This window comes from Pirellulales bacterium (assembly GCA_019636335.1).
In the GTDB taxonomy this organism is placed as follows: domain Bacteria; phylum Planctomycetota; class Planctomycetia; order Pirellulales; family JAEUIK01; genus JAHBXR01.
Window position 1 is genome coordinate 1 of the sequence record JAHBXR010000005.1, and the last position, 115,343, is coordinate 115,343.

The 115,343-nt window shown below is 60.5% G+C and carries 84 protein-coding genes and 36 tRNA genes (1 of these 120 running past the window's edge); 52 read left to right on the forward strand and 68 right to left on the reverse strand.

Annotated features, from left to right (window positions below; translation table 11 throughout):
- Window positions 1-632 (reverse strand): hypothetical protein (locus KF708_06570; GenBank protein MBX3412366.1); only part of this gene is annotated, 632 nt, incomplete at its 3' end.
- 658 nt (window positions 633-1,290) lie between these two features.
- On the opposite strand from KF708_06570, the gene KF708_06575 reads away from it, so the two are divergent.
- Both KF708_06575 and KF708_06580 read left to right on the forward strand, forming a co-directional pair.
- Window positions 1,291-1,938 (forward strand): sigma-70 family RNA polymerase sigma factor, encoded by a 648-nt coding sequence (locus KF708_06575; protein MBX3412367.1) that lies wholly within the window; start codon window positions 1,291-1,293, stop codon window positions 1,936-1,938.
- Window positions 1,919-6,412 (forward strand): protein kinase, encoded by a 4,494-nt coding sequence (locus tag KF708_06580; protein ID MBX3412368.1) that lies wholly within the window; start codon window positions 1,919-1,921, stop codon window positions 6,410-6,412. The genes KF708_06575 and KF708_06580 overlap by 20 nt, the downstream gene beginning before the upstream one ends.
- A gap of 328 nt (window positions 6,413-6,740) precedes the next feature.
- Here the strand turns inward: KF708_06580 and KF708_06585 are convergent, their stop codons facing one another.
- From KF708_06585 to KF708_06660, 16 genes are all read right to left on the reverse strand, one after another.
- On the reverse strand, window positions 6,741-7,436 hold the full coding sequence (locus KF708_06585; GenBank protein ID MBX3412369.1) for a DUF2399 domain-containing protein: 696 nt from the start codon (window positions 7,434-7,436) through the stop codon (window positions 6,741-6,743).
- Between the two features lie 865 nt (window positions 7,437-8,301).
- Window positions 8,302-9,258 carry an RNA-directed DNA polymerase gene (locus KF708_06590; GenBank protein ID MBX3412370.1) on the reverse strand — a complete coding sequence of 319 codons (957 nt, stop codon included), beginning with the start codon at window positions 9,256-9,258 and terminating at the stop codon, window positions 8,302-8,304.
- Complete coding sequence (locus tag KF708_06595) at window positions 9,221-9,538, reverse strand: helix-turn-helix transcriptional regulator (GenBank protein MBX3412371.1); 318 nt, start codon at window positions 9,536-9,538, stop codon at window positions 9,221-9,223. Before KF708_06595 ends, KF708_06590 begins: the two co-directional genes overlap by 38 nt.
- 36 nt (window positions 9,539-9,574) lie before the next feature.
- Window positions 9,575-9,862 carry a hypothetical protein gene (locus tag KF708_06600; GenBank protein ID MBX3412372.1) on the reverse strand — a complete coding sequence of 96 codons (288 nt, stop codon included), beginning with the start codon at window positions 9,860-9,862 and terminating at the stop codon, window positions 9,575-9,577.
- 702 nt (window positions 9,863-10,564) lie between these two features.
- Window positions 10,565-11,218, reverse strand: a complete 654-nt coding sequence (locus KF708_06605) for a hypothetical protein (protein MBX3412373.1) — start codon at window positions 11,216-11,218, stop codon at window positions 10,565-10,567.
- A gap of 203 nt (window positions 11,219-11,421) precedes the next feature.
- A complete protein-coding gene (locus tag KF708_06610; protein ID MBX3412374.1) occupies window positions 11,422-12,534 on the reverse strand; it encodes a slipin family protein in 1,113 nt (370 codons plus the stop codon).
- Window positions 12,535-12,938: 404 nt separating this feature from the next.
- Window positions 12,939-13,005 (reverse strand) — tRNA-Gln (locus KF708_06615).
- A 148-nt stretch (window positions 13,006-13,153) separates the two neighbouring features.
- Window positions 13,154-13,225 (reverse strand) — tRNA-Cys (locus KF708_06620).
- A gap of 266 nt (window positions 13,226-13,491) precedes the next feature.
- Window positions 13,492-13,565, reverse strand: a tRNA-Thr gene (locus KF708_06625).
- A 3-nt stretch (window positions 13,566-13,568) separates the two neighbouring features.
- Window positions 13,569-13,638: transfer RNA gene (locus KF708_06630), tRNA-Trp, on the reverse strand.
- 41 nt (window positions 13,639-13,679) lie between these two features.
- Window positions 13,680-14,276 carry an HNH endonuclease gene (locus KF708_06635; GenBank protein MBX3412375.1) on the reverse strand — a complete coding sequence of 199 codons (597 nt, stop codon included), beginning with the start codon at window positions 14,274-14,276 and terminating at the stop codon, window positions 13,680-13,682.
- 17 nt (window positions 14,277-14,293) lie between these two features.
- Window positions 14,294-14,367: transfer RNA gene (locus KF708_06640), tRNA-His, on the reverse strand.
- Window positions 14,368-14,394: 27 nt separating this feature from the next.
- Window positions 14,395-14,467, reverse strand: a tRNA-Arg gene (locus KF708_06645).
- Between the two features lie 69 nt (window positions 14,468-14,536).
- A tRNA-Ser gene (locus tag KF708_06650) sits at window positions 14,537-14,623 on the reverse strand.
- 7 nt (window positions 14,624-14,630) lie between these two features.
- Window positions 14,631-14,701 (reverse strand) — tRNA-Ala (locus KF708_06655).
- 11 nt (window positions 14,702-14,712) lie between these two features.
- Window positions 14,713-14,783: transfer RNA gene (locus KF708_06660), tRNA-Ala, on the reverse strand.
- 34 nt (window positions 14,784-14,817) lie between these two features.
- Here KF708_06660 and KF708_06665 point away from each other — a divergent pair.
- Window positions 14,818-15,234 (forward strand): dual specificity protein phosphatase family protein, encoded by a 417-nt coding sequence (locus KF708_06665; GenBank protein ID MBX3412376.1) that lies wholly within the window; start codon window positions 14,818-14,820, stop codon window positions 15,232-15,234.
- Between the two features lie 157 nt (window positions 15,235-15,391).
- On the opposite strand, the gene KF708_06670 is transcribed toward KF708_06665, so the two are convergent.
- The 17 genes from KF708_06670 to KF708_06750 all read right to left on the reverse strand — a co-directional run bounded on the left by KF708_06670 (window position 15,392) and on the right by KF708_06750 (window position 17,014).
- Window positions 15,392-15,464, reverse strand: a tRNA-Val gene (locus KF708_06670).
- A gap of 6 nt (window positions 15,465-15,470) precedes the next feature.
- Window positions 15,471-15,544: transfer RNA gene (locus KF708_06675), tRNA-Leu, on the reverse strand.
- Window positions 15,545-15,626: 82 nt separating this feature from the next.
- Window positions 15,627-15,709, reverse strand: a tRNA-Leu gene (locus KF708_06680).
- A gap of 5 nt (window positions 15,710-15,714) precedes the next feature.
- Window positions 15,715-15,787 (reverse strand) — tRNA-Glu (locus KF708_06685).
- Window positions 15,788-15,885: 98 nt separating this feature from the next.
- A tRNA-Leu gene (locus tag KF708_06690) sits at window positions 15,886-15,959 on the reverse strand.
- A 6-nt stretch (window positions 15,960-15,965) separates the two neighbouring features.
- A tRNA-Asp gene (locus tag KF708_06695) sits at window positions 15,966-16,040 on the reverse strand.
- A 17-nt stretch (window positions 16,041-16,057) separates the two neighbouring features.
- A tRNA-Leu gene (locus KF708_06700) sits at window positions 16,058-16,130 on the reverse strand.
- 9 nt (window positions 16,131-16,139) lie between these two features.
- Window positions 16,140-16,213 (reverse strand) — tRNA-Leu (locus KF708_06705).
- Between the two features lie 6 nt (window positions 16,214-16,219).
- Window positions 16,220-16,290, reverse strand: a tRNA-Val gene (locus KF708_06710).
- A 15-nt stretch (window positions 16,291-16,305) separates the two neighbouring features.
- A tRNA-Ala gene (locus KF708_06715) sits at window positions 16,306-16,376 on the reverse strand.
- A 15-nt stretch (window positions 16,377-16,391) separates the two neighbouring features.
- Window positions 16,392-16,477, reverse strand: a tRNA-Ser gene (locus tag KF708_06720).
- A gap of 20 nt (window positions 16,478-16,497) precedes the next feature.
- Window positions 16,498-16,572: transfer RNA gene (locus KF708_06725), tRNA-Gln, on the reverse strand.
- A gap of 14 nt (window positions 16,573-16,586) precedes the next feature.
- Window positions 16,587-16,657: transfer RNA gene (locus KF708_06730), tRNA-Gln, on the reverse strand.
- Between the two features lie 22 nt (window positions 16,658-16,679).
- Window positions 16,680-16,751 (reverse strand) — tRNA-Gly (locus KF708_06735).
- A 4-nt stretch (window positions 16,752-16,755) separates the two neighbouring features.
- Window positions 16,756-16,839, reverse strand: a tRNA-Ser gene (locus tag KF708_06740).
- Window positions 16,840-16,860: 21 nt separating this feature from the next.
- A tRNA-Asn gene (locus KF708_06745) sits at window positions 16,861-16,935 on the reverse strand.
- Between the two features lie 5 nt (window positions 16,936-16,940).
- Window positions 16,941-17,014, reverse strand: a tRNA-Pro gene (locus tag KF708_06750).
- A gap of 77 nt (window positions 17,015-17,091) precedes the next feature.
- On the opposite strand from KF708_06750, the gene KF708_06755 reads away from it, so the two are divergent.
- Complete coding sequence (locus tag KF708_06755; GenBank protein MBX3412377.1) at window positions 17,092-17,679, forward strand: hypothetical protein; 588 nt, start codon at window positions 17,092-17,094, stop codon at window positions 17,677-17,679.
- 44 nt (window positions 17,680-17,723) lie between these two features.
- Here KF708_06755 and KF708_06760 read toward each other — a convergent pair.
- From KF708_06760 to KF708_06800, 9 genes are all read right to left on the reverse strand, one after another.
- Window positions 17,724-17,797 (reverse strand) — tRNA-Pro (locus KF708_06760).
- A gap of 8 nt (window positions 17,798-17,805) precedes the next feature.
- A tRNA-Gly gene (locus tag KF708_06765) sits at window positions 17,806-17,876 on the reverse strand.
- Between the two features lie 32 nt (window positions 17,877-17,908).
- Window positions 17,909-17,980, reverse strand: a tRNA-Thr gene (locus tag KF708_06770).
- 12 nt (window positions 17,981-17,992) lie between these two features.
- Window positions 17,993-18,065: transfer RNA gene (locus KF708_06775), tRNA-Lys, on the reverse strand.
- Window positions 18,066-18,106: 41 nt separating this feature from the next.
- A tRNA-Ile gene (locus KF708_06780) sits at window positions 18,107-18,178 on the reverse strand.
- Between the two features lie 29 nt (window positions 18,179-18,207).
- Window positions 18,208-18,279: transfer RNA gene (locus KF708_06785), tRNA-Lys, on the reverse strand.
- A 143-nt stretch (window positions 18,280-18,422) separates the two neighbouring features.
- Window positions 18,423-18,497 (reverse strand) — tRNA-Pro (locus tag KF708_06790).
- Between the two features lie 22 nt (window positions 18,498-18,519).
- Window positions 18,520-18,592: transfer RNA gene (locus KF708_06795), tRNA-Glu, on the reverse strand.
- 36 nt (window positions 18,593-18,628) lie between these two features.
- Window positions 18,629-18,700: transfer RNA gene (locus KF708_06800), tRNA-Phe, on the reverse strand.
- Between the two features lie 599 nt (window positions 18,701-19,299).
- Here KF708_06800 and KF708_06805 point away from each other — a divergent pair.
- From KF708_06805 to KF708_06910, 22 genes are all read left to right on the forward strand, one after another.
- Window positions 19,300-19,821, forward strand: a complete 522-nt coding sequence (locus KF708_06805) for a hypothetical protein (protein MBX3412378.1) — start codon at window positions 19,300-19,302, stop codon at window positions 19,819-19,821.
- Window positions 19,822-19,983: 162 nt separating this feature from the next.
- A complete protein-coding gene (locus KF708_06810; protein ID MBX3412379.1) occupies window positions 19,984-20,448 on the forward strand; it encodes a winged helix-turn-helix domain-containing protein in 465 nt (154 codons plus the stop codon).
- A 111-nt stretch (window positions 20,449-20,559) separates the two neighbouring features.
- Complete coding sequence (locus tag KF708_06815) at window positions 20,560-22,113, forward strand: recombinase family protein (protein MBX3412380.1); 1,554 nt, start codon at window positions 20,560-20,562, stop codon at window positions 22,111-22,113.
- A complete protein-coding gene (locus KF708_06820; protein ID MBX3412381.1) occupies window positions 22,110-23,003 on the forward strand; it encodes a ParB N-terminal domain-containing protein in 894 nt (297 codons plus the stop codon). Before KF708_06815 ends, KF708_06820 begins: the two co-directional genes overlap by 4 nt.
- On the forward strand, window positions 23,000-23,884 hold the full coding sequence (locus tag KF708_06825; GenBank protein ID MBX3412382.1) for a ParB N-terminal domain-containing protein: 885 nt from the start codon (window positions 23,000-23,002) through the stop codon (window positions 23,882-23,884). The genes KF708_06820 and KF708_06825 overlap by 4 nt, the downstream gene beginning before the upstream one ends.
- A 305-nt stretch (window positions 23,885-24,189) precedes the next feature.
- On the forward strand, window positions 24,190-25,215 hold the full coding sequence (locus KF708_06830) for a DUF932 domain-containing protein (GenBank protein MBX3412383.1): 1,026 nt from the start codon (window positions 24,190-24,192) through the stop codon (window positions 25,213-25,215).
- Between the two features lie 11 nt (window positions 25,216-25,226).
- Window positions 25,227-25,448 (forward strand): hypothetical protein, encoded by a 222-nt coding sequence (locus KF708_06835; protein ID MBX3412384.1) that lies wholly within the window; start codon window positions 25,227-25,229, stop codon window positions 25,446-25,448.
- Window positions 25,449-25,476: 28 nt separating this feature from the next.
- Complete coding sequence (locus tag KF708_06840) at window positions 25,477-25,668, forward strand: hypothetical protein (protein ID MBX3412385.1); 192 nt, start codon at window positions 25,477-25,479, stop codon at window positions 25,666-25,668.
- An 82-nt stretch (window positions 25,669-25,750) separates the two neighbouring features.
- The gene (locus KF708_06845; GenBank protein ID MBX3412386.1) at window positions 25,751-26,026 is read left to right on the forward strand and encodes a hypothetical protein; all 276 of its coding nucleotides are present in this window, start codon (window positions 25,751-25,753) and stop codon (window positions 26,024-26,026) included.
- A gap of 99 nt (window positions 26,027-26,125) precedes the next feature.
- Complete coding sequence (locus tag KF708_06850; protein MBX3412387.1) at window positions 26,126-26,266, forward strand: hypothetical protein; 141 nt, start codon at window positions 26,126-26,128, stop codon at window positions 26,264-26,266.
- A 477-nt stretch (window positions 26,267-26,743) separates the two neighbouring features.
- Window positions 26,744-27,367 carry an RNA 2'-phosphotransferase gene (locus tag KF708_06855; GenBank protein MBX3412388.1) on the forward strand — a complete coding sequence of 208 codons (624 nt, stop codon included), beginning with the start codon at window positions 26,744-26,746 and terminating at the stop codon, window positions 27,365-27,367.
- 481 nt (window positions 27,368-27,848) lie between these two features.
- A complete protein-coding gene (locus tag KF708_06860; GenBank protein MBX3412389.1) occupies window positions 27,849-28,856 on the forward strand; it encodes a tyrosine-type recombinase/integrase in 1,008 nt (335 codons plus the stop codon).
- Between the two features lie 205 nt (window positions 28,857-29,061).
- Window positions 29,062-31,179, forward strand: a complete 2,118-nt coding sequence (locus tag KF708_06865; protein MBX3412390.1) for a helix-turn-helix transcriptional regulator — start codon at window positions 29,062-29,064, stop codon at window positions 31,177-31,179.
- Window positions 31,176-32,174 carry a hypothetical protein gene (locus KF708_06870; protein MBX3412391.1) on the forward strand — a complete coding sequence of 333 codons (999 nt, stop codon included), beginning with the start codon at window positions 31,176-31,178 and terminating at the stop codon, window positions 32,172-32,174. The genes KF708_06865 and KF708_06870 overlap by 4 nt, the downstream gene beginning before the upstream one ends.
- The gene (locus tag KF708_06875; GenBank protein ID MBX3412392.1) at window positions 32,171-33,064 is read left to right on the forward strand and encodes a hypothetical protein; all 894 of its coding nucleotides are present in this window, start codon (window positions 32,171-32,173) and stop codon (window positions 33,062-33,064) included. Before KF708_06870 ends, KF708_06875 begins: the two co-directional genes overlap by 4 nt.
- A 77-nt stretch (window positions 33,065-33,141) precedes the next feature.
- On the forward strand, window positions 33,142-34,782 hold the full coding sequence (locus KF708_06880) for an SAM-dependent DNA methyltransferase (protein ID MBX3412393.1): 1,641 nt from the start codon (window positions 33,142-33,144) through the stop codon (window positions 34,780-34,782).
- Window positions 34,772-36,016, forward strand: a complete 1,245-nt coding sequence (locus tag KF708_06885) for a restriction endonuclease subunit S (protein MBX3412394.1) — start codon at window positions 34,772-34,774, stop codon at window positions 36,014-36,016. The genes KF708_06880 and KF708_06885 overlap by 11 nt, the downstream gene beginning before the upstream one ends.
- Window positions 36,017-36,042: 26 nt before the next feature.
- On the forward strand, window positions 36,043-36,999 hold the full coding sequence (locus KF708_06890) for a hypothetical protein (GenBank protein MBX3412395.1): 957 nt from the start codon (window positions 36,043-36,045) through the stop codon (window positions 36,997-36,999).
- Between the two features lie 372 nt (window positions 37,000-37,371).
- Window positions 37,372-38,787: a hypothetical protein gene (locus tag KF708_06895; GenBank protein MBX3412396.1), complete on the forward strand. Its 1,416-nt coding sequence runs from the start codon at window positions 37,372-37,374 to the stop codon at window positions 38,785-38,787.
- Between the two features lie 27 nt (window positions 38,788-38,814).
- On the forward strand, window positions 38,815-41,847 hold the full coding sequence (locus KF708_06900; GenBank protein MBX3412397.1) for a type I restriction endonuclease subunit R: 3,033 nt from the start codon (window positions 38,815-38,817) through the stop codon (window positions 41,845-41,847).
- A gap of 142 nt (window positions 41,848-41,989) precedes the next feature.
- A complete protein-coding gene (locus tag KF708_06905) occupies window positions 41,990-42,844 on the forward strand; it encodes a hypothetical protein (protein ID MBX3412398.1) in 855 nt (284 codons plus the stop codon).
- Window positions 42,845-43,312: 468 nt separating this feature from the next.
- Complete coding sequence (locus KF708_06910) at window positions 43,313-44,125, forward strand: aminotransferase class V-fold PLP-dependent enzyme (GenBank protein ID MBX3412399.1); 813 nt, start codon at window positions 43,313-43,315, stop codon at window positions 44,123-44,125.
- Here the strand turns inward: KF708_06910 and KF708_06915 are convergent.
- On the reverse strand, window positions 44,083-44,799 hold the full coding sequence (locus KF708_06915; GenBank protein MBX3412400.1) for a hypothetical protein: 717 nt from the start codon (window positions 44,797-44,799) through the stop codon (window positions 44,083-44,085). The genes KF708_06910 and KF708_06915 overlap by 43 nt on opposite strands.
- Before the next feature lie 1,654 nt (window positions 44,800-46,453).
- Here KF708_06915 and KF708_06920 point away from each other — a divergent pair.
- Entirely contained in the window at window positions 46,454-47,443 is a 990-nt protein-coding gene (locus KF708_06920) for a ParA family protein (GenBank protein ID MBX3412401.1), read from the forward strand.
- A gap of 752 nt (window positions 47,444-48,195) precedes the next feature.
- On the opposite strand, the gene KF708_06925 is transcribed toward KF708_06920, so the two are convergent.
- Window positions 48,196-48,363: a hypothetical protein gene (locus tag KF708_06925; GenBank protein MBX3412402.1), complete on the reverse strand. Its 168-nt coding sequence runs from the start codon at window positions 48,361-48,363 to the stop codon at window positions 48,196-48,198.
- A gap of 30 nt (window positions 48,364-48,393) precedes the next feature.
- Here KF708_06925 and KF708_06930 point away from each other — a divergent pair, with 30 nt between their 5' ends.
- A complete protein-coding gene (locus KF708_06930; GenBank protein ID MBX3412403.1) occupies window positions 48,394-49,305 on the forward strand; it encodes a hypothetical protein in 912 nt (303 codons plus the stop codon).
- Here the strand turns inward: KF708_06930 and KF708_06935 are convergent, their stop codons facing one another.
- Both KF708_06935 and KF708_06940 read right to left on the reverse strand, forming a co-directional pair.
- Window positions 49,306-49,632, reverse strand: coding sequence for a type II toxin-antitoxin system RelE/ParE family toxin (locus KF708_06935; GenBank protein MBX3412404.1), 327 nt, complete (start codon window positions 49,630-49,632; stop codon window positions 49,306-49,308).
- Window positions 49,629-49,868, reverse strand: a complete 240-nt coding sequence (locus KF708_06940) for a hypothetical protein (protein MBX3412405.1) — start codon at window positions 49,866-49,868, stop codon at window positions 49,629-49,631. Before KF708_06940 ends, KF708_06935 begins: the two co-directional genes overlap by 4 nt.
- 883 nt (window positions 49,869-50,751) lie before the next feature.
- Here KF708_06940 and KF708_06945 point away from each other — a divergent pair.
- Entirely contained in the window at window positions 50,752-51,024 is a 273-nt protein-coding gene (locus KF708_06945; protein ID MBX3412406.1) for a type I restriction endonuclease subunit M, read from the forward strand.
- Between the two features lie 52 nt (window positions 51,025-51,076).
- Here the strand turns inward: KF708_06945 and KF708_06950 are convergent, their stop codons facing one another.
- Window positions 51,077-52,060: a hypothetical protein gene (locus tag KF708_06950; protein MBX3412407.1), complete on the reverse strand. Its 984-nt coding sequence runs from the start codon at window positions 52,058-52,060 to the stop codon at window positions 51,077-51,079.
- 807 nt (window positions 52,061-52,867) lie between these two features.
- On the opposite strand from KF708_06950, the gene KF708_06955 reads away from it, so the two are divergent.
- From KF708_06955 to KF708_06980, 6 genes are all read left to right on the forward strand, one after another.
- Window positions 52,868-53,500, forward strand: coding sequence for a hypothetical protein (locus tag KF708_06955; protein MBX3412408.1), 633 nt, complete (start codon window positions 52,868-52,870; stop codon window positions 53,498-53,500).
- A gap of 4 nt (window positions 53,501-53,504) precedes the next feature.
- Window positions 53,505-54,191 carry a hypothetical protein gene (locus KF708_06960; GenBank protein MBX3412409.1) on the forward strand — a complete coding sequence of 229 codons (687 nt, stop codon included), beginning with the start codon at window positions 53,505-53,507 and terminating at the stop codon, window positions 54,189-54,191.
- A gap of 86 nt (window positions 54,192-54,277) precedes the next feature.
- Window positions 54,278-57,196 carry a TraM recognition domain-containing protein gene (locus KF708_06965; protein ID MBX3412410.1) on the forward strand — a complete coding sequence of 973 codons (2,919 nt, stop codon included), beginning with the start codon at window positions 54,278-54,280 and terminating at the stop codon, window positions 57,194-57,196.
- Window positions 57,150-58,619 (forward strand): hypothetical protein, encoded by a 1,470-nt coding sequence (locus KF708_06970; protein MBX3412411.1) that lies wholly within the window; start codon window positions 57,150-57,152, stop codon window positions 58,617-58,619. The genes KF708_06965 and KF708_06970 overlap by 47 nt, the downstream gene beginning before the upstream one ends.
- A gap of 309 nt (window positions 58,620-58,928) precedes the next feature.
- Window positions 58,929-61,454, forward strand: coding sequence for a protein kinase family protein (locus KF708_06975; GenBank protein ID MBX3412412.1), 2,526 nt, complete (start codon window positions 58,929-58,931; stop codon window positions 61,452-61,454).
- A 2-nt stretch (window positions 61,455-61,456) separates the two neighbouring features.
- Window positions 61,457-62,557 (forward strand): hypothetical protein, encoded by a 1,101-nt coding sequence (locus KF708_06980; GenBank protein ID MBX3412413.1) that lies wholly within the window; start codon window positions 61,457-61,459, stop codon window positions 62,555-62,557.
- Window position 62,558: 1 nt separating this feature from the next.
- Here the strand turns inward: KF708_06980 and KF708_06985 are convergent, their stop codons facing one another.
- The 3 genes from KF708_06985 to KF708_06995 form a co-directional block, all read right to left on the reverse strand.
- Window positions 62,559-63,953, reverse strand: a complete 1,395-nt coding sequence (locus KF708_06985; protein MBX3412414.1) for a DUF4338 domain-containing protein — start codon at window positions 63,951-63,953, stop codon at window positions 62,559-62,561.
- 393 nt (window positions 63,954-64,346) lie between these two features.
- On the reverse strand, window positions 64,347-64,709 hold the full coding sequence (locus tag KF708_06990; GenBank protein MBX3412415.1) for a hypothetical protein: 363 nt from the start codon (window positions 64,707-64,709) through the stop codon (window positions 64,347-64,349).
- Between the two features lie 465 nt (window positions 64,710-65,174).
- Window positions 65,175-66,212 (reverse strand): hypothetical protein, encoded by a 1,038-nt coding sequence (locus KF708_06995; protein MBX3412416.1) that lies wholly within the window; start codon window positions 66,210-66,212, stop codon window positions 65,175-65,177.
- 77 nt (window positions 66,213-66,289) lie between these two features.
- Between KF708_06995 and KF708_07000 the strand changes: the two genes are divergently transcribed.
- Entirely contained in the window at window positions 66,290-66,589 is a 300-nt protein-coding gene (locus KF708_07000; GenBank protein MBX3412417.1) for a hypothetical protein, read from the forward strand.
- A 1-nt stretch (window position 66,590) separates the two neighbouring features.
- Here KF708_07000 and KF708_07005 read toward each other — a convergent pair whose 3' ends face one another.
- Window positions 66,591-67,649: a protein kinase gene (locus KF708_07005; GenBank protein MBX3412418.1), complete on the reverse strand. Its 1,059-nt coding sequence runs from the start codon at window positions 67,647-67,649 to the stop codon at window positions 66,591-66,593.
- 258 nt (window positions 67,650-67,907) lie between these two features.
- On the opposite strand from KF708_07005, the gene KF708_07010 reads away from it, so the two are divergent.
- Window positions 67,908-68,075: a helix-turn-helix domain-containing protein gene (locus KF708_07010; GenBank protein ID MBX3412419.1), complete on the forward strand. Its 168-nt coding sequence runs from the start codon at window positions 67,908-67,910 to the stop codon at window positions 68,073-68,075.
- A gap of 178 nt (window positions 68,076-68,253) precedes the next feature.
- Window positions 68,254-68,553, forward strand: coding sequence for a helix-turn-helix domain-containing protein (locus KF708_07015; GenBank protein ID MBX3412420.1), 300 nt, complete (start codon window positions 68,254-68,256; stop codon window positions 68,551-68,553).
- On the opposite strand, the gene KF708_07020 is transcribed toward KF708_07015, so the two are convergent.
- The 3 genes from KF708_07020 to KF708_07030 all read right to left on the reverse strand — a co-directional run bounded on the left by KF708_07020 (window position 68,550) and on the right by KF708_07030 (window position 70,900).
- Window positions 68,550-69,551, reverse strand: a complete 1,002-nt coding sequence (locus KF708_07020) for a site-specific integrase (GenBank protein MBX3412421.1) — start codon at window positions 69,549-69,551, stop codon at window positions 68,550-68,552. The two genes, KF708_07015 and KF708_07020, sit on opposite strands and share 4 nt — an antisense overlap.
- A gap of 142 nt (window positions 69,552-69,693) precedes the next feature.
- Window positions 69,694-69,767: transfer RNA gene (locus KF708_07025), tRNA-Arg, on the reverse strand.
- 155 nt (window positions 69,768-69,922) lie between these two features.
- Window positions 69,923-70,900 (reverse strand): DUF1080 domain-containing protein, encoded by a 978-nt coding sequence (locus KF708_07030; protein MBX3412422.1) that lies wholly within the window; start codon window positions 70,898-70,900, stop codon window positions 69,923-69,925.
- 358 nt (window positions 70,901-71,258) lie between these two features.
- Between KF708_07030 and KF708_07035 the strand changes: the two genes are divergently transcribed.
- The gene (locus KF708_07035; protein ID MBX3412423.1) at window positions 71,259-72,260 is read left to right on the forward strand and encodes a D-2-hydroxyacid dehydrogenase; all 1,002 of its coding nucleotides are present in this window, start codon (window positions 71,259-71,261) and stop codon (window positions 72,258-72,260) included.
- A 111-nt stretch (window positions 72,261-72,371) separates the two neighbouring features.
- Here the strand turns inward: KF708_07035 and KF708_07040 are convergent, their stop codons facing one another.
- Window positions 72,372-75,299: a hypothetical protein gene (locus tag KF708_07040; GenBank protein ID MBX3412424.1), complete on the reverse strand. Its 2,928-nt coding sequence runs from the start codon at window positions 75,297-75,299 to the stop codon at window positions 72,372-72,374.
- Between the two features lie 135 nt (window positions 75,300-75,434).
- Between KF708_07040 and KF708_07045 the strand changes: the two genes are divergently transcribed.
- Genes KF708_07045 through KF708_07055 form a run of 3 tightly spaced genes read left to right on the forward strand, consistent with a single transcriptional unit; the run spans window position 75,435 to window position 79,164 of the window.
- A complete protein-coding gene (locus tag KF708_07045) occupies window positions 75,435-76,292 on the forward strand; it encodes an ABC transporter ATP-binding protein (protein MBX3412425.1) in 858 nt (285 codons plus the stop codon).
- Window positions 76,289-78,124 (forward strand): ABC transporter permease, encoded by a 1,836-nt coding sequence (locus KF708_07050; protein MBX3412426.1) that lies wholly within the window; start codon window positions 76,289-76,291, stop codon window positions 78,122-78,124. The genes KF708_07045 and KF708_07050 overlap by 4 nt, the downstream gene beginning before the upstream one ends.
- Before the next feature lie 32 nt (window positions 78,125-78,156).
- A complete protein-coding gene (locus tag KF708_07055; GenBank protein ID MBX3412427.1) occupies window positions 78,157-79,164 on the forward strand; it encodes an alpha/beta hydrolase in 1,008 nt (335 codons plus the stop codon).
- Between the two features lie 25 nt (window positions 79,165-79,189).
- Here KF708_07055 and KF708_07060 read toward each other — a convergent pair whose 3' ends face one another.
- Window positions 79,190-80,521 (reverse strand): MFS transporter, encoded by a 1,332-nt coding sequence (locus tag KF708_07060; GenBank protein ID MBX3412428.1) that lies wholly within the window; start codon window positions 80,519-80,521, stop codon window positions 79,190-79,192.
- Between the two features lie 291 nt (window positions 80,522-80,812).
- Here KF708_07060 and KF708_07065 point away from each other — a divergent pair, with 291 nt between their 5' ends.
- Both KF708_07065 and KF708_07070 read left to right on the forward strand, forming a co-directional pair.
- Complete coding sequence (locus KF708_07065) at window positions 80,813-82,141, forward strand: amidohydrolase family protein (GenBank protein MBX3412429.1); 1,329 nt, start codon at window positions 80,813-80,815, stop codon at window positions 82,139-82,141.
- Entirely contained in the window at window positions 82,138-83,379 is a 1,242-nt protein-coding gene (locus KF708_07070; protein ID MBX3412430.1) for an amidohydrolase family protein, read from the forward strand. Before KF708_07065 ends, KF708_07070 begins: the two co-directional genes overlap by 4 nt.
- Here KF708_07070 and KF708_07075 read toward each other — a convergent pair.
- Window positions 83,376-84,026, reverse strand: a complete 651-nt coding sequence (locus KF708_07075) for a serine/threonine protein phosphatase (GenBank protein MBX3412431.1) — start codon at window positions 84,024-84,026, stop codon at window positions 83,376-83,378. The two genes, KF708_07070 and KF708_07075, sit on opposite strands and share 4 nt — an antisense overlap.
- Before the next feature lie 256 nt (window positions 84,027-84,282).
- On the opposite strand from KF708_07075, the gene KF708_07080 reads away from it, so the two are divergent.
- From KF708_07080 to KF708_07095, 4 genes are all read left to right on the forward strand, one after another.
- Window positions 84,283-85,551 carry an acetylxylan esterase gene (locus KF708_07080; protein MBX3412432.1) on the forward strand — a complete coding sequence of 423 codons (1,269 nt, stop codon included), beginning with the start codon at window positions 84,283-84,285 and terminating at the stop codon, window positions 85,549-85,551.
- Between the two features lie 136 nt (window positions 85,552-85,687).
- Window positions 85,688-87,505 carry an ATP-binding cassette domain-containing protein gene (locus KF708_07085; protein ID MBX3412433.1) on the forward strand — a complete coding sequence of 606 codons (1,818 nt, stop codon included), beginning with the start codon at window positions 85,688-85,690 and terminating at the stop codon, window positions 87,503-87,505.
- Window positions 87,506-87,578: 73 nt separating this feature from the next.
- Window positions 87,579-87,806: a DUF1653 domain-containing protein gene (locus KF708_07090; protein ID MBX3412434.1), complete on the forward strand. Its 228-nt coding sequence runs from the start codon at window positions 87,579-87,581 to the stop codon at window positions 87,804-87,806.
- Window positions 87,807-88,041: 235 nt separating this feature from the next.
- Window positions 88,042-89,784 carry a VCBS repeat-containing protein gene (locus KF708_07095; GenBank protein ID MBX3412435.1) on the forward strand — a complete coding sequence of 581 codons (1,743 nt, stop codon included), beginning with the start codon at window positions 88,042-88,044 and terminating at the stop codon, window positions 89,782-89,784.
- Window positions 89,785-89,873: 89 nt separating this feature from the next.
- On the opposite strand, the gene KF708_07100 is transcribed toward KF708_07095, so the two are convergent.
- Genes KF708_07100 through KF708_07110 form a run of 3 tightly spaced genes read right to left on the reverse strand, consistent with a single transcriptional unit; the run spans window position 89,874 to window position 93,827 of the window.
- Window positions 89,874-91,208 carry a hypothetical protein gene (locus KF708_07100; GenBank protein MBX3412436.1) on the reverse strand — a complete coding sequence of 445 codons (1,335 nt, stop codon included), beginning with the start codon at window positions 91,206-91,208 and terminating at the stop codon, window positions 89,874-89,876.
- Window positions 91,209-91,220: 12 nt separating this feature from the next.
- The gene (locus tag KF708_07105) at window positions 91,221-92,816 is read right to left on the reverse strand and encodes an Nramp family divalent metal transporter (GenBank protein ID MBX3412437.1); all 1,596 of its coding nucleotides are present in this window, start codon (window positions 92,814-92,816) and stop codon (window positions 91,221-91,223) included.
- 30 nt (window positions 92,817-92,846) lie between these two features.
- A complete protein-coding gene (locus KF708_07110; GenBank protein MBX3412438.1) occupies window positions 92,847-93,827 on the reverse strand; it encodes a C-terminal binding protein in 981 nt (326 codons plus the stop codon).
- Window positions 93,828-93,988: 161 nt separating this feature from the next.
- Between KF708_07110 and KF708_07115 the strand changes: the two genes are divergently transcribed.
- From KF708_07115 to KF708_07125, 3 genes are read left to right on the forward strand one after another with little or no spacing between them, the layout of a single operon-like run.
- On the forward strand, window positions 93,989-94,675 hold the full coding sequence (locus KF708_07115) for a FadR family transcriptional regulator (GenBank protein MBX3412439.1): 687 nt from the start codon (window positions 93,989-93,991) through the stop codon (window positions 94,673-94,675).
- A complete protein-coding gene (locus KF708_07120) occupies window positions 94,672-98,778 on the forward strand; it encodes a DUF1592 domain-containing protein (GenBank protein ID MBX3412440.1) in 4,107 nt (1,368 codons plus the stop codon). The genes KF708_07115 and KF708_07120 overlap by 4 nt, the downstream gene beginning before the upstream one ends.
- Window positions 98,779-98,810: 32 nt before the next feature.
- Window positions 98,811-100,115 carry a DUF1552 domain-containing protein gene (locus KF708_07125; GenBank protein ID MBX3412441.1) on the forward strand — a complete coding sequence of 435 codons (1,305 nt, stop codon included), beginning with the start codon at window positions 98,811-98,813 and terminating at the stop codon, window positions 100,113-100,115.
- Window positions 100,116-100,152: 37 nt separating this feature from the next.
- On the opposite strand, the gene KF708_07130 is transcribed toward KF708_07125, so the two are convergent.
- On the reverse strand, window positions 100,153-100,908 hold the full coding sequence (locus tag KF708_07130; protein ID MBX3412442.1) for a hypothetical protein: 756 nt from the start codon (window positions 100,906-100,908) through the stop codon (window positions 100,153-100,155).
- Between the two features lie 120 nt (window positions 100,909-101,028).
- Here KF708_07130 and KF708_07135 point away from each other — a divergent pair, with 120 nt between their 5' ends.
- Entirely contained in the window at window positions 101,029-102,567 is a 1,539-nt protein-coding gene (locus KF708_07135; GenBank protein ID MBX3412443.1) for a hypothetical protein, read from the forward strand.
- 37 nt (window positions 102,568-102,604) lie between these two features.
- Here the strand turns inward: KF708_07135 and KF708_07140 are convergent, their stop codons facing one another.
- From KF708_07140 to KF708_07165, 6 genes are all read right to left on the reverse strand, one after another.
- A complete protein-coding gene (locus KF708_07140; GenBank protein ID MBX3412444.1) occupies window positions 102,605-106,027 on the reverse strand; it encodes a CHAT domain-containing protein in 3,423 nt (1,140 codons plus the stop codon).
- Between the two features lie 89 nt (window positions 106,028-106,116).
- Complete coding sequence (locus tag KF708_07145; protein MBX3412445.1) at window positions 106,117-107,439, reverse strand: Gfo/Idh/MocA family oxidoreductase; 1,323 nt, start codon at window positions 107,437-107,439, stop codon at window positions 106,117-106,119.
- 32 nt (window positions 107,440-107,471) lie between these two features.
- Complete coding sequence (locus KF708_07150; protein MBX3412446.1) at window positions 107,472-109,007, reverse strand: hypothetical protein; 1,536 nt, start codon at window positions 109,005-109,007, stop codon at window positions 107,472-107,474.
- Between the two features lie 131 nt (window positions 109,008-109,138).
- Window positions 109,139-113,305, reverse strand: a complete 4,167-nt coding sequence (locus KF708_07155; GenBank protein MBX3412447.1) for a CHAT domain-containing protein — start codon at window positions 113,303-113,305, stop codon at window positions 109,139-109,141.
- A gap of 157 nt (window positions 113,306-113,462) precedes the next feature.
- Window positions 113,463-114,899, reverse strand: a complete 1,437-nt coding sequence (locus KF708_07160; protein ID MBX3412448.1) for a DUF1501 domain-containing protein — start codon at window positions 114,897-114,899, stop codon at window positions 113,463-113,465.
- Window positions 114,900-114,913: 14 nt separating this feature from the next.
- A protein-coding gene (locus tag KF708_07165; GenBank protein MBX3412449.1) for a DUF1553 domain-containing protein crosses the window boundary here: on the reverse strand, window positions 114,914-115,343 show its final stretch. Its footprint extends 2,903 nt past the window's final position; only the last 430 of its 3,333 coding nucleotides appear in the window; its start codon lies off the right edge, out of view; the stop codon is at window positions 114,914-114,916.

Consider the following 115,343-nt stretch of genomic DNA (forward strand, 5'->3'; position numbering starts at 1 on the left):
GAGTTGCTGGCGAGACCATTGACTATTTCTTGCCGCATCCAGATAAGGAATCCCACACCTATCACGACAAAAAACAAAGACAGGAGCAGCCGCAGCACCAAGTCGTGGCGCGCTTCGCTCAGTTCGCCCTTTACGTGTTCTTGCACGAGGGGAGCCATCAAACGTTCAATGCCGTCGCGCTCAAACTCTTCCCTTAGCATCGTGCGTTCCCGGTTGGCCCGTCTTGCATCTGCTCGGTGCTGCGAGTTCGGGTCATAGGCCGCACATCGCAGTTTTCGCCATTTGAGCGAACCCAATCCAATCAGTGCGCCGCCGAAAACGCCGCCGACCGCGGCCGTGGTCGCCGCTGCGCCGCGTGTATTCCAAAACAACCAGGAAAGCAAGAGCAGACAAATAAATGAGCCGACAAAGCCGACGACCGCCAGAACAATCATCCACCAATACAAGCCGCTGCAAATGACCGAAAACATCTCTCGCTGATAAAGTCCACAGTCAGGACAAGGCACCGGGTCCACGTCCTCTTGCAGTCGCTTGGCAAGTTCCTGTTCGGCTGCTTGGATTGCGCGATCTTCAGCGCCCTGGTTGTCGAGAAACAGAAAGCTGGTACCCTGACCCGTTGCCTCGCGCGACAAGAGATAGATGAATTGCGACCCACAGTGCTCACAAGTCACCTCACGGCGGGCGAGGCCTTTAGTCGACGCCGAATAGCTTCGCGCGTATGGGATACCCATTGTGAACCAACCCGGTGAGGCCAGTAGGACCAGGCAGCAACGACGTGCGCTAACCATCCATCGGCGCACGAGCCGCCACTGCGCGCAGACTGGCGCCTTATCTTTTAAAGGCGGCGAATCCGGCACGACCGGACGAAGGGATCTCGCTTGCGTCTCTTCGCGCGAGGCGTGGCTCGAAGGCCGTCACGCAACCGCGCTCGGCGGAGGCGTATTTCCATCGCCCACCGGACGCGCAAAATCGGGCACCGGTCGAAGAACTCGAAGAAAAAATCGCGCCGCGCTGCTTCCCCAGTTCTTCCGCGAAACTTCGCTGGCTCTTGCTTCGCGGCCAAATTAGACTGACGGAGTTTGCCGTGGTGTCGTCGTGGTTCACAACCGTTTGAATGACCACAACAGCACGACGACACGACGAGTTTGATCGCGCCGAACAAGAATCCCAAGCGCGATGCGTGAGCGACGCGGGTCCTCATGGGTGCCTGGCAGTGGAGCGCGCGGCCTGGCCTCGGCAGATCGTGGTGTCCGCATCGGAGCGATTGATACGCCTATAGAGGGCAGGTACATGTTTCGCAGCGATCCGTGCAGTGCGCAGCCTGCCGACTTGTCCGCCTCGCTCGCGGCCGTTCGTGGCGGATCGAACTCGAAGCTCGGGCAACTGCTCGACGCCTATCGCGATTTCCTGCTCGTCGTCGCCACCGACGCACTCGATACCAACGTGCAGCCCAAGGTCGCCAGGTCCGATCTCGTGCAAGAAAGCCTCTTGCAGGCGGTGCGCGATTTCCCCAGGTTCCAGGGGACGACCGAGCCGGAGCTACGCGCCTGGCTTAAGCAGATCCTGCTCAACAACGTCTGCGACGCCCATCGACGATTTCAAAAGGCGGGCAAGCGAAACGTCTCGCGCGAGATTCCCCTCCGCGGGACCAACAGCTCGGCCGCGGGCGTTCTGCACCACCTGGCGGTCGAAGACCGCCCGCTGTCCAACCTGGCCGCACGCGAGGAACAAGCGCGCGTCGAGTCCTCCCTCGCCACGCTCGAGGCCGATCAACGCCAGGCCATCGAGTTACGAAGTTTGCAAGGTCTGCCCTTCGAAGAGGTGGGCAGAAGGATGAATCGCTCGACCGAGGCGGCGCGCAAGCTCTGGTCGCGCGCCGTCCAGAAACTCGCTCTCGACCTGGGACGGAAGTCCGACGATGAACGATCGAGCACATGACGATCCGATGACCGACCAACTGGTCGACTACCAGCAGCGCCTCGACGGCGGCCTGTCGTCGCGCACCGCTGCGAGCGACGACTCGTTGCCACCGGAACTGGCCCATCAACTTCACGCGGCTCAGAAATGTCTCGATCTGTTGCACGGCCTGCGGCAAGAGCGCGAGCGAGCCGCCCGCTCGGCGACGGGCGAAACGATGCCGCTGGGCGATACGACGTCCGGCGGGCGCGAGCTCGACGTGCAAATCCCGCGGCGGATCGGCCGCTTTCAGATTCGCTTGCGACTGGGCATGGGCGGATTCGGCATCGTGTATCGCGCCTTCGATCCGGAGACACGGCGCGAGGTCGCGCTCAAAGTTCCGCGTCCCGAGGCCCTGGCGAACCGTGAGCTGCTCGAACGGTTTTCGCAAGAGGCGCAGGCCGCGGCGCGGCTCGACCACGCGCACATCGTGACCGTTCACGAGAGCGGCTACTCCGGCGCCATCCCGATCATTGTCTCGGCATTCTACGATGCGCCGACGATGTCCGCGTGGATGGACCTGCGGCCGGGACCGGTCGAAGCGCGGACCGCCGCCGCCACGGTGGCGGCCCTGGCCGATGCCGTGCAACATGCGCACCAGCGCGGCGTGCTGCACCGCGACATCAAGCCCAGCAACGTCCTGATGGTGCCGTCGACGGAAGACGATCGAGGCGAAACGTCGTCCGAGTTAGAGCACGTGCCCAAACTGATGGACTTCGGCCTGGCCAAGGTGACCGATGCCACGCTCGATCTGACGCACACCGGTGCGATGCTGGGCACGCTCATGTATATGCCTCCCGAGCAGGCAGCGGGCAATCTCGCCGAGATCGGTCCGCGCTCCGATGTCTATGGCTTGGGCGTGTTGCTGTACGAAATACTTACCGATCGCGCCCCCTTCCACGGCACAACCCAGGTCGAGACCTTGCGACGAGTGATGCACGAGGCGCCGGCGCCGCTCCGCGCGCTGCGCCGCGACGTGCCGCGCGATCTGGAGACAATCTGCCTGAAGTGCCTGGAGAAGGAGCCGGCCCGGCGCTACGCCAGCGCGCGAGCGTTAACGGCCGACCTGCGGCGCTTCTTGGCGGGTGAGCCGATCCAGGCGCGTCCGGCCACGCCGGCCGAACGTGCCGCCAAGTGGTGTCGCCGCAATCCTCAATGGGCCAGCCTGTTCGCCGTGGTCCTCCTGGGCGTCACCGCTTTGCTGGGTTTTTTGACCTACTCGAACGCTCGGATCTCTCTCGCGCTGACAATCGAGCGCGCCACGCGCCACGAGCTAAACGCGCAGCTCTATGCCGCCGATGTACGGCGCGCGGGAGAGGCGTTCGCGGCTCACAATCCCCAGCAGGCGATCGATCTGCTGGCGAAATACGAGCAGCCCGAGGAAGGTTACGACCTGCGCGAGTTCGCCTGGCATTACTCGCGGAGTCGCGTCCATGTGCGCGAGGCATTTCTTCCCAAACACCCGGCGGATGTGTACCGCCTGCTGTTCTCGCCAAGCGGGAAATGGATCTTCACCGCCTGCGCCGACGGCAAGGTGCGCATCTGGCGCGGCGGCGACCGGCAGTTGGAACGTCTGCTCGACTGCGGCAGCGAAGTCAACGAAGTCGCGCTCTCGCCCGACGAGCAATGGCTCGCCGCTGGCTGCGACGACGGCCTCGTGCGAGTCTGGAACACCAACAACTGGCAACTGCACAGCATGTTGGAAACCAGTGGAGCCGCCTGGCTCGATCTTGCCTGGTACGACCAGATCTTCAGTCTTGCCACGCAGCCTGACGGAAAGGTTTTAGCGGCAGGATTCTTTGTACGGCGCGGTCATCCCTACGGGGCAGTAGTGCTTCGCTTCAATCCGGATGGTACCCGGGATGAGGACTTTGAGTACAAGACCTACGAACCGGCTGAGCCGGGATTCCATCGGGATTTTGGTCGCATCGTCCTCTGTCAGCCGGACGGAAGATTCATCCTGGTCGGAGACACCTACTTCGATCGAAATCCGGCCGGCCCCGAGCAAATGAGCACGCGATTCATCCTGGTGCGCTTTCTTCCCGACGGTACACCGGATCCCGCCTTTCAAGGCGGTATTCACGAAGCTGGCACTGGTCGCCGGCACGAACACCTGCGGGCAGCGTGCCTACAACCAGACGGCAAGATCGTCACCGTGGGCTATGCCGCCGACGAGAAGGATGAGAGGAACACGACCGCGCCGATTCTAGTGCGGTACGACGCCTCCGGCGTCCTGGAACCGGATTTTGGGACGGGATCGGGCTCGGTCGACAATTCAGCCGTCTCTCATCTCGATAGCGCCTATGCCATCGTCCTGCAAGAGGATGGCAAGATCGTCGTCGCCGGCGAGACGCAACAAGAAGGAAAAACGCGTCTCGCGCTCGTTCGATGCCATGCCGATGGCACGCGCGATGCCAGTTTTGGCCAGGATGGCATGGCTGTGTTGAGCGTCGGAGATGCCAACCTGGTGGCACGGAGGATAGCGCTACAGAGCGACGGAAGAATCGTCGTGGGGGCTGATTTTCTCCCACATTATCAAATCGCCATCTTGCGAGTTCACCAGGACGGGTGCCTGGATGACACGTTCGGAGAAGGAGGTCTCTCCACGCTGGCGGTTTTTGGCGATGATGCTGAGACTCTACCTTTGGCCATTCAGCCCGACCAGAAGATTGTCGTCGCGGGAGCGAGCGCGCCAGGGCCACCCAATCTCGCTGCTCTGGTCCGTCTACAAGAGAATGGCGCTTTGGACGCCAGCTTTGGCACGGCCGGAACGGTTCTCGCCGCGATGGGGCATTCCTACGAGTTGTGGCGAGATGTCCTGATTCAATCGGATGGAAAGATCCTCGCTGGCGGGACTGCGACCGATGGCAATCTCTCCCGCGGCGAGATCGACTTTGTCCTCGCCAGATTCCAGACCAACGGAACGCTCGATCAAACCTGGAACGCGGACAGCGTCGTGGGCCTGCAATTCTCTCCCGATTCCACTTCGCTTTACGCGGCCGGCGACCATGCGGTGAGCTGCTGGAATGTTGAGCATGGCGTAAAAACGGGAGCTTGGCGGCCTGCAACAAAAGAAGAACTGAGCAGCATGTCTCTTTCCTCGGATGGAAAGTGTCTCGGGATTGCTACTCGTAAGAGAGGCTATATCTGGAGCCTTCCAGATTCCCCAGAGGGAGAAACACACACGAAGCTCGCCGCATCCGCGATTGCACTATTGCCTGGTCGCGACGAAATCGTCGTCGGGTACGAGCACGGCAGAATCGATTGCTACGACAACCTAGAGATGATGAACGCAACGGACTTGGAGGTTCCCCACCCGGGGCGCGTGCAGGCGTTGCGTGCCACGAGCGACGGAAGATACCTCACCTCGACGTCACAGGCCGGCGGCGCGCATATCTTGCGCACCGACAACTGGCAGCGAATCGCGGCCATCAGCAACCCCTCGGGAAGAATCTGGGACGTACACTATCTGCCGGAACCAAACCAGGCCATCATCACCGACGTGCAAGGGAACGTCGATCTCGTGCGGATCAAAGCGTCGAATCACCCCATGCGCACCGACGGTGGTGTCGAAATCCATCGCACTGCCGCAGCGATAACCGCCGCTGACTTATCAGTCGATGGAAGTCTCCTGGCGTGCGGAGAACGGGATGGACGAACGACCGTCCTCTCGCTCGCGTCAGGCGAGGTGATGTTCGATTGCGTAGGACATCCGCAACCGGTGCAGCGCATCGCCTTCGACAAGAGCAACCGTCAGATCCACGTCGTTTATTATGATGGCCGGCTGGCGACGTTGGACATCGCCACGAGTAAGGAACTCTCACACCTGGAAATGGGTCGTAAGATCCATCGGGCGGCATTCTCACCAGAGACCGACCAGGTGGCGCTCGCCTTCGACGACGCGTACGAGACAATCGTGATGCGTTGGGATTCCAAGGCAGAGCGGCGCCGTTTCACGAGCCAGAACAGTGTTTCGCGTCTGGAGTTCAGCCACGACGGCAAGGCTTTGCTGCTGTGCTGCGCGTCTGACTTGGAGATCGGGGATCTGACGACGGGGCAGCTTGTTCGCAAACCTGGCAAGTCGGCGGAATCGTGCTCGGATCTGGCCGAACTTCCTCTCCGTGGCAAACTCCTTGTCGCCGAGGGACTGCGCGGAGTGGCGATCCGAGACTATCCGTCGCTCGAGCTAACAAGTCGACTCGTTTCGCACGCTTCTGGGATTGTTTATGTCGCCGTCACCCCCAACGAGCGCAACGCCGCCACGTTGAGTGAAGACGGCATGCTTACCGTCTGGGATCTCCGCACCGAGCAGCCGGTGTTGTCGTTCCTCGAATGCATCCGCGGGGTAGCTACCCCCAGCCTGATGTTCACCCCCGATGGAACAAAACTGGTAGCGGTGCTAAGTGCGCTGCCGAGCAGCCAAATCATCGTCTGGGCGACAGCAGATTCACCGTAACGCCGCCCATCCCACGGATGTGCATTCTGGCCTGCTCGGTCCGGCAGGTGATGCAGTTGGCGCGGGCAAGGGGCGGTGTGCCCTCCTTTGAATTACTGGAACTCTTTAGCGGCCTGAAGTTGTTTCAGGGCGCTAAAGAGTTACCAGGCGCTAAACTCTTGTGAGTCCAGCCAAGCGGCTTCTGCCTCTAATTCATCCGGCGAGTGTTTCGCATGATCAACGCTCGCCTTTACCTAGCGTTTGAGCGAATTCCGGAATCCAAACACAATTTGACAAGGGTTAGCCGGGGGTTGCTGACCTTTGGCGACGTGCCGCCTTCGATCCGGCTCTATGCGGGACTGACTGGGCGTAGAGCACTCGCCGCCCAGAGATCGGCAAGCAATCCTTCGATCGCCGACTCTTCTTCCACGCTGACTCCGGCACGCCGTATGGAGTCGGATAGCGTCCAATCCCACCCAGCTTCCGCTTCTGGAGGACGTAGTTTTCGGTGATGGTTGCTGCGAATGCAGTGCGACGTCGTGGTAAACCTCCATGGCTCGAAGCCAAATGCTGCGTAAAGCTTGTTGGCAATGCGAATTCCACCCCAGTCAAAATCTCCGTGGTAGGCTAGTTGGAATTCCCTGCCACAGAGCTGTTCGAGCAGCAACCAGCACGCGAGCGACGGGTGTCTTTCGACGCAAACCATTGGCGGGCAGTTGGCACCAATGCGATTCGCAGCCTCGGCAAGGATGCTGGGATTCTCGCAAACATAAATGCGCGAATCATGAGCATTGGACGGTAATCCGAATGTCGGTGGATGCAGCCGCAGATGTCGGAACGTCAGGCGAGCGGGCATGCCGCAACGCCTGTGGTCCTGCAACAAGCGATCCGATAATGAATCGCCCGTCGCGGGCAGATTCAGCGTGAGCACAGTGGATGACAATTCATCGGTCACGATACCAACGCTCTCCCAAATATGTCGCCGCTTCATCGCGTTCTTCTCTGGTGTGCCCTGCACCGATTGCTTTGCAAGCAACTTCAGCAAGATTGGCCCTGTAAATCTTTTTGTGTCAGGGCAGTTGGGAACGTTAGTTGCTTGAGGGTTTTGGCATTCGGTCTTCGAATAGGATGGCGAAGTGGTTGAGGGCCGATTTCCAGTGGTGGATCGGCATGGTCCACTTGCGGCAACGCTCAGCAGCCGCCTCATCACCAAGTCAAAATTCACTTACCACGTCCCCTTGGTCGGCCCTTGCGCAACGCCATTTGAGACGCTGCCGGACATGGCGTTGATCGTCGATCAAGTGAGTCGTTTTCTCACCTGATGCCCGCACCAAAAATCGGCCTCTACCCGCACCAAACAGTGTCCGTTCATGCGTTCTTTTTGCCCATTTTGACACAGTTCGGTCTACTATCGGGTAGTATCGTAGTATCCACAAGTGATTGCCGCGTCGAAACTTATGGTTGACAAATGCCTAGAATAAGGCATAGTTGAATCAAGCTCAGTAAGCACGCCCGGCTGGAATCGAACCAGCAACCTGCGGATTAGAAGTTGCGGCCAGGCGACGTATCTAAAGCCACAACTGCAATGACTTTGCGTTGTCACATCGCAACGCATCCGGCTTCCACACGTCACACATTTTACCGGGGTTTTTCATCGTTTCCAGAGTTTCTGTGACAGAATCTGTGACGGTGATAGCCAGACCATGGTCGGGCCAACGACACACCATTCGGGAGTGCCAAGCGTATTGGCCCAACGTGATCCCACGCTGGCGCATGCACACCGACCAACTGCGCCACGCCCAGAGCTAGTGACTTCAGATGAATGGTTGAGGTCTGGAGGGGTGTTACATACACGGTGATGTTGCGGACTTCACGATCAAAATCTGCGTCAAACTAGAAGGATGAGCCGATCAACGGCTAGCAGTCGTCCATTTTACGCCGCAAAGCATCCCGCGTATCCGCTTGCCAAGTTTAGGGTCAGCAGCCGCAATATGCGCAGCGCGCCCCGATAATCTCATCCGCATTCCGCGTGTCGATATGCCCTCGCTATCCGCGAGGAAGTCCACCCCATGCCCCAGGCACACACGGATATCACTTTTCAACGTAGCGACGAATTCAGCTGTCGGTCGCAGTTTCTGGTTGACGACCAATCCAGTGACCACTTGTCGTTCGCTGGCAGGCATGAAACGAACCTTGTGTTCGGCAATCTCATATTCAGCGGCGTGGATGCGGTCGATGAGCGGACCTTTCAGCTCCCGGAAATCCACATTGCCGGATAACGCGATGTCGTCGACATAACGACTAAAAGATAGATTTCGACTTCGGCACAAGGCAATGACCGCCTTATCCACGGGAACGAACGCTAGATTCGCCAACAGACTACTGGTCGGTGCGCCCTGAGGCAGACCCTCGGCCAGCATTGTGATCGCAAGCGCATCCGTAAGAGCTTCGTCAACAATTCCAGCCATCTCGAAAATCGGTTGCACGAATTTCTGCTGAGTCGACGGGAAGAAGTTCTTTACGTCGAGCGTTGCGACCATCTTCCTGCCCAGGTGACTCCTGGCGTGCGTGAGAATTGACCGCTTTGGTACTCCACCGTGAAGGTACGGTGGCACTTGTAGGCGGGAATAGAGCAAACGCAACAACGCCCTTTGAACGCGGCGCAGTGGTTTCTTCGGGGGTTGAATGATGCGATTACCGCCAGAGGGTTTGGGTACAGTGAATTGGCTGTACCACCTCGCCGGTTCAGCGACAAACTCTCCGATTACGACTGGCGAGACATTGAGCGTCCTTGCCAACCGCTCACGCGTAGAAATCGGCGGTGGCCAGTCATTCTGCTGCATCGTATGCTGCGACAGCATGTTCATCTTCGCACAACCGACGCACGATCAACTTTGCCATTTCGCAGATTCGACGATCGTCTTCATTTAAGCCCTTGGGCAAATCTACGGCATCCCAGACAATCGCCTCCTCAGGCACTCCCAGTGCCTCCGCAATTCGTTGCAGCACTGCGAGGCTTGGACGCCGCCTGCCATTCTCGACGAGACTCAGAAACGACGGTGTAAGCTCGGCGCTCGCGGCCAAGTCTTGCTGTGATATGCCACGGTCAGCCCGAAGCTTTCTGATCGATTTGCCTATGTGAATCATCGATTGATGCTGTGTTCAAAATAGGGGGAGAAGAAGTTATTCGTTCCCATCTTCGACAAACAAATCGCGCGTCAACTCACCCAACCATCGCTGGGTCATCGCCGCGCAGCGGAGAATCTCCACTACGACCTCGATCGGCAAGTAAACGACTCCGCCGTGGGCGGCCCGCCTGGCCATTTCGAGACTTCCGTGAACGTCCTCCAATTGCTGCCGTTGTCGGCCGCTGAGATCCTTCAACACACGGGTCGCGTTTAGCGATTCCAGCATGTCGTCAACCTCGGCAACCTTGAGCGCAATCGCTCGGAGCTGTTTCGATGCACGCATGGTGCACCTCCTTTCGACCCTAACTGGGCCAACAAACATCAGAGAACCACCGCTAGAGCAACATGCCCGAGATCGGCGTCCTCCCCTTGTTGGTGCAAAACAACGCATCGTCGAGATACGCAATTGCAGTCTGCCGAGCAGTGTCCGATGTAGTCGTCCGTGAGTCAGGTCATGGCTGATTGCTCACCGTCGCTCGCGCCCACCAACATGGTCGACACGACAAAGAGTGATTCGCACAGCCGCTAGCCGAGCGTCACGCGTAATATGACGTCCCAGTAGCAGGGGCGCCGCTGACGCAGACCACCTCGTGGCACGGCGTAGGCAGGGAAGTGCTTCCGCCCAAATGGGCTTTCACACGGCGGGAAAGGAGGTTCCGCGAAACAGCTCAGTTGCCAAAGAGCACCGGCCCTTGCCGGTTGACAATACGATAAAGAATTCAATGTCTGTGTCAAGTGGGCTCGCGGCAGTTTTTGCGGATGGATCGCAAAGTCCGATGATATATGCCTTTACGGGCCCTAGCGTAGTAAGAGTATCCAGTACGGTCGGACATCGATCGCAATCGCGGAAGTTTGCATCTTCCGACGAAGCTCCAACTTCTGTAACGTGCGATCCCTTCCGACCACTGCACTTTCGGCTTAAACACTGCCGGCATGGAAGGTTTTCACCTCGCGCGAGCTGCCGGCCGTTCGGCATATCGAAATCCTAAGGGAGCACTGGCAACAGTTCATCAAAAAACTGCTCCAGTGTATCCACGGCCCTCGGGCAATACTCCTTGGAGAGCGTGAAGTGCCCAAAATCATTGACTTCGATCGGGTCAGTGGCTTTCACTGCCTCTTCAAACTTTTTCCGGGGCTTCGAATTCCTGTCCGCATATTCGGGCACCTGGGAGTCGCTATGCACAATCAGGTTCCGAATATCGCGATAAAACTTGAATCGTCTCCAAGGGGCTCCATCCGTCGGAAGCAAGATTTTGGCTTCCTCTTTCAAGTATTTCTTCGCCGTTCCGACATCCAGACGCTTCGCCCGCCGCACGCTGACTTTTAGCGAGAGAATCTTCTCGCAGCGATCGCAAAGGCTGATCAGCGTGTGCTCGAAATATCCGTAGATCCCGACCAATGCCATGTGGCGGCCGAATCGCGGGAAATCGTCTCGCAGCGAAAAGCCCTTGTCCGCGTGGAACTGGTAAAAGTCGTCTCGCTCATCCTCCGTCATGCCGTTGACCTGCTCTGCAGCCCATGCGTCGAAATCGTTGAAGGCGTCCTCAAACGCTTTCTCCGACGTCTCCACATAGCCGCGCAACTTGTTCGTTTGCAGTTTTGCCCAAACATCCAAGTACCTCAAAATGTTCTTCGCCATTGCCCACGGCTCCTTTCTGCTGAAGCGGGCAATTATATCGTTTGACGCTGACTTGCCCTAAGGGCAGAAGAGCTGCCTTTCGAACTCACACTTACAGTCGAAGTGCGGCTTGCAGGCGAAGGGCCTGTTGTTCCAGCTGATGCAGTACGTAAGTAAAGAAATAGCCCCGAGGGCAAGACTCTCGCCCAGCCCTCGGGGCTTCGCTACAACACGTTCACGATCCGATCCGTCAGGCCCTTCTCGCCCAACACGACGTTGAGCTTGCTGTTGGCGGCGACCTTTTCCAGCACCTCCAGCTCGCGGAGGCGCATCAGGGTCGGGTTGTCGGCCAGCAGCTTGGCGGTGTTGGCCTGGCTGCGGATGGCGGCCGTCTCCTCGCGGCGAGCGATGAGGTTGGCCTCAGCAGCCTTCTTGGCCTCCGTGACACGGTTCATCAGATCCTTCATCTCGCCCGGCAGAATGATGTCGCGGATACCCACGGCAATCAGCTCCACGCCCAACGTCTTGGCACGCGCACGCACCGTGTCGGCCAGTTCGCTCGCCACGCCGTCCTTCTCCATCAGGAACGTGTCGAGCTCACGGGCACCCACCACGGCACGCAGCGCCAACTGCGCCTCGCGGTACAGTGCCTGCCGCACGTCGTCGACCGTGCTCACGGCCGTCCGGGCATCGGCGACGCGATACGTGACGATGGCATTCATCCGCAGCGTCACCTTATCGGCCGTCATGATGTCCTGGCCGGCAACGTCGAACATGGCTTCGCGCAGGTCCTCCTGGACGAACTTGACCTGGGCCATGTTCTTCCAGAATGCGTAGCGGCCCGGTGGCAACGTCTCAACGAAGTCACCGTCGATGAACAGCACGCCAACATTGTGCGCCTGCACCGTCGCCAGCTCCAGCACGCGCTCGACCAGCGGCGACTGCACAATGACCTTCAGGTCCGGGTGCTCGAACCGCACCTTTCGGGCGTCGACCACCTCGACCTTTACGTCACGCAGAGCCGTCCAGTAGGCGTACAGGCCTGGCGGCAGGATGTGGCTGAAGCGACCATCGATCCAGACCAAAGCCCGTTCGTAGTCCTTCAGGTCCAACACCACCGCGCGCTCCTTGAGCGCACCCGAGCGCGAAATCACGTCGAGCTTCTCGTGTGCCAGCCACGGCGCGCGCTGCGAGACGATTTCGACCTTGACCTTGCCCAGCGGGTCGACGAACCAGTGGCGACCAGCGCGCAGCAAGCCACGGAACTCGCCGTCTCGGAAGTACAGGCCCATTTCATAGCTGCGAATCTTGATGGTCTTGATGATGAAGATGTTCATTGGCGTTACCTCCTCTCGGTTCATGAACGTATAGGACGTTCGAGCCACCGAGTTAGTTCACAAATAAAATGCCGTTGGGGGCGAAGCGAAACGTCGGTCCCACATCCGTATGCGGAGTGCGCTTGAGCCTGTGCTATCCGAGGCGTTGATTTCGCTTTGCCGAACGCGTTGCGTGAGCCGACGCTCACGCGCGGCGATCGACGTCGGTTTGTCGTTGCCAAGGACTCGCACAAGCGGTATCCGCGCACTGCAAGGCACCGTCTTGTGTTGCCGCCGGCATGTGGCACGTCGCAACGCTCTCGCGCTGCGCGCTCCACAATGCCAACGGCAGACCTACGCTTGCCCGCCCCCTCGGGCGTTTGGTGACGCTTTCGCGCCGGAGCGGCTCTTGTTCAGAACCGCGCTTGGTACGGGAGTCGAACCCGTGACAGCCAGATGCAAAGTCTGGTGCTCTATCCACTGAGCTAACCATCTGTTGGTTGTGGTAAACACAGCCTTCTGCAGAACCCATTCACGGAACGCACCTCGCCAACTACATATTGGGTTGACGCGGGCGAAGTGCGCCGCTGGAACTGGCCGAATCAACCTCGCTTGAATCTCCTTTCTGATCACGTTCAAAAGACGCTGGCGGGAGTCGAACCCGCTTGAAACTGCTTTGCAGGCAGTTGCCATGCCGTCTGGCTTCAGCGTCAATCAGTGTCCTTGCCAGGAATTGAACCTGGTCCTCGACCTTCGCAGGGTCGTATGCGAATCCGGCACACCCCAAGGACGTTTTCGTTTCAGTGCCTCGCCGAGGAATTGAACCTCGTCTTGCAGTTTCGAACACTGCCGTGCTCATCCGGCACACCCGCAAGGCGCTTTGCTTCTCCAATATCCCGACCTGGATTCGAACCAGGGCCCGGACCTTCGGAGGGTCCGATGCAATCCGCTACACCATCGGGATGCACATTCTCAAAGAGCCGACGACTGGATTCGCACCAGCATCAACCTGTTTACAAGACAGGCGCCTTTCTGTTTCGAGCCACGTCGGCAAGCACGAGCGCGAGGAGTCGAACCCCGTCCGCCAGCTTTGGAGACTGACTGCTCTCCCAGGAGCACACTCGTGTAAGGCCCACGGGAACAAGCCCCGTGGGCGATCAACTTCACTACTTCTCCAGCGGAACGTTCCAGTACGTCTCGCTGATGAACTTCGACCAGCTTTCGATCCGCACGCTGTCGCGGGCGTAGATCGGCTTCCATGTCGGCCGGACCGGCGCCTTGCGGAGCCGCATGCCGGCCTGGTGCGGCGTGCGGTCGGCCTTGCGCTTGTTGCAGCCGATGCACGCCAACACGCAGTTCTCCCAGGTCGAGGTGCCACCCTGCGACCGCGGAATCACGTGGTCGATCGTCAACTCTTCGCCTCCCGGCTGGCAGCCGCAGTACTGGCAGGCCCAATGGTCCCGCTTGAATACGTTGCGGCGGCTGAAGCTCACGGCCGCCGTCGGCAACCGGTCGTACTCTGCCAGCACGATCACCTCGGGCACGCGCAGCCGCAGCCGCACGGCCTGGATGAACTGCTCGCCGTCGCGCGGGCGCAGCTCCGACCAATCAGCCCAGGTGTAGAGCCGGTAATCCGTCGGGTCCACCACGCGAGCCGACTCGTTCCACAACAGCACCAGCGCCCGCGCCACCGTGGCCACGTTCACCGGCTGCCAGTTGCGGTTGAGCACCAGCGTCGGATGTTCAAGTACCTTTGCGACCACGATCCACTTCCTTTCAGGGTGTCCGAGCGGAGTTGAACCGCCACCTTCTGGTTCACAGCCAGACGTGCAGAAACCGCTACACCACGGACGCCATATATATATTGTCAAAACTCGAAAATACCCCGACCAGGATTCGAACCCGGAATGCCTTGTTAGAAGCAAGGAGTGATAGTCCGTTTCACCATCGAGGCGAGCAACCGAGCACGGCTACCTAGGCGGCAGCCGAGCGCAGGGCGGTAGTCCTCAAATACTGTCACGAGCGGAAGGCAAGGGATTTGAACCCTCATCCCGACGAGCGGGAACCGCCTTAGCAGAGCGGCCCGGCCAACCGTATCCGGCTACCTTCCAGTTCAGTGGACTCACCGGGAATCGAACCCGGATCCTCAGACTGCCAGCCTGATGTCTTCCCTTTGGACCATGAGCCCGTTTGTTTCAGTGGACCGCCGGGGAGTCGAACCCCGATTTCCTGGTTGCAGGCCAGGTGTCGTCCCGTTGGACCAGCAGCCCATGCAATCTATGATTCACTTCAGAGAACTCTCGCATGATACGAATCGAGCCACATTTGCTTTGGTTAGGCCACGCCGGCGATTGCCGCGACGTAACCAAGGTTCTTGACGCAGGCATTCAAGCCGTGGTTCAGCTTGCAGTCGAAGAATCGCCTGCACAGTTCCCGCGCGAAATTATCTTCGTTCGTATTCCACTTCACGACGGCTCCGACAACTCTCCCGACACTTTGCGGTTGGCCATCGCTACGGTTCAGCAACTGTTAGTGGCCAACACTCCAACTCTGTTGTGTTGCAGCGCAGGAATGAGTCGGTCTCCTGCAATCGCGGCATGTGCGATTGCACGGATCAATACACAAACTCCAACGGAGTCCCTCGCACACATTCAAAGTCGGCATGGGACGGACATCTCTCCTCGGCTGTGGCACGATCTGCTCGCCTGTTTTTCCAAATGACTCGTGCGCCGTGCTCAGTTGAAGGTCCGTCCGGGATTCGAACCCGGCCTTCCTCCGTATTGCTTTGACTACCGCACTGCGCTCGGCAGACGCCCGTCTGCCGTGCTCGCTTGCTGGAGGCGTGCCGCCGAAAACACCTACAGACCAATCCGCAAAATGATCCCGGATGGAGTTGAACCATCTGTTTCCTGGGTGTCATCCAGGCGTCTTAGCCGTTGGACCACGGGATCGTTGAGTGACCGGAGTGAGAGTCGAACTCACAAACACGAGGCTCTCGACCTCGTCGCTTTGCCAGTTTGCGTACCCGGCCGTAATTGCAGGCTCGGGTGTTGCACCCGACGGGCTGAGCTTATGAAACTCGGCTGAGCACTGGCTCGCCTGCGTCAATTGAGTGACCAAGGGGAGACTCGAACTCCCACGCCGCAAGGGCACGACGTTCTGAGCGTCGCGTGTTTACCAATTACACCACTTGGCCATGAGTGACCCGTGCGGGAATCGAACCCGCCCTTCCAGCTTGAGAGGCTGGTGTCCTGAACCGATAGACGAACGGGCCTTGAGTGGGTTGTGAAGGAATTGAACCTCTCGTCGCCCACCTCGCTTGTTTTGTGACGACGGCTTTACAGGCCGCCACGAGGAGCACAACCCGGTCAGTGGCACAGGCGGGAGTCGAACCCGCAGACACGAAGGTTTGAGCTTCGCCGCTCAGCCAGTTGGCGTACCGTGCCTTAGAGCGTCCCCGACGGGATTTGAACCCGTGATCTCCTGCGTGACAGGCAGGCGAGCACTCCAGGCTGCTCCACGAGGACGAATAACTCTTTCAAAGTGGCTCAGGTGGGACTCGAACCCACAGCATCTCTGGATCTAAGCCAAAGTGGTCTGCCGTTGCCTACCGAGCCGTTTGTCAGTGCCCAGGGCCGGAGTCGAACCGGCATCCGCGCGGGTTTAAGCCGTGCCGCTCTGCCAGTTGGCGTACCTGGGCATCAAGTAGTCCCGGAAGGAATCGAACCTTCGTTGTCTGGATGTAAGCCAGAAGTCGTGCCGTTGGACCACGGGACCGTGTTTTTTGTGCAGTGGACCCACCGAGAATCGCACTCGGATCTCCAGCTTGCGGAGCTGGCGTCTTCCTGTTGGACGATGAGCCCTTCGCAACTTGCGAGCGGAAGCCGTGGGACTCGAACCCACAAGCGGCGCTTGGCCGCCACCTGTTTTCAAGACAGGCTCCTCATCCGGCCGGATGACTTCCGTTCATGTCGCTCGGAAAAGCTCCGGGAGTTGGAATCGAACCAACGACCTCCTGGTTCAGAGCCAGGCGCCACTACCAGCAGCAGCTACCCCGGAGTGTGTTTCAGGAGTTCGGGGAGAAGGAATCGAACCTCCATAGCCTGATTCAAAGCCAGGCGGCCTACCGTTAGCCGATCCCCGAATGTGTTGTCGCATCGATTGAGAGTGCTCTGCGGGAATCGAACCCGCCTGTTCAGCTTGGAAGGCTGACGCCTTTGCCGATCGGCCAAGAGCACGAAGCGGAAGGAGAGGGAGTCGAACCCTCAAGGCTTATCGCTCGACTGTTTTCGAAACAGCTGCCATCGCCCATTGGCTTGCCCTTCCGTATTCGCAAATCACAAAAAGCTGCGGCGGCAGGAATCGAACCTGCGACGGAGCGCTTAACAGGCGCCTGCCCGTACCAGCACGGGCCCCACCGCAATGAGTCAGGGTGGCAGGATTTGAACCTGCGATCTCAAGCTCCCCGAGCTTGCGCGATGCCAGGCTTCGCTACACCCTGGCAATGCAAGACGCCAATTACCGAAACCTTGACACCTGACTTTGTAGTCGCGACGATCTATCCGACAGGAGCACAGCATGTGGACGCAAAGAATCAAGCAACTTCCCGACGTCCGCGGCGCCAAGATGGTCGTTGAAGCAGGGGCGTCTCCTTTATCTTGTGTGGAGGCGTTAACGCTTTTCACACGTGAGCCAGCCTTCCGCTCCTTCTTTATCCAGGTGTTGTCCGACGTCCCGTATTCCGCTTTTCGTTGGGAGACGCCACCTCTAAGCGACACCTTGGCCGATCGACCGTTCGAGTTTGTCGTCTTGGATAGCCCGGGGCTTGCTATGGCACCGGACTTCAATGCCTTCGCCACTCAATTCGCCGCAGCGCCGGACCAAAGTGTGCTATCGTTTCGCAATCTAGGAAACGATGCGGAGCTGATTGTCCCCCGCCCAGATGGTCCCGCGAATGCATACGGCCACATCGGTGCATTTGTTCGAGACGCACCAGAACAGCAAAAGCACGCGCTCTGGCGCCTTGTGGGCGAAACTACACTGCAACGAATCGGGCGGCTGCCGATCTGGCTGAACACGGCGGGCGCCGGTGTTCCATGGCTTCATGTTCGAGTCGATTCAAAGCCGAAATACTACCGCTTTGCCCCCTACCGCGAGCTCGGCTAGTCGCCAATCCGGTCTCGCTCGTTTTTTGGCTCTCGACGTCGATGTCGGCGCGGGCGGAATCGAACCGCCGATCTCGTGCTCCCGAAGCACGCGGGTTCCCAAACTACCCCACGCACCGAATTGAAAAGCGCCCAGCGGGAGTTGAACCCGCACTTCCGCCATGGCAAGGCAGCAGGCTACCGCTACATCATGGGCGCGTCGAATCGCTGGTCGAATTGTCAAAGATCAGAGCACCGGGTGGGACTCGAACCCACGTCGCCGCATTACGGGTGCGGGGTCCTCGCCGCTGGACGACCAGTGCTTTTCATTCAAGTGGGATCAGAGGGACTTGAACCCTCACCGACCTGGTTAAGAGCCAGGCATGCTGCCTCTAACACCTTGATCCCGTGTTCGTGTCTTGCTTCTCGTTGTTCGTGTGCTCGCACAGTGGGCGCGGAGGGAATCGAACCCTCGACCTGGTCCTTATAAGAGACCTGCTCTCACCACTGAGCTACGCGCCGCCGCAATAGCTGGCCAAAGTCAACGCAGTGGGGCCGAAGGGAGTCGAACCCTTACCTTCCCGCTTAAAAGGCGGAAGCGCTGCCGTTACGCCACGACCCCGTGTGTGGAGTGGGCGTATGCGTTTGAATCGAGTGGTCTGCGTCATTTGAAGTTCTCCTCTGTTTGTGCAAGTTGTCCGAGGTGGAGTCGAACCACCGCCGGCGACGTATCAGATCGCTATGCTTCCGTTACAACACCGGACAGGCGGGAAGGCGGGAGTCGAACCCGCGGTCTCGTGCTCCCAAGGCACGCGAGGCACCCGTTCCTCTTCCTCCCGCTTGTTTTTTGTGTTTGCTTCAGTAGCTCGTATGGGAATCGAACCCATCTCTCCGCCTTGAAAGGGCAGTATCCTGAACCGATAGACGAACGAGCCGTGTGTGTCTTCCGTCAGCGCGCACGCTGAGCGCAGTGGGTCGGGAGGCGCTCGAATCCTCGTCTGCGGCTTTTCAGGCCACCGCTAAACCGTCTCAGCTACCGACCCATGATTTCTTTTGTGTTTTCCCCGCCACCATTGTCTGCTTCAGGCCAACAAAAAAGCCCGATGTCCTTGCGACACCGGGCTTTGTCAGCCAGATCAGACCGTAATGGCCAAGCGTCACAAGCGCAAAGGATGCGGCAGGGTATTTTGTCGGAGCGCATTATCTCGCCCCACGGAATAACCCTCCGCTATGCATTCTTGGATCGAACTTGGTCGTAAAAACATCACTGAAGAAACAACCCGTAAAAGCTTTGTCAAAACCTCGGTTTCCGACGCCTACTACCTTCTTATACACCTCAGACGCCGGAAAGGTTCCGCTGGTTCACACAAGATGGCAAATTTTTCCGACCGCGGCTGGGGACAAGCATGCCACGATCAGGCGAGTTCGCGGAGGCTGGGTAGCTCGATTTCGGGGCCAAGTTTAGTCAGTCGAGACGTCGCAAACAGCCCGTAAAAGCGGATATTGCGGCCACGCGATCCCATTTAGCGTGCATTGTCTGTATGACGCCCTTGTGCGAGACAATGCAGGTTCAGCCGTGACAGCCCAGGCTTCTGACGGATATCGACCGACCGTTCCGCAGGTCGTCTATGATCTCAATCACCTGGTCGCCGAGGGGCGCCGGTTTCGTACCATCTATGCCGACCCACCCTGGGATTACGACAAGACTGTCGGGCGCGGTGCCGCGCGCCGCCACTATCGAACTATGTCGCTTGACGCGATCTGCTGTGAGCCCGTAGCTTCGCTGGCCGCCGATCAGGCGCACTTGCACCTGTGGACAACGAACGGATTTCTACGCGAAGCGTTTGCCGTGATCGATGCATGGGGGTTCCGCTACAAGTCCTGCTTCGTCTGGGCAAAGCCTCAGCTTGGGACTGGAAATTATTGGCGAGTTTCGCACGAGTTCCTGCTGCTGGGGGTCCGAGGACACCTGCCGTTTGCCAACCGTAGCCAACGCAGTTGGATTGAAGCTACGCGAACAGCCCATAGCCGCAAGCCGGGCATCATCCGCTGCCTGATCGAGAAGGTCAGCCCACCGCCCTACCTGGAAATGTACGGTCGCGAAGAAATCCACGAACCAGGCTGGACTGTTTACGGCAACCAAGTGGAAAGACGCCTGTTCTAGGCCAGGTAGCCAGGGTTGCAGGGGCATCGACATGACCATTTCTCAAGTGCTTGGTGTCGGTTACGGAACCTTTCAGACGTCTAATTCATTCATGTCGAGGGAAGCGTTGGCGATACTTTCAGGCTGACAATCCGTTCCCAGGCAACCTCCGAGGGCACTGCCATGTCAGCCAAAGCACACGACGATTATCGTGAATCGCTCCGTCAACTGGCAGAAGGATATGCCGCCATTGTTACCCACTACGAGCGGACCATTGCGCTGTTGCAGAAGGAACAACATCGTTACCTGGCAACGGACCTGAAAGCCGTTGAGGGGATCCTCGAGGTTGGTGCATTGCGGATCGATGAGGGCACCTTCTCCGTCGAGTTCGAGACCAACACCTGCTTTCTCGGCAACACGATCCAATTGCGACTATTTCGCCGATTGCTGCGAAGGCGCAACCGATATGTAGATCATGCCGAGCTACTTGAATACGTGTGGGACGGTGTTCGGTCCCCCGCCACGATCCGCAGCGCCGTGAAGCTCCTCCGCCGTCAATTGCAGCAGGCCGGGATGGGAAGGGTTGCCGACGCCGTGGTGGGGACCGTGGCCGGCCATTATGCCCTGATGGTCGACCGTCTGCAGTAGCATTTCCCACAGAAATGCCACAGTAGTTCACCGCGATTTACCACAGCTGGAACGGAAAATGATTGGGCGGAAGAACAACCCTGTTTGCCCTCATTTTCCACGGAGTTGGTCATGACCGATCCGGCCTCCGGTGACGGCGCATCGCGCCGCCGCGCCGCGCAATATGTCAGGATGTCAACCGAGCACCAGCAATACTCAACTGCAAACCAGCAAGACGCCCTTTACGAGTATGCTCAACGTCGCCAGATGGAGATCGTCCAAACCTATGCAGATGAGGGGAAGAGCGGCTTGAGTTTTTCAGGCCGAACTGCCTTACAGCGACTCATCTCGGACGTGCAATCCGGCCAAGCCGATTTCAGCGTGATCTTGGTTTACGACGTCAGTCGCTGGGGACGCTTTCAAGACGCCGACGAGAGTGCCTACTACGAGTATCTCTGCAAGCGCGCGGGAATCGAAGTCCACTACTGCGCTGAACAGTTCGAAAACGATGGTGGCCCGGCTTCCACCATCATCAAGAGCGTGAAGCGTGCAATGGCTGGAGAATACAGTCGCGAGCTTTCCTCCAAAGTCTTCAAAGGCCAATGCCGGTTAATCGAACTCGGTTTTCGTCAAGGAGGTTCGCCTGGGTTTGGTTTGCGCCGCATGTTGATGAACGCCTCAGGGGAACAGAAAGGCGTTCTCCACCGTGGTGAGCAAAAGAGTCTGCAAATGGATCGGGTGGTTCTCGTGCCGGGTCCGGATGAAGAGTTACAAATCGTCCGCCAGATTTATGACTGGTTTACCCACCACGGAAAACAAGAGCGAGAGATCGCAGAACTCCTGAATGACCGCGGAGTGCTGACGGACTTGGGCCGACCCTGGAACCGAGGCACCGTCCGCCAAGTGCTGACCAACGAGAAATACATCGGCAATAACGTCTACAACCGCACTTCCTTCAAGCTGAAGCGAAAGCATGTCCGCAACCCCAGTCAAATTTGGGTTCGTGCGGACGGGGCTTTCGCGCCCGTCGTCTCCTCAGAGCAATTCTTTGTGGCAAGGGGGATCGTGCTGGAAAGAAACCGCCGGTTTAGCGACGAGGAGTTGCTGAATCACCTGCGCGGCTTGATTTCTCAGCACACGACCCTTTCGAGTCAGCTCATCGATTCTGCGGATGGCATGCCCTCGGCGGCCGTCTACCGCACGCGGTTTGGCAGTTTGGTAGAAGCCTACCGGCTCGCCGGATTCGTTCCGGAAAGAAATTACGACTTCATCGAAATCAACCGACGGCTGCATTCCATGCATCCCGGGTTGGTCGACAATTTGGTCGGACTGCTTGCCAACGTGGATGCTACCGTCCGCCGCGACGCCCAAACAGGCTTTCTCATCATCAATGAGCAGTTCACAGCATCGCTATTCCTGTCGCGATGTCGGCAGACGACCGGAGGGGCTTTGCGATGGATCATGCACTTGAACCGCCAGTTGACCCCCGACATCACGATTCTTGTCCGCATGGATACGAGTAATGCCGTGCCGGTGGACTACTACCTCCTCCCCATCATGGATATTGCTGTCCCCAAGCTTTTGCTCTGCGAAGCCAACGGGGCCGCGCTCGACACCTATCAGTTCGATTCACTCGACTACCTGACCGTGATTGCTAAGCGTCAGAAGCTGGAGATCGCAGCATGATTGCCGATGAAGAATTCCGTATTCAGATGATCCCGATTGACCAGATTACTGTCCTCAATCCTCGCGTACGTGGGAAGCGGAAGTTCAGCCAGATCGTTAGCAACATCGCGAAGCTCGGACTGAAAAAGCCGGTCACTGTCGCTCCACTCGAAGGCAAGAATGGGGATGGCCGCTACCTACTGGTCTGTGGACAGGGACGACTAGAAGCGTATGCGGCGCTCAATCAGACGGAGATTCCCGCCGTCGTGGTGCATGGCTCCAAGGACAAGCTGCTCTTGATGAGCCTGGCCGAGAATCTCGCCCGCCGTCAGCATTCTCCGGTGGAACTCGTCCGCGAAATCAGCGTGCTGAAAGACCGCGGCTACACCATCCAGGAGATTGCGACCAAGACAGATTTGAACGCGACTTATGTTCGAGGCTTCATTCAGCTACTGGCAAAGGGCGAGACGCAACTCCTGGTAGCTGTTGAGAAAGGGCAGATTCCCGTCAGCATTGCCGTCATCATCGCCACGGCCAATGACAAAGCTGTGCAGCGAGCCCTGACCGACGCCTACGAACGGAATGACCTGCGCGGCAAAGCTTTATTGCGAGCCCGACGCCTAATCGAGGCGCGTCGCCTAAGAGGCAAGCGGAAGGGAAAGTCCACCGGCCAGGCCTCTGAGAAGGTTTCGGCGGATTCACTGTTGCGGACCTACAAAGAAGAAACGATCCGGCAGAAGTTGCTGGTCGAGAAAGCCAAAATGTGCGACGCGCGACTGCGGTTCGCCGTGACCGCAATTCAGCAACTATTTCGGGACGAAGCCTTCACCGCGATTGTCCGAGCGGAGGGGCTCGACTCGGTCCCGCAGTACCTCGCCGAAAAAATCCATGTCGAAGGAGTCTCGCCATGAAGGATATGGTGCGGCTCGCCTGCGAAGAACGCATCCGAATCATTCCATTGGGACGCGTGCTCCCTTTGCGACTGCTGGACAAGGCTACCTTGCGTACTGCCAAGTACCGCTGCATCGCGGCGTCGATTGCCGAACTTGGGCTGATTGAACCGCTGGTCGTTTACCCTCAACTGGACAATGCTGGCTACTTCATGCTGCTCGATGGCCACATCCGCCTGAGTATTCTGCGTGAATTGGGCTGGGAGAGCTGCAAATGCTTGATCGCCACCGATGACGAAGCCTTCACCTACAACCACAAAGTCAATCGGCTCAGCGCGATTCAGGAACACTTCATGATCATGCGAGCGATCGATGGCGGCCTAAGCGCCGAGGAAATTGGTAAGTCTCTCAACGTGGATGTCTCGCGGATCCGCCAGAAGCGAGATCTGTTAGAAGGTATCTGCCCCGAGGCGGTGGAGTTGCTCAAAGAGCGGAGGGCAAACGCCAATGCCCTTCGTGAGATGCGCAAAGTAAGCCCGATGCGTCAAATCGAGATCGCCGAACTGATGTGCGCATCGCACAATTTCTCGTACAACTACGCTAGGTGCTTAGTGGCCACCACGCCGGCCGACCAGTTGCTCGGAGGTGATCGGGGCCGGGAAACACATGGCCTGACACCGGACGAGATCTCCCGCATGGAGAACGAGATGGCGATTCTCGGGCGCGAATTTAAAATCCTTGAAGAGGGGCATGGCAGGAACGTGCTCAATCTGGTCGTTGTCATCGGCTACATCAAGCAATTGCTCGACAGCGCTCGTGCTGTTCGGCACTTGTCTCAGGCGCACCCCGAGATCCTCACGCAATTTCAGAAACTGGCTGAACTGCGGAATCTCATCGAGTAGCTGTGCTCCACACGACGCTCTTGGCGCTTCAGTGGCTCAGCTCGGTTACCCCGATTTGACGATGTCCGGATGTTTGTGCTAGATCCCGCTTGGCGGGGTCATGAATCCCGACCAGTTCGGTCCCTCTAACACTTTTCTCGGGCAGAAGGCCATGCCGGCTCTTGATCGACGGTGCTTTGCTGAGCGCGCCGTTCGAGAGGCCGGTGGTGCAGTCTTGACGGTTGGCTATCTGCCGCCGTCGTAAAGGTTTCTCTCGACGGTCGTTTTCTGTCCCAAGTCTCATTTCAAAGGGGGAGGGTGCGCCCATGACCCACCTGACACGTGCCAGCGCACAGCTTTTCGTGCGCAGCGAAGACGAATGCTTTGAGTCTTTGTCGGAATTGCTCAACCATTGCCGGTGGCAACAGGCCGAATCCATCGACCTCTGGCAGCCGCCGGCGGTCTTGCGGCCGATCAACCAGCACGGCCGGCTGATGCTCTCGGCTGGCAGCGACGGAGCCTTTGCGCTCAACGACTGGTCCTTCTCGCAACTCTGCGGGCTGGCCCGCGTGAGCAAGGAGACCGTCAATCGGTTGTCGGTTGACACGGCGCAAGTCGTGTTCGGCGAGACGCTACCCAGCGGCAACAAGCCGGTGCAGTTGTTGACCGAGGGAGACCGCCTACGGTCGATCCACGGCTCCAGCTACACGCGGCTGCACAACGCCGAACTGCTGACGATGCTCAGCGAGTTCGCCGTCGATTTTCAGCCGCCGCAACGGGCGGCTACCGGTCACACGGGACTCTATTGCGGCGAGCAGGATTTGTTCTGCTTTCTCATCGATCCCTTGGGCTGGACCGAGATCGACGGCGAGGCGTTCGCACCGGGATTCTTTGTGTGGAATTCGGAAGTTGGCCGCCGGTCGGTCGGCGTGCAGACCTTTTGGTTCCAGGCGGTATGCGCTAATCACATCGTCTGGGACGCGGTCGAAGTCGTGGAGTTCGCCCGCAAGCATACGGGCAACGTCCACGAATCGCTGGTCGAAATCCGCCGGATTGTCGAAGGGCTGGTCGCCAAGCGCGATGAGCGCCGGGACGGCTTCTACGGTGTAGTCCGAAAGGCCATGCAAACGGCACTGGGAGACGACGCCGACGAGGTGCTACAAGTGCTGTCGAAAGCCGGTGTCAATCGGGCCTTGGCAGCCAAGGCACTGGAAATCGCCCGTCAGAAAGGGCGATTCACCGTCTTCGCGGTGGTCGATGCCCTGACGCGGTTGGCCGGCGAGCTGAAATTCGCCGGCGACCGCACCGAGGCGGATCAGCGCGCCGGGCGGCTGTTGGAGCTGGTGACCTGAGGAGGAGTGCCATGGATCCTCAGCAATGTTGGAATGACCTGACCGCGGCTCTGGCCGCGGGGCGTTCCGATGACGCCCAGGAGTCGGCCGAGTCGCTGTTGGCCTGGCTGCGGCGCGGTGGTTTTCCGCCGCAAACGCAGTCGGGCCGGCAACTCCCCGACGCGTTCAATCGGGCCGTGGCCTTGGCGGCGTGCAGCTTTCTGGTGCTGCAAGAAAAACCGCCATGTTCGTAGTTCGTTGTATTCGAGGAGGTGAATGGTGATGAGTTCCAGCGTGCCCGAGATGCCTTTTTCGCTGGTGTGTGAAAGCTGCGACGCGGGGATGGAACTGTGCAGTCAGAGCCAGGCCGAAGCGGCTGGGTGGACGGACATCCAACCCGCTCCCGACCTGCCGATGGCCAATTACCTCGGGCGATGTCCCGAATGTCAGCGTGCCGTCGACGAAATGTCGTAGCCCGTCGATGGGTAGTCGCACGCTTCGCGTGGAAGGTGCGACCTGTTTTGTGTCCGGTAACTTGTATGAAGGAGATTGAACGATGACCCAAGCAACGAAAGACAAAGTCCGCCCAGTCCACGATGTCCGCCTGGGGCGGATCAAGGCCGCCATCTGGGCCAACGGTACGGAGAACGGCACGCGCTACAACGTGACGTTCACCCGCATCTACAAAGATGGCGACCAGTGGAAGGACTCAACCAGCTTTGGTCGCGATGACCTGCCGCTGGTGGCCAAGGTGGCCGACCTGGCCCATAGCTGGATCTTCCAGCAGGGTTCGTCGGCTGCCTCCCAGCAGCACGAGGAAGACCAGTTTTAGGCTGGCTTTCGCTATCTGAGGTTCTCTCTTGAGGTCCACTGCACCACCTGGACCTCAATTTCTTTTTTGTCGGACTTCGGTACTTGGGGATCGACTGCCATGCTCACCTTGTTCCTCATTCTGCTGCTCGGGCTCTTGGTGCAATCCATTCGCCAGAGCCCGATGCCGACATTGGTCAGGGCCAAGAGCGTGTTGGCGACGGTGCTGGCGATCTGGATTCTGGTGAGACTCTCGTCGTAAAGGGATTCGCCACGTGTTACCCGAATATTCCCCATCACGGGACGCTTTCGAACCTGGTTCGCCCGTGCGCGACGGAGCGTCGCCAACGCCTTGGTATCACGTTTGTCGACGCTGTGAGGCGAAGTGGTTTGCGCAGTGCGCGAGGATGAGGTGCCCGCGCTGCCACTGTCTCAGCAGTTCCGAGGAACAGCAGTTGCCTCCCTGGCACAGTCTGCGCGAGGAGAAGAACGCTAAGAGGTGACACTCGTGCAGTGCGCTCAAAGCCCCCGACAGGAATCGGACCAACAAAGGCCGACCGCGGGGGCGACCGAAGTCAGCCGCAGGGGAGGGGCGCAACGCCTTCGCCGTCCCATCACCCCTCGGGGGCCAAGGGCCTCGCGGCCTCACGGGGCGAGCCCCCGAGGGATGACAGGCCGACGAAGGCCGACAGACTCTGGCTGCCATCGAAGGCAGCGATTTGGTTGACGAAATGGATTGATGTTCGCTATGCACCACAGCCCCGAACGTTCCCGCCGCCAGCAACTCGTGCGGCTGCTGGCGTATGCTCTGCGACACCATCCCGATGATTTCGGAGTGTCGCTCACCCCCGCCGGCTGGACCGACCTGGAACAGTTCATCGAGCAGATCCAGCGGCTGCCAAAATTCTCTTCGATCACGGTCGACGAGGTGGAGCAATTGTTGCGAACGTCCTCGGGCCAGCGCTTCGAGCTGGCCGGCAGTCGGATTCGTGCCCGCTACGGACACAGCGTGCCGGGGATCGTCACAGGGGAGGAGCGAGAGCCGCCCGAGCGGTTGTTTCATGGCACTTCGTCCACTTCACTTGCGCACATTCAATCCGCGGGACTGCAATCCATGGGACGTTGCCTGGTGCATCTCACCAGCGACTTGAGCTATGCTTGCCGCGTTGCCGGCAGCGAGACCAGCCAGCCGCTCGTGCTCCGCGTCGCGGCTCGCCGCGCGCATGCGGCCGGAGTCGTCTTTCTCCAGGCCTCGCATCATGTCTGGCAAACAACGGCCGTGCCGGTGACATTCCTCACAACGCTGTTGCAAGTTGGTGATCATGCCGGTGGCATAGGTCATCCCACGCCGAGCGCTGAATAGTTGGGCAAAGCCGGCAGAGTAAGCCAGGACATATCGTTCGTCCCAAGTTCTGCGTGCAGGTACTTGGGAGCGACTCTTGCGTTCGCAGGCAATGCGCACCATCACCACCGGTGGAATTCAGTGGCGAGGCACGACCGCCAAGAGGTGGCGGCAGCGCAAGGAATTCTCGCAAACAAAATGCCCCTGAGCACAGTTCCATCTGGCTCAGGGGCGTCGGATAGGAGGGCCATGCTGGTCCTCTCGCGTCGGGAGAAACCGTTGTAGTAACCAGCGACTCGATTCGTCAACATCGATTGGGAAATCCCATTCTGGTGATCTCCATCGATAGAAACCTCCGAGCCTGGTGCGACCCCTCTCGCTCGGTTTGCCTCAGGCGTTCACGCAGGCAATCCATGCGCCATTCAGCCAGACGTTTTCGTTGGCTGGATGGTCCCTCTTCGTGCTAGACAAAGGACATTATCCAGCATGACCGGGAACCTGAGTGAGCGACGAGGAGAATCCAGATTCAGGCGGTAATTCAGTGCCGCAATTGGTAGCCGGCTCGTTGCCGGCTTTCGGCCGGCCTGGGCGCTGTCCAGCGATCGTGTCGGGTGCCGGCCGCGCGGCGGAGTTTGCCTGGGAGGAATTCTTTCGCGGCGAGATTCGCAATCTACATACTCGGAAAGCCTACGAGCATGCCGTGCGGCGGTTTCTGCAATGGCTGACCTTGCGTGGCGTCGAACTGCACGAGGCAACGCCCGGACTGATCGGCGAATATTTCGATCAACATCCATCGAGCCCGGCAACTCGCAAATTGCACCTGGCCGCGATTCGCCGATTCTTTGACCGACTCGTGGTCCGGCACGTCGTCGTTCTGAATCCGGCCCTCTCCGTGCGCGGACCTCGCCACCAGGTCGTAGAAGGCCGCACGCCCGAGATGCCAGTCGCGCAAGCCAGAACGCTGTTGCGGTCGATCGACACCCGCAAGCTGATCGGCCTACGTGATCGAGCAATACTGGCTGTCCTTATCTATACGGCGGCCCGCGTGGGAGCCGTGGCCGGATTGCGCCGCCGGGATTTCTGGCATGACGGCACCCAATATCAACTCCGTTTCCACGAAAAAGGCGGCAAGCTGCGCGAGATCCCGGTGCGAGCCGACTTGGAGCAGATCATCCTCACCTATCTCACCGTTGCCGGACTCACCGATGCCGTTCCTGGCACACCACTTTTTCAGCCAGCTATCGGTCAGACTGACCGGCTATCCCCTCGCCCACTGGCCGCAGCCGACATCTGCCGCATGGTCAAGCGTCGCCTAGCCCGCGCTGGGCTGTCGGCGCATTTCTCGCCCCACTCCTTCCGCGTCACCACGATCACCGATCTGCTGCTGCACGGTGCCGCACTCGAAGACGTGCAACACCTCGCCGGCCACGCCGATCCACGCACGACTCGGCTCTACGACCGCCGGCAACGACGAGTGAGGAGAAACCTAGTCGAAAGAATTACCATTTAATCGCGTTACACCACTGCAACAGACGCCATAACTAGATACTCTCAAATAACTTGATGAAAATAACCATTGGTTATCAAGTGGTCTTTCGATTAGCGGAATCTAGGATTTTTTCGGCCAGGGACTTGTACAATGATAACCATTGGTTATATTAAGGTAGGTTGGCGGCGGATTACTCGCGGCTGGGAGGTGCTCAATGAGCTCCCGAATGACGGAAGGCGTTTCAGAAAGGCTTGTTACCGCTATTCGTGAGGGTGGTATAACCCAAGGGACTTTGGCTTCGCAGATCGGCGCTACCCAAGCTGCCGTATCGCAATGGTGTACGGGGAAAAAGTCGCCCACAAATGCGAACATTGACGCAATCTCCGCCGCGTTGGGGATCCACAGCCATTGGCTCCAGTCGGGGGTCGGACCGATGAGGGTTGTTGATTCTGTAGCACAGCGTGTTGACTACTCCCGCGACGCATTCTGGGGGTTTCGGCGGGCGCCCGAAGACGGTGGGCGCGACTTCGGCAATGCCAATGTCTGGTCCTTCGAGCCCACAATCGAAGTCCTTGTTCGCGAGGTCTTGCAGAATGCCCTCGACGCCATTGTTCCTGGCGGCTCCCAGGTTCAGGTAGTTTTTCGCCTTATCGAATTGCGCAACGGCGACCTGCAAAAGTATCAGAAGTCGATCAAGTGGAAGGAACTCCACCAACATCTCGATGCTTCAACGCACAATCGGCAGAAGTTGGGGTCGCTGATCAAAGACGGCCTGGAATCGCTCGAAGAATCTGGCCATCTGATGTTGCTGGTCATTGAAGATTCAGGCACGACGGGGCTGCTAGGTCCAGAAAGTGGAGACGGAAAGTTTGCGGCGCTGTGCCGGAACAATCTTGATTCGAACAAGGAGGGAACTGCAACCAAAGGTGGGGCGTTCGGTCTGGGGAAAGGCGTCTTGTGGCGCGCTTCCCGCTTCGCAGCGGTCATGTTCTGTTCGAATCTTTCCCATCCCTCAGAGGCCGGCCTTCGAAATCATCGATTGATCGGCCGTTGCGACTTACCCTGGCATGAGGTCGAGGGCGAGGCTTTCGCCGGACCAAGCTGGTTTGGTCAGCCGCATGATGCGAATCGATCCTTCGCGGTTTCCTTCTGGGATAACGATGCCCTTGCGCGAGACCTCTATCTTGGCCGGGAAGACCTCGGCAGTGGAACGTCTGCTTGTGTCGTCGGGTTCCATGACCCGAGCTCCGATCGCCTCAAGTCTGCCCGTGAACTCGCAGAGGAGATTGAGAAGGCCGCAGCTACGCATTTCTTCCCCGCGCTTTCGAGCGGAAAGCTGTCAGTCTCGGTCAAGACTTATGGCGGTCGAGCGGATTACGACAAAGACGCGCCAATCACATCGGCGGAGGTGGATGCTCGGCAGCTTCAGCCTGAGTTTTGGCGGATGCTGCAAGCACTCAGCGAGGATAGCTTCGCGGAAACTCTCAAAACGCCGGGCGAGATCGTGCGAAAACCCGTGTCGCTATCGCTTCCGTCTCGCAAGGTTGATCCAAAGCACCCCGAATATGAGCATGAGGCGGTGCTTCTTGTCCGATATGCTCCGGAAGATGAAGCAGGAACAGAATGCAATCGGTTGGCGATGTTTCGTGGACCAGGCATGGTTGTCTCGGAACGAAAACTTGGCGGAATCTGCCTTGGGAGCCGACCGTTCCATGCGCTGCTGCTTTGTGGCGCCGCTGCCGGTGACCAACCTGCGGACTTGGCGGCTGATGAGTTTCTCCGGACAGCCGAACCGCCGTCTCACAACAAATGGATGGCAACACCTGAATTGAAGGCCGCGTATACGCGCGGCTGTGTGAGTAAGCTCGATGCCTTTTTGGAGAAAGCAATCGAGGTTCTCCGCGACTTGGTCAAGCCAGTCTCGCGCGATCTAGGAAACGGCCCCAACTCCCTGCGCGAACTCTTCCGAGTGGGGACAGAGCCTGTTTCGGTCGCCAAGGAAAGGCCCCGTGTCATCGCTCAACAAGGAGAAGTCGACAAACAGGGACGATGGAATGTTGAAGCTCGTGTGCGAATGAAGCCCAATGCGCGCGAGGTCTTGATGACGCCCGCGGTCCTTTTTGTTGCCGAGACCGGCGGTGGACAGCCAGTTCTCTGGGAGTCGATTGAGGCGATCAGCAACAACTGCGCGGTCGAAGGACATCAACTGCGAGTCCAGCCTGGCACTCGCGAAGTTCATTTCCGCGGGACGACTGACAGAGAGTCGCATCCCGTTCCGGCGAACGAGTCAAGTGTTGTGGTAGACCTTCGCAGGGTTATCGTTGTCCCGAAAGGAACGGCATGAGAAAGACGATTTTCCCCTACCCAACGCTTGTCGGCGAGCTCGAGTTGAGTCTTACGGAGCCCCGTATTGACAATCAATTGGTGCCGCCCGAAGCAATTCTGCCAAACGAGCGGTCCATCTTATTGTTCGGCCACGATCCAAATGACTGGACGAACCTAACGCTTCGCATTGATGTTGAAGTGCCGCCTGCCGAACTGGAGCGATTTGAAAATGAACATGGTGCCGTGAACCTCGTGGTTGTCGCTTCATGTCGCCCCACGAACACGCGGCAACCGATTCCCTTGCAGCGATCGCCTCTCGGTCCTTCACATTGGGGAGCGAAAACCACGATTTCACGCAGCGGATTTCGTGAAAAAGTCGTGCTACAGGCAATCCTGACCGCAGCCGTGCAGGGAGTTCCCCATCGCCCGGTCGCAGTCAGTGAGTCTTGGACGTTGCACTTTGACCCCAGTGAGAGTCTCCGAATCGCGGGAACGCTTGCCGTCAAGTGGTGCGATTTCAAGTCTGAGTCGGCCCCGCCGATCGCACGGCAGTTTTCGGACTCATCGCATGTCGTCGACCTCGACCAACCCCTGCCGGAGATACTTCTGAACTCATCGTTTGAGGGGTTGGAACCGTTGCTTCGCGACGCGAAAGACCGCTCCCCGGTCGAGCAGGCATTGCACGACAGCACCCGCATGTCCATCGCGCGAAGCGTTTGGATGGCGCTTCTGGGCGACGCCATGTCAGCGGTCATCCCGGGAGAAGATGGCGAAGACCCGACTTGGCCAAACCGAGAATGGCATGCGGAGGTGCTGAAGAGAATTCTGCCCGAGATCGAACCCGCCAAGAGCGAAACCGAGATTCTTAACCTGGCCGCCGGTGAATGGCAGGCGCATCCAGGCTCGGCCACGTTTCTGTCGCGGTCCGAGGCCGTCATTGGCGATCTTGTAGGCGCCAACAAGGCTCTCCGAAAATCGACCCAGACTCTTCTGAGAAAAGGAATCGTATCGTGACACCGTTGCACGGTCTGCTACCCAGCGTCCGGACGCTGCTCGACGAGAATTTTCGGAACGGCTCTTTGGCCTCCATTGATGCCGCCGCGTTCATCGTCAATTCTCCACTTGAGCGAGAAATTGACATTGCACCGCTGTTGGCGATGGTGGACGAGGCAATGGAACGGTTCAAGCACGCCCCAGACAAGTCGGACCAGTGGCTTGCCCCGCGTGTGCATGCCTGCCTTCGCTTGCATCGACGTGAAGCGGCGGACAAACGCGTGTGGCACTACCTCAATATCGTCGCAAAGCCCGATTACGTTCGCTGGCGTTTCGGCGAACAAGAAGGCGACGGCGCTCACGCCGTCGCAATTGATCGTTTCATGGGGGAGGACAGCAAGAACGCCCTCGGCCGCCTGTGGTGGGCGGCGGAACTGACCCGAAATGGGGCAGACTACGGCGAGACCGTGCAAATTCTGAAGACGTCTCGATTCTTCACGTCCTGGCAACCACTTGATGCCATGCACCATCGGCCCGCCGCGCTTGCCATTTGTCGCTTTGCAAGAGAGTTCAACGATGGCGCCGGCTTGACCGACTCGCAGAGCCAGCGTCTGGCAAAGGCATTCAACCTCCGGCTGAGCACGCTCGCGCTGGACGCCCTCGCGACAAATCCCGCGATTGACTCTGTCGCCGTCGAAGAGTGGTGCAACGAGCCTGTCGATGAAACGAAGTATTTTGATGAGCTCCCCAATGGGCCTGACGAGGAGCCGGTTGCTGACGAGGCGATCTCGGCGGTCTTCGAAGTCCTGGCAACGCTCGCCGGCGAAATCGACCTCGCCGAATTCAAGAGGGTCCATCGTAAACCCGAAGCTCAGCCAATGATGGCGGGCACGTCCGAGCTGGCCGAGTAGCAGAATCTGCGTGGCTGATCGAACTGTGCTCGCACATTCCCGCAGCACAATCGCAAGACATCCCAGGAGCATTCGAAATGGCGAAAGCCAGGGGCACCAAGGCGAGTCGCGAAAAGCCGACTGCCAACGGCGTTGCCGAGATCACCAAGGAACTCTGGCAGGCGGCGGTGGAGCTGCGCGGGTCGATCGAGCCGGCGGACTACAAACGCTATGTCCTGCCGATCATCTTCTTGCGGTTCTTGTCGCTGCGGTTCGAGAAGCGGCGTGCAGAGCTTGAGCGGCTGATCGCCGATCCCAAGAGCGACTACCACACCAAGAATGCCAAGACTGCCCAGGCCATTCTGGAGGACGCCGACGAATACCGTTCGGTCGGCGCGTTCATCGTCCCCAAAAAGGCCCGCTGGGACCACTTGCTCAAGAACGCCCAGGCCGACGACATCAAGGTCATCCTCGACGACGCCCTTGAAGCCCTGGAGAAGGCGTATCCCGACAAGTTGCGCGGCCTGTTGCCGCGAGTGTTCGCCGGTTCGAATCTCTCGCGAGAGAACGCCACCGGGCTGATCAACCTCTTCTCGAAAGACATCTTCAAGCAGGACCACGGCGGCGAAGACACCATCGGCCGGGTCTACGAATACTTCATCGGCGAATTCGCCAACTCCGAGGGAAAGAGGGGCGGCGAATACTTCACGCCGGCCAGCATCGTCCGCACTCTTGTTGCCCTGCTTGAACCGACCGAGGGAACAGTCTTCGATCCGTGCTGCGGCTCGGGCGGCATGTTCGTCCAGTCCGACATCTTTACCAAGCACTCGGGTAAACTGTCGTTCGTCGGCCAGGAGAGCAAGGATTTCACCTACCGGCTCTGCCGGATGAACCTGTTCATCCACGGCGTCGATGGCAATATCAAGCTGGGCAACTCCTACTTCGACGATCAGCACGCCACGCTCAAAGCCGACTACCTGCTGGCCAATCCGCCGTTCAATGACGGCTCAAAGGGCGCCAATGGCTGGGGGGCTGACCGGATCCCCGACAAAGATCCTCGCCTGGCGATTGCCGGCCAGCCGATGCCACTCGCCCCCCGCAACGCCAACACCATGTGGATCCTCCACTTCCTCCATCACCTGAAGGAAAATGGAACGGCGGGCTTCGTCATGGCGACGGGCGAACTATCGAACGGCGAAACAGCCCGGCTCGCAGTGCGAAAGGCGATTGTCGAAGCGGGCTACGTCGACGCGGTCGTTCAATTATCCGGTCAATTATTCGCCAACACGCAGATTCCCTGCGGCCTGTGGTTCCTGTCGAAAGGACGTGGCGGCGGCAAGGGGAACCGCAAGCGAACCGACGAGATTCTGTTCATCGACGCTCGCAAACTCGGCTCGCTCATCCCCGGCTCGCGAAAGCAAAAGCAGCTTTCCGAGGAGGAGATCGAGCGGATTGCCGCGGTCTATCGCGAGTATCGGCGCAAAGGGGCGCCCGACGCGATCCCCGGGCATTGCCGCGCGGCCACCCTCGACGAGGTCCGCGAACACAACTACGCCCTCACGCCCGGCCGCTACGTCGGCTCTGAAGACGCCGACGACGAGGACGAACCGTTCGAGGAGAAGTTCCCCAAGCTGCTGAAGCAGTTGGAGGAGCAGTTCGCAGAGTCACGACGATTGGAGAAGCTAATTCGTAGTTCCTTGAGCGACGTACTGATCGCCGAGGTGACCAATGCGAATTAGTCCGGGACAGCACAAAACCAAGGAGCTTATTGACCTCGGTATCTTGACGATCGGAGATGGATATCGGGCAAAGAACTCGGAATTGGCATCGTCGGGGCTCCCGTTTGCACGAGCCGGAAATGTGAATGGTGGGTTTCACTTCGCTGAGTGCGACTTTTTTCCAAGCACTGATCTAAACAAAGTTGGTGAGAAGATTGCCCGCCCGGGGGATGCAGTGTTCACCTCAAAGGGATCAGTTGGACGAATTGCCTTCGTCACCGCAGATACCCCACGGTTCGTCTATTCGCCGCAACTGTGCTATTGGCGATCGAACGATCCGCGAACCTTGTATCCTCGTTTTCTCTACTACTGGCTTTGTGGGGACGAATTTGCCGACCAAGCGAACAGCGTGAAAGGCCAGACAGACATGGCCGACTATGTGAGTCTGACGGATCAGCGCCGTATGTCGATCACGCTCCCCGAAATCAATGTGCAGGTAGCAACTGCCGGATTGCTCGGAGCTCTAGACGACAAGATCGAGTTGAACCGGCGGACGAATGAGACGCTGGAGGCGATGGCCCGGTCGCTGTTCAAGTCGTGGTTTGACCAACAGCCAGGAAGCGAAATCACCATTGGCAAACTTGAAGCCGACGCGGTCCTGGCGGTCAACGATGGATATCGGGCGAAGAACAGCGAGCTTGGTGCGCCGGGCCTTCCGTTCGTGCGAGCAGGCAATCTGAATGGGGGGGGATTTGACTTAGCAGGTAGTGATCTCTTGGCCGAAACACGAATTGGTCTTGCCGGAATGAAACTGTCCCAACCAGGCGACGTTGCGTTCACGTCAAAGGGGACCGTTGGTCGGTTCGCATTCGTGCACAAAACCACACCGAAGTTCGTCTACTCGCCGCAGTTGTGTTTTTGGCGGTCGATGAAACGTGATCAGTTGGACCCACACGTTCTTTTTCAGTGGATGAAATCGGACGAATTGTCGGACCAAATCGACGCGGTCAAGGGACAGACGGACATGGCGGACTATGTAAGTCTTCGTGATCAACGGCGTATGAAGTTCACGGCTCCACTCGGCGCGGCGCAAGTTGAATTGGGCCGAAGGCTCGAACCGTTGATGGACCGGGTTGCTGCAAATCTTCAACAATCTCGGACTCTAGTAACGCTTCGTGATTCACTGCTCCCGAAGCTTCTTTCCGGCGAGATTAGATTGCGGAACGCAGAACGCAAGATCAAGGAGGTCGTATGACACTGCGACGAGGACGAGGCGATCAAATGTCGATTCAGGTTCCCATCAAGGCCGATGAAGAGGGGTTCATCGGCCGTGAGTGTCCCGAGAACGAGTGTTTGGGCTACTTCAAGATTCAACCGGGAACGGGACTCACCGGCGACAACTTGCCGTGTTACTGCCCGTATTGCGGCCATAAAGACCCGCACGATCATTTCTGGACGCAGCAACAACTCGCCTATGCCAAGTCGATCGCGCTGCGCGAGATGGGCGACTACTTCCACCGCGAACTGAAGAAAATGGAGTTCGACATCAAGCCGCGCGGCGGCTTCGGCATTGGCGTCAGCATGAAGGTCAAGCAGGGCGCTCGGCAGCCGATTCGCCATTACCGCGAGAAGACGCTGGAAACCATCGTCGATTGCGGTCAATGCACGCTCCGCTATGCCGTCTATGGCGTGTTCGCCTTTTGCCCTGACTGCGGCACGCACAACTCGCAACAGATCCTCACCAAGAACTGCGAGCTAGCCCGCAAGCAAATCGAGCTTGCTGCGACTGTCGAGGATGCCGACCTGAAGCGCCACCTGCTGGAAGACGCACTGGAAAACGCGGTGTCCGTGTTCGACGGCTTCGGCCGCGAGGCGTGCCGTGTGAACGCCGCCAAGGCGACGAACCCGGCCAAGGCCGAGGCGGTCTCCTTCCAGAACCTAAACAACGCCGCCACCAACGTGCAGAAGGTCTTCGGTATCGACTTGCCGGGAGGCATTCACACAGACGAATGGGCGTTTGCGGTGCGCTGTTTCCAGAAGCGGCATCTACTGGCTCACACGATGGGCGTCATCGACGAGAAATACATCGCCGCCACGTCCGATCCAACGGCCGTCGCCGGCCGTCGTGTGCAGGTATCGGCGGACGAAGTTCGTCAACTCCTTGAAGTTGTTCAGAAGCTCGGCGAGCATCTTGTAACGAAACTCGGTGCGATTGAGTCCAGTGAGGGAAAACATTAGCGTGACTGTGACTGAGGCGTTGCTGGAAGTTGTCCGCGGTTCGAGTGGAATTCTTTGACGCGTTGCGAAGGGGGACGTGCCATGTCTTTGCCTACAACTGCACGGCTGCACTACCGATCGCGGTTCCGGCTCTTTTCAAACACGGATCAGCCTGTCCCGTGGGGAGATGTTGCTCGGGACGTCCGCTTTTGGATTGGCAAGAGAGTCGAGCGCAACACCGCCTACACTGGCGGGAGCTGGTTCTTCAAAGGAGGGCAGTGGTCGCCTCCCGGGGGACGAGGCGTCCTTGTCGAAACGCGGCGCTACATCGGGGCTGGCGACGATAAGTCACCGGAGTATTGGGCAGTCCGCTTTGAACATCCGTGCGACGACGTGACGCATCGCCAGTGGTGCACCGAAGTCGGCCTAGCCAAACAAGATGATGGTAGCATCGAAGTCGCGGTGGCCAACTACCACTGGTTGCTTCCTAGCTACATTGGACCAGAGCCCGACGCTCCGCCTCCGTCCTCACCAGGACTGGTGATCACTCTGCTGAATCACGACAAGTGGAGCGGACGACTGGGGTCGATCCTCTTGTCGCCTAATCCCCACGCGTTGCAGGTCGGGGATCTGGCAATGCTGCGAGACGCTCTCATTGACCCGCAGCGAGAATGCCCGCTGGTCGTCATTCGTTCCGATCGCTTCTTGGGTCGTCCATTGCTTGACCCACAGACGCTCGCGCGAGTCCTTGCTGGGATCGCAGTGGTTTACGAGGGGCAGAGCGAAGAGCTTGATGCGGAATTTGAATTTATTCTGCCACGAGAATACCGTTGCACCAGTGGAATGATTCGCGTTTACCTCCCGGGGCTAAACGTCGATGCCCCCTGGGATTCTCGCCGACATCGATTCTTCATACCGACGGACATCAAGTCCCTTGGTCCACAAGTGGTCCAGGAACTGATCGTCGATGGACTCGCTCGACGCTTTGCGTCTTCGACCGCCCCTTCGGTCGGTTCTATTGACGATGTGGACGACATTGAGCGAAGGGCCCAGCTTCAACAGCTATTGCAATCGGCCAAGGCTGGCGACAAGGACCAAGCGTTTCTGGACTACTGCGATAGTGAGGTGAAGCGGCTCTCCGAAAGAGTTGACGCCTTGGAAAAGGAACGGGACCGAGCTAACGAGCAGGTTAATACCCTGGATAACCAGCTTAGGACGGAGCAATACCTGCGGTCAGAAATGGAAAGGCAGGCCAGGGCGGCCGTCAAAGACCAGGAGTTGACCGAAGCTCTCAAGCAACTCGTCGCCAACCGCGGTCTGCCGATGACTTCTTTGTCCGAAGTCGTGGAGGCCATTGCAACCATGTTTCCCCATCGAATCGTGATCACGGAGCAAGCACGCGATTCAGCAGCACGAGCAGGCTTCAACGAGCTGGAGGACGAAATACCAACCGCATTCCGAATGCTCTGGCATCTTGCGACCACGATGCATGACCTAGTGTTCCAGAAGGACGGAAGAAGCGGACAGATCGGAGACGAATTCCGCAGCCGCACCAATGGACTCGACATTGCGATGGCGGAGGGCAAGATGACCAACCGGGACAAGACAGCTAAGGATTTGCGGACTATCAAGTTTGAGGGAGTGGAATTGGACATTTCGCCGCATCTCAAACATGGGAACGATCAAGACACCTGCCTGAGAATCCATTTTGCTTCTCACAGGCGTTCTGATGATGACGGGGTTATTGTCGTCGGTCATTGTGGCGACCATCTCTTGAGTGCCGGCACACGAAAGGCCCGAAAACGCTAATCCAACAACATCCCAGCGAGGCGGTCCATGCCCCAGCATGGTTCGGAATCTGAATTCGAGCTGACGACCATCGACCGGATCACCGGCCTGGGCTACCGTTATGCGCCCGGCGAGGACTTAACGCGACAGCCGGAGGAAGTTGTTTTCCAAGACATCCTGCGTGCCGAGCTCAAGCGTCGATACCCCGATCTCCCAGAACGATCGCTCGACGAGGCTGTCCGCCGATTCGCCCGGCCCGAAGGCGTCGATGCGCTTCGCCGCAACCTGGCGTTTCATCAAGATCTGACTCGCGGAATCGAGATCAAGGTCGAGCTTCCCGGTGGCCTCGTCGAGCATCGGCACATTTATGCTGTCGATTGGGACGAGCCTGAGAACAATGACTTTCTCGTCGTAAACCAGTTTGGCATCCACGGCAAGAACGACCGTCGGCCGGACATTGTCATCTTTGTCAACGGTCTGCCGCTGGTCGTGTTTGAACTGAAGAACCCCTACGACGAACACCCGACAGTCAACGACGCCCACAATCAGATCGGCCACTATCGGCACGACATTCCCCAGCTCTTCGAGTTCAATGCCATAACCGTCGTCTCCGATGGCGTGACGACGTTGCACGGGGCTTGGACGGCTGACATGGAATGGTTCGCCCCGTGGAAGTCGATCGACGGCTTCGACATCGAGGCGAACACCACCGGCACAATGAAGACCCTCATCGAGGGTCTGTTTCCCAAGGATCGGCTGCTGGCCTACGTGCGTCACTTTCTCGTGTTCGAGTCCGCCAACGAGAAGATCACCAAGAAGGCAGCCAAGTATCACCAGTTTTTCGCGGTGCGGATTGCAGCCCAGAAGGCGGCTGAGTCGTTTCGGCCGAATGCCGATCGCCGCATCGGTGTGATCTGGCACACGACCGGCTCGGGTAAATCGCTTTCGATGGCGTTCCTCGTGGGATTGCTACGCAATAACCCCGCCCTGCGGAACCCGACGTTCGTCATTCAAGTGGACCGAACGGACCTCGACGATCAATTGCACGATCAGTTCGTGGCCGCTCGCGCTCTTGTCGGCGATGTCAAGCACGCCGACAGCGTGGACGATTTGCGGGACATGCTGCGGACCGAAGGGGGCGAGGTCATTTTCTCGACGATCGAGAAATTCCGGCTGAAGTCGGAGGAAGGAGAGATCGAGCACCCCATTCTCTCGCAGCGCGCCAATATCATTGTCATCGCGGACGAGGCTCACCGCAGCCAATACGGATTCCTCAAGGGCTACGCGCGATACCTGGCCGAGGCATTGCCGAACGCTCGCCGGCTCGGGTTCACCGGCACACCGATCAGTTTCAGCGGAGCCGACACGACCGACGTGTTCGGCGATTTGATTCACACCTACGACATTCAGCAGTCGCAGGAAGACAAAGCGACTGTGCCCATCTTCTATGCTCCGCGACAGATCAAGCTGCACCTGACGAAGCAAAACATCGATGCGGCCCTGCAAGAGATCACCGATGACCAACCCGTCAGCGACCTGGAAGCACGGAAGTCTAAATGGGCAGCCTTGGCACAAGCTGCGGGCGCGAAGGACCGCGTTGACGAACTGGCCCAAGACCTCTTGGCTCACTTCCTCGACCGCAACGAAACGCTCCAGGGCAAGGCGATGGTCGTTTGCATGACGCGCGAGAACTGCGTGCGGCTCTACGACGCCTTGACCGCGTTACCGAACTGCCCGGAAGTAAAGATTGTGATGACCGGCAATCTGTCAAAGGATCCACCAGAATGGAGCCAGGCGGGGCATATCACGACGAAGGCACAGCGTGACGCGATCAAGAAGCGGATGATCGACCCGAGCGACCCGCTCCGCATGGTCATCGTCTGCGATATGTGGCTTACCGGGACGGATATTCCGTGCTTGCACACGCTCTACATTGACAAGCCGATGCGTGGTCACACCATCATTCAGGCGATCTCGCGGGTCAACCGTGTCTTCCGCGATAAGCCGCACGGATTGGTGGTGGATTACATTGGCATTGGCGATCAACTGCGCGAAGCCACCAGCAAATACTCGCAAGGGGGTGGTCGTGGCGATCCGGCGCCTGACATCTCTGACAAGGCGGCGGCGGTTTTCGCCGAGTGCCTGGACGCCGTCCGCCAGCTTATGCCCGAGGGAACCAATTATGGTGATTGGCGACGGTTGACAAGGATCGAGCTTGAAGACCGCTACGCACACGTCTTTGGCGTGCTGACTGACGATGACGCGCATAAACAGCACTTTCTGGATGCGGAACTTCGCGTTTCGCAAGCCTTCTTGCTGGTCAAGCATCTTGACGACTGCCGTCCATTCGCTGACGAAGTGATCTTCTACCAGCGCGTTCGGCACCAGATTCTAAAGACGATTCCAGGCCGAAGGCCCGAACGAGACCTTGAGAAAGCGGTCCGCGACTTGGTGGACGACAGCGTTGAATCCGAAGGAGTCGTTGACATCTTCAAGCTTTCTGGCATTGTGCAGCCGGATATCTCGATTCTTGACGACGATTTTCTCCAAACGTTTAAGAACCAGCCTCAGCAGAACCTTCGATTGCAACTACTTGAAGCCCTGCTGCGCGATGAGATTCAGAATCGGACTCGCAAAAACCTTGCGAAAGCAAAGAGCTTCAAGGAGCTTCTGGAGAAAACGCTGCAACGCTATCACAATCGTCTGGTAGATGCCGCTGCCGTCGTTCAGGCGATGCTTCAGATCAAGAAGGACATGGATGCAGACCGAGCACGAGCCCAGTCACTTGGTTTGGCTGATGAAGAGCTGGCGTTTTATGATGCTGTCGCCGCCAACTACGAACAACTTTACTCGCAAGACTTTTTGCGAGACCTTGTGCATGAAGTTGTTCAATCGATCAAACGCAACCTCAAGGTCGACTGGACAGAGCCGCACCGCGAGGACGTCAAAGCGTCAGTCCGTTCTACGGTCAAGCGTGTCCTTCGCAACAAGGGGGTGAAAGCCGACGATCTTGAGCCGTTCTTTGATGCCATCATGGCCCAAGCGGAGGCAGTCTTCGCCGATTGGCCGCAGGCGGCATAGCGATTCTGCCTGTTGGGGGCAACGGCTCGTCCTTGTCAACTACGAGCGTGTTGGAACTGTAGGACTTGATATGCACCCATCGTTGTAATATCTCCAGGGTGTGGGTAATGAATCGCACATTCGGCTTAAATCCAGCCAATCCTTGTTCGTCAACTACACTGGCCTTGGTCTCGTTGCGCTTGCAGTTGCCGCAGCTTTGGAGGCCTTCGCCACGGACACCTTTTCGCCGCAACTCTTGAGCCTCTGGCTGGTCCTTGCCTCATGGCGGCTTGCTTCTCTCACCGGGGTAAATGAGGAGCCGGAGCCCATTGCGGGGCAAGCCATTGATGGTTCTACCGCCGCGCTGTTCCTCGGGGAGGAGCAATTCCTCAATGCTCTCGCGCGGTTGGGAGCTTCACGGGATCCGCTGCTCCGCGACCTGGCGGCGCTTAAGTTGGCGGAGGCGGGCGTTGAGATTGACGAACTGGGGCGCGGTCGAGTGTCGTTCCTGAGCACCGAAGGCTGGCGGACTGCCTACGAACGGCTGTTGCTCTCGCCTGGGCTGGACGAGTATCAATCCGTTGCGTGGTTGAAAACCGCTGACTATTGGCAGGATCCGCCCGGTCAGCGGAGCATGGCGGCCAACATCCAGGCGATTAACCAGGGCGTCAGCATCGAGCGGATCGTGATTCTGGGCTGGAACTTATGGCCGCCAGAGTGCTCACTTCCAATCGCGGAGACTTGCCGATGGCTTGATGACCAGCACTATCGTGGAATTACCGTCTGGCTCGTCAGGGAATCGGACTTGGTCAACGAGCCTGACTTGTTGCGTGACTTCGGCGTCTATGGCCAGCGGGCAACCGGAGAACAAGAACTGGATGAGCAGTCACGCACTGTGCGTTTCGTGCTCAGCTTCGATTCCGCCGACCTTCGTCTGGCGCGCGAGCGTTTCGACCGGCTCAAGCTATTTGCCGTTTCCTATGGGGAATTGGTGGATCACGTCCCTTCGCGAGTTTAAGATCACGGGTAGCATTGACTATCCACCATGCAATTGGCCCCCACCCGGCTGTATCTTGACACGGCCAGGCTGGGCCTGATGACGTGCAGCGCCCAGCAGGCCTACTGGGACTTCGCGAAACTCAGCAGCGAAGAGGGCTTGTCGCTGTACGCGACTCGCTGGCTAACCGAAGGAGCGGTCCTTCATTCTGGGCGAACCGCACCACCATTCCCAGCACTCACCACTTGGCCTGGGATAAACGGCCTGAAAGATGCGGTTCGTCGTCTCGTCGGAGCTACTTCGACACAAGACGTTCTATTCGCGAGTCGCACCGCCGCACTGGCTCGCTTTGCCATCCTCCAACTCGTCCGCAGTTGCGAACGGCCATTGACGGTCGATTTGCTGTGGCCCGGTTTCAGGCGACTCTTGGTCCAGGCATGTCGCCGACAGAGCAGGACACTTACGACTGTCCCCCTCCGGCAAGCCATCTTGTTCCAGCAAGCATCGGCAGTTGGAATCGTCGGGCGGATCCTTTCGACCTATCAGCGATTTGGCTGTGATGGCCTTTTTCTACCGGCGGTGAGCCATGATGGAATTCAACTGCCTGTAGCAGAGATCGTCCGGCCCCTGGGTAATTTCCGAGCACCGAAATTCGTCGCCGTGGACGGGGCACAAGCTATTGGGCACCTCTCGTGTGGCAACATCATGCAAGTGGTGGACTTCTACCTTGCAAGCACCCACAAGTGGCTCGGATCCGGACTCCCACTGGGAATCGCGGTTTGTGGCACTCGGCTCAGTCGCCAGAAATCGGCTCGAATTCCCGACCCCTTGTTTTCGCTGACCCAACAAATGACCGGCGCCTGGGCATGTGGCTTCGGCGAAACCGTCAACGCGGTCCCCCTCGTCACGGGGTTTGCAGCCATCCAAGAACACCTCAACGACAAGGACGTCCGTCTGAATCACCAACAGCAGAATCGGACCATGTTGACCGAGGTTGCTCGGACCGCTGGTTGGTCGGTCATCGAGCCCGACTCAGAGTTTCGCACGGGAATCGTGTTGATTCACGCCCCTGTTGAAACACTTTGCCAGGAGTCTGAAGCCAAGCTGACAGAACGGTTTCAGCAGTTGGGAATCGCAGTCACCTGTTATGCCGGCGGCTTCGTGCGGTTGTCTGCTCCGATCTCAAAGATAGCGATGACCGACTTGACCTACCTCCACGAGGCCCTGCGATCCATTGCTAACGGGCGGTCATTGCCAGCTCAGTCGAACTTGTCATCATCCTGGCCAGATGTGGTCGCCTGATTGCGATCGTCAAATGCCGAGCCATCAAAGGGCTCAAAGGGGCGCACGATTCGGCGGCGATACCGTAGTGCATCGGCAGACACCAAGTCCATTCCTGCGGTCCGCCGGGCGTGGTTTACCAGTCGCAGCAGATTGAGCAATTGCTGCCGGACCGGCGCATAGGGCTCGAACGGAAGCCGGCGCAGCTCATGGGCCAACGCGCTGGCTGATCGTTTTGTCGCTACATCGACAAAATATGCCCGCCAGTCTCCATACACGCCCCGTGCAATTTGCACTCGGCTGTGCCAGCGGTCGTCTCGTTGCGCTGGCTTGCCGTCCGCCGAGCGGCGACGGTGCCCGCCCCGCTTGTAGCTGATGGAATAGCCGGCGTAAATCAGCGGTTGTCGACGGATGTCGCGCAACCGGCGCTGCTCTTCGTCAAAGAATGCATGCTGCCCGTAGGTTGCCAGGATGACGAAAAACCGCTCGTGCCGCAGGTAATGCAGGTTCGCCATGCCTGCCTGTTTACGACGCGCTCGGGCCGACCGAGATATGGCGATGCCGTATTTCGCCAGCAACTTGGCATCGACAGCCCTGGGATCCTTGTGGGGCGGAATCGTCCCGGTCACATAGAACCAATAGCCGTGCGGCAGGTAGGCGGTTGCCAATTGCTGCACGAAGCCAATCACACTCATTGCCACGCATCGATATTCCACGATTGCTGATCGGGCTACTCAGAAAACATGCTTCACCAATCCAGCCAATACCGCAGAAAGATGGGGGTTGTTGTGGCCAACCCCCGAGCCATTTGAAACCGAAGTGCGGTCCATTGCCGAACGTCACCAACACCACGACTCAGGACTTGCCGGCGCCAATACCGAGGGCGCTATAGCAAGCCGATTCGTGTGCGGCGTCGCCGACTTTGTTCCACCACCTGGCTTCCGAACCTGCTCGCGAAGTTCATGCACCTGCCGGGTGCGAAACTGTATTCCCCAGTTCGCACCCTCCAAATTTATAGGCGTATCGCTTCGCCAACCTCGACAGAAAACCGTCGTGCGCTGGGCGCACGTCGATTGTCCATCGTCACAGGCGCGACCTCAGAGGACCGACACTCCCGTATCGGTCCGCTCAAGTCGCTACGATGCCAACCAAGGCGGCGGCGCGGCAGCGGCCCCTGATGGGGCGCACTGCCAGCGGCGCCACGTCTTCCGTTTGGCAAATGCCAGTCATCCCTTTCGTCGTGGCTATTCGCGCCCGGCACCACCCGTAGCGCACCAACGAGCCCCCACTGCCTTGCAGGGGACATCGCTTACCTACCCGCTCAATTCCCATCGAACGGTTCGGCAACTTCTACTGAGGACCCACTCCCCCACTACGGCTTTTGAATCACCTGGTCGACCGGAAGCGTCGGCTGCTTTGCGAATCCAAACCCTCAGGCTCGTTCGCGATTACAGACGTCGCTTCCCCAGGCACCGGTTTCCAGCCGGCAGCCGCAGTGGTTCCCGCGTTAATCATGCGCTTCGCTGTCAGGGTCACGTGACTATCGATCGCAAAACCGAGAACAGAAGATCGTAGGCCGCGCCTCCCGGCAGGGCCTAGTTTTAGCAAGCGGCGTTTGACGGCCGCTTTGCCATTTCAGGGGGCAGAACACAGAAGCTCCCCCTTACCCACCGATCCCTGTCGTTCGCCACCGCCTGGGCCCGTTTTCGGCCGCTGGCGGCATTTTCGGCAACGTCTCCCTGACAACTGACCGGCAAGCCCTTTCGCCTTGGCGATCGGGCCTTTCATGGTTGAGCTTTTCGCCGTCGACGGATTTGCCGTCGATCGCCGAGGCTGGTCAAAGCCCCGGTTCCACCTGTCACCAGGTTGGAAACTCCCCACGCCGGCGCACGTTGAACGAACCCTCCGAAGGAAGGCCCGGACCCCGTGGGAGGATTTGCGGTCGCACCCAGTGGCGACCCGCGCACCTACTTTGTCGCATGACGGCTTCGACTCACACAGAGTCCAAGCATGTCCGCGTCGCCCAGGCTCCGCGCCTGAGACCATCGGATAGAACGTCAGGATTGCTCGACTGGGATACAAAACCAGCCGCATTACTCTGACGAGCCTCCGTCGAGCACGGACAAGCCACTCTCATGGCATCCGGCTCTACCGGCGCAGCACGTGACGGATGGAAAACTCCGTCCCCTTAGCCCGCTTGGTGGGCGGGTTTACCGGGCGTGCTGCCCAAACGGAAGACCGTTGTCGAAGCGTTTCGCTCTGCACGATCACAAGACCTATCCGCGTCTTGCGAGTCTGACTCTAGCGAATCGGCATCGCGCCGGCACGCATGAATCATTCGGGCGGGCCTTGCGCCGGCTGATGGCTGGCAACTGGCCGGTTCACAACCGGCCACGATCTTATCCCGCGCATCCAGGGAGACGGGAGCACACTTTTTTCGCTTGCCAAACATTGCGCACGTGTGGCACGTTGTCAGCCATGCGCCGGCAACGTGCCGGCTTGCGAGTGGCAAGGAGGCACATGGCGACCATCGGAATCACAAATCAAAAGGGCGGTTGTGGCAAAACGTCGACCGCCATCAACCTGGCAGCAGGACTTGCGGATAGCGGCAAGACGGTGCTGGTCGTCGACCTTGATCCCCAGGCACCGGTAGCACCTGGCCTGGGCGTGACTCCGGCCGAGGATCTGATTCGGATGGCAGACGCCGTCAAGTATGGCCGGCTCAGCGAGCTGGTAACGCCGACCACGACACCAGGCCTTTTCGTTGCGCCGGGGGACAACAGCCTCGATCCGGCAGCCATCGCCAATCAACCGCTGCGCGACACGCTCTTGCAGCGGGCGCTGACCCCACTGCGGCCCCGGTTCGATTTCATCTTGCTCGATACGCCTCCCAATCTCGATATCGTCACGCTCAACGCCTTCATGGCGGCCGACTGGCTGATTCTGACCAGCGAAGTAGACCGGGAATCGTTCATCAGTCTGAATCGCACGTTGGAGGTCGCCTTCGAGTATGCCCAGTTTCGTCCAGAAATCGATCCCCAGTATTTCTATCGGGTGCTGGTGACCATCTACGACGCCCGCGAACTGACGATCAACGAATGGTTCTCAAAGAACTTCGCCCCCTTGGCCGAACAGAGCTTCCGCACCCGCATCCATCGGGCAACGGCCATCAAGAAGGCCCGTGCCTATGGCCTGTCGATTTTTGACTACGCCCAACGTTCGCGACTGGCCCTGGCTTCGGCCGGACGGGCCGTCGCCGATTTCGAATCCCTGACCCGTGAGGTATTGGCCCATGAAGCTCAGAGAAGAAATTCCGGCCACGCTGCCTACGCCGCCTAGATTCGAACGACGGATCTCGACCACCGATAAGGTGCGGCAAATTGTCAGCGTTCCGACGGAGGTTTGCACGCCGTCGGCTTCGTCGTCGGTTGTTCCCCGGCCGATGGCGCATCCACGCCGGCCGAAACTGACGACCCGCGTGCTGCCCGAACAACTCGCCTGGATTCATGACGAAGTTGTGCGGTATCGAACGGAGTTTCCCCGGGCACCACGACTCACGGTGGCAGAGTTGGTGCAGATTGCCTTGGAGGAACTGCGAGAATCAAAAAACCTCGACTACCTTATCGCCAAATTCCGTAGCTGATGGAGATCCGCATGTATCCTCAACTCAGAACTTCCATAGACGCGATTGCAGCCAGCCCCGCTAGGTTCTCCGCTTTTTCCTTCAGCGGTTCACAGTGCAATGGCGTGTGGGGAATCCTTATTCGTGTTTTCGCTCACCGATGCAGCGATTGCATTCGTGCTTTCACTCACCTGCACCCGGTCCGAGCCACGTGTTTTCGCTCACCAGAATTCTGGGCAAGTGCCCGGAACGGCAGGGGATTCGGGAAGTAAAGATCGATGCTTGAAACACTACTTATGCCTTAAAGGAGCCGATGCAGAAGGGGAGGGGAATCAAGTCAACCAAAGAGACCGCCTGGACCACGGTGAGACATCTGGCGCCCCGGCTCGTAGAGCAACTGCGACCAACGGCCGTCATCCCCAAAGGGGGGCACGCGAACAAAACAGCCCCGCCAGTCGAAGATCGACCGTCAGCCGGCACGCTGGCTGCCTTCGACTTCGATCTCGCCGAATTCCCCCTGTTCCGGTTCTCCAAGCGTCCCCGTGGCGCCGACCGCCAGCCGCTTTGCTACGCCGACACGATCACCGGTCCCCAGGGGCAGCGCGTCGCTCGGAGTTGGCAAGTCTATCCCGGACATTTGGGCTTCGGTGGCGCGACGGCCCAGGTATTGCTGTTCGACCTGTTGCAGCTCTACCTGGAGCAGGGAGCCTGTGCCTCGCACATTGAGTTCGGCACCTTGCACTCCCTCTTTCGTCGTCGGGGAGAGAGGAACCCCAGCCGCGATGACTATGCGCGGATGCGCCGCGATATGGACATCCTGCGCGGTTATGACTTCCAGTGCCGCAATGCGTTTTGGGATGCCCGGCGGCGTGCCTATATCGACATGAACTGGCGGTTGTTCGGTTCGGTGTTCTATTTTCACCAGCGCGCCGGGCTTGTCAGCGAGGAGTTGCCGTATGGCTTCATCGAAGTCAGTCCAGTGCTTCGGCAAATCGCCCACAGCCGTGGGTTTTTCTCGCTCGGCTTTCCGGCCAGCACCTTCTACCGGCTCAAGCCACTTGAACAACGTTTGGCCATCTACCTGGCCAAGAAATTCAGTTCGCAACGCACTCATCGTCGCTTCGTCGACGGTGTGGCTACCGCACTGCCCATCGAGGCCGGCCGTTCCCAAGATGTTCGCATCACCTTGCAGAAGGCGGCAGAGGGATTGATGCAGCACGGATTGACCTTGTTACGGAGCTTTCACTACGACCGGGCGAAGGATTGTCGTTGGTTGGCCGTTTTTCAGCGTGGGGAGCGCCCAGCGCAACGGCAACCGTTGCAACTGGTGTCAGGAATACTCAACGAACGCTCGCAGTATCTGGTCGACCAACTTGTCGAAGCCACTGGGGCCGCAGCCGACGTTGGTTGGTGGACGCAGTGCGTCCGACGTCTAGGGCCGGGGCCGATCGAACGTGCCCTGGGGCAGTTCCGTGAGTCTCGGCAACTGCGTCACGTGCGGAACCCGCCTGGCTTGATGACCAAGATACTGAAGGATATTGCCCGGGAGGTGGGCATCGGCCTGAAGGGGGGCGATTGATCAGGCAACATCGCCGGGAGTCACATCCGCTTGGGCCGCATGTCGAACGCTCAAGACCACGATCTCCTCGTCACGCACGGTGAACAATATCCGATGCGTTTTGCGCCGTCCCACGCCAAACAGGCGTTGCCGCAATTCATAGGGAAATCGATCCGCCTCCCTCGCCAACCCATGCCGTTGAGGATCCTGCTTGAGGGAGTCCATCGCGGCGAAAATCCCGTCGAACCACCGACTCGCTTCCGTCGGCGAGTGATGTTCCGACCACCAGTGGGCACTGGACTCGATGTCGGCCAGCGCCCGATGGGACAGCACGAGTCGGTAGGTCATGCCTGCTTGCGGAAACCAAGTTTCTCACGGAGTGCCGTTTCGGCCTCTTCGAGAGGCACGACCCTGCCGGCTTCCATGTCTGCGATCCCCTCGGCAATCGCGGCCAAGTCATCGTTTTGGTAGGAAAGCGCCTGGAGCGCCTTGCGCAAGACTTCTTCCGTCGACGCGTATCCGCCGCGCTGCATCTCCCGCGAGATAAGTCGCTCGACATCCGCTGGAACCTGAATCGTCACCATACCTGTGCTCCCGATTTTACGAGGGGGCTGACGCAATCTTCGTCCCTTGCCGATTTCCCTCATCTGGATTCTACCACGGCTACGCGGTGAACGTCCAAAGCTTGACGATCTCGATGCTCCACGCAGGCGTCTCGCGATGTGATCGACGACGTGGCCTGCCTGCCGTTAGGAAAGCCTCCCCAGCCCCCCCGCGCGAGACTCGCTTATTGCGCGATTGCGGAACACGCTCGCCTCGCTCCCCCAGGTGGACAGCGTCCTGCACCGCCCGCTCTGGGCCTCACGCTGCAAGGGTCACGCCCGTCGACCCCCGCCCATGCCGCCCGACCACCCCTGAAGTCGCCGTTCATGCCCCTTGCGGCCGCTCCCGGCCCGCCGCGTTCGGCACAGGACGCTGAACAAAGAAATCGTTTTTTGGCATTGGGGGAGAGCCTCAGCCAGCTGTGAAAGCTCTCCCCCAACGCCAAAAAACGTCCTGGTGGGGGAGCCGTGATCAACCGCTGACCGGGGTGGCCCCGGCTGCATCTTGGAGACTGCAAACATGACTTACAACGGATGGACGAATCGAGAAACTTGGTTGGTGAATCTTTGGATAGGCAACGAAGAAGGAAGCTATCGCTATTGGCGCGAGGAAGCCCTACGACATTGGAACCGCGCAATGGAGGATCACGCGGATGACCCCAAACAGCACGCAAAGCAAGACCTGGCAGACCAGCTTAAAGAGGAAATAACCGACCAGGCCCCCACGGTGACCGCCGATCTGTATGCGGACCTCATGGATTGCGCCTTGTGCGAAATCGACTGGTGGGAAATCGCCGATCACTTGCTGACAGAGTTCGCGGAGCAAACCACTGCGCCAGAAAAGAACGCCGATCGCGTTGAACGGTTGGCAGGTGTCAGTTTTCCCTTGGGGCTGTTGGTAGCCACGCCTGGCGCTTTGGATCGGGTTCCTCATGAAGAGCGATTGATCGCCCTGGGACGCCATGCGGATGGCGATTGGGGAGATTGCTGCCCCGAAGACTGGCATTCGAACAACTCGGCGTTAGCTGACGGTTTGCGTCTCTTTTCCGTCTACCACACCTTTGGCGGTACCAAGTTCTGGATTATCACCGAGGCGGATCGTTCCGTGACCACGATCTTGTTGCCCGAAGAATACTGATGTTCTCGACGGGGCCTCTGGCCCCGTCTTTCTCACCGGGCACCTCGATGCCCTACCGGCCCGGCAAGAGCTTTTCCAGCCAACTCAGCAATCGCCGATTCAGCCCACTCAGAGGAGTAGGGGAACGCGCTTCGGACTGAATATCCTGCAACGCATCGAGCCAAGACGACCGGTCCAAAAATCGATCGTCGGCATCCAGTGCCAGCCCCCGAGCGATGGCGGCATCGATCTTTGCCCAAACGCTCCGCGGTATTTGTTCGGCGTCGGTGCTCAATTGGCTGGGGAGTTGCAGAGTATCGGCAAACTGCCCCCGAAACTGTGGCAGCCCGGCCCGGCCTCCCATGCCGTCATAGGGAACTTCCAGCGTCAGCAGTTGATACCAGACGACCGACAAGGCAAACAGATCGGCCCGCCAATCGACGAAGCCGCCATCGATCAATTGCTCGGGCGCGGCATAGGGAGCCGAGACCCCATCACCGGGTTCCCGTCGGCGCGTGCGCTCCACGGGCCAGGCACTTCCAAAATCGATCAGCGTCAATCGGTAAGGTTCGCGGGCAACAATCAGGTTGGCCGGTTTGATATCACCATGCACGGCCAAACGCTTGCCGTGAAACTGGGCCAGGCCGTGCGCGAGCCGGGTGATCATCCGAGTGGCCTCGACGGCACTGGGGCGCGGAAACCGCTTTTCCTTAATGCCCTCGAAATACTCTCGCAAGGTCGGGCCATGCACCCAGCTAAAAACGATGGTCACGCCGTGCGCATCACGTGCGTAGTCGACCAAGTTCGGGAAATGCCCTCCGCGTTCGCCGAGCCTTCGCAGGATGTCGATGCGTTGTTTGGTGGCCCGTGTTCGGGGCAGCACGTGCAACGCACGATAGTCGCCCCCCGGCCCCGCGTGAGGATCGAAGGCCCGATAGGCTTCGCCGTCATGCGCGTTGAGTCGTTTCAGGAGCAGGTATTTTCGACGCCCGACAAACCGCTCGCCGAGGATCGGTTCCTCGCGGCCACGAAAGCGAATGCAGTTTCGACCGCTCATGGTGTCGCCGATTTTGGTGTGTCAATCACTGCCCGAAAATGACAGTCCATTTCGGAATCCACACGTAGCGTGGCACGAGATGGCATTTTCCCGCGCGTGCGCATACCTTCCCTACAAACGCAGGCCATCGGACTCCACGTGCGTTTCTCAACTACCTGCCGCACCAATAGTTTAGCGCAATTCCCGATGAATTTCCCCTCCTAACCGATAGCCGGTCACAGTTCTCATTTTCACCTGCTGCACACCAAGGCGCCATTTCGAGCGTCGGTACGAATGCCACGCGGTGCCACATTTCGGGCGGTCTACAGCGCCATCACTCTGCCTCCAAAAGCGACTCACCCTGCTGGGTGCAGGAAGATTCAATAGGGCATCGGACTTGTCGTGCAAAAGTGCTGTGGGACTCACTGCCATGTTGCAATCGTTCTGGGAGTTTCTGAGAACCCGAGCCTGCGATGCGGTGTTGGCCGGAGTCGAAGACGCGGTGCGGTTTCTGGAACAAGATGCTTCCCCCAGCGACCGCGTTGACGCGGCTTCCCAATTGGCAAAACGACTTCAGAAAGTCGTTACGCAACGCACCGAGCCGGACACGGCCCATGGTCCGGCCGGACCGACATCCCCAAAGTCGCCATCCCCGGTCGCATCCGCCCCGAAGTCGGAACCCCAGGCGAAGTCGGCCAGCGATGCACCGGACTCGCAACCACCGCCGTCGCTAACAGCCTCCCCCGCTGGTCATTTGCAGAAGCCCCAAAAATCTCCTTTCTCAAACCGGCGAACCGGGAAACGTGGCAGGCCGGGCGAGGCCCAGGCATGATCACGCAGCGCGATGGCGAAATCTTGGAAGTGCTCGCCCGCCGGGTGCGGCTGATGTCCGCCTGCCAGGCAGCGAGCGTTTGGTGGCCCGATCAGGCCGCTGGATCGGTCAACGCCTTTCGCCGCTTGCGGCGGCTGGTAAGTCAGCATGCGTTGCTGGAGTTCCATGTCTTGGCGCAACCGCTGTTGCCACTGCACGGGCCACTTTATCAGTGGCGGCCCGAGCAGCCGCCTCCCGACTTTCTGGCAATCGAGCGCCTGCTGCGAGTTCGCTGGCACGCTGCGGCCACACGCATGACGGTGTTTGTCGCCAGTCCGGCAACTCTTTTGAGCACGGGCGTGCAGCACCGACCACCCATCAAGAACCACTGTCAGGTGACTCACGACCTGCACGTCACGCAGGTTTACCTGCGCTACCGACTCGACCATCCAGAACTGGCATCCGGTTGGCTGGGGGAAGACGAACTAGCGCCCTCGCGCCGTGACCAGATCCTGCCGGATGCTGTGATCGCCGACGGCAAAGGCGACCCTTGTTGGGCCGTCGAGTTTGGCGGCAAGTATCGAGCCGAGCGGCTGGAACGGTTTCACGTTGACTGTGAGGCCCGTCGTCTTCCCTACGAATTGTGGTGATGCCATGGAAAAGCCACCCGAACTGACCGACCGCGATTGGCAGATTCTGCTGCACGTATACCGCTATCGCGTGAGCAACATCCGAATCATTTGGCAACGATTCTGCCCCGAAGGAACCCACGGGGCCGCCCGCAACATCGTGCGGCGCATGGTGACTGAGGGATGGATCCGCAAGTGGCCACTCGACCAAAAGCGACACTTCTTGACGCTTAATTCACGTGGCGCGCTTGTCTGCAAGGCAAAAAACTGGTCCGCCGCCCGTTTCAGTGAGCAGTCGCTGCCAGCGCTGTTCGGAGTGCTGCACTACTGCCTGCGAACCGGCCACAAACGACTGACGCCCAGCGAGCTGCACGAAATGGATCCAGGCTTCGCGACTCAGGCCGGCTGGGCGCACGCCTACTATGTGCATACGGCCCAGCAGGGACTTTGCTTGAGTTGCTGCCTGATTGATCGGCGGAACTCGCCCCAACGTCTCGTTACCCGAGGCCGCGGCCTGATCGTTGATTGCTACAAGATCCCGGCGTTTCGCGCCTTCATCGATGCGGGCCGCTTCACGGTCACCATCCTCACAGCTTATCAGTCCATGGTCGAACCAATCCTCGCCGAAGTTCGACGGCGGCACCGCGGCCCGGTGATGTTCCGGGTCGAAGTGGTCCCGGAAATCGCCGACTACCTCCCCCAGCGACAGTGATTCCGCAACACGAACCTGTTGGGGGATGGCTTCTGCCCCGTTAGAATGCTGTCTCAATTGGTCGCACGGGCGGATGGTCCCTCCGCGTGGCCGCAATGACTGCATCGGCCCGGGGCGTGCGGATGCGACCCAATGTCGCCCAAAGTCAGGAGACCCTTGACGCAGCTGCGCTGCCGCGCCATGACAATACGGAACTGAATCACCGGACCTGCGTCACCACATTCTGGCAGGACGCCCTCACTGTCGCCCGGCTCCTCTTCGTACCCACCTTGCTCGCCACACCGATCGTGCTGGTGGCCAGCATCCTCGCGCCATTCTCCACCTTGATCGCTTCGTCGGTGCTGGGCGCAGCCGGGTTCTTCGTTCTGGTCGCATTTATTCAAGTGGCGTTCTCGGGCAAGATGCCGTCAGTCCTGTCATGGATCATCTTGCTGGCCACGTGTGGTTCGGTGGCGGCCGTGATGGGCGTGTTCACCAACGCCAGCGTGGCCTACCTGTTGCTGTTTAGTTTCGCGTTAGCTTGCGCCTACGTGTTTTCCTATTACGTTGCCAAACAGGCTGCCTTCTGGATGACGGCCCATCCGCAGCTGAAACGCGAAACGACGCTCCAGTGGCAGGATCTTTGGCCGCCCCCCGATCGGCACTACTTCAACTCCGATTTTCCTGAATCGATTGGCTTCAGTGCCGGAGCGGTTCTCTTACTGGGCGCGTGGATTTTCGGTTTCGCGGCTCAGCGGTTCCTGATGCAAACCGCCTGGGCGCCAGCTGCCAATCTGTTGAGCATTTTGGTGTTCATGGTCGCAGTGCTGATTTTGTGGCAGCTGGTGAACTTATCCGGCACGCTACGCCCGATCTCGATCTGGTCGGCACTTACCAATAGCTGTCGGGCGTTGCGGATCTTTTGCTGCTACAACCGCCATGAGACGCCAGCGATCGGGGTGTTTCGCTTTCCATCACGCTGGTTGCGGCCGGTTGTAGTGCGCGACTCCTTACTGTTTGCCACCTTGGTGCTGTTCGTGATGGCCATCGCGGCGATGGGGATCATCCTGCCGGCGGAGCCACCACCGTCGCAAGCCGCAAGCAAAACGGAACCACCACCGGAAATTGAATTCGATCAATTTGAATTGGACTGGCTTGCTTCGCTGGCACCCAACGAACGTGCAACCAGTGCCGAGCGTTTACAACAAGAGAAGCTTGCCCCGTGGCGAGCCCGCCAGGCGGCAATTGCCGCCGAGGCGCGCCAAGAGTCAAAGGGCCAACTGGTGGCCACGTTGTCGCTGGCGCTCGCGCTAGTCGGCACTGCGGTAGCCGCGCCGCCTGTGCTGTTGCTGCTGACATTGTTTGCCACCAGCGGGCACCTGCTCTCGCGCTACTACGATTCGTTGGAAGCACCTGGGGCACCTGAGCAGAGCGACGAGTATTCCTGGAAGATCGCCGTTGAGCGCATGATCCGCTCGAACGACGCGGACGAACGCAATCATCTGTTGCTTGGCACGTCCGTTCTGCATGACTATCCGGTCCTGTTGCATCGGGAATTGCTCAAGAGCCATGGGCATATCACCGGGGACACGGGGGCTCACAAGACCTCGTATGCCATCGGTCCTCTAGCGGCGCAATTGATCGCCACCGACCCCACTTCGACGGATTTGGATTGTTCAGTCGTGATTATCGACCTCAAGGGAGAAGATTGGCTGTTTCATGCGACGCGAGACGCGGCTCAAAAAGCTGGCCGCAAGTTCCGCTGGTTCACCATCGTTCCCGACGACTCCAGCTATGTCTTCAACCCCTTTACCCAATCGCACTGGTCGCAGCTATCGCCCGAGCAATGCACCCAAGTGATTCTGCAGGCGCTCTCGCTCGATTATGGCATCGGCTACGGACGCGGTTTCTTTTCGGCCATGAACGAAACGGTGCTGCTCCGCCTATTGCGAGAATACGAGATCAATAGTTTCGAGGCGCTGTACCGGAAGCTGGAAGACTCGGCACCCACCAAAGCGGCCGGCGGCCAGGCAACCGACTTGCGTGATGCGCGTCATCTGACGGCGCTCGTGAACCGCCTCTCGGCCGCACACGCCTTGAACCTGACCGAACAAGACTTGGCCGATAAGCCGGAGGCCTGGGACAACGCCATCGACATGCCCACGCTGTTCGACGAATCTCAAGTAGTCTATTTCACGTTGCCCAGTCCTCTGGAACCGGTCGGCGCGCCGGCGATTGCCAAGCTCGCGCTGTACTCGCTCTTCACGGCCGCTGCCCAACGCACTGGGAAGCGTAAACAGGTCTATGTCTTCATCGATGAGTTCCAGCAGGTGATCAGTGACAGCATCAAGCTGATTCTCGAACAGGCCCGCAGCAAGGGGGTAAGTTTGATCCTCGCCCACCAAACCACCGGGCAACTGGATCGTAACGGGACCGATCTGGCCGAGACGGTCGACTCTTGCACGGCATTCAAACAGAATCTCAAGGCGTCTGATACCAAAGCTGCGAAGCGATTGGCCGAGGGCTCCGGCGAAGCCAGCTATCAGATGTTCAATACCAGCTATCGCGTTCCGCCCAGCGGCAATATGGACAACCTGATGCCGGAGACGGTTGACGTAGTCGAGACCATCCGGCCGCGGCTCGAACCCAATACGATCATCGAAGTGAGCGCGGATTCGAGCGCGAGCATGGTTCGCTTCACGGAAGGAAGCGGCTATACGCAGTTCAGCGGTTATTGGACGATCATCGACTCGCAATATCATCAGACGCCGGACGAGTTCGAAGTGCGCAGTCGCCGAGACTGGCCTGCCGAGGACGGGCAGACGGTGCGTGTGTTGGGTGAGCAAATTCGCCGCACCGCAGCCGCTGCTCAAGCCGGGCCGCGCCGGCGAGGCGAAACCAACGGAAGTGGTGAAGCCAGCCCGGATGAGCCCGCGGTGATCTCCTTCGCGGATGCACTCGACAAGAAACTACGCCCCCATGCACCTCAACCCCAAGGCGAACCCCAAGAGCCACAAGATGCCTAACCCGAACTCCCGCCGCGATAAAACCTGGGCTCGTCCCGACCGGGAATCCGCGCCCGCCTGGCCCGCGCAGATGGTCCGCATCTTCGCCGTGGGCGTGACGGCGCTCGCACTCTTGGCCGGACTGTACGCCGGTTGGAATTTTGCCCGGTCGATCTTTCACATGGGCTCCGGTCCCGACGTCGCGCTCAAGGATGAACCTTCGCAGTCGGAACCGGTTCCAAGAAGCCTTCTTCCGGAAGACCCTTTCGGGGCCTCGCAAAGCCATGTCGGCGCCGACGGCTTCCGCTATGACTCTGAGGGTTATCGCCTCGATTCAAAAGGGAATCGCATGATTCCGACTCAACCGTTGCGGAGGAACACTCCCCCGGCAACCTCGCCAACACCGTCGGTGCCCGCCACCAATGCTGGATCCGGTTCTGCATCCGAACAGGCCAGAGCCTTCGGCAAAGCCCGGCAGCAAACGGAAGTCGGCCGCGGCCGTGAAGCGCTCAAAGCGGTGGACGCATGGGGAGAGGAGGCACGGCTCTGGCGAGACAATGTCGAAGCACTGCTGACGAACGATGCGGGAAGGCGAATCGCTGGCCAGACCGAACTCGTCGATCAGTTCCGCGCGTTGCTGGCTGAGAAACGGCCGCCTTTGGAACTCCCGATCGAGATGGCAACTGCGGTGCGAGGGATGCTCGAACCATTAGAGAAGGCCTTGGCCGATCGCGATGATGTGACCGCGCCACCGCAAGGAATGGCGGAAGAGTTCCAACGCTACGCCGAAGAGGCTCAATCGCAGGCGGCCATCCTGCGCCAGCTTCGCTTCACCGCCGAGGCGATTGCCGAGCAAGCCAATCAATCAGAACCAACTGATGTCACGCTCGCCGAGGCCTTGACCCAGCGTGAGCGCGCACTCGCGGCCGCTCAAGCCAGAAACCTGCGAGAACGGATGTCGGAAGCCGAGCGCGAATCGGCCGAGAAAGTGGCTGCCGCCCGAGAGGAGGCGATGCGTCTGGAAGCCGACCGAAAAACCGCCGAGATCCAAGCTCGGGCAGAATTCGAGAAGCTAGCGGCGCGGGCAAAATCTCCCGATGTAAAGCGGTATCTGGGCACATTCTTGGCGAAAGGATATGCCCAACCGGTGGGAAGCTATATGGGTGTCAAATACGAGCGAACCACCACCGAAGGGCCGATTTCCTTCTCAAGACTGGAAACGAGCGGCGCCCTCGAACGCTCCATGCGCGGATTGCAAACACTCAATCTGATTGCCAGCCGTGGCTGGTCATCGGGCAACGTAAGCTGGCACGACCGTCCCACGTGGCAGTTTCCACTGGATCGGGAGTTCACCAAGACCGATCAGGAGTTCATTCAGCGAGCCCAGGACCTGCTTCGAGAACTCGGGCCAACGCTGGTGGAGTTGAAGATGTTGGCACCGTAAGCGCAGCGTCAAAGGTGCATCGGTTGGACCGAGGTGCATAGGACTTACGTTTGGAGGCATGACGCGACACCGCGAAGAGAGGCGTGTTGATTTGGAAATCAGCTGCATTAGTGCGGGATGGAACTGGTTGCGAGCGAGACAAGTCGGCCACACATATGCGATGTCTTATTGAACAATGCGGAGAGGGGTATCTGCCGAATCTGCAAACCGTTATTCTAGATACCTCCATTATGCGCATCATGGAATCCCCATGCCGGTTGTCCGATGAGTTCCGACTTGACGAATCATAGGCATGCCGCTAGAGACGTTTTGGAACGGCTGAAGTCGCGCTCGAACTTGCCAGCTAAGCTAACGATTAAGAATCACACCTACGAGCTTGTGGGCGACGAGATCCTTGGTGACGGTCTTTATTCCGTCGTCTGGAAAGCCATTGACGAGTATTCACGACCTCGTGCAATCAAGCTTTGTCCGAAGGAGTTATATCCGTCGGACACACCGTTCACGGAAGCAACGCACGCATCGCAGCTCGAATCCTGCGATGCCTTTGCCACGTTCGTCGATGTCGATACAGTCTTCGTGTCTTTGGACGGCTTGGAGTACGAGCTAATCGCTTTCGTCGAGCACTTCGTCAACGGAGTCACACTTGAGGCGTATCTTGCGAACGAGCCGGATAAGATAACGCCGTCATTTTTCCGTGCGTATGTTCGGGCGCTTTGCAATGGACTGAAGGCGTTGTACGATCTTCACCTTCGGCACAATGATCTGCATATGCGCAATGTGATGATCGCCGAGCCGTCGTTGGGAGATCTATCGGCGGAAAGACGTATCAAGATTATCGATACCGGTAGTATTCGATCGTCGCGGCCGAATGCCTTCGACGACCACCGCTCCGTCGTTGAACATCTTATCACGATCTGGAACGTGATCCACAAGCGACGTGATGTCGTAGTTCGCGACCGACGGTTTCTGACGGCATTATTGCCATTGCTCCGGCACATGCTGGAAGAAGATAGCGTCGTAGCGCTGCGCGATCCAGTTCAGATTCTGGGCCAGTTCGAGAGCGCATATGAGCGCGCTATGGTGCCGCCTCGCGATGATTTTCTAAGCCTGACCAACCCATTTGAGTTTATCTCTGCGGATCATATAGCGGACGACCGCCTTCTAGTTGACATCTTTGCAAGCTCCTGCCCGTGGCTGGAAAAAGTATCTGGCCCAGATCCATGTCTCGTGACGGGACCGCGCGGATGCGGGAAATCTACGATCTTTCGGTGGCTAAGCCTCAAAGCACATCTGCATAAGCGCGCGGAGGTAATACATCGCGAGCTTCGAATCTCCGGATTCTATCTGTCGTGCAGCGCCGATCTTCAGAATCGGCTTAGCTGGATTCGAACCGATGCCGACGCCCAACTCTGGCGCGACCAAATCATCGATTACTTTAATCTTCTGGCAGCACGAGAAATCGTGAAGACGCTTGTACTTATTTCACGCCACCCCGACCGAGAGACCTATTGGGGCTTTGGTCTGGCGGCCGAACAAACGGTGCATGACTTCCTGACTGCTATGGTTCCCAATAGCTCAACTCCTCGGGTTAGAGGCGTCTCAAGGATTGAGCAGGTATTGGAGTTTATCGAAGCTTGCATTTTCTCGTTACAAATCGAATTCCAAGGAGAGCCAATGACGAGGCGGCACACGGCCGCTTCCTTCCTAGGGGATTTCACAGAATTGCTGGTCGCGAAGTTGCCCTGCTTTGCCGAAAAGAAGATTGCCTTCTTGGTCGATGACTTTTCCACGCACCGTATCCATGAATCAGTTCAAAGCATTTTGAACTTGATCATTTGGCATCGTCGTCCGTCGCATGTTTTCAAACTGTCGTCCGAGAAACACGGTGCGTTCCTCAATGACGATTTGCTTGCTTCATCGGAAGTATCCCGTGAGCGACTCGAGATCGACTGTGGCCAGGAGTACTTAGCGCTGAACGATGCACATCGAGAGAAAGCAACGGTGCAGTTCGCAACCGATCTCTTAAATAACCGGTTGCGTGCGGCGAAGTATACCGGTACTGCCGAAGTGCTAATCGGCCGCTCCAATTGGTCTGAAGGGTCACTTGCGAAGGCATTAGCCATCAAACGTGCCAATCCACGGCCGAGTCACTATCACGGAATCGATTGCATCGCCCAACTCTGCTCTGGCGACATTGCGAGCCTCCTGAGTGTTTACAGTACGATCTTTGCATTGGCTAATGTCGAAAAATCAACCGTTCAACCTGTCCCGAAGTATCTGCAGGATCAGGCAATCCGGCACGTGTCGCGGACGATGGTTGAGCTGGTGAAAACGTACGTTCCCTACGGAAAGGAAATGCACGCGATCGTGTTGGCCTTCGGAAATCTCGTCCGCAACATTCTTCAGGCTGGGAAACTGCAATCTGACGACGATCCAACTCAGATTCCACGGATTGAAATCGACCAGAAGGAGGGCGACGCCGTCGCAGCCTTGCCTGAACAACTTCAGAACCTTGCGTGGGAGCTAGTACGGCGGGCCATTGTCATTGAGATGGAACCGGGGCTTTCCCGACATCGGAACGTGACGACTCTGCGGTGGAATTTAAGGCGAATCTACCTTCCAACCTTCGGCGCTGCGCTTAGTAAGAACGACGCCGTAAAGAGAGGTGCCGATTGGCTCCATAGCTTCTTATCGACGCCCACAGAAGCCTGTAACGAGGTGTGGAACGAGTGGCCAAAGCAATCGGAAGGCCAAACTCGCGACGCAGCCTCGTCAGCGACGTCGAAGATGGAAGAATTACCGTTGTTTCGCAACTTACCGAAGGAAGGCGAATAACCATGCCATCCATCGTACAATCTCGACTGGAGGAGTTGTTGCCACAATTGCCTAAGCTGGAGGAAATCACCGCTGCCACCCTCACCGAGTACAGCACAGACCTGTACTTGTGCGCGCTCGGATTCGAAGAGCGTTGCCACTCCATTCCAGCGCTTATGGGGCAAAATCAGTGCGCCGCACGGCAAGGAGTTTACATCACCGTCCGCACAAACCGCGAAGATAATGAGCGGAATCTTCCTCGCCTGCATGAACTCATGCAAGCTTTCTGCGGGACTACGGTATCATTAGACGCTGACGATCCTAACTTCGAGCGCACCCTGAAACGAACCATCTCCCATCTCGCAACGGACGTTGGCCAAACTCCTACGATTACATTCGACATAAGCGTAGCAGCGAACCGCCTCTTGTTGAGAACCTTCAAAACGCTCTTGGAGAGCGACGTCAACTTGCGCATCGTCTATGCGGAAGCAGCCGCATATCATCCTACCCATGACGAATACCACCGAGACAAGGAGAGGTGGACCGCCGACGGGACAATCGGCATGGAAGAAGGAGTCAGCTTTGTCGTTCCTAGTCCGTCATACGCAGGACAACAGCTCGATCCATTGCCCAATTGCGTGATTCTGTTCCCAAGCTTCCGAAAAGATCGGAGTCTTGCAGTCCTAAGCGCCGTCGACGAGACGCTCGTGGTGAGCCGACATGAAGACGTGATGTGGATCATCGGTAGGCCCCACCATGGAGCCGATGCGTGGCGAATCGATGCCATGCGCGAAATCAACCAGATCCCACCAGACTCACCCCAACAGGAAATCGGAACTTTCGACTATCTAGAGACGTTGATGGAACTTGAAAGAATTTACCGCCGACGCTGGGAGCGGTACAACATCACAATTTCGCCGCTCGGCTCGAAGCTTCAAGCGATCGGAATAGGCCTTTTTTGCTACCTGCACCCGGAAATCCGTGTGATGTTTTCGGCTCCCCGCCGCTATAACGCCCAAGTTTGGTCATCTGGCTGCCGCGCGGCGTGGTCAATTACCTTTGATTCGACAATCGAACTCAGGGAACGATTAGCGGCTGTTGGACAAATCTCGATCGTGCCCTAGTTTAGGCATTGTTCGCCACGGCCGCCCACAACCGATATTCCTCCCGTTTGAAGGTTCGAAAGCGTTGGTCGCGCGCGGCGCGCGGCAGAAGCCAGCGGTTGCGAAAATGGGTCCAAAGCTCTTCAGCTGGACGGTCTGTATGATCGAGCCGATCAGTTTCGCCGCACAGAAAGGATTTGCTATTCGTCGCCGTTGGTACGACGAATACTTCTCGGCGGACACCATGGCATAAGAGTTCGGACGAGAGGCCCAGTGCCTTGAGGGATTTCTTCACAACCTCTCGTCGATTCCGAAAACCGGTTCCCCATGAATTGTTTTTTGCTGTGGCCTCGCAATGAGAGTGCGCGAAGGCGCTCAATTCGTCGTACAGGCCGTTTAGGAATTGAAAATCTCCGTAACCTTGTGTGTATCCAATGCTCTGGTACAAGGTCGCGTTACGAAAAGTGATCCGATTGTATACGGAGGATCGACCGAGCGCTGAAGTCGTAGTGAGCAGTGCTATGTCGCCGTCCATCTTCTTGCCAGAAATTAGAGTCTCTTTGCCAGCATATTTCTTCTTGAAGGCAACTCGCACTTCGTTACTCGCAGCCAGCATGGCGACTAGCTTTCCGCAAAGCAACTGGGAGTAGGGCGGTGCGGCACCGAGTACGAACGCGTCGACGATATTCTGCAGCCGTGCGGATCTCGTGGCTGAGTTCCAGCCGATCCAGGACTCGCGTGGTTGTAACGCAAAGACAGGATCACCCAAACCGAGAACCCCGATCAGCCTGTCGTTATTATTGCCGTCGACGATAAGAAATCGCAGGCGCCGACCGTAGCCGGAGGAAACCGGTATTGTCCAATGTAGGCAAGCGTAGCGAAACAGAAGTTCCTCATCGCTTCCACGAGTGACCTCTACAAGCTTGGGAAAAATCGACTCGACTCGTAGTTCGCTACCGTTCGCAATACGGCCTAGCAAATCGGACTCATACCGGCCAAGAATTGCTTTGGCCCGATCCCGCTTGTGCTTCATCGCGCATTCGTGGAGCCGACGAATACGATCCTTATCGATGCCTTCTGGAATGTAGATTCTTCCGGCACGAATCGCGAAGCCCTGTGATCTCAGCGACGCTACGACGTTCGATCGAAGCAAAACCGATGAATCGCCTGTCAACCGAGCAATGAACGCCGCTTTATTTGCACCGTTGGGCTGCCAACCGAGTGCGTCGCAGGCAGCTTTCAGCTCATCGCAATGGAGAAGTTCCAGAAGGTCTCGGGTAGTAAATGCTCGGCTCTTCTCTAGGATGCCGACCAACGTTTTGCGAATCGCGTTCTTAGGGGCCGGAAGGCCAAGTGCGCGTGCGACTTGAATCAGTCGCGGCTTGCGGAGCAGGTTCAGGATCGTGAACCGCCTCACGCTCATTGTGCTCCTCAAATACTGACGGTGTCGCCTTGGTTTACCCTCCTGGCCGTTGATGTCTTCGAGCCGTGAAGCGCTGTACAATCCCTTGGAGCAGCAGGCTAGTCAAGATACCAACTGTTATCAGCGGCCGCAATGTTGCTACCTGGAAAGCGTTGCGAAACGCGCGATCGCGGGCGACGTCCAGACGCACAATCCAAATAATTGCCAAACTCGTGGCCCACAGACAAAAGAGCGCTCGAAAATGTCGGAGGGCTCGCGAAAACCTTGGAAGTGCCACGGACCTGCAACCGTTCGATTTTATTGAGCGTTGAGCTCATCAACGCTCGGTGACCAGAAAAAAGGGCACAGGAACGAGGCCGAAGCTCGGTTCCTGTGCCGGGGTGAGGGCTACTGACTGTAGCTGGCGAAGGCTACGAAGAGGCGGATCATGCCCAGTAGGGCGACGGCGCCTCCCAGGTGCATCAGATCGCGCGGCTGAGGCCACGGGCGGTGAATCGGAAAGCCACGGATCGCATCTTCCGTGCGCTGACCGCCGGTCCGTTGCGACATGAGCACGTCCGCTTGCGGCTTGCCGCCCATCGTTGGGCCGGTCTGAATAATCATTCCGTCAGGCAAGTCCTTTCCAGTCAAGTGATACACCAATCCTGATGGCTGCTGGATCGTCAATTGATAAAGTCGGCGTACTATGACGCGTCCGCCCTCCATCCAAACGACCTTGCAAAAATGTTTTCCATCGGCAAATAGTGCCATACGTTTCTCCCTAGTTGAAATGGCCGGCCAATCCGGTCCACGTTGGTCCAAGAGTCCTCGTCGCGGTTGCGGTCAGGACTCCTCGATACGTCGTGGGGGTGTTGGTCGGTTGTACCCAGGGAGCGGCGTATGTCCCTCAAAGACAAAAAGCCCCCTTTGGGCTCTTGCCCGCAGTACCCATGCGAATCAAAAACTGGTTTTGATTGGCGGACCCGGCTGATCACGTTTTTCGGCTGTCTGATCAGGGTCCAACATGGGCACAACTTCCGTCTGGTTTTTGCACTTCCTGACGGCGGGGAAGGTATTGTTCGAACGCTACGTTCGAGCCATCCGTTGTGTGAAGCTCTCGATGGCAAAGAGAAAAAAACAAGCTCCGTGTGGGCCACGTTGGTCAGCCGCACACTCGGATTGTGATGACTCTCGCACGGCCAGACCAGTGCGGCTCCGGGCAGTTTGGGGGCAGTGCTATTTCACGAGCCCCAGGGCACGGGCCTTGTGATGGGGCGGCCGCCAGCGAAACCGATCGCCGCATGGGCTGTGATATTGTTGGCCATCCCGACCTGTTGCGCCGTGGATGGCACTACCAGCAATACGTGATGCCCCCTGTTCTACGGTGACCGGCTCACCGTGTTGGCAGCCGTTGCAGACGCTCGTCGAATCCGGACGAGCGGCTTCGTCGTCACACGTTAGCGATTCGAAAAGCTCCCGGGCACGTGCGATCACCAGATCGAACTCGGCCTGCTGTTGCGGCGTGTTGGGAACCGTCCAGCCTTCGTAGCTATTGCCGAAGAGGACGATACCGAAGGGGGATTCTCCTCCGACGCAGGTTGTCAATAAGCGGCAGTAGGCCGCTGAACGAGCGCATTGTTGCGGACCTGGAGTCGGTGCCTGGCGGCTGTTGGGTGGGAGGGCCATGACGACCGGAATCCGCAGCGAGCCCCGCACCAGCACCCGCCAGGGGCGACCGGCCAGCTTCAGGTCTTCATCTTCCAGAACGTGCTGATAGACCTCGGATTCATAACCGGCCTTGAGCAGTTCCCACCAATTCACCCGTTGCATCTGGTCGCTGTCTTCGATGGGTTGGCGGTCCAGGGCCTCGCGCGCCGAGCGTCGCCGACTGACCAGCACCATCACGCTCTGAAGCCGGTCGGCGAATCGCCAACTCAGTGTTGCGAACACGGCGGCCACCGGCAGCATCCACAGCCAAAGCCCGTCGTAAAACATCCATCCCAGCGCGATCAGGGCAGCCGCAAAACGAATTCCCAGGCGTCGCAGGTCGCGCAGTTGGTGCTCCAGGGCTTGCTCGATCAACGCCAGGCTGTAGTCGGGCAGGTAATCGAGATTAAAGCGTGGTGGCGGCTCATCGATTTCGTCCATCTGTTGCTGGGCATAGGCCAATACGCCTGCCCGCGGACAGAAGACGAACTCCGACAAGGTGTGGACGGTCAGCCACCCTCGGCGGTCGCCAAACCCTGGGAACTCCACTGCATCCAAACGACTCATAGAACGCTCTCCTGCCGATGCCCAATCTGCCCTGCAATGATCCTGTCCGCATTCATTCCAGCGTGAAAGGATCCACCATGTCTCGCCGACTCCTTACGATTACGCCATCCATCGTCGCCTGTGCCCGAGACTACTTGCACCACTCGCAATCTGGCACGTTCGTTGCCATGCATATCGCCGAATGCTTTGCGTTGCCTTCCGACCGAATTGTCGCCATTTGGGACGATGCCGAGTTCGAACTCCTCAAGCGCGGCCAACAGCACGAATTTGAACTGGTTGCTGTCGCCGTATTCAAAGATGGCCGCTGTGTCGCCGAATACCGCAATCGGAATTTTTGCGATCCAGGTGCTACGCTCCTTGCTGGTCTGGACGACTGATTCACTTCCACGTCCTGAGTTCGCGTTGCACACTGGCCATATCTGCCGGACGCTTGCTCCTGGGGAGTTGTGTGCAAGCCACGATCAGTTCGCCAATCCCCTTGGGAATCCGCAACTCACTGACGACTACTTCCTCATCACCAGCCTTTGGCAGTTCGCCCGCGACCAACTGGGCGGCGATCCGCCCCCAACTATAAATGTCGGCCCGCACGTCGACATCGCCTCCCGCTGTCACTTCTGGGGCACGAAACGGGTCAGTCTGCCAATAGTGCTTGTTGGAAACCGTCAGGTCCGTATCCAGGAGTTTAGCCAACTCGAAATCGGTAAGGATCGGCGTCTGGTCCATGGTCCGCACCAGCACGAACTGGGGTGCGAGTTCGCGCCGAACGATTGCCTGCTCGTGCAATGCCGCCAAGCCATCGGCAATGCCACGTAAGATGGTGATGATCGTGCCGCGATCGAAGGTCGTTTCGACGAACAATGCCGAGAGCGTCCGGCCTTCGACCCATTGGTCGACCACCCACCAGTTGCGGTCGGCAGGGTCGGGCAAGGCGGTCAAGTTAATGGCCACGTTCGGATGCTGACCGATGCGACCACAAACGTCCGGGTGACGCTGAAGCTGCGCCGCCAGCGCTTCACGATCGCAATCTGAAAGCTGCCCCAGGTCGTAGCACTTGCCACGGCCGAGACGCTCAGGCAGGTGCAAATGTGCCATGCGGTACAGACGCCACTGCAAACTGTTCGAGGCCGTCTCCCACGGACCCATTGGCTGGGCTGCTTCCCAGTCGCCCACCAGGCGGCCGCGGCCGTTCACCCGCAAATGACCGTTCGTCTCTAGCTCCAGCGGATGCAGGATCTCGGTCGGATCTTGAATTTCAAAGAATTCGGCGATGCGGGTGACGATCTTCATCATGCATGCCTCACCGCGAAAGATACGCTGCCGTGTGCGACTCGGAATCCCCGCTTCGATGGCAAATGCCTGTTCGGTAAGCCCTCTTTGAATGCGCAGGCGATGAATTTTTTCGATGTCGAGGCGGTACAGCCGCTGCCCACTCTTCATGGCGAAGGTTCCTTTCTGCACGAGTAGCCGGAAATGACCGGCGAAGGCGACTCGTGGCGAACAGCGGCTTCACGTTGAATAGCAGCGTGTGACGCCAGTTCGACCACACATGTTACTCAATGTCGCCATCCGACTTGAATAGGGCGATGCGCTTCTGGAGTGCATCTGCGCCTACTTCTGTCTATTCAACCTGCGAGAACGACCATGCAAGCTGATAAGAAAGGCCAACACTCGGCAGAGAAGGGGAGCCTCTCACGGATGATCACCGTCGACGAGTTGGCCACGATTTTAGGGCTCTCCAAACGGACGATTTGGCGGCTGCTCTCCGCCGGAGAGATCCCCAAGCCGATCCGTCTAGGGGGCAGCACTCGCTGGGTATTGGCCGAAATCGAGGCCTGGATCGCCGCCGGCTGTCCACGCCCGTGAAGTCTGTCAGTTGCAGCGTGCGAGGGGAGCGCCATCACGAAATCCATTGCCGGTGGCCGCAGACTGCCCCAGGTTGCGGATCGGCCCGCACAACCAACCGTCGCAGAATACCCCAGGCAATCTACGCGGGCGTTTGCGACGTTACGCGATGAGCTTCCACCCTGACTCGCCGAGAACGATGGACGAACTTGAGCCTGTAGCTCCCGCGACCGATGTTCGAATGCCGGACATTTTTCTGACGGTCCGAGACGTGGCTGCACGATTGCGTGTCTCGCAGTCGTGCGTCTACGCGCTGGTTCAGCAGGGACGGCTTTCCTGTCATCGCATTGGTGGTGGTCGCGGTGCTGTCCGAATCAGCGAATCCGACCTGCAACGGTTCCTGATCTCTTGCCGTGCGGAATCAGCCGAACCAACCGAGCCGCAACGCGAGGAGCCCCGCAGGGCCCCTCGCGTGCAGCTCAAGCACTTGAAGCTCTAAGCCGATGCTTGGCGAATCTGGTCGAGCATGTGCTTCGGATTATGACTCAGGTGCTGATACGTCAACGAGAGCATGGCGGGGTTCGCGTGCCCCAACAAGATCGCGACCGTGAGTGCATCCACTCCGGCTTCGAGCATCCGAGTCGCAAAGGAATGGCGTAGGACGTAGAGGCACACGCGCCGACCGAGCCGTTCCTGAATGCGGGTGTATTGGCAATTCAGCGAATAGGCAACCCACGGCCGACCTTTCGTATTCCGGAAGAGTGGTCCCTTGGGATGTTTCAGCATCAGTCGCTTCGTGATGGCCAACGCCGTATCGGAAAGATAGACGATGCGCGGCCGTGTCTTGACCTTCGCCTCGTGCGGTGGAAACACCCAGCGAGCATTTTGCAGGTCGACGTGCCGGGCTTCGACGCGAATGAGTTCCTGCGGTCTGGCCCCCGTTTCCCAGGCCGTGACGACCAGGTCGCGAAACTCCTGCCGACGAATGGCGGCCAGCATGACCGGAAACTCGGCCGGAGTCACAATCGTCTCTCGCCGGCCCGCTTTGGGCTTCTCCAGGTAGTGAATCGGCGAACGCTCCAGGTATCCCAGTTTTTCGGCCCAGTTGAAGGCCCGTTGGACCGCGACCATGCCACCGCGTTTATGACCATCCGCCCAGTCGTCATGTCCGTCGACCCACTGTTGCACGTGATAGGGCTTGAGGGCCTCGACGCTCATGTTCTCCGGGAGCGTCTTCGCGAACGACTGGCAATGGGCGAGATACCACTCGTACGTGCGTAGTGCCCGGTGCTTTTTCGTCCATTCGAGGAAGTTGTCGAGCACCACCGCAACGGATTGATGCTCGACCTTCTTTCTCTTCTTAGGCGGCGATTTGAGCAGCGTTCGATAGCGATTGAAGGCAGCGGCCCGATCGGGACCGAGATTGTGCTGTTTCCCATCGAGCGTGACGTACCAGACACCCCGCTCGGGACGGAACCAAGGCTTTGGAAACTTCATAGCAAACCCTCCAGTCAGGAACCACGGGACAAAACCAGCGTGGACCGGAAGGTTCGCGTTCAGCCCCCAGGTAGTTACCCCTGCCTGGGGGTTTTTTCTGTGACAAATCTGTGACAAGCGGTTTGGGCTCGTCGTAAGTCATTACGCCCGGCTGGAATCGAACCAGCAACCTGCGGATTAGAAGTCCGCTGCTCTATCCAGTTGAGCTACGGGCGCGTGGATGGCTCGCTCATGCGCGCGAGGTGGATTAAGGCTATCAGCCCGCTTCCTTTCGGCAAAGGTGGCTGCGCCCCGGGGCGACAAGGCTCCAGCGTTAGGAGCGAACTTGTCCGTGCGGGGTTCGGGCGGAAGTACCGCGATTCTGGTGGCCTTTACTCCGGGACGGGCAAAAACCAGATGTTGCGGTACTGCACGGGCGCCAGATGGAATTGCAACATCAGTGGGCCGGGCTCGGGCGATTCCGCCTGACCGAGTCCGCTTTCGTGGGGCATTTCGGCTCCGTCGTGAATGGTGACGCCGTTGAGCGCGACGGTGAGCCGGGCGTGGGCCGTTTTCTTTCCGTCGGCGTCGAATTTCGGCGCGCGAAAGTCGATCTCGTACGTCTGCCAGGCCAGTGGCGGAAAGCACATGTTCAGCCGGGGTTCGTGGAAGCCGTAGAGACCGCCACACTCGTTGTCCTTCTTGGGCAATCCGAACGAATCGAGAACCTGGACCTCGTAGCGCTTCTGCAGATAGACGCCGCTATTGCCGCGATCCTGCCCACGATGCTTGGGCATGAAGGGAGTGCGGAACTCGAGGTGGAGCTTGCCGTCGCCGAACGATTCTTTGCTGAACGCACCGGCCGGCAAGGCGCCACCGGGCAGCACTCGTGCCGAGCGAAAGTGATCGGCCGAGGTGCCATCGAAGAGCACGATGGCGCCTGCGGGGGGCGCGGCGCCGAGCGTGGGACTCTTGCGCTCGATTTTTTCCAACACTCCCAACTCCATCCCGCCCGTGTCGTAGATGGTCATCTTGCCGTCGGCGATGATTCCCTTGCCATGTTCCGAGGTGATGGTCGTGACGCCGTCGGTGGTCTCGCCACGAGCGGAGTTGATGGGCTGCTCTTCGCTACCTGGCTCGCCGGGCAGGCCTCCCATGAAGACAACGGCCTCGAACTGGCCATCCCCCAGGGCGATGACCTGCACGCCAATCGACTCGCCGGTAGAAAGTTCGCCCATGTACTCGCCTTGCACGGCAAACTCGGGACCGGCCTTTGCGGGGTCGATCGCGATGCGAACGGGCTTGTCTTCGGCAAACAGGGGAGTGACGAGCACGCTACAGAAGAAGGCAATCACGATCGAGCGCACCATGCGAACTTGAACCTCGCAGGAAAAAGGAGCAGGAAGGTTCCGGGACCAAGGTCCTAGCTTAGCCTGATCCTAGGGCCTAAAAAAAGCCTTGGCAGGCGGAACATTCGTTCCACCGGCCAAGGCTTTTCAGGCCGCCGGGGGGGCTCCCTCGCTAAATGCTTTGCTGCAGAGGAGCCGTGGCAGCCTGTCTGGTACGATGCCCCTCGAGTACAGGGAAAACCAAGGCCTCAACCGGGAAGCTAATCTTCTCGCTACGAGAACATCGCATGTCACTTGTCCAGATCACGACCGAGGCGCTCTACCACGCCGCAGGGGAGCACGGACGAATCCCGGAGAAGGCCGGCACGGGTAAGCAACGATGAAGCTGGTCATCTCGCCCGCCATCGACGACGCACGGCTCGCACGCGTGCGCGAAGCGGCGCCGTCGGCCAAGATCGTCAACGCGACGGATTCTTCCCAGGCGCTGCGCGAAATGGCCGAGGCAGACGCTTTTTTCGGCAAGCTGACCCCCGAGTTGTTGGCCGCCGCCGGCCGATTGCGATGGGTGCAAACGGCCACGGCCAGTCTCGAACATTACCTGTTCCCGGCGCTGGTCGAACATCCTTGTCAATTGACGAACATGCGCGGACTCTACTCTGACGTCATCGCCGATCAGACCTTGGGCTATGTCATCTGTCTCGCTCGGAACTTTCCGCGGTACATGCGTCAGCAGATGGAAGGGCGCTGGGAACCGGCCGGCGGCGAAGCGGCACGTTCGGATTTCATCTCTGGCCCGGGCGTCGTCAGCGCGATGGATCGCGCGCACCTGCACCTGGCCGATTGCACGCTGGGGATCGTGGGATTAGGGGCCATTGGCCGCGAGATCGCTCGCCGTGCCAGGGCCTTCGGGATGACGATCGTGGCCGTCGACCCCCAGACGGAAGAGATTCCACCGGGAGTCGAATCGCTCTGGCCCCCCCAGGAATTGCCCAAGCTGCTGGGGGCGAGCGATTTCGTGGTGATCGCCGCTCCCCATACTCCCGAGACCGAGGGGCTGTTCCGCCGCGCGCAATTCGAGCAGATGAAGCGCACCGCGTACTTGATCAACATCGGGCGCGGGGCGATCGTCGTGCTCGACGATCTGACGCAAGCGCTCGGCGCAGGCCAGATCGCCGGTGCGGCACTCGACGTGTGCGAGATCGAACCGTTGCCCCCCGATCACCCGCTCTGGCGGATGGACAACGTTATCATCACGCCGCACGTGGCCGGCTGTGCGACAGTGGTGGCCGAGCGTCACCTGGACGTGCTCGTCGAGAATGTCGGACGATTCTCGCGGGGCGAAGCGCTCATGAATCTTGTCCGCAAGGATCTGTGGTACTGATCCGCGTGGCGTCGGCGACGTGCGAAGTTCCCACCGCGGCGTGCGAAAAGCCGCCGAGCCGAAAGCCCGCCTCGGGCAACGTCCAACAGAACCTGACTGGCGCACCACCGGCTACTTTTGGTCGTCGGTCGAAATTTCGGCGGCGCGATCGCGCAGGTGGACGCGTGCCAGCGAATAGACCCAGAGACGTTTTTCAGCGGTCTCGGCGCATCGCTGGATCATGGGCCGGCCTTGCTGCGTGTTGCCGTGTTGTTCGAGCAGGGCGCCCAGGTAATAGTCCATGTCGGCCCGTTCGCTCTTGTTGGCCGAGTCCATCAAAGCCCGATAGCGGACATCGTCGAGTCGGAATTCGCCGCTGTCGAACATCTCGAGCATCAACGTAGCAACGCCGATCGGCAGGCGGTTCAGATGATTGTCGTTGGTGGCTTTTCTCTTGAGTTTATCGAGAGCGAGCTTGAGTGTGTGCTGGCACTTTTTCGTGTCGCCCAACCGATCGTAGAGCAAGACCAGGTAGAGTTGAGCGTAGGGCGAAAAATCGTGCGTCAGCGATTGCCGCATCGCCTGCAGTGCCTTCTCGGTGTCGCCGTCGAGCATGTGGATGACGCCGAGTTGCATCAGGTCGTTGGCGGTGGCCCGCTTGCCAAGCTCGCGATGGTAGCCAAGGGCCAGCGCTTTCGCTCGCGCGACGTCTCCGTGCCCGGTATTCTTGCACCAGAAGTACCAACCGGTCTGCGAGCTCTTGTAGCGGACCGACGTATTACGGACGTGACGCTCGGCCGCGGCGTAGTCGCCCAGGCCTTCGTAGCATCGCGCGGCGCAGAGCATGGCCCAGCCGGCGCCCGATGACGCTGCCGCGTCGGCATAGGGACACGCTTTCTTCCAATCCTTCTGCTCCATGAAGTAGTCGGCCAGCGTCACCCGCACTCGGGCGTGCGTGAGGCCGAAGTCGTCGCGTTCGAGAACGGCCTCCAGCGTTTTCTGCCACTGGTCGACGTCTCCTTCGTCGAGGTAAAGCTTGGCCATTCTCTCGACGGCCCACAGGTCGCTCGACCGGTCGAGGAAGCGCGTCAGACAACGGCGCACATCCTCGGTACGTCCTTGCTTGTCGTAGTAGCGCACCAGCGAGCCCAGCACGACAGGATGCTGGTCACTCTCGCGATCCCAAGCGTCGATCTGGCTCGCCACGGAGTCGGAGTCATAGCGAATGATTCGTGCTCGGGCCGCGGGAGAATAGGGGCTGACTTTCAACAAGCCATGAGCGAAGCCTTTTTTGTTTTCGTCGGTCGCATAGAACATGCACAATTCCATCTCGCGCGCCGCGTTGTCGGCGTGCTGATACGCGGCATCGAAGGCAAACGCGCCCTGCATGCGCGTGCGATGCGGGCTATCCCACGTGCGACGAATCAAATGCATCTCGGTCATTTCCACATCGACGATGTCCAGTTCCTCGAATGGAGTCCAGAAGTTGCGCCGATCGCGTTGCGGTTGCAGGGCCGCCGTGGCGATGAAGGCCCGATAGGGATGATTGGCCAGAATCGGTTCGGCCTGGCGGGCGAACTCCTCGACCGGCACCCCCAAGGTATTCATGAAGAACAGCCCGCGCCGCACCGCGTGGACGAACGAGATATCTTCGATGAATCGCGCGAGCACGCTCCACGATGGCTCTTGCGTGTCGGCGTCCGGCTTGCCCAGCGTCAGCAGTCGGGCGATAACCTCGGGGTGCGATTCGTAGAGCGAGAGGATGTCCTTCGTCTGCCAGTGCCGTTCGAGCAGCGGCTGCAACGAATCTCGCTCGGGAAGCAACGCGGGGATACCCTCGGGCATGCCATCCATGTTGTGCAAGTGCATCGGCAAGGTCGTGGCATGGACCTGCGGACCGTAGACCGTGACGTAGTGCAGGTTGCTCACGCCGCCGGCACCGCACATACCATCGACGATGCGCAAGCAGTCCGGTACGTGCTGGAGCGACTCGTGTGCCAACCGCAGCGCAAAATCCTCGCCCAGCGTGGCGCCTTCGACACTGAGGCAGCTCAAGAACCAGGCCAGTTGCGTCTGCTCAGATTCCTCGGTCGCGAGTTGGCGCAAGCGGTCGGTGTCGTAGCGGCAACAGGCGTCGATCAGGCGCACCCAACTCGGCGGCACGATCGAACGATCGTCGACGTCGTCTGACTTCTGCTCCCGTTCGGCCTGCGCGAGGTCCTCGAGCGCCAAGCCGTGCAATCCCGTGAGCGCCAGGGCGTACGCTCGATGCCACCGCGCCCAGGCCGAATCGCGATCGGCCACGATCAAACGCTGCGCGTACAACAAGGCCCGCGCCTTGAAAACCTTGTGCGAGGCATTCCAGTGATACTGCGTCAACTGGCCGAGGTTCGCATAGCCGCGCACCAGCGCGCCGAGAGTGGCGGGCGATTCGCCTTCTTCGCGATGGAGCCGATGGAGCCGCCGCAGGGCGTTGTACTGCGAGAATTCGTTCATCTCTGCCAGCAGCGCCAGGATGACATCGGGCACCTCGACCTCGGGGGCGAGCTTATTCTTTTCGCCCGCGGCTCCAGCGTCGCGCAGCGCCTGCACGAACTGTCCGCGCGAACGTTCCTCAACCGCGACGGTGATCCCCAAATAATCGACGTCCTCGAGCCGCGAAAACGGTGAGGCGATCTCTTCGTGATAAACCGGATCGCTGGCGTTGGCGCTTGTCAGGGTCACGCGCACGAACTTTCCGGCAGCACGCGCGGTCAGCACATCGAGCAAGAGTTGGTCCGGCCCCGGTTCCTGTGGGAAGGGCTCGCGGAGCGTCTCATCGCGCGTGGCCATGCCCAGCTCGTCGCGTGCCGCGATCAGAATGGCCTGCCGCAACAACTCTCGAACGAGCAGCTTGCCGCTCGCTTTCTCGACCGTCAGATCGGGGCGCTGCGTTTCGAGCAGCAGCACCCGCTTGGGCGAGGTTTGCACGGCGCCGGCCTGCGGTTCGTCGGCAAAGGCAGAGGCCGGCGCGAACGGCGAGCACGCCACCATCAGCGCGGTAAGAAGCGCGCGACTCATTATGCTCCCCCCTAATGCTCATGGCGCACGAGATTGCCACACATATCTTAGCTGGCTTTTGTGCGCGGCACCAATTTTCCGCGTGGCGCATCGTCGCCACCGCGGAGAACCGTCGCAGGACCGTGGCTGACGCGGATGCCGAAGATTCGCTCCGCAGGTACCCCGGGTCTCTCCCTACGCTATGATGACTGCTTCCGCACGCCGCCCGGAGCAGAGACACCGATGAACCTGGCGATCGAAACACAGCAACTGACGCGCTATTTCAACGAAACGTGCGCGGTCAACGGCATCGATCTGTCCGTCGAACGGGGAACGTTCTACGGCTTTCTGGGACCCAATGGCGCCGGCAAGTCGACCACGATCAAGATGCTGACGGGCCTGCTGGCCCCGACCAGCGGTCGCATGAGCGTCCTGGGGCGGAACCTGCTCGATCCGCGCGAATCGCTCGAGGCTAAACGCCATCTCGGGGTGATCCCCGAGGATCTGGCCCTGTTCGACAACCTGACGGCGCGCGAGTACCTCACGTTCGTTGGCCGCATTCATCTCATGCCGCGCGAGACGATCCGCAGCCGCATCGACGAGTTACTCGCGCTGCTCGCCCTCGAAGACAACGACAAGAAGCTCACGCTCGAGTTTTCGCACGGGATGAAGAAGAAGCTGGCCATGGCCGCGGCCCTGCTCCCCAATCCCGATCTGCTGTTCCTCGACGAGCCCTTCGAAGGAGTCGACGCGGTCACGTCGCGCGTCATTCGCGACCTGCTGGCCGGGTTCGTCGCCCGCGGCTCGACCGTCTTTCTCACGTCGCACGTGCTCGAGATCGTCGAACGACTTTGCACGCACGTGGGGATCATCGTGCGCGGCCAGCTCGTGGAGCAGGGCTCGCTCGACAGCATTCGCCGCGGGGGCTCGCTGGAAGACCGCTTTCTACAACATGCCGGCGCTGATATCGAGGCGACGCACAAGCTCAACTGGCTCGAGGGGACGACCTCGTGAACACGAGCCAACTGAGTGCCCTCGTCTGGCTGCGTTGGCGGCTGATGGCGAACCAGATTCGCCGCGGCGGCGCTATGACGGCCGTGCCGGTAATCGCTATCACGATCGTCTCGCTGCTGGCCAGTGGGTTGATGTTCGCGATGAGCCTCGTCTTGGGGCTGCTCTTGTTTCCCAGAATCACGACGCCCCAGTTGCTGTTCGCCTGGGATGGCCTGGTCGTGACCTTTTCGTTCTTCTGGATGATCGGCCTGCTGACCGAACTACAACGCACCGAGACGCTGACGATCTCGAAGTTCCTGCACCTGCCGATCTCGGTGAATGGCGCCTTTCTGATCAACTACGTCAGCTCGTTGCTGCGCGTCAGCATGGTGATCTTTCTGCCGGGCATGATCGGCTGCTGGCTGGCGTTGATCTGGGCCCAAGGGCCCGCGATGGTGCTCGGGCTGCCGTTGATCGTGGCTTTCCTGCTGATGGTCACGGCGCTGACCTATCAGTTTCAGGGCTGGCTGGCGACGTTGATGGCCAATCCGCGCCGCCGGCGCACGATCATCGTGGTGAGCACGCTGGTGTTCGTCTTGGTGTTTCAACTTCCCTACCTGCTGAACGTCTTTGGTGGCGCGCGGATCCACGAGCGCGCCGCCGAGTCGAGGACGCTCTTGAACGATCTCAAGCAATTGGAGCGTGAAGCGACTCAGCAGGCTATCGGCCCCGCGGAGTTGGTGCAGCGGCAAAACGAGTTGATCGAACGTCATCAACAGGCCGCGCAGCAGGCCGACCGCGCGCGAGAGGCCGCCTGGGAGCGCGCCGGTCGAATCGCCAATGTCGTGATCCCGCTCGGTTGGCTGCCCCTGGGGATCCTGTCGATTGCCGAAGCGAACTGGGGGATCGTGGCCTTGGCCATGCTCGGCATGACGCTGATCGGCAGCGCGAGCTTGTGGCGGGCGTACCACACGACACTCCGCATCTACCAGGGTCAGTACACCGCGGCGCGGATGCCCGTCGCCAGGCCGGCCCGAGCGAGCAGCCCCGCAAGCTTGCTGCTGGTCGAACGGCACGTGCCGTGGTTCTCGGAGCCGGTCTCGGCGATCGCGTTGACGGGGTTCCGTTCGCTGCTGCGCGCGCCCGAGTCGAAAATGATGCTGCTTTCTCCCGTGCTCCTGACGTTCATCTTCGGCTCGATGCTGTATCGCCACGGTCTCGAGATCCCACCGCCGGCACGTCCCTTTCTTGGCGTCGCGGCCATGGCGGTGGTCCTCTTCGGCATGTTGCAGTTGATGGCCAATCAGTTCGGTTTCGATCGGGACGGTTTTCGCGTCTTCGTGCTGTGTCCGGTGCCGCGTCGCGACATTCTGCTGGGCAAGAACCTGTCGTTCCTTCCGTTCGCGGTGGCGATGGCGGCCACAATGCTGGCCCTCGTGCAATGGGTCGTGCCGCTCCGGATCGACCATCTGCTCGCCATGATCCCCCAGTTTCTGTCGATGTTCTTCTTCTATTGTCCGGTGGCGAACGTGCTCTCGATCTACGCCCCGATGCACATCGCGGCCGGGACGATGAAGCCCTCGAATCCGCGACTTCTGCCGATCTTCCTGCAATTGTTCCTCGTGGCATTCCTGGTTCCGCTGTTTCAACTGCCGACGCTCTTGCCGCTGGCGGTCGAGACGGTCCTGGTGCAGTTCAAGGTGATCGAGCGCGTGCCGGTCTTTCTGCTGCTGGCAGTCCTCGAGTGCGGGGGAGTGCTGCTGGTCTATCGTCTTTTTCTGACCTGGCAGGGAGAATTGCTCGAGCGCCGCGAACAGGCGATTCTACAGACCGTGACCAGCCGGCCGACGTGAATTACGTACCCCCATTCTCGCGGAGAAACGCGATGTCTTTTCAAAACCCGCACGCGCGGCTTCGGCTGACTTGGGGCATGCTCGTGGCGACGCTCGCGCTCGCCGCGCCGGCCGTGGCCTTCGCCCAGCGCAATCCTCCACCGACGCGCGAGGACGTGGCCTATGGCCCCCACGAACGGAACGTGCTCGACCTGTGGCAGGCGAAGTCGGAGGCGCCGACTCCGCTCTTGATCTTCATCCACGGGGGCGGGTTCGTGCAGGGAGACAAGAGTGGAGTCCGCCGCAACCCGGTGATTCGCGAGTGTCTGGCCCAGGGCATTTCGTTCGCCTCGATCAACTACCGCTTCCGCGAACACGCGCCGATCCAGGACATCTTGCGCGACGCCGCCCGGGCCGTGCAGTATCTACGCCATCATGCGCGGGAGTTGCATCTCGATCCCGAGCGCATCGCGTCGTACGGCAGTTCGGCCGGCGCGGGGACGAGCCTGTGGCTGGCGTTCCACGACGATCTCGCCGATCCGCAGTCCGAGGATCCCGTGCTGCGCGAATCGTCTCGTTTGACGGCGGCAGGCTGCCTGGACGGACAGGTGTCGTACGACCTGCGCGATTGGGCCAAGTACGTGGGTGCCTCGCCTTTTGAACGCACCAGGGCAGAGCGTTTGCAGTTCTACGGTTTTGCGAACGAAGAGGAAGCGAGCACGCCCGAGGGGGAATCCACCATGCGCGATTGCAGCATGATCGACCTGATTTCTGCCGACGATCCGCCGGTGGCGGCGGCCTGCGCGGTGCCGAATGTCGAGTCGACCGCACGCTCCGACTACGTACACCATCCCCAACATGCGATCTCGATCGGCGAGCGCTGCAAGAAGCACGGCGTCGAGTGCCAACTGTTTCTGCTCGATGACGAAACGAGCCAGCATCTTACCAACGAGACGCGCGAGCGTGCCCGTCGCGAGCAGGCCGTGGCGGTGGTCAAGTTTTTGCTCGCTAAGCTCAACGCATCCCAAGACTCGGCGCCGGCCAGCCGATCGCGAGACTGAGTGGGTCGGTGGACATCGGTAGTTCTCATGGGGCAGGCAGGCCGCCGTGCGTTTCTTCGTAGGTGTGCTCGGGCAACAGCCACGCGAAACCGGCCGCCGGCAGGAACAGGAACCCGGCCGCGAACAACGCGAGGCGATGGTCTCCCACTTGAGAAAAGAGACCGAAGAAGACGGTGCCCAACCCCGCGGCAATGCGTCCGATGTTGTAGCAGAAGCCGGCTCCCGTCGTGCGCAACAGCGTCGGAAAGAGGGGAGGCAGGTACATCGTGAAAAGGGCGAAGACGCCCGAGCTGGCGCCGATCACGGCAAAGTGCCACCACAACTGGCGCGGATCGAGCGGCCCCCAGAAGGTGACCGCCATCGCCAAGAAATAGGCCAGGCAGAACAAGGCAATCGTGCGGCGATAGTTCAACCAGCGCGCCACCGCAGCGGCCGCGAAATTGCCGAGAATCGACGAGATCATCAACAGCCACAGCATCTGGCTCACGAGCGAGCCTTTCTGGGCGTCGCTCCAATCGGCGGCCTCGGGCAGATTGCGCAGATAGGCCACGTACCAGAACATGAAGGCCCAATGGGCCGAGAGTCCCAGCGCGCAGACGAGCGTCGACAAGATGGTCGTGCGGCGCACGGGCCCTTGGAACAATTCCCAGAAGCCAGGCTCGGCGGCCGCCGACTGTTGCTTGGCCTCGTGCCATTCGTCCGGTTCCGGAACGTGACGGCGGATCCAGAGCACGACCAACGCGGGCAACACGCCGACGAGAAAAATGTTGCGCGGCGGATGGTCCACCAGCAGAAAATTCGCCAGGCTGGCGAGCATGATGCCCAGGTTCACCGCGGTTTGCAGCACGGCCGCCATCCAGGGGCGCCAGCCACGCGGCCATGTCTCCGAGAGCAACGAGGCGCCGACGGCCCACTCGCCGCCGATGCCCAACGCGGCCAGAAAGCGGAAGATGAGCAACTGCCACCAGGTCTGCGCGAAGTAAGACAAGCCCGTGAAGCAGGCGTAGGTGAGAATCGTCAGCACCAGGGCCCGGCTGCGTCCCATGCGATCGGAGATGCGCCCGAAGAAGCCTCCGCCGAGCGCCCAGCCGATCATGAAAGCGGCCTGGATCCAGGAGCTGTAAAAGCCGACCTCGGGCGTTTTCTCGCTGGCGGCCCCGAGCAGCTCGGCGACGAACTGCGGCGCGACGAGCACGTAGAGGTGCATGTCCAGCCCGTCGAAGAGCCAACCGAGCCAAGCGGCCAGGCCACTCTTCCACTGCGCGGCCGAAAGGTCGCCCAGTCGGGTAACTTCGTGGCGGGCGTTTCCTGTTTCTCCCGGCGCATCGACGGGCGGGGCCGGTTCGTACCTCGTCATCGGCCAACCGCTTGGTCGTGTATACAATTCGACATTGCCCGGTCCATGCGCGATCGCCCGACCGCAAGATTGTTCCTCTCTAGCGGAGAACGCCAACGAGACGCCAGCCGGCCAGAATGGGGTGGGGGGCATTCTAACCGGCGGGGCCTGGCACCGCGAGAATGGTCCTTTTCGTACGCCTTCGGTTGGTGCGAGCAACCGAACCTGACCAAGCACTGGCCCTCGCAAGTGGTCGACATCTAATTAAACTTGAAGGGATCAACCACCACCCGCCCAGAATGTCCCTCGCCTATGAACCTGCAACTCGGCCGTCTTGCGGCACTGCTTTCCTTACTCTGTTGCGCTGCGGCCAATGTCTCGGCCGCCGATGCGCCACTCGTCTTTACCGGCGCGAAGATCATCACGCTGGCGGGCGATGACATCGAGGTCGGACGTCTGGTGGTCGCAGGGGGCAAGATCGTGGCCGTGGGCCCCAAGGATCAGATCGAGGTTCCCACGGGCGCAAAGGAGATCGACGTCACGGGACGCACGATCATGCCGGGGCTGGTCGATACCCACAGTCACGTGGGGGGCATGGGAGGGGCCGACTCGAGCGGACCGATCCAGCCGGGCGTTCGCATCCTTGATGCCATCAATCCGCGCGATGCCGGTTTCAAACGTGCGGTCGCCGGCGGATTGACGACGCTCAATATCATGCCTGGCTCGGGACATCTGATTAGCGGACAGACGCTGTACGCCAAGATGCGCGTGGCGGGCTCGGGTCCGAACAAGATCGACGACCTATTCATTCTTGACGTCGAAGGCAAGCCGCTGGGCGGCCTGAAGATGGCCAACGGCACGAACAGTCAGCGCAACGCGCCCTTCCCAGGCACACGTGGCAAGAGTGCCTTTCTCGTGCGCGAGCAATTTATCAAGGCCCGCGAGTATCAGGCCGCGGTGGCGCGTGCCGGCGGCGACGCCGCAAAGCTACCCGCGCGCGACTTGAACCTCGAAGCCCTCAACGAGGCGATGGCGGGCAAGCGCGTGGTCCACCATCATACGCACCGGCACGACGACATCATGACCGTGTTGCGGCTGAAGCAGGAGTTCGGCTTCAAGGTCGTGCTGCACCACGTGAGCGACGGCTGGAAAGTGGCGGACGAGATTGCGGCCGCCCAGGTGCCGTGCTCGGTCATCGTGATCGATTCGCCCGGGGGCAAGCTCGAAGCCCGCGATATGTCGTTCGCCACGGGGGCGATCCTCGACAAGGCAGGGGTGCGCGTAGCCTACCACACCGACGATTACATTAACGACTCGCGGATCTTTCTGCGTTCCGCGGCGCTGGGGGTGAGGGCTGGGCTGCCGCGACAGAAAGCACTTGAATCGGTCACGCTGGCCGGCGCCGAGATGCTCGAACTGGCCGATCGAATCGGCTCGCTCGCGCCAGGCAAGGACGCCGACTTCGCCATCTTCGACGGCGACCCGTTGAGCGTGTACAGCAAGGTGCAGCAAACGTGGGTCGAGGGGGTGAAGGTCTTCGACCGCGAGGATCCTCAGGATCGACTTATCGCCGAAGGGGGCTTCGGCGCGGGTTACGAACGACGTCCCTATCTCTGCTGTGCCGAGGGAGAAGCCGAATGAACCAGTCACGAGCCTACGGATTGGCGGTATTGATCGCCGTGTGGGGCTTGGCGATGGCCTTGCCGGCCCATGCCCAAGTGGCCGTCCGCGGTAAGATCGTCTACACGATGTCGGGACCGCCGATCGAGGATGGCATCGTCATGGTCGAGAAGGGCAAGATCTCCGCCCTGGGACGTGCCGATCAGATTCGCGTGCCGGAGGGGTACCGCACGCTCGAGGCCGCCGTCGTGACGCCGGGTCTGATCGATGCGCATGCCACGGTGGGACTGACGGGGATCCTCAATATTCCGCACGATCAAGATCAACTCGAAAGCACCACGCCGATTCAACCCGAGTTGCGGGCGATCGATGCCTACAACCCGCGCGAGGATTTGATCGAATGGATTCGCTCGTTCGGCATCACCACGGTCCACACGGGTCATGGGCCGGGGGAGTTGATGTCGGGGCAGACGATGGTGGTCAAAACCGCCGGCAACAACGTGGAAGAAACGTTGCTCGTCGATACGACGGCCATCGCCTCGACGCTCAGCACTGAAGCCAAGAAGAATTCCGGCTCGCCCGGTACGCGTGGCAAGATGATGGCCATGCTGCGTGCCGAGCTTATCAAGGCGCAAGAGTATCAGGCCAAGCAGGAGCGTGCGGCGGCGGCGAAGGACGAGAACGCCGCGCCCCCCACGCGCGATCTGCGTCTCGAAACGCTGACGCGCGTCTTGAAACGAGAACTGCCGCTGTTGGTCACGGCGCACCGCGCGCAGGACATCTCGAATGCGCTGCGGTTGGCCCGTGAGTTCGACATCAAGCTGTGGCTCGACGGCGGCGCGGAGTCGTATCTGTTGATCGACGACCTCAAGGGGGCGGGCGTGCCGGTGATACTTCACCCCGCTATGGCCCGCGCCTACGACGACCAGGCGAACCAGAGTTTTACCACGGCGGCGAAGCTGGTCGAGGCGGGCGTGCCCGTCGCGCTACAAAGCGGCTACGAGGCCTACGTGCCCAAGGTGCGGGTCGTGTTGTTCGAGGCGGCGATCTTCGCCGCGCATGGCCTGCCCAAGGAAAAGGCCCTGGCAGCCATCACGATCGACGCCGCTCGATTATTAGGCGTGCAGGACCGCGTCGGCTCACTCGAAGTGGGCAAGGATGGCGATATCGCCCTCTACGACGGCGACCCGTTCGAGTATTCGACCCACTGCACGGGCGTCATCATCAACGGCAAGATCGTCAGCGAGATAGCGCGTTAGCCCTCTTGCCGGGCCTGCGTCAACTCGTTCGTGGCGACATCGATCGCGGTCAGCACGCCGCCGTAGCAGCAGCCCGTGTCGATGCAGACGACGTGCCCCAGATCGAGCACCTGGTAGTCGCGCTGCGCCGTGTGCCCGACGATGACGCGCTTGCCCGAACAGTGCGGGGCAGGGTAGGGGGGCACGAGACGCTGCCAAAGGAGCGTCGTGGCGGCGGTCTCTGCGAGGAGCCGGATCGGATCGTAACAGCCGTGCGCAAACAGGTGGGTCTCCGTTTCGAAGTACATCCGGCAGGCGCGCAAGAATGCAACATGCTCGCTGGGGATGTCGGCAAAGCTGCCCCCCGGGCGATAGGAATCGATCGTCTGCTGACCGCCGGCGCGCATCAATCGCGAGGCCTCGGCGCGACCGTCGAGAATATCGAGCAACACCTCGTCATGGTTGCCCAACAGCGTCACGAGATGGCAGCGCTCGCGCAGCGCAAGCAACTGCTCGATCACGCCGCGCGTGTCGGGGCCGCGATTCACGTAGTCGCCCAGCGTGATGATCGTATCGGCCGGCTGTGGATCGATCTGTTGCAAAACCTTGGCCAGCGCCTGGGCGCATCCGTGGATGTCGCCGATGGCGAACGTGCGTGCAGAACTCATCGCGGGCAACTCAATGCTCGGGCGGAAAGAGGGGGATGCCGTACTTGGGCGCGATCTGGACGATCCTGGCGAGATTCGTCATGCCATGCTTTCCACGACACGACGTGCCTTGCGGATCTACCACTCCCGAAAGACTTCCCCTACTTGGTTTGTCGGCTTGCGCCGGCCTACAATACACGGCATTCACGGCCGGACACGATTATGTCGCTGTCCATCCACTTTGCGAACTCCCCATCGAACTGTACTTACTATGCCGATGTCTACCACAGCATTCTATCTCCTGGTTCTTGCTTTGACCGTCATGGCTGCCGGCACCTCGCTGGAAGCAGATGCCGAGGACTTTAACTACGACGAAAGCAAGGTGCCGGCCTATAAACTGCCCGATTCTCTGGTGATGCAGGATGGCACGCCGGTCCAGGACGCCGAAACGTGGACGACGCAGCGCCGGCCGGAACTGCTTGAGCTGTTCCGCGAGCACGTCTATGGTCGTCTGCCCGGGCGTCCCGAGGGGATGCACTTCGAAGTGGCCGAGGAAGATTCGCAGATGCTCGGCGGCAAGGCGACGCGGAAGAAGATCGTGATTCACTTCTCCGACCAGCCCGACGGTCCCAAGCTGACGGCGGTTTCCTATCTGCCCAATAAGCGTTCGGGTCCCGTGCCGATGTTCGTCGGCCTGCGGCTCTTCGATCGCAACCTGGAGTACCCAGCGGCGGGCCGCCATGTCACGTCGCGCGATGCAGAGACCAAGAAGAACGTCGTACCCACGGGCTTCGAGAAGCTGCCGGGGGAGAAGGTCATCGAGACGATTCTCGACCAGGGCTACGGCATCACGAGCCTCGATCCGGCCGACTTCGTGCCCGACGACAAGGAGACCTGGGACGAGAGTCTCATCCAATGGTTCGAGCCCGAGAAAGAGAAGCGGGCGCCCGACATGGGGAAGGCGATCGCCTCTTGGGCTTGGGCCCTCAGCCGCACGCTCGACTACTTCGAGACCGACAAGGACGTCGACGCGAAGCGGGTGATCGTCGTTGGCCACTCGCGCATGGGGAAGACCGCGCTGTGGGCCGGCGCGCAGGACGAACGTTTTGCGATCGTCATCTCGAACAACTCCGGCTGCGGCGGCGCGGCACTCAGCCGGCGCATCTTCGGCGAGACGGTGGCGCGGATCAACACGGTCTTTCCCTTCTGGTTCTGCGACAACTTCCGCCGCTACAACGGACGCGAATCGGACCTGCCGGTCGATCAGCACGAACTTGTCGCGCTTGTGGCGCCGCGACCCGTCTACATCGCCAGCGCCGAGGAAGATGGCTGGGCCGATCCGCAGGGGGAGTTTCTCTCGGCCGTGGGGGCCGATCCGGTTTATCAATTGTTGGGAGTGGAAGGGCTCGGCACGGCAACCTTGCCGCGCGTGAATCAGCCGATTGGCGGCCATATTGGTTATCACCTACGCGTGGGACAGCACGCGCTGGCCGACTACGACTGGCTGCGCTATCTCGACTTCGCCGACCGGCATCTGTCGAAGTAGATTTGCGCCGTGAGGCATACTGCCGAGGTTGCGGTTGCGGCCAAGCGGTATTCGTGGCTAAAAAGAGGCTGCTGTTTCGCTTCGCGAAGCGAGCTCGCCTTCCTGCTCCGCTCGAAACTCCCGCCGTTCCCACCGCATGGCCCAGATTACCCTCCGCGATCTCAGTATCCGCTTTCGCGGTCCCTTGTTGCTCGATGACGTTTCGTGCCAGATCGAACTGGGTGAACGCATTGGCCTGATGGGGCGCAACGGCTCGGGCAAGACGACCCTCATGCGGATGTTGTGTGGACAAGTCGAGCCGGACGGGGGCTCGATCTCTTTTGCACCGGAGACGCGACTCTCGCTGCTGCCGCAGGACGTACCGGCCGACCTGCACGGGCCGGTGCTCGAGGTGATTACGCAGGGGATCGACGCGAGTCAGGATCATCACGAGCCGCAGTGGGAAGCCGAACGGCGCGTTGAGCAACTCGTGACGCGGATGGATTTGCCCGCCGAAGGCAGGTTCGAAACACTGTCGTCGGGGCTCAAACGCCGCGTGCTGCTCGCGCGTTCGCTGGCCTCCGATCCCAGCGTGCTGTTGCTCGACGAACCGACGAACCATCTCGACGTCGAGGCGATCCTCTGGCTGGAAGATTTTTTGAGCCGCTGGCCGAAGACCCTCATCTTCGTGACGCACGACCGCATGTTCCTGCGCAAGCTCTCGACGCGGATCATTGAGATCGATCGCGGGCACTTGAACGACTGGTCGTGCGACTACGACACCTTTCTCGCCCGGCGCGAACAGGTGCTGGCGGCCGAGGAGAAGCAGAACGCGCTGTTCGACAAGAAGCTGGCCGAGGAAGAGGTCTGGATCCGCCAAGGGATCAAGGCCCGGCGGACGCGCAACGAAGGCCGCGTGAGGGCGCTGGAAAAAATGCGTCGCGAGCGCAGCGAACGTCGTGGGACGCAGGGCAAGGTGAAACTGGCCATTCAGGAAGGGCAGCGCAGCGGCAATCTCGTGGCCGAGGTGGAGGATATCTCGTTCGCCTATGATGATCGTTCGATCGTGAGCGACTTTTCGACCACCATCGAGCGGGGAGACAAGATCGGCATCATCGGCCGCAACGGCGCCGGCAAGACAACACTGCTGCGGTTGCTGCTCGGGCAACTGGCGCCGCAGAAGGGCAGTGTCCGCCTGGGAGCCAACCTGCAAGTGGCCTACTTCGATCAGCTCCGCCAGCAGTTGAACGAAGAAGCCAGCGTCGTCGACAACGTCGGCGATGGATACGACACGATCCAGACGGGCGAAGGCCGCTCGCGACATATCATTGGCTACCTGCAAGATTTTCTGTTCAGCCCGGAACGGGCGAGAACCCAAGTGAAATTCCTCTCCGGGGGCGAACGCAATCGCGTGCTGCTGGCCAAGCACTTTGCCAAGCCGGCGAACACGCTGGTGCTCGACGAACCGACGAACGATCTCGACGCCGAGACGCTCGAGCTGCTCGAAGAGCGTCTGGTCGAATATCAAGGGACCGTGTTGCTGGTGAGTCACGATCGCGCGTTTCTGAACAACGTGGTGACGAGCACGATCGTCTTCGAGAACGGCAACGTGAAGGAATACTTCGGCGGCTACGACGACTGGCTTCGCCAACGCCCACAACCGGCGGCGGAGGTGGTCGAACCGGTTCGTCGCCGTACCGCGGAACCTGTCGAGCCCATCAAGCCGGCGGTGCCGTCCGCCGAGCGCAAACGCCGCCTTTCGTACAAGGAAGGCCTTGAACTGCAATCGTTGCCTGGCACGATCGAACAGCTCGAAAGCGACATCGCGGCGCTGCACGAGGAGATGGCGCAGCCGGAGTTCTATCAGCAGCCGGGCGCGCAGATTGCCGAGCAACAGTCGAAGCTCAAAGAGTTGGAAACAAAGCTGGCCACGGTATACGAGCGTTGGGAAGAGTTGGAGCAGGCGAGCGGCTGATTTGCCGGTGGCTGATTACTCACACTCGCGGCGATGAGATGACCTGACGCGCCATCTGACCAAGGACGCACCCATGACAGACGTCCCTCTCGGCCGCTATCGCCACTACAAGGGCAACGAGTACACGGTGCTCGGAGTTGCGCGGCACAGCGAGACCGAGGAAGAGCTTGTGGTTTATCGCCAGGAGTACGGTCCGCGGGCGCTGTGGGTGCGGCCGAAGGGGATGTTCTGCGAGGCGGTCGAGGTCGACGGGCGGCGTGTGCCCCGATTTCAATTCCTGCCTGGCGCCGAAGAAAGCTGATCGCCAACGTTCAGCTCGTGAGGCGGCCTTCCATGTCCTCGATTCTACCGCGTGGGCGACGGCCATTCCGAAGAATCCGCGCGCCACAGTGAACCCGTTTGTTTCGCGGTGTTTGTTTGCAACCGCCCGCCCAAGCGATTACCGTGCTGTTTCGAGCGGGGTAGGGAGAGCGTTTCGTTGGCCTCTTCCGCACGTGAACAGAGACTCCGGCAACCGATTATCCCAGAGCCAATCCATGAAGATCTCTCGACTCGTTTTGCTTGTGATCGTCTGTGCGGTTGCGCCCCTTGCGCATGCCGAAGAGCACGCGTTGCACACCTTCGATCGGCAGGAGTTGACGAACATCTACTTTTCGGAAGGGGCCAACGCCGGCGACTTCAACAACGACGGCCAGATGGATGTCGTGCATGGCCCGTACTGGTTCGAGGGGCCCAAGTTCGACAAAAAGCACGAGATCTTTCCCGCCAAGCCGCAGAACGTGAACGGCTACGCGAATCACTTCTTCTCCTGGGTGTACGATTTCGATGGCGACGGCTGGCAAGACACCTTCGCCGTCGGCTTTCCCGGTACGCCCGCCTATGTCTATCGCAACCCCGGCCGGGATGGCGCAGATTCGCACTGGGAGAAGCACCAGGTGTTCGACTCGGTCTCGAACGAGTCGCCCCACTTCACGCAACTGGTCGGCGATGAGCGGCCCGAACTCGTCTGCGCGCGGCAGGGGCATTTCGGCTATGCCACGGTCGACTGGGAGAAGCCGTTCGAGGAGTGGACGTTTCATCCCATCTCCGGGCCCGATACCGACAAGCAGTTCGGCCACGGGCTGGGCGTGGGTGATGTGAATGGCGACGGACGACTCGACGTGATCGCCAAGACTGGCTGGTACGAGCAGCCCGAGACATTGGCCGACGACCAGCGGTGGAAGTTCCATCCGGTGACATTCGCCACGCGCGGCGGCGCCGAGATGTATGCCTACGACGTCGACGGCGATGGCGACAACGACATCATTACCAGTCTCGAGGCCCACGAGTTCGGCCTGGCCTGGTACGAACAGGTGCGCGAGGGGGATGAGATTTCGTTCAAGCAGCATCTCATCATGGGGAGCCGCCCCGAGGAGAACCGCTATGGCGTGCTCTTCACGGAGCCCCACTCGGTGGCCCTGGCCGATATCGACGGCGATGGCTTGAAGGATATCGTCACCGGCAAGACCTACTGGTCGCATCACCGTCAAAGCCCCCTGTGGGATGCGGGCGCCGTGGTCTATTGGTTCCGGCTGGTGCGTGGCAAGGATGGCGTTGATTGGGTGCCGTATCTCGCCTCGGGCGAGTCCGGCATCGGCCGGCAAGTAACGGTCATCGATCTCGACGGCGACAAGTTGCTCGACATCGTCGTCGGCGGTATGAAGGGGTGCAATGTCCTCACGCATCAGAAGAAGGCCGTAAGCGCCGACGAATGGCAGGCGGCGCAGCCGAAGCCGTACGACGGCCCCAGCACGAAGCTCGAACGCGGACCGCAAAGCGAGCTGGATGCGAAGACGGGGCGCGTCGACGGCGCGCTCGAAGGCGAAACCATGAAGGTCATCGCGTCCACCGCCGGCAAGGTGGGCCAGCAGCAGATGAACGGCTTCCCGGCCGATCGTTGGAGCGGTGGCGAGCAGCTTTTCTGGACGGGGGCCAAGCCTGGGGCGCGACTCGACCTGGAACTGCCCGTCGAGAAGGCCGGGACCTACGCGATCGAAGGCGTGCTGACCATGGCGGGGGATTACGCCATCGTCAAGCTGAGCCTCGACGATCAACCGCTGGGCGAGGCGCTCGACCTGTTCGATCGCGACGTGATCACCACCGGCGTCCTCACGCTGGGTGAGCGCGAGCTTGCCGCAGGCCCGCACAAGCTCTCGATCGAGATCGTCGGCGCGCACCCAGCGGCCAAGCCGGCCTATCTCGTGGGGCTCGATTATATTCGGCTGAGGCCGGCCCGCTGACCGAAACCGGCGCTGCTGGGCGTGCTCGCCCTCTACGCCCCAGACACTCACCATCAAGCGGAAGCCGCTGCCTGGGAAGTGAGCGCCTGCTACAAGGTGTGCGTTTGCCGTTCGATTTCGCGGGCCAACCGGAGCAATCCGGTGAGGGTCTCTTCCGTCGGCGTGGCCATGCGATCGGGCCAGGCGAATCGCTCGACGATCATCCGACGCAACCGGGGCATACGCTGCGGCAATCCGCCGGAGATGACGATTCCCCGGCAAGCGGTCGTCGCTAAGAGGCGGCGCGCGGCCTGCTCGTATTGGTCGGCCATGTGGCGAAACGCGCCGCGGAAAAGCGCCCCCAGGGTGATCTGGTCGCCGCGCATGCCGCGGACATAGCCCCCGGACTCCGCGGCGCCGGCGAAGAAAGAGAGATCCACCTCGAGCTCGCCGGATGATTCATCTTCGACGGCCCGAGCGATCGTGCCCCAGGGATCGTTGAGCTCGACTCGCTCTCCCTCGGCGAGCGCGCTGAGCAACTCGATGAGCACGTTCAAGCCACGTCCACCCGGCAGATGCGTCACCGTGTTCAGGTAACGTCCGCCCAGGTAAGGGCGAGTCTGGTAGTCTCCCAACTGTGGCGTGCCGGTCAGCGTGCTGACCTGCGCCCCGGTCGAGACGTTGACGGAGAGTTCGCCCGCGACAAGTTCCGCTCCCAAAAGGGCCGCCTGTTGATCTCCCACGGCGGGATAGCAGGGGAGCGTTTCGTCTCCGCAACGGACCGTTCCGACGGACGTCGTCACCGTGACCAGTTCGGGCCAGGCAATGTCGGAGAGTCCCAGCCGGGCCAGCCAATCGTGATGAACTCGATCGGCGGCGAGGTCGAGCGTTCCCAGGGCCAGCGTCCGCTCGGTGCGCGGCGGGGCGTTCGTCAACTGCGCCAGCACGTAGTCGCCCAAATGCATCGCCTTTAGCGGACCAGGCGGCAACTCGTCATGATCGCGCAACCAGGCCAAGAGGGTCACCGCCGAGCCGGGACGCAACTCGTTCCCTATTGCGGTACGATCGTCGGTCGAAACGCCGGCCTGAAAGCGATCGAACCAGCAACTACCGTTCACACGATCCGCCACGAGCACGCGCTGGTCGCGCCACGAAAGATAGGGCAGCACCGACCGGGCTCGCTCGTCGGTGAGAACCAGCCCCCCCATCTGCGAGCAAAACATCACACCGCGGGCGTGCGGCCGTCGAGCGACCAGCGTCTCGAGCACCTCGCGCACGCGGGTCACCACGTCGGTCGGATCGACTTCAAAAGCGAGCGCATGCCGCGCCGCCAGTGGATCGGGAAAGGGGCGCGTGATGATCTGCTCGACGCGCTCGTCCGCCAGTTCGAGCACCGCCCCTTTGATCGACGACGAACCGAGATCAATGCCGTAGAAGTGGGTCACCGGTGCGCTCGACTACTGCCACAGCTCGCGCAGGAGAGGGAGCTGCTTTTCGATGAATACCAACAGGGCCAGCCCCAGGTAAAAGAGGCTGCACAGGGCGACGCCCGTCGTATGATACCAGCGCGGGCGTACCGCGGGGGGGAGCAGGCGGTGATTGATCCAGATCAATTGCAGCGCGGTCACGCCCAGCGCCACGTTGTTCAGGTTGGCGATGACGAGCGTCATCAGCTTGGGCGTCGTGAAAAAATAGACGCACACGAGCGACCACAACACGTAGGCGCCCAGGATCGCGTAGTAGATCCACTTCACCTGGTCGGCGCGAAGCTTGCCGCGTACTCGGCTGTTCGCGCTCCAGATGGCGTCGGTCCAGCGGCGGCTGAAGTCGTCGACGATCGACATCTGGCTGGGCAACATGACAGCCATGCCGGCCACGAGGGCCACGAGCCACAGCAATTGAGCCGACCAGGCCCCCAGATAAGGCGCGTGGCGTAGGCCATCGGCCGAGATGACCGCCTGCGACCACTCGAGCTTCTGTGCCGAGTGGTAGAGCGGGGAATGCTGCGCGAACTCGATCGAGACGAGCGCCGGCAGGGCCATGCCCATGAAGCATCCAGGGGCCCAGACGATTAGCTGATCGGTCAGGATATAGCGCCACCAACCGCTCCAGCGGCGCAAGTTCTCGGCATCAATCGGAAAGACCTTGCCAACGTGGCTCAGTTGCACGCTCTTGCCGCCGATCGCGCTGGGAATAGCGCCGACCAGGCTGCCCATGCCCCAGCCCTTGTCGCGCACGAAGTTGCTATAGGTCGAGTTCGCCAGCCCACCGCCCCCCGCGTAGCCGGCGAAGGCCCCCAACACGGCGATGTTCGCCAGCGCCACGGCGGGCCAGGCGCCGTGCTGTTGATAGTAGGCGAGCGCGTTGACCACTTGTTCGCCCCCATGCTCGTCGACGATCGGCACGTTGCCGAAACGGGCGAAGCCGCTGAACACGTTCCACCAGTTCTCGGGGCTGACGAAGAGCACGCCGACGGCGGTGCAGAATCCCAAGACGAAGAGGACTTTGAAGGTCATCACCGCTTGCAGCATGTTGTAGATCTTGCCCCCGACGAGGACGGGCAAGGCCACGCCCAAGAGGCACGCGTACGCGAGTCCCCGCACAAGCCAGCGATCTTCCTCACCCGGCGGGCGATCGAGCAGCAGCGAGGTGATGATCGCCGCGCCATGTGTCGACAAGCCAGGAATCAGCGCGCCCACGTTGAGCAGCAGCATCAGGCTGACCCAGAACCAGGGTCCGGGACTCATGCGCATGAAGCCGGTAAAAACGGGCTCGCCGCAATAGAGGGCATAGCGGCCGCATTCGAGGTTGTAGAACACCTGCAGCACGATGGCCACCGTGGCGATCCACATCAGGCCGCCGCCGTAGCGTGCGGTGATCTCCGGCCCGAAGAGCCACTCTCCGCCACCGATCTGAATGCCCATCATCACGATGCCGGGGCCGATGAAGCTGGTCCAGTGGCGCCAGGACAAGCGACGCGGCTCGGGCAGGTCGGCGACTTCCCAGGTGGGGAGGTGAGTTTCGACAAGATAGGCGCGCTCGCTCTCCGCCATGAACTTCCTCCCCTGCACTCCACCCAAGCATTACTTCCCTACTGCGGGCGTCACACCGTTGACGATGTTCGCCAGCTTCTCGCCCCGCACGGCCGCCAGCGCCAGTCGCGCGGCTGTCTCGCGCAACGTGCGCACCGCGCGCACGCTGGTCGAGGCAATGTGCGACGCGAGCACCACGCGTCCCGACTGCAAGATCGGATGATCCGCGGGAATGGGCTCGGGGACGAATACGTCGAGCGCCGCCCCGGCAAGCTTTCCGTCGTCGAGCGCCTGCACGAGCGCCGCCGAATCGACCAGATCGCCACGGGCCACGTTCACCAGGATCGCGCCACGTTTCATGCCGGCCAGCGATTGAGCGTTGATCATGCCGCGGGTGCCGTCGGTCGAAGGGCAGTGCAGCGTCACGATGTCGGATTCGGCCAGCAGCGTGTGCAACTTGGCCGATTGGCAGCCAGCGTTGGCGAGCTCGCTCGCGTCGACAACCGGATCGCTGACGAGCATGCGGCACTTGAAAGGGCGCAAACGGGCGGCCACTTCGCGGCCGATGCGGCCATAGCCCACGATACCCACGGTCAGATCGCGGAGCGCCTGCATGCCCGAGAGAGGCACGGCCAACCCCCAGCGTCCGTCGTGGACGAGCTGCGAGTTGGCGCACACTTGGCGCGTCATGGCCAAGATAAAGGCGAGCGTCTGATCGGCCACTTCGTCGATGCAATAGTCGGGCACGTTGCAAACCAGAATGCCGGCCTCGCGCGCGGCGGCCAGATCGACGTTGTCGACGCCGATGCCGTAGCGCACGATGGCGCGCGAGCGGCGCATGGCGCGAATGACTTCGGCATTGACGGTTGCAAATTGTGTGATGACGGCATCGGCGTCGGCCACAAGCCTGGCGAGATCCTCCGGCGCGCGGCGTTCTTTCCAGGCAACAATGTCGCAACCGGCGGGGCGCAGAATCGACTCTTCGAGCGCAAGATCATCGAACGAATAATCCGTAATCGCGACGAGCGGCATCGTGACGCATCCCCCCTGGCGTGGCTTCCCTTTTTGGTTGCGGTTCGATTGGTATGACAATATAATCGTTGCACCACAACCTGCAATTATTGCCGCACTCGTCCCGCCTGCTGTCGTCCCACGCCGCGCTGCACGTGTCTCCATCGAGGTTCACCACTCCGATGCTCCAGACCATCGAACGATTGCGCTTGAGCGACATGGTGGCCGATCGCATTCGCGGCTACATCCAGGAGAACGATCTCCAGCCGGGCGATCGCCTGCCGACGGAGTATCAGTTCGCCGCCCGGCTCGGCGTCAGTCGCCTGGCGGTGCGCGAAGCGACCAAGGCGTTGGGTTTTCTCGGCATTGTCGATGCGTCACCCCGGCGTGGGCTGACCGTCGGCGCGCTCGATCTGGGGCGCGTCACGCCGTTCTTGCAGTTCCACCCGCTGCTGCGCGAAACGACCCCCGCGCAGTTGATCGAGACGCGCATCATCCTTGAGACAGGCGGGCTGCCGCAGGTCGTCGAGCGCATGCGCGAGGACGCGTCGATCTACGAAGGGCTGGCCGCAGCGGCCGAGGCCTTTGGCGCGGCGAAGGACGTGGCCACCTGGATCGAACTCGACCTTGCGTTCCATCGCCGCTTGCTCGAAGCCAGCGGTCTCGCGCCGCTCGTTGCCTTTCACGAATTGCTCGAGATTTTCTTCCGCCGGTTTCGCGAGAGTGTGAAGCGGGCCGAATGGAAGCAGGGCATGGAGAGCCATCGACGACTGGTCCAATTGCTGCGCGAAGGGCAGGTCGAAGCCGCGCGGACCGAACTGCGCCAACATATCGAAAGCCACCGCCAGCGTCTGGAAAGCCTCGCGTGAACCGTCTCTTGCTCGCCTCACTGGGCATCTTCTTCTGCCTTTCGTCGGCCGCTGCCCGCGCGGACGACGACCGCGTTCCATTTGCGCCGCTCAAAACCGAGTATGCCCAGCGGGTACACGCCTTGCTCGGGCAATACTGCTTGGGATGCCATTCCACCGCCGATAAGCAGGGGGAACTCGACCTCGAGCAATTCGCCACGCTCGCCGACGTGCGACGAGCGCCGCAGGCCTGGCAGAAGGTGGCCGAGATGCTTGCGCACGGCGAGATGCCCCCCAAGGATGCCGATCAGCCCAGCGCCGCGGAAATGAAACAGTTGCGCGAGTGGGTTCAGCGCTATCTGAATGCCGAGGCGCACGCGAGCGCGGGAGACCCGGGCCCGGTCGCCCTGCGCCGACTCAACAACGCGGAATACAACTACACGATTCTCGATCTCACGCAGGTCGATCTCCGACCGACGCGAGAATTCCCGGCCGACAGTGCCGCCGGAGAAGGTTTTACGAACGCCAGCCAGGCGCTCGTCATGTCGCCGGCGCTGCTGACCAAGTATCTCGACGCGGGCAAAGAGATCGCGCGTCACGCCATGCTGTTGCCCGATGGCCTCCGCTTCTCGCCGAGCGCGACGCGGCGTGACTGGTCGGACGAACTGATGACCGAGATCAAGGCCCTCTACGCACGCTACTCCGACGCCGAAGGCCATTTGCCGCTCGAACCGTATTTGCTCGCCACGCTCGAAGAACGGGACGCGCTGGAATCAGGATCGAAGTCAATTGCCGAAATAGCCCAGGCGCGGAACTTGAGCCCCCGCTACCTCGCCACGCTGTGGCAAAGCCTGACCGCCTCCGACGATTCGATCTTGCTGGCCTCGCTTCGCACGCGCTGGCGAGCGGCCACGCCGGCCGATGTGGCGGCACTGGCAGGCGAGATCCACACGTGGCAGCAGGCCCTGTCCCGTTTCCAGAATGTCGGGCACATGAAGCCCTGGATCGTGACGGTCGACCCGCTGCAGACGACCCAAGAGCTCAAGCTGCAAATCCCGACCATCGAAGCGGGCCAGGTGGTGACGGTATATCTCGCGGCGAGCGATGCCGGCGATGGTGCAGCGGGGGACGCGGTCGTCTGGCATCATCCGCGACTGGCGATTCCCGGCCGCCCCGATCTGGCACTGCGCGATGTGCGGGAGTTCGTGGCGCAACTTGCCTCGCGCCGCGAGCGACTCTTTGCCAGCGCCGCCAGGTGTCTGACAGCGGCTGCCGAGGTGGCCCAGTCGACGAGCGACGTCGATGTCGACGCCCTGGCGCGGCAGCAGGATGTCGACCCCAGTGATTTGGCTGCTTGGCTCGAATATCTCGGCATTCGCTCCTCAGCTGAGATCGAACTCGATCTGCTCACGGAAAAGATCACGCAATCGGCGGGCTACAACTTCGTGCAGGGCTATGGCTCGGGCGAGACGCCCAATGTCGTCGCGAATGCCTCGGACCAGCACGTTCGCATTCCGGGCAATGCGAAACCGCATGGCGTCGTGGTACACCCTTCGCCGACGCTGGCCATCGGCGCCGGCTGGCGCAGTCCCGTCAGCGCAGCGATGCGCATCGAAGGGGCCGTGACGAGCGCCCATCCCGAGTGTGGCAACGGCGTCACGTGGTCGCTGGAATTGCGTCGCGGTGCCACGCGGCAGATGCTGGCCAAGGGGATCTCGGCCGGAGCTCAGCTGGTGCAGGTCGGCCCCGTGGAGAACATCGCTATTCGACAGGGAGATTTCGTGTCGCTCTTGATCGGCCCTCGCGATGGCAACCATGCCTGCGACCTGACCGACATCGAGCTCGTCTTGTCGACCGGCGGCGATCATTCGCAGGTGTGGAACCTGACGGCCGATGTGTCGCCCGATCTGCTGGCGGGCAATCCACACGCCGACCGGCAGGGCAATGCTGGGGTGTGGCATTTCTATACCGAGCCCGTCAGCGGCGTGCCGTCGGGACCGGTGATTCCGGCCGATTCGATCCTCGCCCGCTGGCAAGCCGTCGAAGGGAAAGAAGAAAAGAACAAGCTCGCCGAAGAGTTGCAATCGCTGCTGCTGGCCGGTCCGCCCGCGGGCGCTCAAACGCCGAACGGGGCGCTCTATCGCCAGCTTGCATCGCTCGGGGGGCCACTCTTCGCGGGCGCCCAGTTGGAGGCGAACAACGCCGCCGGCGCGAGCGGGAATTTGGACTGGGGACTCGATCCCACCCTGTTCGGCAAGAGCCCGAGCGGCGAGCCGATCGATGCGCACGACCTCTGCGTCGCGGCGTCCTCGGTACTCGAGCTCAAGCTACCGGCCGATCTCGTGGGTGGTTGCGAGTTGCTGGCCACGGCCGCACTTCACCCGGTCGAAGGCCGCGACGGGACCGCGCAGGTGGAAATCGCCAGCATCCCCCCGAAGAACACCTCGACGCTACGGGCCGACGCCCCGATTCTCGTCGGCGAAGCCGGTACGCGTCGTGAGGCGCTGGCCCGAGCCTGTGAAGACTTCCGCCGACTGTTCCCTGCGGCATTGTGCTACAACCGCATCGTGCCGGTCGACGAGGCGGTCACGCTGACGCTCTTCCATCGCGAGGACGAGTCGCTGGCTCGGCTGATGCTCGATGACCGCGAACGAGCGGACCTCGATCGCTTGTGGAGCGAGCTGCACTACGTGAGCCAGGACGCGCTCACGCAGGTCGATGCCTTTGCCCAGCTCATGGAGTATGCGACGCAGGATAGCGACCCGCGTTTGTTCGAGCCCTATCGCGAGCCGATCCATCGCCACGCCGCCGAGTATCGACAGCAATTGATCGACACCGAGCCGCAACACCTGGCCGCCGCGCTGGCGCTGGCGGGACGTGCCTATCGGCGACCGCTTCGCGAGAACGAGCAACAAGAGCTGAAGGATCTCTATACGAAGCTTCGGGGTGAAGACATTCCGCACGAGGAGGCGATTCGCCTGCTCGTCGCGCGGATTTTCGTGTCGCCGGCCTTTCTCTACCGCGTGGAAGAGGCCGCGTCGGGGAAAGAGGCACGGCCCATCTCCGATACGGAGCTTGCCAGCCGGCTGAGCTATTTCCTCTGGTCGTCCTGTCCCGACGAGGAGTTGCGCGACCTGGCGGCGGCGGGAGCACTGCACACGGAGGAAGCAATTCTCGCGCAGACGCGCCGCCTGTCGGCCGATCCGAGGGTGCGCCGCATGGCGGTCGAGTTCGCCTCGCAGTGGATCCACGTCTACGACTTCGACACGCTCGACGAGAAGAGCGAACAACATTATCCGGAGTTCAAGACGCTGCGGGGCGACATGTACGAAGAAGCGATTCGCTTCTTTACCGATCTGATTCAGCGCGATGGTTCGGTGCTCGACGTGCTCGATGCGGATTACACGTTCGTGAACGAGCGTTTGGCGGCGTTCTACGGTATCGAAGGCGTCTCCGGTGACGAGTGGCGACGCGTCGAGGGTGTGCGCTCGCTCGGCCGCGGCGGCATTCTCGGCTTTGCGTCGACCCTGGCGAAACAGTCGGGTGCGTCACGCACCAGCCCCACGCTACGTGGCGCCTGGGTCAGCGAGGTCTTGCTGGGTGAAAAGCTGCCGCGTCCCCCCAAGGACGTGCCCCAAATACCCGAGGATGAAACCGCTACGGCGGGGCTCACCGTGCGTCAGCTCGTCGAAAAGCATGCCAGCGATCCACGCTGCTCGACCTGTCACGTGCGCGTCGACCCGTTCGGCTTCGCGCTCGAGGAGTTCGATGCCATCGGCCGCCGCCGCCAGCACGATCTGGCCGATCGGTCTCTCGATACGAACGTCACGCTCCGCGACGGCACGCAGTTCGCCGGGCAGGAGGGGCTGCGGGCCTACCTGCGCAACGAACGACGAGACGCACTCTTGCGACAATTCTGCCGCAAGCTGCTAGGCTATGCCTTGGGGCGCGGCGTGCAATTATCGGACGAACCGCTGCTGGCCGAGATGCAAAGCCGGCTGGCCAGCCGCGACTATCGCTTTTCGGCGGCGGTCGAGGCGATCGTCGTGAGCCCGCAGTTCCGCGAAATCCGTGGTCAAGAATACATCGGCATCGAACCGGTTGAACCTACCGAAGACGAATGAGCCCCGCGCGCCAACCCCTGCGAGGATCCAAGATGAACCTGCACCATTTTTCGCGCCGCACGTTTCTCCGCGGAGTCGGGGTCACGATGGCGCTGCCATGGATGGAATCGCGACTGGTGTGGGGAGACGAGGCGCCGGCCGTCGCCAAGGGCAGCGAAGCGCCCATCCGCCTGGCGGTGCTCTTCTCGGGCAATGGCTTCCACAGCACGGAGTGGTGGGCACGCGGCGAGGGAAGCCAGATGGAGTTGGGCCAGGTCCTCGCGCCTTTGCACGACTACCGCGAGAAGATGCTCTTCATTCGCGGCCTCTATAACGAGGAGGCACTCAAGGGGAACATCCACAGTTCGCAGACGGGCAATCTGCTCTCCGGCGCCCCGCTCGCCTCGGGAGGCGAAATCCGCTCCGGCACGAGCATCGATCAGTTGCTCGCCCAGACGTATGGGCAATCGACCAAGGTGCCCAGCCTGGTGCTGGGCTGCGAAAAGTCGAACCCCTCGGTCCACAAGAACTACTCGATGCTTTACAGCTCCCACATCTCGTGGAGCTCGCCCACCACGCCCACGCCGCTCGAGTTGTACCCGGCGCTGGCGTTCGATCGGCTGTTCAAGGACGAAGTCGGTCGGGGCGACAAGAGCGTGCTCGATGCCGTGCTGGAAGATGCCCGCGGCTTCCGCCAGCAAGTCAGCAAGAATGATCAGCGTAAGCTGGACGAATATCTCGACTCGGTCCGCGAGGTCGAGCAGCGTATCGAACAAGCCGGCAAGCAGGGAGAGTTGCAGGGCTGGCGTCCCACGCTGATGCAGCCGAACATGGCCCGTCCCGACGAAGGCGTGCCGCAGAACATCGCCGACCACATGCGGCTGATGTGCGATATTCTCGTGCTCGGCTTCCAGACCGATACGACGCGCATCTGCACGCTGAAGCTGAACAACGACCACAGCTCGCTGCGTTTCCCGCACTTGAACGTCGACTACATGATCCACCATCTGCTGTCGCACTCCGACACGGCCGACTGGCTCAAGGTGAATCAATTCTTCCTCGAACAGCTCGCCTACGTCGCCGGCAAGCTCGACGCCATTCAGGAAGGAGAACGCACGGCGCTCGATAATTCGATGCTGCTCTACTGTTCGAGCATGATGACCGGCGGCCACGATGCCACGCAGTTGCCCGTCGTACTGCTGGGCGGGGGGGGTGGAAAGCTCCAGGGTGGCCGCGTGCTCGATTACCTCGGCCAGTCGAATCGCAAAATGTGCAGCCTCTACCTGTCGATGCTCGACAAGGCCGGCCTGCACCTCGACCGCTTCGGCGACTCGACCGAACGTTTGGCCGAGATTTGATTCACCTCGCCGACGGCGATCGGGGGCGATTCCAGAATCACTCTCGCACCAACTCGGTACGCACGCCGCGGAGATCCATTTCGTACTCGATCTCTTCCACCGGCGGCCGGCTGTAGCACCATTGCACGCCCCGGGCGCCGGCGGTGTCCATGCGGCCGAGCAACACGCGCGGCAACAGCGGCTCGATCGCGTGTACGGTGTAGACATTCACCGTTGTTGAAAGCGACCAATCGGCGCCGAGCCCACGCAGGCGGTTTTCCATCAGATCCATGACGAAGCGTGCCTTGGTGGCGATGCCACTGGGCGAGGTATCGCCGAGCGCCACGATCCCCTCACGTTCGAGCACTCCCTCGGGCAGCTCGCCTCCTCCGGCGACGACAAAGGTTGGATTCTCCTTGGTATCGCCAGGTCGCGTGTAGGAGTAGCCGAACACAGATGGCTCGACCGGCGGCGCAACCGCCGGCGCGACATTCGTCCGCGCGACGGGGTTCACTCCGCCAACGAATACGCCCCAGTCTTCGAGGATCGCCGAGTAGCCAGCATTGAATTCGGCGAAGCCGCCAAAGCAGTACGGTGTCGGCGAGCGCAATTCCACGCCGCACAGCGCCGCGCGGGGGCGCCCCTCTTCGGCGAGCAACGCGGCGATGCGTTCCATACCGGCCCGGTAGGGAATCTGCCGCAAGAACGTTACGTGGACAATCTCGTAGCCGGGCTGCGCGATCGCGCCACACGAATAGGGAGCGATGCCTGGCAGAAACGAGTAGTTGCCCGTGGGATGTGCGATGAGCGGCATGGTGACCTGGTGGAAGTATCTTTCGAGGAACGCAGAGAACAGGGCAGGGGGGCGGACGGTCGAGCTAGTATACTGTCCGCCATCCGCCCGCCATGATGCCTTCCCTGGAGATCTTCTCCCGTGCCTCGCGAAGCTCGCCGCGATCTCGTTCACGATCTGTTCCTGCCGACGTTGCTCTTCGCGGCGCTGGGTGGCATGACCTGGGCCGTGCGTGGTTCTTCCGGCTACGGCGCGACGGCCGGCTGTATCTTTGCCGGCGTCATGTGGGGGGCGGCGTGGTGGTTCATCTCGCGTGATCCAACATCCGACGCGCCCACGCGCCGCTACACCTCGGCCTGGATCATTCTGGCCGTCACGATCGGGTTCGGCTTCTCGGGCGCGCGTGGCTGGATGCAGTGGCCCAGCTTTTTCGAGGGCCGGTTGTTCCTCGCGCCGAACGAGTCGGTGCCGATCTCGCGCGGCTACGGCTTCTTGTGGCTGTTTATCGCGGGCATGCCCTGGGCCGGCCTGGGAGCATGCCTGCTCGCCTGGTGCGGTTCGCTGCGCGAAACGCGCGCCTGGCATTGGGTGCTCCGCATCGGTTGCGGGTTCGGCGGCGGAGCACTGGCCTGGTATCTCTACCACGCCTATCCGCAACACTTCCTGCCGCTGTACGATTCGCTCGAGACGCAATACCACGATCTCGAACACCACAACAACCTGCGCCGACTGGTGAACGACAGCCGGCTCGCCATCGCCCACCTGGGCATCTATCTCGGGCTACTCTCCTATGAGCTCATGCACCGCGACTGGAAAAACTCGCTCCTCATCGCCACCGTCGGCATTGTCAACGGCACGGGCTGGGCGCTCTGTCAGAACTGGAAGTGGGCCGCCACCACGTGGCCCGGCAGCAATTTCAACTGGTGGCGCTGCTGGGAATCGTCCGGCGGCATCAGCATCGGCGTGGCGCTCGGCCTCGCCTACTTCCTGACGAACCGCCGCATGGGCGAAGCGGAGTTGGCCACCCTCCGCGCGCGCCGCTCGATCGTGGGGCCGAACCTCGAGTGGCTGGCGGTCTACCTGCTGCTGGCGCTGGTGTCCGTCATTGCCATGCTGGAGGCCGCCGGCCTGTGGGGCATGATCTATCTCGGCGCGATGGTCCTCTTCGGCATTGCCTACGTGATCGTTCGCCGTGGAACGTTCGATCGCGAAACGCCGGCTCTGCCCGGGGCGCCGAGCGATCCCACGCTCGAGCGATTCGGGCTGTATGTCGGCCTGCTGTTCGGATTGGGACTCTCGCTGCGCAACGGACTCAAGGGCTGGTTCAACATCTACCGCGGCCACGAGGAGTACTACAGCAGCTTGCTCTGGTGGATTCTCGGTCCGTGCTTTCTCGTGGTGCTGCTCGCGCTCTTCTGGCAGGCCCTGTACCGGCCGCTGCCGCGCGACCAGCGTGGCGACCTCTTCCCGCACGCGCACGGGCTGATGTGGCTGGTGCTCGTGGTGCAAAACGTACTCGGCCAGATGATTACCGGTCCACTGCACGAGTGGAACGAGTTTGCCTTTAACCTCTACTACGTGCTGCTGTTTCTGATCACGGCGGTGATCGTGGTGCATTACGCCACGCGAGAACAAGAACACTCACACGTCAGTACACCGAGGACGCCTGTCGCAGCTTGATAAAACGGCAGAGGGTGAGTTGGTCGGCGCGCGATCCTTATCGCGGATCGCCGACGAGAATAAAACTCGCCCAGAAGAACGGATGGGCAGCGCCTTCGCTCTTGCGGCGATCGGCGATGGCCTTTAGTTCCGCGTCGCGCAGCGAGGCCGATTTCGACTTGCCGGCCGCCAGTCCGCGGTAGAAGTCGACCATCAGCTTTTGCGTGTCCTCGTCGGGCACCTTGTACAAGCTAGTCAGCAGCGTGCTTGCGCCGGCGTAAGCAAACGCACGCCGCAGTCCGGTGACCCCTTCGCCGGTGCGCAGGTCGCCCAAACCGGTCTCGCACGCCGAGAGCACGACCAACTCCGTGCCGCGGAGCTTCAACATGCCGATCTCTTCGGCGGTGACCCAGCCGTCGTCGCGTGATTCTGACGCTACGGCCTCGTCGTCGCTTGTCTGACGATTCGCGCCGGCGAGGACGATACCCGATCGCAGCAGCGGATTCTCTTGCTTCTTCAACGAGCCGAGCCCCTGGGCGGCGCTCATACCGCCACGTTCGACGCCCTGAGTGTTTACCTCCTGCTCGGCCTCGGCTGCCTGACTCGGCAGGTAATAGCCATGCGTCGCGAGGTGCAAGATACGCGGCGACGTTTTCAGTCCCTTGAGACGTTCTTCCAATGCCGCCGCGCCGGTCACTTGAACCACCGGCCCATACGTCTTGTCCTTGGCCAGGATTTCGGCGATGGCGGCCGCTTCCTTGACGGTGCCTGGCAAGGGGCTCCAATTCAGGCCGCGCAGGTCGCTCGGCACGGCGCCGCGAAACTCGACCTCGGGTGCGCCGCGCAGCAAGGCGGCTAGCTCATCGCTCGGCGGCACTGCCTCGCCACTGAACTTGAAGTCGGGCGCGGCGAAGACGAGCGTGCCTTGTGACCGCTCAGGATTGCCGACGATCAGCGCCCGGCTATTACTGATATACGACACTGCACGCGACTCGATCAGGTATTTGTCCTTCTCGTCGACCAGGGCCTCGAAGGGGATTCGCGTCAGCTCTCCGTCGGGACAGAGGTACAACGTCGTGGCGCCGTCGAGCGACTTCTCGAGTGGGGCCACGACCAGATCGTAAAGCTTGCGAGCGGGAACCTTGTATTGTTCCTCGATCTCAGCCTCGTCCGCGACGGCCAGAGCGCGGCCCGCTTGCTCTACCTCGCGGCGGATTTGTCCGACCAGCGCATCAATCGGCCCGGCCGGGCCCAAATCGACAAAATGATGGCGCGACCCCGGCTTTCCGCGGAGCACGATCGCACCGTAGTGCGCCGGCTGGCGGGCAAGCTTCTCAAAGTCGAAGGGGTGGTAGCGAAAAATGTCCACCAGGGCGCAAGCGGGATCTAACTGGGCAAGGTCTTCCGGGATCACCACCTGCTTGGGAGGCGCTGCCAATTCGCTGCCAGAAAGTCGTGAATTCAACTGTGCTTCGAGCGATTGGATCTCATCCGTTAAATCCTCGGATGCCGCGGGATTCAAGGCGCGGTTCGCTTGCTCTTGCCGTGCCGCTTGCAACTCGGTTGCCAACCGTTCCATTTCTTCGTCATCGGCAAAGGCCATCTGTCGTCCACGAAAGCGAAACAACGCGTCGAGCACGGCGGTCTTGCGGTCTGTCAGCATGAAGTAGGCACGGTCGATCTGCGACGGCGAAAGATTCTTGACGGTGCCAAGCAACGTCAACAGCAGGTTGGTGGCCCCTTGCTGCTCGCCGACATAACGGTGCATCGTCTCTTCCGAGACGTCTCCCAGGATGTCCTCCGTCGCCTTGAACTGCATCAGACTGGCATCGAGCACCAAGTCCAAGGCGTGCGACAGGTTCCCGCTTCGGGCCTGGTACATGGCATAGTTCTGCGTCGCGCCGTAGAGGCGCGGATGGCCATTGGGATAGAACTCCGAGCCGTACATTTTTCGACAGATGGCCCACGCCCGCGCGAGGTAGGGCTCTGCCTGGTCCAACTCACCCGTCTTGAGATGGAGCATCCCCACGTTGCTGAGGACCGACACGAACGTGAAATTCCCCTGCGGATACGACTCCTCGGAAAAAAGCTTCTCGGCCACTTGCAAAGCGCGCGACGCGTATTCCTGCGATGCCTTCAGATCGTTTGCGCTGTCGAGCAGTTGCGACTGGGCGTTCCAAACGCCAATGAGAAAAGGATGCCCCTGCGGAAACTTCTCGACCGGGTAAAGCTCTTCGGCGATTCTCACGGCCTTTTCGCCTTCGGCGCATGCCTCGGCAAATTGCTGGCGATAGACGAACACGTCTGCCAGGTACAAATAGGCCTGCGCCAATTCACTTTGCACCGGGAGAGTCGGGTCGGCAGCGTTCAGTTTTTCGAGAAAGGCAATGTCGCGCTCGTAGATCTCTTGAGCTCGATCGATTTCTCCCAGGGAGTAGTGTGTACGCCCGAGGTGCTGCTTGAGAGTGACAATCTCATGTTCCTTGGCAGCGACGATCTCGGGCCGAGACGCGGGTATCTGGTCCTTGATTTGCTCGAAGAGGTCGATGGCGCGTTGGAGATGAATCCGGGCGCTACCATAGTTGCCCATCTCTTCCTCGAGGAATCCCAGATTGCCCAGCGATCGCGCGACGTCGGGCTGTGGACCAAACGCGGGGGGATAAAGTGCCTCGGCCACTTCCAGGTTGCGAACCAACTCGGCATGGGCGCGCGTCATGTTTCCCATGTCGCGTTGCAGGGCCGCCATGTTAATGAGCGCGTCAAGCAAACTGGGATGTCGAGTGGGGTATTTATCCTCGGGGTAGAGCGTTTCGGTCATTTCGAGGGCCGCGGGGATGTAATGCGCAGCTTCCTGCAAGTGACGCTGCCGCAAATGTGCCTGCCCTAAGAGGCGCATCAGGGAGAGTAGTTGAGGATTGGGCGTTGGAAGGAGCTTTTCGCGGATGGCGAGGGCCTGGTCCGCGAGTTGCACGGCCTCGGCATAGTTGAGCTTCTGGAATGCCGTGTGGGCGTCTCTCTCCAGTTGCTGTGCCCGCAGCAGTTCTTCTTGTTCGGCCGGCTTGAGGGCAAGCAAGGTCTCGAAGCGTTTGACGGTCCAGTGCGCATCGGCCGTCTCGTAATAGTCTTCGCCAAAGTTGGCCGCCGTGATATCGGCGTGCCGACGGTACATCGCTAGGGCTTGTTGCAAGTCTCCCTGGCTCTCGTAAATGTTCCCCAGTGCCTTCAGTAGAACAGTCGTTTCGATTCGATTTGGCCTGATTCGCTCGGACGTCTCGACCGCCTCGAGTCCGACAGCGGTCGCTTCATCCAACTTTCCGGCGTTGAACAGATCGGCGAACTCGCCAAATTGCTGTTCAAATTTGCCCAATAATGCCTGCTGTTCCGGCGTGGGAGCGTCGGCTGCGTCCTCTTGTGCAACGACTTTCGACTCGGCGGCCGTGGAGAAGGCAAAAGAAAAGATCAGGACGCACGAGACAAACATCCTTCGCGATCGCATTTCAATTACCTCAAACGGCTATTGCCAGTTCCTCGCCCCAATTCCAGCATAGTTCCTGCGAATCGCCCGGCAGACTAACCCGGTAGCCCATAGGGCGAACGATACTCCTTCGTCAGCAGCGAATTCGCTTCGTTGCAATCGATAAAACGATTCTGTTCGGCATCGAATTCCAACCGGCCCCGCGTCTGATAGGCGATGTCTCCCAGGTGTACGAGCGCACAACTATGGTGCGCCGTACGGGCCGAGGCCCGGGTGGGCGTGCGTTTGCGCACGGCGGTGAGGAAATCGCGCATGTGCTCGGCGTAACCGTTTTGCCCGCGGATCTCCTTGCCTTCCGTCGGTCCCGGCTTGTTCTTCGGACCCAGGAAGACACTGAACGCCCCGCGGCGCGAGAAGATCATGTATCCTTCCGTGCCGTAGAAGACGTTGCCGTTGTCGAAACCGTGCAGGCCGTAGGCCGTGAAGGGGTAGTTCTCGTACACCAGGATCTTGCCGTCGGGATACTCGTAGGTGACGTGCATGTTGTCGGGATAATCGCTGGCGGTCTCACCCGGCAGCATGCGGCCGCCGCGCGCCGTAATCTGCCGCGGCACCGTGTCGACGCCGAGGCCCCAGGTGGCCATGTCGAGATCGTGGACGCCGTCGTCGCCGATCTCGCCGTTGCCATAGTCGCGAAACATCCGCCACGAACCGTGGAAACGCTGCGGATTGAAGGGCCGTTTCGGCGCCGGCCCCAACCAGCGGTCGTAATCCACTCCGGCGGCCGCCTCGCTGTCGGGCACGGGAGCCACGACGTTGCGCATTTCGGCCGTCCACGCGCGAGCAACTTTGACCTCGCCAAGGATCCCCTCCTGGAGCAGCTTTTCTGCCTTCAAAGTTACAGGGCTGCTGCGCATCTGGATGCCTTGCTGCACGACTCGGTTGTACTTTTCGGCCGCGGCCATGACGAGCAGCCCTTCGTGGTAAACGTGCGAGATCGGCTTCTCGATATAGACATCTTTCCCCGCCGCCATGGCAGCCAAGGCGATGGGGGTATGCCAGTGGTGGGGCGTGGCGATGATGCAGGCGTCGACGTTCTTGTCGGCGATCACCTCCTCGAAGCGCTGCGTCTGCCTGGGCGCGGCACTCTGATGCCGCGTGACGATCCTGCTCGTCTGATCGAGTTGTTGCGGGTCGATATCGCACAGCCAGGCGAACGAGACGTTCTCGTTACGGTCGACGAGCCCCTTCACGTGGCCGCGCATCATGCCGCCACAACCGATGATGCCCAGGTTCAGCTTCTCTTCGGGTTCATCGGCCAGAGCATGTACGCTTCCCAGGGCCGACACCGCAGCCAACAGGGCGGCCGTCTCGGTCGTGTGGGCCAGGAACTTGCGACGTGTCGTCTTCCCCTGCATGGCGAACTCCTGTCTTCACGGATGGCGTTCGATTAATTCGTACGGTTCTTGAACTGTCGCTGCGACTCTGCTTGTCGCGCCACGTTTGCCTGGCTGCTGGCCTGGTCGGTCTTGTCCTGCTTCGCTGGCTTGGCTGCTTTTGATTTATCGGGGTTGCGCCCGCAAAAGATCGCCGCGACGAACAGCCAGAACGTGCAGAAGGCATAGATCAGGCCGTTCGGCGTGCGACGGGTCCATTCTTCCCAGGGCCAGGGAAACTCGAAGAAGGCCAGGTTCAAGCTGAAATAGGTCGCCGTCGCGAGGAAGAGCGACCACCGCGCGAACGTGCCCGCGCTCTTGGGTTCTTGCGCGCGCTTGGCCAGCAGCAAGGCGGCGGGAATCAGAATCGAGAGGGGGAGTGCGACGTACGCCAGCCAGCCCAGCCACACCGGCAACTGGTCTCCCTCGTACGAGAGCCTCACGAGCGTGCGTCCTACGATCGGCACCGCCACGATCGGCAGCACCGTGAGAAACGGCCAGAGGCGTCCCGCGCTCACCGCCACCGCGGGAATGATGGTCATCGTGATCGCCAGATCGGCGAAGTCATCGAAGCGGTCGAAGGAGAAGAAGTTCCAGGCCACGATCGCGCCGACATGGACGACCAGCAGCATCCACTCGAGCCCTACCGCTAGCTCGACGGGTTCTTCCTTGTTGGTTTCGAGGGGGCGCATCAAGTGGCGATTCAACCAGAGGCCCAGCGCCAGAATGGCCCCATAGACGAGCCCGAAGGTGGTCTCCATCATGTTCCACCAGTTGATGAGCGGATCGATTTCCGCCCATGGTCCTTCGCGGAACAGGTCGCGATTCCAGGCGTGGAAGGCCTGCAACGATTCGCCCCCGGTGAACCCCAGCCCGCCCCCGAGAATGCCCCACAGAATCAGATTGCGCGTGAGCCGATCGCCTCGATAGAACGCCACGTAACAGAACAATCCCACGAGCGCTAAGAGGAGGCCGCCCCAGACCTCGTGCCGAGGTTGGATCTCGACGCCAGGCTTCCAATCCCAATGGGCCGAAAAGTAGATCGCGGGCAACTCGCCCTGCGCCGGATCGAAAGGTTCGTTAATCAGCCATTCGCCGAGGAAGAAGAGAAACAGCATGGCCACGAGCAGCGAGGCGAGCTCCACCGGTTTGTAGCGAGTCTCGCTGATCGTCATGCCGAGAAAGGCGGCGCCTGTGCCGATCCAGATGCCACCGATGATGGTGGTGCCCAGCAGCCCCCAGCGCAGGGCGGCCCAGTTGCCGACGAGATCGGCATCTTGCGCAAGGCCCAGCGTCTGGCCATAGGTCATCGAACCGCCGATCGAGATACCGATGGCGAACATGGCGGCGGCCCGAGCCGCCAGCAACGACTTGGCGCGCGCCAGGAATAAAATGGCGATGGCGAGACCCACGAGCAGCCCGGCCATCATGGCGCCGGTTTCGTGGCCATACTGCCCACGAATGCCCCAGCCCATGCCGCCAGCCAGCGACATCAGAGGCATCGCAATCCAAAGCCGTGGGGGAGTCCGTTCGCGCGATTCAGCGGACATGCTGTTCCTGCTTTCCTAGTGTCCTCTTCCGGGAAGTTCAGACGAGGGACATCATAGCAGGGTGGCTGCGCCACCAGTAGAAATTGGCCTTGGTGGCCACGGCGACGGCCGCAGTCGCCGAGAAGGCGATATCACTCGGGGGAGCCTACCAGCACGAAGCTTGCCCAGAAGAACGGATGCGCCGCGCTCGACTCCTTGCGCCGCGCCGCCATCGTGGCAAGCTGCGCGTCGCGCAGAGCCGTCTGCTTGGATGCGCCGGCGGCCAACCGCTCGTAGAAATGCGCCATCAAGCCCTGAGTCGCATCGTCCGGCACTTTGTAGAGGCTCGTGACCAACGTACGGGCGCCGGCATGGAGGAAGGCACGGCGCAGGCCGCTCACTCCTTCGCCGGTACGGATATCTCCCAAGCCCGTCTCGCAGGCCGAGAGCACCACCAGTTCGGTACCCGTTAGATCGAGCATGCCGATCTCTTCGGCCGTGGCCCAGCCATCGTCGGTGCGCTGTGCGCCGGCCTGTGCGGAATGCGGTCGGTTGGCGCCGGCCAGAATCACGCCCGAACGAAGCAGGGGGTTTTCCGCGGAACGCAAAGTCGCCAGCCGCTGGCCCGTCGTTGCCGGCGCGTCAGCAGCCGCTGGCGTCTGTGCGTCGGCCAGCTCGCCGCGCGCGCGCTGATCCGGTAGATAGAAGCCATGCGTTGCCAGGTGCAAGATCCGGGGCGCCGGCAAAGATTTCAACATACCCTCGAGCGCCGCATCGTCCAGCAGCGTCACGACCGGTGCATAGCCGGGCTGGCCCTCGAGCAACTGCTGGATACGTGCTGCCTCTTGACGCGTGCCGGGAAGGGCCGACCAGTTCAAACCGCGCACGTCGGGAGAGACTTCGCCCCGATAGAGCTCGTCGGCGGCGTTGCGAGACGCAAGCACGTCGGGCGTGGGTTGGGCAGGGACTGCTTCGAGCTCGTAATTGGGCGCCGCGATTACGACGGTGCCTGCGGCCGGTTTTTCAGCCGCACGCAACAAATCGCTCGCCGACGACACGTAAGCCATCGAGAACTTCTCGATCAGATACCGTCCATCGCGATCGACCAATGCCTCGAAGGGCAAACGGGTCAATTCACCATCCGCACAGAAGTAGATCTGCGTCGCGCCGTCGAGAGCACCCTCGAGCGGCAGCCAAATCGTCTGCGCCAGCGACTGGGCCAACTCGCGGTATTGCTCCTCGAGTTCTTTCTCGTCAGACGTGCGCAATTCGCGAGGCACATCCGAGACGGCCTGGCGCAGCTCATGCACGCGGGCGTCGATCTCATCTGCCGGGCCTAGATCGATGAGCGAGAGTCGCTCGAGCGTCCCCCCTCGCAGCACGAAAGCGGCAAAGCGGGGGGGCTGCCGTTCCGATGCTTGCCCCCGAGGCGACAACTCGTAGGGAGCATAACGCACGAATTCGACGAATGCTCCCCTGTCGCCGATCCGCGTGACAAGCCGCGCGGGATCGACCTTGTTGCTAAAGCCCGCGCGCGCCGCCCCCAGAACCTCGGTCAACTGCCGGTTGAGATTCGTTTCGAGCGTGTTTGCCTCAGCGGTACGACGCTGGCGTTCCGCGGTCAACTCGGGCGTGACGGGCAAGAGCGCCAGGTCGACCAGCGTTTGCCGTTCGGTACGTAGCCGCTCGACCGCATCGCGCAAGTCGGGATGCTTGCTCGCTGCTCGTTCGAGTTGACGCAGTTCGAGCAGCGCATCGTGCAGGGCCGTTTTGCGCTCGATGACCGCGGCGAAGGCCTCGCGGCGTCGCGACTCGACGTCCAGTCGCGACGCCAAGGTCATGAGGGTATCGCTCGTTCCTTCCTGCTTCATCAGGTACGAACGCATCGTCTGTTCCGACGCACCCCCGAACACATTCTGCAAGCTGGCCAGTTCCATCTCATTCGAACGCAGCACGAGGGCGAATGCTTCCTCGAGCCGGCCTTCGGTCGCCAGCAGCGTGCCCAGATTATCGAGCGCCGTGGCCAGGACAGGGTGCCCGGCAGGCATCGCGTCGGCCGGGTACAACTGTTCGAGCATGGCGACCGCTCGCTCGAACTGGGCGCGCGCCGCGGGCAGCTTCTCTTGCGCTCGGAGCGAGTAGGCCAAGTTGTTGACCGCCGTGGCAAGCTGTGGATGGCCGTGCGAATAGGAGTCGGCCGGATAGATTTTCTCGCACATCTTCACGGCGCGCTCGAATTGCGATTCGGCCGCCGCGTATTCTCCCAGATCGAACAAGAGCGAGCCATACTCGCTGTAGGCCACGATGAGATCCGAGTGCCCCTTGGCAAACTGCTCGGCCGGGTACAACTTCTCTTTCATGGCGAGCGACCGCTCGTAAAGCTTCCTGGCCGCCTCATACTCTTGGGCCTCGCGCAAGAGCGATGCCAGGTTGCTCCAACTCGCGGCCAGGTAGGGGTGTCCATTCGGATACTCCTCGCCCGAGAACAAGGTCTCGAGCATCGTCGCCGATGCGACATAGTGCTCGAGCGCCGACTCGGTTTCTCCCTGTTCTCGCAGCAACTCGCCGAGATTGTTGTGTGCCAGCGCCAGATCGAGATTTCCATGGGGGTAATCTTGCCTGGGATAGAGGCGTTCGCGCATCGCCAGCGACTCTTCGTAAAGTTTGCGTGCCGCGGTGTAGTCGCCTCGGGACTTTTGGGTGCTGGCCAGATTGTCGAGACTGATGGCCAGGCTGATGTGCCCTGCCGGGTAGTTTTCGACCGGATAGAGCTGGCGATTCATCGCCACGCTCCGCTCCTGGAACTGCACGGCCCCGGCGAAATCGCCTTGCATCGCCAGCAACGTGCCCAGGCTATTGAGCGTACGAGCAATATCGGGATGCCCCGCCGCGTACTGCTCCGGGGGATACAACTGTTCTTCGATCTTCAGAGCGCGCTCGAGATACTTTCGCGCCGCAACGTAGTCGTCTTGGCGGGCGAGCACCGTGCCCATGTTCGCCAGCGCGCTCGCCAGATCGGGGTGACCGTGGGGATACTCGTCGGCCGAGTAGACGCGTTCGAAAATCGCCAGGGCCTGTTCGTAGCGCCGTCGTGCCTCGACCGAATCTCCCTGGTCGTCGAGCATGACCGCCAGATTGTTGTAGACGCGCGCCTGGTCGAGATGTCCCTGCGGAAACTTCTCCTGGGGATACACCTTGGCCAGCATCGCGATCGCCCGATCGAACAGCTTGCGCGCGGCGGTGAAATCTTCGCGATCGTGGGCGATCTGCCCCAAGGAATTGAGGGTCATCGCAATGTCGACATGCCCTGCGGGAAACTGAGCGGGGGGATAGAGCTTCTCGCGCATGGCGAGTGCCCGTTCGTAGGCTTGTGCCGCTCCCGCAAGATTGCCAGAGCGCCAACGAGCGAGCGCTACGCTATCGAGCACGTCGGCAATCGTTGGATGGCCGTTGGGATTCGTCTTGGCCGGATAGAGCAATTCCGTCGCCTGGAGCGCGTGCTCGTAGTTCTCGAGCGCCAGTGCGTACGCTCCCTGCTCGAATGCCACGCCGCCCAATCGCGTGTAGCAATCCGCGATCTGAGGGTGACTGCCGGGGCACGCGTCGGCAGGATAGAGCTGCTGGCACATGGCGAGCGCCTGCTGCGCGAAACCCCACGCCGAGTTCGGCTCTCCCATGCGGTTCATGAACCTCGACGCGGTCTGCAATCCTTGCAGCAGGTCGAGATCGGGCACCGGGAGCAGCTTTTGCTGGAGCAGCATCAACTCGCCCATCTTGATCAAGGCCCGGGACGTATCTCCCCGATCGAGATCACTCTCCATGTCGCGATTCAATTGCGCGCCGCGGATGTACTCGCGGCGATCGGCCGCGGTCATCTTCTGCACGGCCTCGAGATGCTTGACTTCCCAGCGGGCGTCGACGGTCCGCCAATCCTTGGCGCCGAAGGCCTTCGCGCGAATGGCCAGCGCCTCGTCGAGCATCTTGCGGGCCGCAGCGAAATCTTCCACTTCCGTAGAAGCCCGCGCGAGCCAGATCAGAGTCGTGGCGACTTCGGCATGTTCGTTGCCGAGCAAGCGCCGTTCGATCGCGACGACCTTCTCGCCGGCGGCGATGGCCGGCCGCCGCTGGCCAGCCTTGAGCTGCGCGAGCGCGTCGTTCCAGAGACGATCGCGTTCGGCGAATCGATCCGTCTGCTTGGGAGTCTGTGCGCGGGCAGGCGTGCGCTGACCCCACGCTTGTGGCGAGCCAAGCGTGGCGCCTAGTGTTAGCACCAGGCCATAAACAACAAGACGAACGACTTTCGAGACAGATCGCAGCATGCACGCGGTCTCCACGCGGATGGGGTTATCGAGTGTCGAGCCACCTCCGTGCGGGCTGGTACTATTGTAGCTCAACCGCATCAAGACGGGTTGAGCGCCAGGGAGCTACGTTCCTCGTCTCGCGGCCGATTCTCCCCAAAATATCGGATCATCGTGCTCAGACCACGATCGGGTGGATGACCTCTCCATGCACGTCCGTCAGGCGGAAATCTCGCCCCGCGTGGCGGTAGGTCAGCCGAGTGTGGTCGAGCCCGAGCAGGTGCAGCAGCGTCGCGTGCAGATCGTGCAGGTGGACTTTCTCCTGCACCGAGTAATATCCGTACTCATCGGTTGCGCCGTAGCGAAAGCCGGCCTTCACGCCGCCGCCGGCGATCCACATCGTATACCCATGCGGATTGTGATCGCGGCCGTCGTCGCCCTGGGCGGTGGGGGTACGTCCGAACTCACCGCCCCAGAGAACAAGAGTCTCGTCGAGCAGTCCGCGGGCTTTCAGATCGGCCAACAGCCCCGCGATGGGGCGGTCGACCTCGGCGGCGTTGCTGGCATGATCCTTGCGCAGGCCGCCGTGCTGATCCCATTTGTAACTGTGCGAAACCTGCACGAAGCGCACGCCCCGTTCGGCGAAGCGTCGCGCCATCAAACACTGCCGCCCGAAGTGGCGCGTCCGTGGATCGTCGAGGCCATAGAGACGATGCGTCTCCTCGGTCTCGTCGTCGATCTGCTGCAGTTCGGGCGCTGCAGTCTGCATGCGGAAGGCCAGCTCGAAGGCTTCGATCCTTCCTTCGAGCGCCAGATCCGGCCCTGTCTGCGCGAGCTGCTCGCGGTTCATCTCGTTGAGTAGATCGAGCTCCATTCGTTGCCGCGCGGCGGACGAACGTGCATCGATGAAAGGAATCTTGGCCTGGTCCGAGGGAACACTCGCATTGCCCAGCGGCGTGCCGTGAAACACGGCCGGTAGAAACGCCGAGCTGTAGTTGTTCACCCCGCCGTGCGTCAGCGTGGGACAAATCGTGATGAAGCCGGGCAGGTTTTCGTTCTCGGTCCCCAATCCATAGGTGACCCAGGAGCCAAAGCTCGGCCGCACGAACGTATCGCTGCCGGTGTGCAACTCCAGAAGCGCGCCACCATGCCGCGAGTTCGAGCCGTGCATGCCGTGCAAAAAGCAGAGATCGTCGACATGCCTGGCCACGTGGGGAAACAGCTCGCTCACCCAGGCGCCCGACTGCCCGTGCTGGGCAAACTTCCAGGGGCTGGCCAGTAGATTGCCCGTATCGGACGAGACCACGCGCGGCTTGTCGAAGGGGAGCGGCTTGCCGTGATCGCGCGCGAGCAACGGCTTGTAGTCGAACGTATCGACCTGCGAAGGTCCGCCGTGCATGAAGAGGAAAATGACGCGCTTCGCCCGGGGCGCAAAATGGGGCGACCGCTGTGCGAGAGGATTGCCCGTGGGGGAAGGGGGCACCGTCGCCGCCGCGGTACGCTCGCTCGCGAGCAGCGCATCGAGCGCCAACAGACCGAAACCCGCACTACTGGCACGCAGCAACTCGCGGCGATTCCACACGGGCAGAAACTGGCGGCAGGCATGATCGCTCATCGTCTGGCTCGCTGTCATTCGACGTACAGAAACTCATTCGACGATACGATCACGCGACACAGCGCTTGCCATGCGTCTACTTCGGTCGTTTCGGCATCACCCGCAAGTTGCAACCGATAGCGTTCGACGAACTGTAGTGCGCGCGCCGATTCTCGCTCGCTGGGCACGCGTCCCAGGGCCGTCGTGTACAGCAGCGAGACGCGCGCGGCGTCTGATGTGGCGGCGTCTTGACAGAGACGCTCGGCGAGCTTTCTGGTCTGCTCGTTGACGAGGTCGCTGTTCATCATGAAGAGCGCCTGCGAGGCGATCGTCGTCGCGTCGCGATCTCCCTTGATCACGGTCGGCTCGGCAAAGTCGAACGCCTGTAGCGCTTCGTAGACGGCGCTGCGCACGACGGGCAGGTAGAGACTTCGCCGCGCCGTCTGGTAGTTGGTGGCGTTGACC

What these genes read in the sequence shown, in the direction of transcription:
- KF708_06995 (MBX3412416.1), bottom strand. Translation starts at nt 66,212, where the DNA reads ATGAGTCGTTTGGATGCAGTGGAGTTCCCAGGGTTTGGCGACCGCCGA.
- KF708_07055 (MBX3412427.1), top strand. Translation starts at nt 78,157, where the DNA reads ATGTCTTTTCAAAACCCGCACGCGCGGCTTCGGCTGACTTGGGGCATG.
- KF708_06600 (MBX3412372.1), bottom strand. Translation starts at nt 9,862, where the DNA reads ATGCGTGCATCGAAACAGCTCCGAGCGATTGCGCTCAAGGTTGCCGAG.
- KF708_06890 (MBX3412395.1), top strand. Translation starts at nt 36,043, where the DNA reads ATGTCGATTCAGGTTCCCATCAAGGCCGATGAAGAGGGGTTCATCGGC.
- KF708_06610 (MBX3412374.1), bottom strand. Translation starts at nt 12,534, where the DNA reads ATGAACATCTTCATCATCAAGACCATCAAGATTCGCAGCTATGAAATG.
- KF708_06810 (MBX3412379.1), top strand. Translation starts at nt 19,984, where the DNA reads ATGTCAGCCAAAGCACACGACGATTATCGTGAATCGCTCCGTCAACTG.
- KF708_06865 (MBX3412390.1), top strand. Translation starts at nt 29,062, where the DNA reads ATGACGGAAGGCGTTTCAGAAAGGCTTGTTACCGCTATTCGTGAGGGT.
- KF708_06870 (MBX3412391.1), top strand. Translation starts at nt 31,176, where the DNA reads ATGAGAAAGACGATTTTCCCCTACCCAACGCTTGTCGGCGAGCTCGAG.
- KF708_06940 (MBX3412405.1), bottom strand. Translation starts at nt 49,868, where the DNA reads ATGGTGACGATTCAGGTTCCAGCGGATGTCGAGCGACTTATCTCGCGG.
- KF708_07030 (MBX3412422.1), bottom strand. Translation starts at nt 70,900, where the DNA reads ATGGTGCGCTCGATCGTGATTGCCTTCTTCTGTAGCGTGCTCGTCACT.
- KF708_07000 (MBX3412417.1), top strand. Translation starts at nt 66,290, where the DNA reads ATGTCTCGCCGACTCCTTACGATTACGCCATCCATCGTCGCCTGTGCC.
- KF708_06990 (MBX3412415.1), bottom strand. Translation starts at nt 64,709, where the DNA reads ATGGCACTATTTGCCGATGGAAAACATTTTTGCAAGGTCGTTTGGATG.
- KF708_06580 (MBX3412368.1), top strand. Translation starts at nt 1,919, where the DNA reads ATGAACGATCGAGCACATGACGATCCGATGACCGACCAACTGGTCGAC.
- KF708_07130 (MBX3412442.1), bottom strand. Translation starts at nt 100,908, where the DNA reads ATGCCGCTCATCGCACATCCCACGGGCAACTACTCGTTTCTGCCAGGC.
- KF708_06665 (MBX3412376.1), top strand. Translation starts at nt 14,818, where the DNA reads ATGATACGAATCGAGCCACATTTGCTTTGGTTAGGCCACGCCGGCGAT.
- KF708_07110 (MBX3412438.1), bottom strand. Translation starts at nt 93,827, where the DNA reads ATGCCGCTCGTCGCGATTACGGATTATTCGTTCGATGATCTTGCGCTC.
- KF708_06755 (MBX3412377.1), top strand. Translation starts at nt 17,092, where the DNA reads ATGTGGACGCAAAGAATCAAGCAACTTCCCGACGTCCGCGGCGCCAAG.
- KF708_06575 (MBX3412367.1), top strand. Translation starts at nt 1,291, where the DNA reads ATGTTTCGCAGCGATCCGTGCAGTGCGCAGCCTGCCGACTTGTCCGCC.
- KF708_07075 (MBX3412431.1), bottom strand. Translation starts at nt 84,026, where the DNA reads ATGAGTTCTGCACGCACGTTCGCCATCGGCGACATCCACGGATGCGCC.
- KF708_07125 (MBX3412441.1), top strand. Translation starts at nt 98,811, where the DNA reads ATGAACCTGCACCATTTTTCGCGCCGCACGTTTCTCCGCGGAGTCGGG.
- KF708_07040 (MBX3412424.1), bottom strand. Translation starts at nt 75,299, where the DNA reads ATGAGTCGCGCGCTTCTTACCGCGCTGATGGTGGCGTGCTCGCCGTTC.
- KF708_07150 (MBX3412446.1), bottom strand. Translation starts at nt 109,007, where the DNA reads ATGTCCGCTGAATCGCGCGAACGGACTCCCCCACGGCTTTGGATTGCG.
- KF708_07095 (MBX3412435.1), top strand. Translation starts at nt 88,042, where the DNA reads ATGAAGATCTCTCGACTCGTTTTGCTTGTGATCGTCTGTGCGGTTGCG.
- KF708_07145 (MBX3412445.1), bottom strand. Translation starts at nt 107,439, where the DNA reads ATGCAGGGGAAGACGACACGTCGCAAGTTCCTGGCCCACACGACCGAG.
- KF708_06970 (MBX3412411.1), top strand. Translation starts at nt 57,150, where the DNA reads ATGCACCTCAACCCCAAGGCGAACCCCAAGAGCCACAAGATGCCTAAC.
- KF708_06900 (MBX3412397.1), top strand. Translation starts at nt 38,815, where the DNA reads ATGCCCCAGCATGGTTCGGAATCTGAATTCGAGCTGACGACCATCGAC.
- KF708_06845 (MBX3412386.1), top strand. Translation starts at nt 25,751, where the DNA reads ATGACCCAAGCAACGAAAGACAAAGTCCGCCCAGTCCACGATGTCCGC.
- KF708_07015 (MBX3412420.1), top strand. Translation starts at nt 68,254, where the DNA reads ATGGACGAACTTGAGCCTGTAGCTCCCGCGACCGATGTTCGAATGCCG.
- KF708_07155 (MBX3412447.1), bottom strand. Translation starts at nt 113,305, where the DNA reads ATGCTGCGATCTGTCTCGAAAGTCGTTCGTCTTGTTGTTTATGGCCTG.
- KF708_07105 (MBX3412437.1), bottom strand. Translation starts at nt 92,816, where the DNA reads ATGGCGGAGAGCGAGCGCGCCTATCTTGTCGAAACTCACCTCCCCACC.
- KF708_07160 (MBX3412448.1), bottom strand. Translation starts at nt 114,899, where the DNA reads ATGAGCGATCATGCCTGCCGCCAGTTTCTGCCCGTGTGGAATCGCCGC.
- KF708_06960 (MBX3412409.1), top strand. Translation starts at nt 53,505, where the DNA reads ATGGAAAAGCCACCCGAACTGACCGACCGCGATTGGCAGATTCTGCTG.
- KF708_07080 (MBX3412432.1), top strand. Translation starts at nt 84,283, where the DNA reads ATGTCTACCACAGCATTCTATCTCCTGGTTCTTGCTTTGACCGTCATG.
- KF708_07070 (MBX3412430.1), top strand. Translation starts at nt 82,138, where the DNA reads ATGAACCAGTCACGAGCCTACGGATTGGCGGTATTGATCGCCGTGTGG.
- KF708_07140 (MBX3412444.1), bottom strand. Translation starts at nt 106,027, where the DNA reads ATGTTTGTCTCGTGCGTCCTGATCTTTTCTTTTGCCTTCTCCACGGCC.
- KF708_06885 (MBX3412394.1), top strand. Translation starts at nt 34,772, where the DNA reads ATGCGAATTAGTCCGGGACAGCACAAAACCAAGGAGCTTATTGACCTC.
- KF708_06935 (MBX3412404.1), bottom strand. Translation starts at nt 49,632, where the DNA reads ATGACCTACCGACTCGTGCTGTCCCATCGGGCGCTGGCCGACATCGAG.
- KF708_06605 (MBX3412373.1), bottom strand. Translation starts at nt 11,218, where the DNA reads ATGGCGAAGAACATTTTGAGGTACTTGGATGTTTGGGCAAAACTGCAA.
- KF708_06815 (MBX3412380.1), top strand. Translation starts at nt 20,560, where the DNA reads ATGACCGATCCGGCCTCCGGTGACGGCGCATCGCGCCGCCGCGCCGCG.
- KF708_07115 (MBX3412439.1), top strand. Translation starts at nt 93,989, where the DNA reads ATGCTCCAGACCATCGAACGATTGCGCTTGAGCGACATGGTGGCCGAT.
- KF708_06590 (MBX3412370.1), bottom strand. Translation starts at nt 9,258, where the DNA reads ATGAACATGCTGTCGCAGCATACGATGCAGCAGAATGACTGGCCACCG.
- KF708_06595 (MBX3412371.1), bottom strand. Translation starts at nt 9,538, where the DNA reads ATGATTCACATAGGCAAATCGATCAGAAAGCTTCGGGCTGACCGTGGC.
- KF708_07045 (MBX3412425.1), top strand. Translation starts at nt 75,435, where the DNA reads ATGCCGAAGATTCGCTCCGCAGGTACCCCGGGTCTCTCCCTACGCTAT.
- KF708_07085 (MBX3412433.1), top strand. Translation starts at nt 85,688, where the DNA reads ATGGCCCAGATTACCCTCCGCGATCTCAGTATCCGCTTTCGCGGTCCC.
- KF708_07090 (MBX3412434.1), top strand. Translation starts at nt 87,579, where the DNA reads ATGACAGACGTCCCTCTCGGCCGCTATCGCCACTACAAGGGCAACGAG.
- KF708_06855 (MBX3412388.1), top strand. Translation starts at nt 26,744, where the DNA reads ATGTTCGCTATGCACCACAGCCCCGAACGTTCCCGCCGCCAGCAACTC.
- KF708_06820 (MBX3412381.1), top strand. Translation starts at nt 22,110, where the DNA reads ATGATTGCCGATGAAGAATTCCGTATTCAGATGATCCCGATTGACCAG.
- KF708_06915 (MBX3412400.1), bottom strand. Translation starts at nt 44,799, where the DNA reads ATGAGTGTGATTGGCTTCGTGCAGCAATTGGCAACCGCCTACCTGCCG.
- KF708_07060 (MBX3412428.1), bottom strand. Translation starts at nt 80,521, where the DNA reads ATGACGAGGTACGAACCGGCCCCGCCCGTCGATGCGCCGGGAGAAACA.
- KF708_06925 (MBX3412402.1), bottom strand. Translation starts at nt 48,363, where the DNA reads ATGTCCGGGATAGACTTGCCAACTCCGAGCGACGCGCTGCCCCTGGGG.
- KF708_06850 (MBX3412387.1), top strand. Translation starts at nt 26,126, where the DNA reads ATGCTCACCTTGTTCCTCATTCTGCTGCTCGGGCTCTTGGTGCAATCC.
- KF708_06840 (MBX3412385.1), top strand. Translation starts at nt 25,477, where the DNA reads ATGAGTTCCAGCGTGCCCGAGATGCCTTTTTCGCTGGTGTGTGAAAGC.
- KF708_06955 (MBX3412408.1), top strand. Translation starts at nt 52,868, where the DNA reads ATGATCACGCAGCGCGATGGCGAAATCTTGGAAGTGCTCGCCCGCCGG.
- KF708_07065 (MBX3412429.1), top strand. Translation starts at nt 80,813, where the DNA reads ATGAACCTGCAACTCGGCCGTCTTGCGGCACTGCTTTCCTTACTCTGT.
- KF708_07005 (MBX3412418.1), bottom strand. Translation starts at nt 67,649, where the DNA reads ATGAAGAGTGGGCAGCGGCTGTACCGCCTCGACATCGAAAAAATTCAT.
- KF708_06825 (MBX3412382.1), top strand. Translation starts at nt 23,000, where the DNA reads ATGAAGGATATGGTGCGGCTCGCCTGCGAAGAACGCATCCGAATCATT.
- KF708_07010 (MBX3412419.1), top strand. Translation starts at nt 67,908, where the DNA reads ATGATCACCGTCGACGAGTTGGCCACGATTTTAGGGCTCTCCAAACGG.
- KF708_06835 (MBX3412384.1), top strand. Translation starts at nt 25,227, where the DNA reads ATGGATCCTCAGCAATGTTGGAATGACCTGACCGCGGCTCTGGCCGCG.
- KF708_06980 (MBX3412413.1), top strand. Translation starts at nt 61,457, where the DNA reads ATGCCATCCATCGTACAATCTCGACTGGAGGAGTTGTTGCCACAATTG.
- KF708_07020 (MBX3412421.1), bottom strand. Translation starts at nt 69,551, where the DNA reads ATGAAGTTTCCAAAGCCTTGGTTCCGTCCCGAGCGGGGTGTCTGGTAC.
- KF708_07035 (MBX3412423.1), top strand. Translation starts at nt 71,259, where the DNA reads ATGAAGCTGGTCATCTCGCCCGCCATCGACGACGCACGGCTCGCACGC.
- KF708_06880 (MBX3412393.1), top strand. Translation starts at nt 33,142, where the DNA reads ATGGCGAAAGCCAGGGGCACCAAGGCGAGTCGCGAAAAGCCGACTGCC.
- KF708_06950 (MBX3412407.1), bottom strand. Translation starts at nt 52,060, where the DNA reads ATGAGCGGTCGAAACTGCATTCGCTTTCGTGGCCGCGAGGAACCGATC.
- KF708_06830 (MBX3412383.1), top strand. Translation starts at nt 24,190, where the DNA reads ATGACCCACCTGACACGTGCCAGCGCACAGCTTTTCGTGCGCAGCGAA.